The sequence below is a fragment of the Enterococcus sp. AZ129 genome (assembly GCF_051714505.1).
In the GTDB taxonomy this organism is placed as follows: Bacteria; Bacillota; Bacilli; order Lactobacillales; family Enterococcaceae; genus Enterococcus; species Enterococcus faecalis.
The window spans coordinates 681,372-790,525 of record NZ_JBIORY010000001.1 but is presented as its reverse complement, the minus strand read 5'-3'; the positions used below and the strand labels follow the sequence as shown (position 1 = coordinate 790,525).

The window sequence follows — 109,154 nt, the reverse complement described above, 5'->3', positions numbered from 1 at the left end:
CTTCAGGATAACGTTCCATTAGTTTCGTCCGATGCTTTTGCATAATCATTTCTAAAGAGATGTCATATTTATCCGCTAAAATAAATAAATTATCCAACACATCGCCTAACTCTTCCGTTAAGTTTTCCAGATTCTCTTCATCCGCCAAAACTGTTTCATCCGGTCGATCACGGCCAATTTCAATTGTCCGAATGGCTCGACACACTTCGCCGACTTCTTCTGTTAAAAAGTCGGAACGAATAAACGGATCATATTGATACCAGTTACGTTTTTTATAAAACGCGCTAATAAATCGCTGATACTCTTGGATATCCATGTTCTCCCAACCTTTATAAAATGATTAATTCTTTTGGCGCATGTGTTAATACACGATTACCTTCAGCAGTAATTAATAAATCGTCCTCAATACGCACGCCGCCAATTCCTGGCAAATAAATTCCAGGTTCGTCCGTAATCACATTCCCTGGTACAAATTGTTTATCTGCTCGGAATGAAACATTTGGTCCTTCATGAATTTCTAACCCAATGCCATGACCAGTGCTGTGACCAAACGCATCGCCATAGCCATAGGAAGCAATATGATCCCGTGCAATCGCATCTAATTGAATGCCCGTCAACCCAGGTTTAGCTTCTGCTAACACTTTTAATTGTGCTTCTAAAACAATGTCATAAATTTCTTTTAGTTTTGGCTGAATACTACCAATGGCAAATGTCCGTGTCATATCAGAAACATAGCCTTCATAATAACAACCGAAATCCAAAGTGATTAACTCACCTTTTTCGATGACTTTATGGCTAGCAACGCCATGTGGCATCGCTGAACGTAGACCGCTGGCCACAATTGTCTCAAAAGAAACACCACTGGCTCCTTTTGAACGCATGAAGAAATCTAATTGATTAGCCACTTCAATCTCTGTCATTCCAGGTTTAATCATCTCTAAGACAAAGGCAAATCCTTGATCCGCGATGGCACACGCTTTTTCAATAATCGCTACTTCTTCTTCATCTTTCACTTCTCTTAATTCTTCAATCAAACCCATTACAGGAACTAATTCACATGGTAAAATTTCTTCCAATAAGCTATAATCAGCGAAACTAACTTGCGTTTCTTCAAAAGCTAAATTATCTAATTGCAAACGTTCAGCTAAATCTGCTACTTCGTCAAAAATATGTCCTGTGTTTTTAACGATAGTAAAACCAGTTGCTTGTTCCGCAGCTTGTTCCGTATAACGAAAATCCGTTACAAAAAAAGCTTTATCTAATGTAATCATTGCCAAGCCTGTTGTCCCAGTAAAATTGGTTAAATAACGTAAATTATACGGACTTGTCACTAAAAATCCTTGTAAATTATTTTCTTTCATTAACTCCCGTAACTTTTCGACTCTTGCCATCATTGGTTCGACCTTCTTTCTTTTTTCTCATTTTTCATTATAGCAAATTTACTTCAGAAAAGCATGAATCACCAAAAAACTTCATCGAGAAAGTTTACTGAAAATTTTACCTTTCCTTATTTTTTGCTTAACACTTTTGTAGTAAACTAATTTAGCGACTTCAAGGAGGAAATTATGAACGTTTATTTATTTTTGGCACTATTTTTCATTATTATCGGCATTTTAAGCTATAGTTTTTTTATTGAACCTAACTGCTTAGTCATACACAAAAATCAAATTAAAGTAACAGAATCAGGGAAAACCTTACGGATTGTTCAACTCTCTGATATTCATTTAAAAAAGAATTATTCTGTGAAGGCCTTAAAACAGATTGTTGAAAAAACAAATACATTACAACCAGACATAGTCGTTTTTACAGGAGACTTATTTGATGATTATGCCCGTTTCGGTATCGAAATTCAGGATGAAGTGAGTCAACTTTTCCGTAAAATTAACGCCCCTTATGGCAAATTCGCTATTTATGGCAACCACGAGTATAGCGGCTTAGATACCAGTTTTTACGAAACAATCTTAGAAGCTGCCGACTTTACCGTACTAAAAAACACGGGCAAATTACTGCCTGTCTCACACCGTATCTCCTTGTACGTCGCTGGTTTAGAAGATTCGTTATATGGACAAACCGACTTAGCTGCAGCTTTAGTCAACCGCCCTACTGGAACGCCCACTCTGCTACTAACCCATGAGCCAGATGTCGCAGACTCAGCAGTCAACAAAAACATTGACCTCATTTTAGCAGGACATAGTCACGGCGGACAGATTCGCTTACCTTTTTTCACTTACAAAAATCAGCTTGCTAAAAAATATACACATGGGCTTTATCATTTAGAAGATGAAACGCCGCTAATTGTTCACCCAGGAATCGGAACCACTAAAATCAGCGCACGCTTCGGTGTCTTACCAACAATTGAACTGATTGAGTTAACTATTTAACTATGCATTAAAAAGACCGCCCCACGTTAGAGAAAAATTCTCACGTTGGACGGTCTTTGATTATGTTCGATTAATGATGAAAATCTTGCTCGTGATCTTCTTCTACTTTCGCTTTTCCTAGCGTATAAAATTTGCTGCCATTTAACCCGAGAATAAATAGCACAACCACTAGTAAAAGAATTGATAAAGATAACAATAAGGTCTGCAAGCCATCGCCATGCGCAACCATTAATTGACGTAAAATTGCGGTTAAACAAATTAAAATCAAATAACGAATCGGAATATGGTGTCCTTCTTGAATATAGCGAAGAATCATCATAATAAACTCAAATAACATAAAGAATGAAATAATTTCTTGCATGATAACTGAAAAATTATCCGGCGTCATTGGCTTCATGAGATATGTAGCGAGGTCAACTAAATAACTAGCCATAAATACTAATAAGAAAACTCCTAAAATCCCTAATACAATATCCAAAATCAAATTCACGTACTTCTTTACTACACTAAAATTCTTCTGCATAATACCCTTCTTTCTTTTGACTCAATTATTTTATAACATGCTTGTTATTACATTAAATATATCATCAATTAACCTTGTCAGACAAGCAGTTAAACCCAATGTGAGATTTTTTTTATTTTGAGATCTTCCTTTATTTTCCGGCTAACCCTTTATGCAAGACAAAAAAAGCTGAATCCGCAGATTCAGCTTTTTAATCGTATTAGTTAGCTACTGGATAAACTGATACTTTAAGATTTATTTTTTCTAATAATCTCTAACTTTCTTCAACACTTATAAAATAGGCATTTGTATTAAATTCTATGTTCTGATAGTTTCTATATTTTCTTAAAGAGTATGGTCAAAGTATGGTCATTTCATACCTAGACGAATAAAAATAATCTTAATATAATATAGTTAACTACTATCGAGGAGTTGATTTCTATGAAGCCAAATTATGTAGGAACAATTCATAAAATCAAGGTGTTAACCACTTATCCAGAAATGTTAGTCCGCTTTTCTTTGCAGACTCAAAAAGAAACTATCAACTGCATTATTTCTAAAAAAGAATTGGTGGATGAATTACTTATGTTACCTGATGGCACAGAACTTGCTGTTTATGGTAGGTATAATCAAAAAAGGCAACTAGTTGTGGTGAAAATGTGTGTGCGGAAAATACAAAAAACTATTCCTTAAAAGGAATAGTTTTTATTTTTACATATATTGTTCTACATGTTCAATTTCTTTTTGTAATTCTTTTTCATCGTACTTATCATACTTACCAGCTTCATGTGCAATCTTTTTAATTTCATGCATAGCTCTTTTCTCAACAAGCCATTTTTTCATACTATGTTTTTTTGCATCTTCATTTAGAGAATCTAATTCTTCTAAATTTGAATCCAGTTTGTTCAAAACATCTGCAATTTTTACTAATGCTTTTGCTTCTTTTTCTTCATAGTTTGACATAATAGATAACACTCCTTAAGTATTTGATACTTTAAGTCTACTCCTCTATTATTTTATTTGCAAATAGAATATATGAGATTGAACTAACTCAAAATAATAGAATTAAATTATAATTTAGTTACTTTGTCAAGTAAATTATATTTACCTATTAAAATTATTTTGTTAGAATATTATTGAATAGTAACATACAGATAAAGGAGGTAATTTATTTGCGTAATGTAAAGGAGTATGCAAAATTCTTTTTGAAAAAAGATATTATTGAATCTCCTAATACTTTTGACGGAAATATGAAACTTCAAAAACTTTTATTTTTTGCAAATTTGATTAATTACTCTATGCATAAGAAATTACTTTTCAAAGAAGATATGCTTGCTTTTGAAAATGGTACTGTAATAGAAGAAGTGCGCCAAAAATATAAGAATGAGTATTATTCTTTTATGAACGAGTCTAAACAATTTGTACCAAACTTTACTGAACAAGAATATGAAGTTTTAGATAAAACTGTCAGCATTTTTGGAAAACTCTCTGCAAAAGACTTATCTAACTTAAACCATGAATTTGATTTTTGGAATGTTCGATTTGAGAATTCAACTTTAAACAATGGATTTCATGATAAAAATTTAGCAAAAATTACAAAAACTGATATTTCTAAAGAAATATATAAAATAACTAGTATATTAGATACTTATAATCAAAATTTTGTTAATTCAGATGAAACATACGAAGTTATTAATGGTATAACTTTTTATTATAATCCACGCGAAATTAGTTTAGAAAGTATATTACCTCAGTTAGAAACATTTTCTGTACTACCAGATACTACTGATGACACTTATTCTATATACCTAGAAAACGGAGATCTGGTGATTGTTTAATGGTAGCTGTAGGAGAAGCTTATTTGGGTAAAATAAGTTATTTAGATGGAGTAATGCCTTCATACTATAGACCCTATCTCGTTGTCGAAGTATTAACTAATGGAATATATGTATTAAACGTTTCATCTTCAAAAGGTAAAGAAACTAAACTTTTATATGCTTCAAATTATGAACTAACAAAATTTAATCCTCCTTTTGTAAAACCTAGTTTTGTAAAATTGGATTCCAAAACATTCATTCCTGATCAAGATTTACAAACATTAAAATTACTAAGCAATGGACAAAAATTAAATTCTAGAGATTTAAATAATATCTTAGCCCAATTTAAAAGCTTTTCATAAAGAAAAGCTTTTTTATAAACTTTTAAAATCATTATCTTTAATTAACCAAATATTTTGAAAAGGAGAATTATTAATGGAAATATTTAAGCAAAAAATTATAAAATTTTGTACAGAAAATAAAATATTTGAACTAGCAAAAAATTGCAGTTCAAAAAAACATGATTATACAGAGAAAGAAATATTGGCTCTCTCTGATTGGAACCATATAAAAAATTATTTATGTGATTTAAATTCTGACTTATTCGCTATATTTCGTTCTAAATATGGAAGAATGCGACATAAAGGTGATGATGGTTTAAATGCCATTGTTTCTCCTATTAATTATGAACTTTCTTCTTTAATAGACTACATTACAAATTTAACAGTAAACAATTATGAAGAGCTTTCTTAAAAAACTCTACAAAAAAAGACCACCTTATCATGAAAAGTGGTCTTTTTTTGAATTCAATATTTTTTATGTAAAAAAAGCCGCCTCATTGGGGTAAGGCGACAAGAGGTAGTAATAAAATGAAAAATAAAATTGTTTGGTAAATATATTTTACCGCTTTCTTTTTTAAATTTCAAGTTTTCATTTTACAAAACAATTGTATTTTATTTATAATTCGAATATACAATTGTATTAAAAACACCTACTAAACATACACAACTTGGGGAAGTATTGTGCGTCTTCAGTAGGTGTTTTCTATATACACAAGATAATTTCGTTTTAACTACTATGATAAATTCGAACCATCAACCTAATGGTCATGAGCCGTTTGCTCTAACTAGCTAAGCTAACAATTTTTAAATAAAAAATAACAGATCCTTTAACATGTAAAGAATCTGTTTAGAAAAAAGAGTATGACATAAATCCTTGTCTTAAGTTTAACACAAAGACCCTAATCTAAACTAGGGTCTTTTTATTGATACATCGATAATAGTTTCTCATAACTAATTACTGTTTTTTCTTTTTTGTTTTTTGGCTTAGAACTGTCTATAATATTAATTACTGCTGAATTAATTAATAAAACAGCTATTATACCACTTCTAATTTCTTTTCTGTAAATAAATGATACTTTCTGTCCTTCTTCAAACTGTTTACTTTTATCTGATGGTATAACTTCTTTCCATTTTCCAAATCCCATATGATGATCTCCTTTCGTTTTCAACATTCAGAGCCTATCAATTTAATCTTATAAAAAAAACGTTCCAATTAAATTGGAACGTTTTACCAAAACCTTTATTATGCTTTAAAAATATTAACAGCTTGCATACCGCGCTGTCCTTCTTCAATATCAAAAGTTACTGCTTGTCCTTCTTCTAATGACTTAAAACCATCCGCTTGAATTGCTGAAAAATGAGCAAATACATCATTACCATCTTCACCTGTAATAAATCCAAAACCTTTGTCTGAGTTAAACCACTTTACTGTACCGTTGTTCATATATGTTTCCTCCTTGTGCATACCCTGTATGCGATTTGTTGCAAAAAATATTTGATAAGCAAAAGGAGAATTATAGTCTTATGTATAGCGCTCTCGTTACATGTCAAAATTGATTACTTATTTATAATACCATACTATTTCCTATAAAGCAAATGAATGTATTAAAACATGATGGACCAATACTATAAAAAGGTTATAATCCATCTACTCTAGACATGAAATATAAATATACGATACAAAAACCCCCTTGCACAATTATGATACAAGGGGCCTGTAGTCTTTTACTACAAGTAATTGCTTTATTATTCTAGCAAATTAGTTTTGTTAATTCAACCAATAAAACTATTCACAACTTATTAACAAAATTGTGTTTGGCTTTAAATTAGAACTGGGATATTAAGGAATATCGCTAAAGTAGCTGTACTACAATTTTCCACTTATTTAAAAGGAAACTGTTCTCAAGTAATAGTAGCTTAGAAATAGGCTAATTCTATTTTTTATTAGGATAAATTCCGTACACATTATCCTTTTCATAAATTCAAGCTTAACCTTGTTATAAAAAAAGAAAATCGGTTATGATTAACAAGTAAAATCTAAAAAAACACCTACCGCACAGACAACTGCTTGGGGAAGTACGTGCATCTGTGGTAGGTGTTTTCTTATGTAATACAATAGCTTTAAACTAAGCTACGTATGAGTAAAATTAAAATGCACCTATCTTAGGACTTGGGAAAAGATAGGTGCACCCTTCTTGTATTATTAATAAAAGAAGGTCATACTATGAATTTATTAAAAGGTAACTATATTTTAAACCTATTTATTCTAAATTTCAACAATAAAAAGCACCCTATCAATCATTGATAGAGTGTGAACGAGAAATTTAATAATGTACCAAATGTAAGGATATTATAAAAAAATTTGAGAGATTTTTCAATACTTCTATGATTAGAAATTTTATTTACTCTCTTTACCAATTCTGTACCCAAAAGAAAAACAACTTAATGCCAATGCGATTATTGAAAGTATGACCGCTAACATATCAATCACTCCAATTTATGCATATTCTAATAACCAGTTCCCCAAGTATTATTTGGATCACCATCATTTGGACCAACAGGAATGTAAATTCTTGTTCCGTTTGAATCTGTTCCACCTAACCAAACATAGCCGTCAGCTACATGGACTGAATCATATCTAAATTGCGCACCTTTTGGCCAGATACCATATACTGGCGCATACAGACTAGGTGAGCCAGTACGTAACACAATCCCTTCATTTACGTCAATAGTGAATATTTTAGCTGGTCTAGGTTTGCTATTTTCCCACAATTCCGCAATATCTCCATCGTTCGCATAACCTAATAATTTACCGCTATTTTCAATCCGATATAGATTTTTACGACCGTCTAATTTCTGTGTGATTGTACCAACTTGTGTCCATAAAGTGTTTGCATTAATATGTTGTTCGATTAGCGCATCTGGATTTTTATAGATCGTTGTAAAGCGAACATTCTGCCCTACTTTATACTTTGGTTTATTTGGTTTTCCGGGGTTTACAATAACATCGTGACCATCTTCAGGTAACCCAGTTTGTAAGTCTTGTGCTAATTGTGCTTTACTAATTCCCCAACTTGCTAAATAGCCATATGGGTCGGTATGATCACCCCACCAAGTTTTAGACACCCAATCGTGCGATACAATTCCGTATCCTGTACCATCATCTAAATCAAATGTTGCGCCGATTTGAGTTGCTAAATCGCGAATCAAATTAACATAGGCTGCATAGTCTTTCTTGAACGTTTCTTTGTTATTCGTTCGAGCTAATTCGATTTGTGCATAGGCTTTTGCATTCGCTGTTGGTCCTGCGCCCCATTGGATTTGACCAGCTGGCGCTAACTGTTTCACTCGACCACCAGAACCAACAAAATATGAAACATAAGCATTTTGCCAATTTCGTTTCATATATGCCGTTTCATTATCTAAACTGTTTGGACCAACATTATTTCCATTTCCTGACTCATGCAATACAATCAATTCGTTAGTTGCATATCCAGGGAAATAACCGCCAAAATTGATTGGGTCTTGTTCAATCTGGTAAGCATCTACATTAATTGTAGGTATAAAAAATAGAGCGATTAACGCTCCAATTAAAATTTTCTTTTTCATTTTTTTGCTCCTTTCAATTCTATTATGTCATGTTCCGCTTCTTGCATTCGACCCTCTAATTTAAAGGTTCTTTCAATTATCCCATTATGTTTTTCTACTTTCTTTTCTAGCTGTTCAATTCTGTAAGCTGTCAAATTGGCGCTAGCTACAACTCCAATAAACGCGCCAATTGTGCTGCCTACTAATCCTATAACAGCGACAACAATTTCATTTGACAAAATAATTCCTCCAATAATAAAAACCGCTTAGCCTTTGCTAAACGGTTTTCCTGTCATTTTTGTAAATTCATCTTCTGTTATACAAAGTGGTACAAATTCTGCAACTTGTTCATCTGTAAAACAGCCCCAGTCATACATCATTTTAATGTCATCAAATGTAAACATTTTATTCCACTCCTTCTTCTAATTTTTCGTTAATTTCTTTTACCTGATTGGTTAATTGATTAATCGCAAGCATTGATTTTGCACTAATTTGCGCAAAATTATCTGCTTTTTTCGTTACTTCTGAAAGCTCTTTTTTTAAATTCACGTCATTAACCATGAGTTTTGAATTCAATTGTTTTAATTCCGCATTTTCGGCTTGTAATACCTCAATGTCGGTTGGTGGTGCTGGCTCTGGTTCTGGCACATTGTCAGGATCATATATTAAGCTTGTTCCGTCCCAACGATAATTAAAGAAATCTGTTGGTTCTTTTTCTACTTCAAGTTCAATCTTATTCGGTTGTTTCATTGTGGAATATCCATCTAGATAACCTTGAATATCATCAATCCAAATTTTCATGTTCTCTTTCCTCCTAGTATTCATAAATCGCACTTAACGCAAACATTTTACTGCCTGAACCAGCCGTATCACTAGAAGAGGCATTCATATCATTACCTGTAATTTTAGTATCCTTAATATATAAATATTTCCGTACTAAATTAGTATAGTATCCATGTAATAGGAAAATAACGCCTCCAGAACCTGGGTTCTGTGCATGCTGTTTAGGAATAACGAAAAAGTGATAACATGCGCCGTTCAAAATTCCTTCTTTTGTGTATTCTTGCCACTGCAAAATCCAACCATTCTCGCACTGTGAAAGTGGCTTAGATGGCACTTGACCGTTTCCTGCAGCTCCCCCATACCATGCACCTGTCCACAACGGTTCTTTTTTGGTGATTTTTTGATATGCTTTGTCCGCATCTATTTTCTTTAGATACGATTCAAGCCCATCAATTGCGGCAGTATGTGTTTTAAGATAAATTGGTTTTCCTTTTTCTTTTAATTGAACAATATCTGTTGTTGTCATTACACTTCCCCTACCTTTTCAAACGTAATTGCTGGCAATCCATCTAGCTTTGTTTTATCTTCTTTAGACATCAAGCCATTTTTTATTGAGGTTGCAACGTCTGTCGTTGTTGCATTTTGCCCTGCTGGACCTTGCGGACCAACGTCTCCTTTATCTCCTTTTGGACCTTGTGGCCCTGGGTCTCCCTTTTCACCTTTTAATACTTCTGGTTTCCCTTCCACGGCATTCCAATGTGTTTGAGGAAATACCTGTGTTCCTCCTTGTTTTACTTTAACAATGTCTGTCATTGCACTTCGCCTACTTTCTCAAACGTAATATCAGGTATTCTGTCAATGGCTTCTTGGACTTTTTGGTCGACATATTGTTGATTCACTCCGCCACCACCAGTTGCTGAAATCACACCATCTTCTGAAATAGAAATATTCGCTCCAGCAGTATAACCTTTCAACTCTTCCAGTTTCGATTTTAGTTCAGTGGTAAAATTTTGATCTGTTTGTTTTACCGCAGACAACGTGCCGTCTTCTGCAATTTCTAACAGTTGGCCAACCTTTATTCCGCCCAATTCGTCTGTAGTAGCGATTGGAAGAATATACACGCCTCCCTCGCCATTTGACAATCGTTGAAACATTTCAGAAGTGATAATACCGTCTGTTTCTTCTGTTGCGTAAGGAAGTTCTGTCAGTGCATTTTCTAAGCCTAGATCTGCTTTAGTGATAATTACTGCCCCAGTGTATCCATTAACAGATAATACTTTTGATTGACCCGCAATAATTTTTTCTAATCCTCGAACAGCAGATACATGTGTTATAGGATAAAACTGACGTTCCACACCATTTTCTTCGGTTTCCATCATGCGTTTTGCTTTAACCACTTATTTCACCCACTTTTTCAAACACATAAGTGTTCTGTTTTGTATCATCAACTGTTGCGATAACCAATGCCCCATCGGTCACAGAATAATCAACTGTTCCAACAATTTCTGTTTCATGATTCAGCGAGAAAGCATCATCTTGTAAAATAATCAAGTCACTTATTTCGCCATATTCTAACATATACAAACGTTTTTCTAATTTCTGATACAAATATTCCATATCTGCCAATAAACGTTCAGAAATTGAATTATGGCGCACTCCTTGAATATCGATACGTGCATCCATTAGTTCGGCTAACATTGTTCCGCCTGGATCAACAGTTTTTAAAATATCTTTGATTGATTCAAACCATGAAGTGAAATCTGTTTTTTGCGCATCTCGCCATGCTTCAAACTCTTCTTTTCTAGCATTCATCCAATCAGTAAAATCGTCTTTGTTTTCGTTGATAAAAGCGGTCATGTCTGCGATTAAATCTTCAATGGACTGCCAATAAGAACCCATTTCACCTTCTGTTTTAGAAGCAGCATTTATTACGAAATAAGAAAAATTCTGCGTTGTGCCGATTAAATTATCGCCTTTGTAAATACTAAAATAAGCTTCTTGTCTGTGTAACGACTGCATAGAATATTCATCAAAGGTATACTGAATAATCCCCTTTTTAGCATCTATAATTTTTGCTAAACGTTGAATCGGGAATTTATTATTAATAACTGACTCTAAAAAAACTTTGCAGAGACTTAAGTCTAACGGCAAAGCATTTTCTACAATATTTACTTCTAAGACTTCTGTGTTCTTATTCCCTTGCCGTACATTAATAATACCGACATAGTTGTATGGTTCGGTTGTACTTAGCGTTGCTTGCCATTTAACCATTTGTGCACTCCTTTTTAAAAATTAATTACATCACGTGGATTGATTCGTTGCCACTGTGCGCCTTTCCACACTTCAAAATGAAGATGAATACCTTTAGCAAGCCCAGTGGAACCCATTATTCCAACACGTGAATTGGTCGTTACTTTATCGCCTATAGCTAAATCAACAGAATTTAAGTGACCGTAATAGGTCCAATAACCATCATCGTGTTTAATGACAACATAATTTCCTCCAGTTCCATCATAAGTGACGGTTTCAACTGTGCCGCTACGTGCCACATAAACAGGTGGCGTACTTCCAGCAGGAACTGAAGCAATATCAATTCCACCATGAATAACGTTCGTTCCCCAGCCAATTTGATCCCATTCTTGTGTAATCGTATAGCTAGATCGTACAGGGTTCATCCACGTTGGATTACTGGGTTGCAACCCATGCAATTTGTTATACCAGTAAATCGCCATATCAATCCGCTCTGGATGAGTAACTGCTGGTCGCTCAAAGTTGGCTTCAAACGCCAACGTAGCTGTTCCTATATCTGTTAATGCTTTAAATTGTGCAACGGAATATGGATAAGCAGAAGTAGGAATATACTGACCGTTGTGCATATGCCAGTCCAGTAATTGAAGTTGCGTATTAATGTTTCGATAGTCACCACTAATACCAGCTTGTGCTAATAAACGTTGAACATATGCACGACCACTTTCACCAGCTACAGGTGATGTCCATTGAACTAAGCCATAGCCAGGACCGCCACCACCTTCGTCAATGTCTGGCATAATGCCTGATTCTTGTTCCATATTTCCTAAAATACCTGCAGTTGCTTGTTCGCTATAACCTTTAGATTTTAAGAACTGCCAAACTGCCCAAGCGTTTTTCTCTTTTTCAGTAGACAATTCTGGAGGTGTACCGCCACCGCCACCAGTACCGCTTCCTGGAATAAGTTCTTGACCTTTTAAAATTATTTTATCCACATATATCGTAGAAGAACTATCCTTACCGACAAAATAAAAATCATTTCCTAAATGATATTGCTGTCCTCCCGCAAGCGCTATTCCAGTACCTTTTCGATTAGAAAAACCGATAATATTTGTCTTTGGATCATCACCTATTATGAGAAGAGAATTACCATCTTTTATAACTGGATTTCCGTTTTCATCTCTTAAATCAGGAAAAGGATTTCCCTTTGTTCCCATTGAACCAACGTGATTAGCCCCATTCCAAAACTCCATTCCTTTTTTGGTTAACTGCATAATTTTTTTACTGTTATTTCTGATTTCTAACAAACCATTTACTAATCTCAATACATCGCCTGTTTTGTTAAAAGAGTTCTGAAATACATTTGCATCGATAATTCCTGTTTTAATAAAGTTCGCATTAAACTTACCATCTAAAGTCCATGCTGTAGAAAATGGACCTTGCCAGCCTTTAGAAGAAAAACCTATACCACTTTTATTAATTCTTAGTACTAATTTTGCTTTTTCTAATTTAGCATTATCACAGAAAAATAAATCTGTAGGTCTGTTTTTTGGCCACCAAATCACGTGACCACCATCATTTCCTGAAATAATATTTGTCACAACATCAATAAAATTACTTGCATATTGTTTACCTGTGTAACCTTTTAATGTTTCAGCAATTTCTTGCTTTTGTTTCTCAAAAAACGTGTATTTTGTATCTCCTGCTTCTAAGGATTCTACTCTTTCAGCTAAAGAATCATAAACAATTTTTGTTACTTGTGCAGTGATTTTTATATTATATCTTTCATGAAAAACATCAAACGTATCAAATAAACCAATTGTTCGAAACGATTTAAATCGTTTTGCTAAAGCTGAATCTTCCATTTTTCTTATATTTAATTCAATGGATACTTTAGGTTTGTCACAATTAGGATTTAGTGAAGAGAAATATTTTTTTGCAACGTTGTTTAAACTAGTTTGATTCGTAACTCCTTGTTCTTCTGTAAATTGCACATATTCTGAATAAATCTCTCCATCATAATGATTAATATAGGGAGAATCCACTTTATTCCCGTATATTCTTTCGGTTTGCCCTTCGTTATTCTGAACATCTGCATATGGAAAAACTCTTGTTAACAAACCATCAAAATTAATATCTACTTTTAATCCTGACAGATTTTTTCTATATCTAAACGTTGTAACATGGTCTTTTCCTCGTCTATTCAATAAAGAAAGTTTAAATGGTTCATGTTTCATTTCGCCGCCATAAATTTGGTTGAAAGAACCATCTATCCCTTTTATGCACTGCAAAGGATTTGTCACTTCAATTTTTGTAGAGCCAACACGAGTAATATCACTAAATAATCGAATATCACTTTGTTGGTCCATTGCTTTTTCTAAACGTTCCATTGCTTCTTCACATGTGGCTCGTTCAAACGTTAATTTTTTAACCGCACGATTTCCTAATTTCATTGTTCGAGATTTTGCATAAACATATAAAACGCCTGTAGCCATATCTTTGTAATGATTATAGATATAAAAAATATGGTAATTATCTTCTACATTAGGCTTACATTTTATTTGATAATTATGATTTTCTAATTGCTCTGAATACTTAGCATTAATTGGAAAAGCTAATTCAGCAGTATAAGCTCCATTTCCTTCTTCTGTCACCAAACACTTTTTACAATCAGCAAGAACGCCAATTCCTCCCGCTTCAAAATCGGTATCTGTTGGACTATATAAAATAGGCTTCATATCTTTGTTTGCCACCTCGGTTCTAAACTAATCTTTTTTACATTACTACTCCAAGTAATATGGTTTTCTCCTGCATCTAAATAAGGATACATTTGATTGTTCAATAACTTTTTATGTTCATTTACTAAGATTCCATCTACTTCTCGGTATGTTTCCATCACATCAGGATCAGAATCAATAATAATATCTGATGTAACGTTAGAAAATTTTGTTTCTCTTCCGTTAATTGAAATAGTTATATTGCCAGAGCCATATATTTTAATCTTAGGATAAGAAATATAACGTTCTGGATTAAAAATAGAACCTTGCTTATCAAGATAAATTGGATGCATACCGAAAACATTTTTCTTAAATGGAGCAATACTCAGATCAAACGAAAAAGGAACTCCTCTTAATGTCTGAGAAGTCCCTTCAAAATTAGGTTCATTTATTACAATTGCTTGGTAAATATAACTAGGGTCCCAATAAGCTACAAAATCTACATACTCGCCTTTGGTATCTAGTGCTTCAGTGATTAAATCTTCATAATGCTGAATACGATCCATAGTAGGTGATAAATAAAAACACTCCAAGGTTTGTTCTACATTGGTATAGTAACCACCATCATTGACAGCTAGTTTATTTAATCCTGAAACTTCTTCAAGAGTAAACACTCTTTTTGCTTTTTTCTTTTTTGGTCTTTCAGTAATAAATGCATTAAACTCTTTGCTCCAATGATTTCCTAATTTAAACCAACCATCTAACATATTATCACCCACCAAATACTTCTTTATTTTTTAAATCAACAAATTTATAGGTCAAATATTCTGCAATTTGATCCAATGTCTCTTTTGGTAAATTCCCGTAAGCTGTTAAATGTAAATGAATTTCATCACTTGCTTGTTGTTTAGATAAACTTTTATCTACCGCTGTTTGGATATAGCTCATTAACTTATCTAACGGTGCGACAGCTTCTTTTCCAGCTTCACCGCCACCTAACAACTTATTTCCAGAAGCGCCAAAGATTGTTGGCTTAGTTAAAATCCCTCCATCAGCAAACCATTTCACATCAATACCTGATGGATAAGAAATATTTTTACCAAATATCTTTTTCGAACTCCATTTCAAATCAAAATGAGGCATTGGTGGTAGTTCAATTTTTGGAAATTTTAATCTTAAAGATTTAAAAATATTTTTTACAGCATTTACTTTGTCCTCGAAAGAACCAAATAAAAAGCTAGTAACTGTCTTAACTGAAGAAGATAAGATTTTAAATGCCGAATCAGCAGGATCTGAAAAACGTGCCCAAAATTCAGTCCACCATTTCTGTAGCCTATCCCATTGTTTTGAGAACCATTCTGTTATTGAACCCCAATTTTTTATCACAGCAATTACTCCTGCAATAATTCCTGTTACAGCAATAAGTGCTAAAGTGACTGGTCCGCCTAATATTCCTACTAAAGCAGTTAATGCACCTGCAACTCCAGCTAAAATTCCTACTATTGTTCCTACACCTAAAAAAGCCGCTATAAAAGTTTTAACTGGCCCTGGTAAATTTTGAAAGCTTTTAAGAATTTCTGTTAATCCTAATAATAATGGTTGCAATGCAAGAGCTAACTCTTCTCCTATTGGTACTAATGCTAGCTTTAAATCATTCCATGCACCTTGCATTTTTTGACTAGTCGTTGTCGTATCTTCATTTAATTTATCTGCTGCTCCTTGAACATCCTCATAACCACCTTTAACACTCATTAGAGAAGTTAATACTTTTAGACTATTATCTTCTCCTAGAGCACTCCAGACAGTGGAAGCTAAAGATAATGCCTCAGTTTTATTCTCCATCTCACCTAAATCAGTAAGAAGTGACTGGATAACTTCTGCTTGAGAAGCTCCACCATTTTTAAATGATTCAAACAATTCTTTTGATTTTTGAGAGAATGAATCAATATTTTCTTCAATTCTCCCATCTGTTAAAGAAATTCCTATTTCCTTAACAACATCATTTACTTTATCTAAGTTGTATGCTCCATTTCGAGTACCATTTTCTAAAATTTGGAAAGTTTCAGAAGCAGTGAAGCCCATTTGAGCCCATAATTGAGAATACTCTGCCATATTATCGCCAACTTCATCTGCCCATGTACTTCCATTTCTTTGAAGTGCTACTGTAATCATGTCTAAGGCATGCTTTCCAGTAATTCCATAGTTTTCTTGCATTGCTGCAACACCACGAATTGTTTCTTTTAAATCTACTTCAAAAGTATTTTCTAACACTTTGGCATCTTGAACTAACTGACTTAAATCTTGATTGCTCATATCCCCAAGATTTTTAGACACTAAAGCAACAGCATCTGCTGCTTCTGACATATCCTCAAATAAACCACTACGAAAAACATCTGTTAATGCTTGTTCGTATTTTTTAGCAGATGCCGTGCCTGCTACCCCCATAGAAGCGTTTAATTTCTTTTGAGCATCTTCTACTTCTGTAAAAGCTTCAATTGTTTTTCCAGCCATATCTTTGGCTTTATCAGACATACCGCTTAAAGCTTCTCCTGCATCTAACAAATTTCCTTTACCTATTTTGTCATCGATTTCTTCTAAAGTATCACCAATTTTATCTAAAGCATCATCTGCTTTATTTGCATCACTTTTTAAACCGTTCAAATCAGAAGAAATTTTTTGTACAGAGTTCCCATCATCAATGGAATCTAACGTTTGTTTCATTTTATTAATATCTACAGTTTGACCTAATGCAGCCCTGCCGATTTTATTTAATGCATTTTCTAGTTGAGAAGAATTGGCTTTTCCTTCTTTAATTGCGGCTACTAAGCGAGTACCTAAAACATCCGAAAAATCATTTATATCCGTTCCTGTAGCTTCAAAAAATGTAGATAAGCGTTGCGTATTTTGAGCTAGTTTTTCTTGTTCCACTTTCATACTTGATAATTGGCCTTTATACCCGTTTAAAGCACCTTCAGTTTCCTCGATTTCTCGTTTAAACTTCCGATACTGCTCTTCACCAATTTCTCCAGATTTAAATTGCCGTTCAACATCTGCTTGAGCACCTTTCAAAGCATCTAGCTTATTCGTGGTTAATTCTATTTGTCGAGAAAGCAATTCTTGTTTTTGCGATAATAGTTCTACATTATTTGGATTTAACTTTAAAAGTCGCTCGACATCTTTTAATTCCTTTGATACATTTACCGATTGATCAACAATACTTTTCAAACCACTTGTAACGCCTTTTGTATCCGCATCAAGCGCAATTGTAATACCCGAGATTTTTTTCTTCGCCATAAATTCTCCTCCTTTCTAAAATGCATCAAAATCTGCCTGAGTTGCTTTTCTTGTTTTAATTTTTGGTTCTGATTTTTCCTGATGATTATCTATCCATTCTTGAACAAAATCTAAACATGCTCCTATTTCCATTAATTGCATTTCCTCGTTAGATAATCCTACTTGTTTACAAATAAAAAGAAATGACTCCGTGGTGAGTACTTCATCACTAGAAGCCATTTCATCATTTACTTTTTTTTTGATTGAATACTATGTGAAATTAATTCTTGAAGTTCATTGGCAAAATCTGACAAAGGTAAAGAATCTAAACTTTCTAACCAAGTAATTGGATCTGGAATACTTGAATCTGCTGCTTTGGCGAATGTCCATACAAAATTATACAACAAAGTTAATTCAACTCGTTTTAAATCATCATATGAGATATTCGTTAACTCAAACTCCCCATCCTCATTTTGATTGTCTAATGCTTTTGCCAAAGTTAATAAATCAGCAAAAAAATCGCTCCCAAACTGCATTTTATACCGTAAAGGAGTAGCTGCATTAGAAGCCAACCTGATTTTAGTCGTGCCAATTTCAATAGTTTTTTCCATGATTAAGCAGCTGCTCCTTTTTCATAAACTTTTGTAAACCATTTATCGTAAACACCTGATGGAGTATCGGGACGTGTTTTGGTTTTTACTGCTTTATCTGAAGGACGTGGGCCAGCACTAAACGTTAGCTCAGAAGTGTTTGGATCGCCAGAATCTTTTGTTGTAGAGCCAATAGTTGGTCTATTTGCAGTGCAATAATATAACACATGGCGAGTTGCTGTTTTATCTCCTTCAAATTGGAACATTAACGCAAAAGGAGAGGTTTCAGCATTTGCATACTCTGTTTGAACTTTATCCGCATCATCTACTTTTTCTCCTAAAATTTCCACTGCAAAATCTTCAGGGATTCTAGCGCATGTATATGTTCCGTCATATCCTTGATTGTTTGGAGAAGTATAGTAATCTACATTATCTGCTTTAAATTTGATTAAATCTCCTGAAGGCTCAATAGACAATTCAACCGCCCCAGGAAAACGAACAGGTGTACCATAAGTAATTTCCCCTGTTTCTGGATTTAACATTGCTTTTGCATAATATACGTTTTCTAAGCCAAACTCTACACGATTTTTTTCAGGACTTCCTACTCTTTCTTTTTGTGCCATTTTTCTTCACCTCTTATTAAATTGTAATTTCATATGCTTTTAAATACATCTGTTCAGATGCTAGATACGTTTCGTAAGTATCAAATGGAATTTTTGCTGTGTTCAGCAATTCCTCTAATTTATTTTCTTCACGAATATTTTTCGTGTTCGTATATAGTTCAATGACAATCTCTGTTTTTTTACAATAGACTGCATTGTCTGCAAAAAAATTAGTACTTGTATTTTCGTAATAAAGTAAATAGGGCAACTCTGGAACTTGCCCAGGTTGCCATTCACGATATGAAATTGGTAATTCCATTTTGTCTAATAACTGTTTCAATTCTTTTAAAGTCATTGTTACGTCAATCTCCTAACCAATTCTTTTTCTAAAGAAGCGATAGCCTTTTCTTCCGCAGCTTCTATATGCGGTTTAGCGACTACCTGGCCGACTTTTCGACCACCCCTCTTTAATGCATGCCCATTTTCTAATAAATGAGTCAAACGATAGGTTGGATCATTTTGATAAATTACTTGTTTTGTTGGCCCTTGTTTTTTCTTTCGCCAATTCCGTGCATATTTTCCTGAACGTTTTGGACTATTTTGCTTCAATTCTTGAAGCGTTTCTTTCGCTACTATTTCAGTAGCTTCTCCTACGTTGGTTTCAACTTCTTCCGTGTATTCTCGAACCATCTTACTGATTTCTTTAGAAAGTTCACTAATATGGATTGCCTTAGCCATTAGCATCACCTAAGCTCAAACGACAAACCACTTCAAGTTCTTCGTAACTCTTTTGGTACGTGCGAATAATTTTGTATTTTTTCTCTTCAAATTCAAGATAGTTTTCTCCAGAATATTCATAAGGATGAATAATAAATAAATGAATATTTTCTATTCCATTTTGGCCAGCTTGATAAAATTCTCCTCTACTGACGTTTTCTTTACAAGCCATGACAGGAGTACGCTTATACTTTGGTATCTGATTGCCTATATCATCACTTGTAAAGCCATCATTTTCTAGAAGAACAATATCTAAATCCCATGTTCTATCCATTTTTATTCTCCTTTTCAGAAAGTACTAGATTATGCAAACGAAATTGTAAATTTCTAGGAAGAATACCTTCTCCTCTGGAGCGATAACGCCAAGCAGAATAATCCACAATAAACATCACATGAAGTTCATTATCTAAATCAATGGATACTCCTTGTTCTGTTTGCAATTCGCTGACGACACTTTCAATAATCGTTGATAAATAAGTATCACGATTTTTTGACATAATTCCTAAATTTACTTTTAATAACTCTAGTGTTTGATCACTCATATTTATCACCTAATAAAAAGAGGGAACTATTCTGTTCCCTCTAATAATTTTAGTAACTCTTTTTTGCTAACATTGTTTTTATACTCGATGCCTTTTTCGTCAAGAATAGTTTTTAATTCAGGAATAGTCAGTTTACTTAATGAAGTTTCTGCCAGTCTTGACTCTGGCATTGTTACTCCCCCGCTGGATCTAATGTTACTTCTACAAACGCTTCTGGAAGAACTGGTTTACCGTCATAACGTCCTAATCCTCGAACAGCCGTTTGATCCTCTCTGAATTTATAGTGACCTGACATATCAACTCGAACAGATTCACGTTCTACTAAAGTATATTTATCAAATACACCAAACAAAATTTTATCTTGTGGTAAGTAATTATTGAAAACTACTTTTAATCCTAAGAAATTAGGTTCAGCCAAGTTTGGTAATTGAACAACATCTACCCCATTAGAATTTACATGTAATGTTAACGTTGCAATTCGATTATAATAAGTTTGTCGATGCATTACTGCAACGATTTCTCCTGTGGCATCTTCCCCTGTATCAATTAAGCCCAATACTGGAATCAATTCTTCATACGTTGGTTTTTTCGTTACTTTATTTTTACCAGGAATTTTAGGAAGAATACCATCTGGTTGTTTATCATCTTTCCCTGTTCCTGTAACAATTGCTTTATCTAATCCTTTTGCGATAGAGCGTGCAATTCGTTTCGTTAAATAACCATCTAAATTAATAACAGAATCCTCTAACAGAGAATTATCAATATAGACAATTCGACCAATTTTGAATCCATCAAATTCAACTGCTGTTAATTTAGAATCATCCTCTTCTGGTAATGCGCCTCGCATTTCTAACCAAGTAGCTTCGCTAGTATCTACATCTAAAATTAATTTCACACGTCCTTTGGCAATCACTTTATCTACTAATGGATAAAGAGTGGTAAAATCACCAATGCGCTCACGAATACGATTAACAATAATATCTGGAATAATCAATTCTGCGCCGCTTGGTCCATCAGGCAATACTTGACCGTTTGCACGCATTTGTAATCTTTCACGTAATTCATCATAAAATTCTTTTACATCTGAACGTTCATGATAATCCATAAGATTTTTGTTTCGAGTTTCTTTTTTATCTCCCATTTTTCTTTCTTCTCCTTTACCTGTTGGTTTCTTTTCATTTAATCCGTCTAATTCTTCTTGTAAGGAACGAATTTCTTCCTCTAATTCTTTTTTTTGTTGATCATGAGGCTCTTTTTCTTCGTTGAATTTATTCACTTCATCTTCAACCGCTTGTTGTTCTTCTTCCGTTTCTGCTTCTTCAATTGCAGCCTCTAAATTCTTTTCTCGTGTTTTAAATTCAGCATCTTTTTCTTCTAATGATCGAAGTAATTCTGTTTTACTAGTAATTTTTCTTTGTAGCATAATTTGTTTTAATGCCATGATTAATTCCCCCTATTTTTTAATTGGCTCAATAATTTTTTACGCCATTGCTTTGTTTGTTTTTCACGGTATTGTTCTAATTGTGTATGTCTAGCTTGTACACCTGTATCTTCATATGCAGGAAACGTTACGACTGAAACCTCATGGAGATCGATTTCTTTCAATAGCCATTTAACCGTGCCATCTTCTCTCCAATCTGTTTCTTCATTCAGAATATTAAAGCCAAACGAGCATTGATCAACATCTCCTCGTTTCACACGTTCATAGAGATTTAGGGCATCTGAATCATTTTCATTAATAGTAATTTGTCCCCACAAACCTCTAGAATCAACGCTTAACTTTAATGTTCCTGATTTATTTCTACCTAAAACCAAAGTGGTTTCATGATTGGTCAACGCTCGTATATCATTGCTCAAAGAGCCGTTAAATGCTTCTGGTGAAATTTCTTCAAAAGCACCTGGCCAAAGTTCCGTTTCTTGATTAAAAACAGCGAAATAACCTTCAATGATTTTTTCCCCTGAAGTTTCTTCTCTGGTAGAAAAAGTCGTTGCCATAGAACGTGTTTGATTTTCTTTTACAGTCAATCAGAGTCACCTCCCTTAAGTTTACTTTGTTCTCCAATCATTCCTTGAGGAATAAAGTTTTCTAAAATAATTAGCTCATCTAAACCAGGCTTAGGTGAATCTCCTATCATATTCAAGACATCATTCCCTGTATAGATTCCTCGAATATACAAATTCATCCCAATTTCCGCTAATTCTTTCGTGTCATAAGCCAATAAACTCTTAGAATTGCATTTAAAATACCAATTCGGATTTTCAAGCAAGCCCTTCGTTAACGTCTGTTGAAAAATATCTGCAATAGCTTTAATTCTTGTACGAACAAAATTGTTATACTCATCTTTATCAAATGAACCAACGCCCAAAATAAATGCTGGAACATCTAATAAAGCTGCTACTGTTTTTTTGTCTATTTCCACTGATTCATTAATCGCAATATCTTTTAAAGATAATGGCTTTACTTGTTGGACATCTAATAGTTCTGCTGGAATAACCCAAGGTTCACCTGGTCTAGATTCTCCTAAATATTTTTCTTTAATTTGATTTCTTCCTGCTTCACTTGCAAGATTTTCATTCATTGCATCTACTTTCACAATAACATTCGGCATATATTGCCCACTCATAAATGATTTTTTTGTTGCATTTGCTTGTCGTAAATTATAGGTAATATCCCTTAAAGGGATTCGATAACCCGTTCCTTTCCATGGTTGTTCTGGATCAGGATTAATTGCAAAATGTAAGACTTCATCTGGTGAATAAGTCGTTGAACCATATTTCACAGAATAGCCATCTTCAAGTTCAATAAAGCTAACTTTAGATGGTTTCAAGGGTCTTAATTCATGAATAAAACCATCTTTCATTTCGGGAAAGACAATAGCATTTCCATCGCCAGGCAATAACATAGAATAAACAATGTTATAGACCCAATTTTTTCTAGTCATATATGAATAAGGTTCAATATCAATTTTTCTAGATAGTTCATTTTTCACACGAACATCGCCATTTTTTGAATTTTCCATTAAATGAATGGTCATTCCCGATACCAAATCGGCTATTTTTTGACAAGCAGTTTTTACTTCTGGATTATCTGAAAGTCTTGTATAGCCTGGTACTAATATTTCTCGAGAAATATCAGACATAAAAAAACCAACCGTAGGATCACTTGAGCCTGATGGTTGGGGAATTTTTGGTTCTGAACGTATTTTATTTGCTTTTTTTCTCTTTTTTGCCACAATAATCATCCTTTACTATTTAATATTTACGATTTAACCACTCTGTTCCGACATTTCCATAAGCCATATCTTCCAACATCTGGCAACAGCTAAATACACTCGCATCGAATAAATCGATACGTTGTACCCCACCATCACCATCTAGTTTATCGTACTGAATCATATCATCAGTTTTTTCAATCGCTCGCACATTCTGAACACAATATTCGTAGGCATCGGAATGTAAGTAATAGAACTGTTTATTTTTGACTTTCACCTCGATATGACGGAAGCCTTCTGATTTCTTATAAAAGTATTGTGGTTGATCTTTAATTTTAAATCCTGCTTTTTTCATTTTAAAAAAGAACTCTCGACCAAACTTTTTATCAAAACCAACAAGTTTAATTTTGAAGCCTTTTTGTTTCATAGAAATAAACCAATTAACAATATCATCATGTAAAACGGTAGGCGTGTTACTCATCGTTAACCAACCATCTTCTTTCCAACCAAATAAAGGAATACCATCTTCTTCTGCTTTCTTTACTGCTGCTAATTTCGGGAAAAAGGCATGCGTAATACAAATATCTATTCCTTTATATGAGCTGTATAAAGCACCTGCCGTTAAATCATGTAGTTTTGATAAGTCCGCACCGCCGTACCAAACAATAGGTAATCTTGCTAAATCATCTAATGTCCAATCGTATTGCATATCCGAACTTCTAAACTCATTAATATCGAAATAGGCATCCATTGCATTCGTAAAGACATTCAGCGTTTTATTTAAAAACTCTGTTTTTAATTGTGGTTCATTCATTGCTTGTGAAGCATCATCCAATAACTCTTCTAAAGTAACTGTGACATTAATGGACGGTGTACACATTTCTAAAACTTCAGGATCATCAATTGTGGTAATTTCTCCTTTACTATTTAAAATATTCCCTTCTTCATCTTGATCTGCTTTGCAAATAAAAATGAAATAAGAGTCATACGCAGAATCAGTAATTGACCCATTCAATACCTTCTGTAAAGTTTTTAAACGATTGGCTAAAAATCCATCAGGAATATCACCTGCCGTTGAAATACCTATCAATAATTTATTACGATAAGCTTTCATCGCATTTTTCATCAACGTGTACTTTTTAGCTCCTGCTCTTTTCCAAGAATGCAATTCATCTAATACCAAACAATTACAGTTTAAAGAGTCCAATTTATCTTCTTGGTTAGCAATTGCATAGATTTCACTTGTCCCATCTCCAAAATTAATTGAAATCGAATGTTCTTGATTGTTATCACGTATTCGTAATTTCTCGACATCCTCTTTCAATTCGTTCACATTATCCACTAAAAAATTAAAACACTCTAGTGTTTGTTTAACTGAATTTGCGACAATATAAGCTTTTGAACCAGAACGTCTATCTAAAATACTCTTTGCTTCAGTTAGCGCCGCACTAAATGCTGTTTTCCCTTGTTTTCGAGGCAAAAAAATAAGCGCTTCTTTAAACCGCCGAATATCTGAATCTTTTTCAAAAAAACCAAATAGATTCACACAGACAAATTTTTGCCAGTCTGTTAACAATAATGGTTGTCCTTTATAACTTATACCATTTCTATCTTCTCCTTGGACATGATGAATCGTTCCTTCAATTAAATTAATGACAAAATCAAATTGTTCTTGCCTAAAATCAATATCTGTTCGTGTTAAGTCTTTCAAAAACCTTTCGCAGGCTAGCCTTCTATCTAAATTTGCTAATATTTTACAATCAACAATTGCCCGTGCATAATTTAAAGCTGTTTCAAAATGCTTAGATGTAATTTTCGATAAATCCATCAAATCACATCATTTGTTGCTCTAAAAGTTTAGCAAAAGCTGATTTTTCTTTTTTCGGCACTTCTACTTCAGCTTGATAGGTTCTAGCGTTTAACATCAACCGATCTGAATACGTACCTATATCTTTTCTGAGGTTTTCTAAACTTGCTAAAATAGGTGACTTCTTCCCACCACTTTTTTCTGTTTCCAAAATAATTTCATACCCTTGTTCTTCAAATTCACGGCTTAAATAGTTATATTGATAAACCATATCTGCATAAACCTCAATAATTTGATTGTATTGTGGCTTATACGTTCCTAATTCTTTCATATACTTGATTGTACGTTTTTTAATGCTTTCTCGTTTTGGAATTTTTTTAGCCAAGTTGTCACCTCCTCAAACTAAGATATATTACTGCGAAAAAAAAGGCTTTTTTCTGCACGGTTTTGACGACTAAAAATAACGCTAAGCGTTGATATTTAAACATTTTTTATTCAGGAAAAAATTTTTTCAAAATCCTCTCGCTATTGGAAAAAGTTCCCATAACCGTTTTCCCTAAGCTCTTTTTCATTTTTCAAAAGGAGGGGGGCTTCAAGCGTTCACTTTTCCATTTTTCAAATTCTTTCCTTCGTTTTCTTTGCCAATACAACCCTTCTCCGATAATTTTGTTGTTTTCTCTATCGTGAAAAGTATTATGCCTTTGATGCGTTAAAGGTAATAGATTCCAATCAACATATGCTAGTTCAGGATATTCTTTTCTTGGGTAGATGTGATGGACCATTTCAGCTTTTACACTTAAACCATATCTTTTACTTTCTTGACATTCATATTGATATTGTCTCAGGATTCTATTCTTTTTCTTTATCCACTTTTTATTTCTATAGAAGTGTTCATTGTCTATCTCTTTTGATTCGCTTATTTCTGTATCAATAATGTTATGAATGAAATCATACGTAAAAGTTTCAATTGCTATATCTTCTGTTTTAAATTGTGGCAAAGCACCTAATACAGTTGGTTGTTTAGATACAGATGTATCTATTAATATTTTTTTCCCTCCTATCCCATCAGCTCTACCATGTGTAACAATTGCTTTAGGATACAGCCGTTGTATTTCTTTTGCAGTACTACAAGAAGAAGCAACTATTGTATATCTGCCATCTTCAACATAATCACGTAAGGTTTTGCTTTTCAATCTGTTCCCCTCCCCTTCCCTTATATTATTTACCTCACATACTTCTCTATATTCTCTTGTATATGCTTATCTTTCCAACTACCATACCCACAATAAACAAGCTTACACGCATCAATTTCTTTCGGCGTGGCTTCTCTTGTCATTTCGACAATGGATGCATTTTTCTTTATCTGCACAGACATTACAACACGTACTGAATCAGTTGAACGGTTCGGCTGTGGATATTTATGTGTTAACGATACATACCAATAGCTTTTCATGTTCTCTCTCCTAATTGTTTTTATGTATATTTGTTTATTGTAAGACAAACACTTTAATTCCTGTTATACTCACTGAAAGACAGCAACTCCTTTTTGCTTCATGTAACACTTCCAGTTATTTCAAAACATAATCTGCTGTCTGGCCACTAGATATTTTATCTGGTGGTTCTTCATGTGAAAACAATCCAAATATCCGACAAAACTTGACAGCTGTGTTACACTTGTTTTAGGTAGCACTCTTTCATAATAGCTAAAGTTCATAAACTACAAGTGACACGAGATTTTCACTAACGCTACCTAGCCACTAGATCCCATTTCTAGTGGCTTTTTTTGTACAAAAAATAAGTTTTGATGTGAATAAACGCTCTTTTATTCTTTATTCTTATTTGATATAATTTTTTTAGGTAGCAACTCCTTTTTGTAAATAGCAACCAACAAAAATTTTGCACGAATGCTACCTAGCCACTAGATCCCATAGTCTAGTGGCTTTTTTATGTACGAAAAAAGACCACTCATTTATATTGAGTAGCCTGCTTTAATTCTTTTTTCAAACGATTTAGTTTTTTTGCATCTTCTTGCTTAATGATTTCAAATAACTTAAACATAACAATACCTCCAAACAAAAAGAGGCACTTTTAAGCTAGTGCCTCACGTGAATGTAGCAGAAACATCTATTGACGATTCTTTTATTTAAGTAGCAAAGCTACCTATTGGCGTGACAGGAATCGAACCTGCCTCTTATCTCGCTATATGCTCGTTGCATCCCAGATGCTTCACGCCAACGAAAGGATTTTTATACTATGCCATTATTGAGATTGCCTACCGTAATCTCAATATCGCTGGCAAGGATTTGCACCTTGCATGATTAGATTTACCCGATGGGCCAAAGCCCTACATACGAACTTATACGTTGTTCCAACGTCTAATCTCACGTACGAGCGTCTACCTGTTCCACCACAGCGATAAATCACTCACAAACCTGTAGAAAAAAGAGAGAGGAATTGCACCCCATTTCTTTATTTTTGAGAACGTCTGATTTGTGAGTGATCATTGCAACTTACATAGCGCTATCTTGACAAGTGCTTTCAGCGTACGTCTACGTGTAAGTTTTATGCCAAGTTTATTGCAATATTTGCTACCTAGACTAAACGAGACAGAAAGAACTGGACTTTCCACATCCTTATTCTTTATTTTTTTGTAGGTAGCCTCCAAAGATAAGCGAAACGGAGCTAAGATAGGTAATGCATGCCTTACCCTCGTCTCCTTATCTTTCGACACTACCATAATAACATCTAAATATTGATAAAAACCGCCAACTTTCCGCCAAAAAACCGCCAAAAATTTTATTTATATGCAATTATTTTTCCATTTCGATACGCTTCGGCAAATTCAATTAAAGCCTCTGATTTCATTCGTTGAATACTTCTTTCGGAATATCCAACTTCCCTAGCTATCTTGTAATTAGAGTAATGGTCCTGCACACAGAAACTATAATGCAAAATTTGTCTGCTAGTTAGGCTTAATGCCATAAGCGCAGATAAAATTGCGTCTCTTTCTGCTTCTGCATCTGCTAATTGTACTAGCGCATCTTCTGCTTTGTTCCCATGACTTTGGCTTTTAGGCATATCTGTAATAATTGGTGATTTTAAATCTATCAAAGAGCGACCAGCTATTCGCTCTAAACGTCTAAAATTCTTCAACACATTTCTAGCATTCGCTTTTGTTTGTCGAAAATCTACTTCTTTTAGCAATTGAATCAAGTGAAATCGCTCCTTTTGTGGTATAATAACTATGTCGAAAATATTACTCACAGTCGGAGCAATCCGGCTTTTTTTATTTACTTTTATTGAAATTTCTTATTTCATCATGATATAATATAGACAACTCAATTCATCTTGAGTGATGTCATCTGGAAAAACTCGACTAGAAAAAACTAGTTGAGTTTTTCTATTTATGGTAAAATATTTTTATTGTGACCAATGTTTGGGGTAAAGTAACCTCACATATCACAAGCTACCACTTTTCTGGTAAAATATTCTTCTTAGTCAACCAGTGGTCGGTTGGCTTTTTTGTTTTTGTGCTCTACTTAAGAAACGTTATCCCATAGGTCCATTTGAGGTAAATAACCTTCATCTTTTAACAAGTTGTAAATAAACAATCTACCTTTCTGCGTCCACTTCGTACTCATCACTACTTTAACTGTATTATCAGATTGCTTAATTTCGCTTGTATGAGATTTAGTATATCCACAATTCATATGCTTTTTGTAAAGCAACCATTGTCCGCTAACTTTTCGTTGTACGCCTAATTGATGTAATAGTTTATTTAATTGGATAGCCGACATGCCATAATCTGCTGCAATTTGAGAAGTCGTGACTGTATCTTTTGAAGCTAAAATTGTTTCAAGATAGGTGATTTTGGGTTCATACTCAACTACTTTTTGTTCAAGCATCATTTTTTCTTCTTCCAAGTCAGCAGCTAACCGCAGGGCTTCCGCAAACGAACTTGGAACATTCGTATAGCTACCTGTTTTCCTAATTTGCGGTAAGACCTCTTCCATAACCCACTCTTCAAATTGCTCGGCATTTGGAAGATTAGATTTTATTACTAGTCTGTAAATATCAGATTCAGGAATAACTTTAAACGATTGACGACGACCTAGCGAATCGCTACCCCATGTTTTTATAGCTTTTTTACAATGTTTGTTAGTAGCATCACTTGGATTTTTATAACCTAATGTTTTAGCGACATCATTTGCTACGAAATATGGAACTTCATTTATAAGCATTGTTCGCACTTCTTGTTGTCCAAAATTAAAAATTTGTGGTGTATTCATTTCCTTTATCTCCCTTCTTCATCTGCATACTCCTTTACTTCAATCAAATCTCTCTTCATAAACCAAAACACTTCACCATTATCAAATTTAATCAATAAAGCGAATACTTTTCCATCCACTTTATCAATACACTCGCCGATTTGTCCTTTCGGAACAATACTGCTATATCTAGTTTTGTATTTCATCTACAATTTCCCCCGTAATCACTAATAGCGAACCTATTAGGGCGCTCATACTATTTTTAGTAAATATTAATTCAATTTCGTCGGTAGCATTTGAACGTAAGCCTATGATTTCACGCTTAGCAATAATTTTATATTCGCCATTTTCTAATTTCTCTATTCTTAATGATTCTTCTGAAAAATTATTAACACTCTTTGCTATAACTTCTATTGCCATCTATTCTTCCTCCACCTTCACAGCAAACGGCCAATAGCGCTCATCAATTGCTTTGATTTGATTTTCTGTTAACGTATCCACATTTTCCTTACATATCGTAAAATCAATTGTTCCCGCTAAATTTAAAAAAGTATATCCTATGTTGGTCGCCCCTTTGTCTGATAATAAAACGTGATATAATGGTTCCTTCTCGACTTCGTATCCGTTAGCTAATGCATCAACGAATAAATCTCTATTCGACTTAAACCATAAAGAAAATTCATCATCTGGTATTTCTTGTGAAAAAGAATCTGCGGAACTAATAATATCAACTTTATCAGAACCCATTCCTAAACTTTCTTCGATAAAATCAGTAGCAGTTTTAGGTAATACAGCTTTTTTCGGTTCGTCTAGTTGTTTTGCTAAGCTAATTGCTCTTTCGTTGGCATAGTCAGCACCTTTCAAATAATCAAGGCTACATGTAGAAACTTCTAAACATCCTAACTCTTCAATCAATTCTTGTTTATTCATCGCTGTTCCTCCTAATCGTATTCGATTTCAGTATCGTAACTGTTATAAATAACGTTTACATGCTCGTTTACTTCTTCATCTTTCTTTAGCCAATATGGCCGTTTTCCATTTCTCAGAGGTATTCCAATTCCATCGATGAAAGTTTCGTTATTATGCACAACGTTAAACGTGATATACTGTGCTATTTCTTCTAAAGTTTCATAGTCATAAAAGAACTGACGAAATTCTGCAAACCATTCTTCGTTAAAAAATTCTGGATCAAGCTCCACTTTGACTTTGTCACGTCTTACTAATTCAATGTTAAATTGTTTCATTCTGCTTCCTCCTCTACAAAATCAACAATCTCCACGCCTACAATATAATCTTTCAAGCATTCCCACTCATCTTCAACTAATATTTCATCTTTTTTGTCATTTTTCAAAGTCATTGCGAACCACTCGCCACCTTCAACATCTGTGCCAAGTAATCTAAAATTGACTGGATTTTCTTTAAATTTCATATCATATAAATCGTCTGCGTCTATATCTAATACGTCTAAACCTTTGCAGTTACCACTTTTTACAAAAGTTACATGTCCTTTATAGTCCCATTGTTGGAAACTTACCTTGATTGTATGCAGTCCCCAAAAAATATTTGGATCATAATTTTTCATTTTTCTTCCTCCTTTAAAATAGCTAGAATTTTTTTCGCTTTTTCTTTATCAGATGTATAAAATAAGCTATGCTCTTTGCCATCAACACCTTCAAACCAGACTGCCTTTTTTTTATTTAAAAAAAACCAATCTGCCACTGCTTGAATAGCCTCATCTGTAATTACTCGACGATAATTTACATCCATCAAGCCGTCTTTGGCTTTACCAAGATAAATATCTCCACTTAATAACGCTGTTACTAAATGTAATTTTTCATAAGCCATTTGTTATTCCTCCAACCTAAAAAGTTAATGATAAAATGAATGCACTATTTCTTGACAACCGTTTAAAAACTCTTCTAATTGATTGTATTCAGAATCTGACCAATCTTCAGTAAAATCATTAATATCTGTAGAAGTCGTTCCATAACCAGTATCTCTAATTTCTACATGATTCGTGACCCCTTCACGTTCTACTTCAAAGGTAATTGTTGAAGAATCAAAATCATGTACAAAATTTTTAATATAAATCATTTTCTTCCTCTCCTTTTTCTAAATAAGCAATAAGTAACTCTCTAATGGTTTCTTCTGACAGACAAATATTTTCATCATGATAATAATCGCTAAACTTGAAACCCATTTTTTACATTCCTTTCCTTATACTCAGCTACTTTCTGTTCATACATGGCTATTTCTTCGCTAGTCGCTTTAATTAAACGAGTTACTTCAAAACCAGCTCCATGTAAACAATATACTTTTTCTCCTACCCATTGATACCAATTTCCCCATGCCAAGTCTGGTAACTTGCTACTTATACAATCTTCCTCCCAAACTTGTTGTTCTATGATTTTTTTAACTTTTCCAAATGCAGGTGAATTTGCATCGACTAATTTATAGACCTGTCCAACTTCAACCATTCGATTCATTTTCTTCACTCTCTTTCATAAACACTAACCAGTGCGTTTTCGCTCTTTTATTGCCGTATAATGGCTCATAGTCAATTATGCTTAATATTTCAGATAGCTTGATTTGGTCCTCATTCCATTTGAAAACTAATATCCCGTTAGGCTTTAAGACTCTCATACACTCAGAAAAACCTTTTTGAATATCTTCTTTCCAAGTTTGCTCATTCAACTTCCCATATTTTTTGACCAACCAGCTGTTATTACCAGCTTTCAATAAATGCGGAGGGTCAAATACTACATGATAAAACGAATTATCCTCAAAAGGCATCTTTCTAAAATCTGCAACAATGTTAGGATTAACATCAACAATATGTCCACTCTCTAATTTTTCGTAATGCTTTCTGTTATCCATAAACAAAACTTGGTCGTTTTGCTTATCAAACCAAAACATTCTGCTACCACAGCATACATCAAGTATTTTTTTCATCATTTCAAAGGAGTAAAGAATTCTTTATGGTCGACCAAACCTCCACTCCTTTCTTTTGTTTATTTAAAGTACAATTATTCTTTCAACCGTTTTGGGCTTCAAAATAACATCGCCAATTCTTACAAACTTATTTCTGTATGTGACATCATTAAGCAAGTTAATTAAGTTACCAAGTTTTTTTTTGTTTATTTCAGTATCATACGTAGTCATCATAAATGTTCTGTTATTTACAAAAATTCTAATTTTTATTATTTCCATCATTGACACTCCTAATCTCAGCTAACTTTTTCGCAACATTCTGTCCGCTTTTGTTACATAACGGACAAGAAGTTGCTTTTGAATGACCGAATCTATCTTTTTCCCAGACAATCATCTGTCCCTTGCATTTTATACATACCATCGCTTTTACCTCGCTTACTGTATGTGCCGTTTGCAATAGCTTTTTCTTTTAGTCTACGTTTTTTCTTCTTGATTTTAGATTTAGTTTTACCCATTAACTTTTACCGCCTTCGTTAAATCAAATCCTAAAGCATTTGGATGTCCTTCCACTTCTTCTGGTTTTACATGGTAAACATCTGTTTCGATATTAAAGCCTCCAACTTCGGCAGCTTTTCTTAACACATGACCATTCCAGCTTTTTCGATAGCCTGTTTTTTTATTTGCTTTAGGACTTACACAACTTCTTGCACCTTCTGCAGTTGCTTCACACGGCAAAACAAATAACGCTTTGTTTTGTTCGTCTAAATATAATTGAACCCATTCTGGTTTGTTCAAGCGTTGTACTACTGGACCACTTAAAGCCAGACCGCTTTTTGAGATCGTTAAACATTCCTCTGCTTTCACTCCAAAATTCCCTGAAATAAGTAACGTTGCTGTATTTAAATTAAATTTCATGTGTTTTGTCTCCTTCGTTTCTTTTGTTTTAATTTGCTTGGATAGATATTTTTTACTAACAATGATTTGATTGTTAGAATCTGTTATCATTTCTTCCTCATCTTGATGTACATGACAAACTTTGACTAACACCGCATTATCATAGACTTTTTGTACTGTTCCATGTAAAGCGTGCTGAAAGCGATTGTGAGGAATAATTTCATAGGTTTTGCCAATATCAATTTTCATTTATATCCTCCAAACTCATAATTTCAATTTCTGTTCGTGCTCGCATGCTATACAGCTTTTGGCAAACCATCACAGCAATTTGACCATCATTTTTATATAAAATACCTTCAGCAGCATCTGTCACTGCTTTAAAATAATTGTCTAAATCAGGCTTTTTGTCGCAATATTTCCGCTCTAATTCCACTTCTAAGCGTTTCTGTTTATTGCTTAGAGCTGATTTAGGCGGATGGATGTAAAACGTCACATGTGCGAAAACTGGCCCTTTTTCAATCAACTTTGCTCTTGATTTACGAAGATAATTTTTTACTTGATTTTTGTATTCTTTCATCGCTCGATCTTCGTACGTTTGAACATAATTTCCGCGCCTTGCGAATCTTGGGCGACTTTGTGGCTTAGGCTCAATCGGTAGAATAATTCGCATCTTTTCCACCTCGAACCTTACAAATCGGCTTCTTTGACGAATACTCCGTTTACCATTTCCCCTTGGCGATTTTTGATTTCGCTATATGCTTGATTTAGGCATTCGTATAAGTCCATGTTATTTTGCATAGCGAGAATAATTAACGTCACAACCACATCACCAATACCATCTCTTAGGTCGTTTTCATTGTTTCTTGCCAATGCAGCCCCAACTTCTCCAACTTCCTCAATCACTTTTAGCATTTGCTTTTCAGGTTCTGCTTTATCTAAATGCTTTTCTTTCGCCCATTCTTCCACTAATTTAACTAATTCATCCATGTTTTATCCTCCCAAAAATTCTTGCATTTGTCTTTCAAATTCAGCTTGTTCTTCTGGTGATAGCTTTTCTTCTTCACCGTTTGCTTGATTCATCCATTCAGGCACCTTTTCTTGCCGAACAGGTTTATTTTGATAGCTACTGATCCCTGTATTTTTTTTGCTTGTTTCTTTAAATGCTTTCTGCGCTTCCATTGCTTCTTCAAGCGTGGTTATGCTTTTATCTTTCCAATTCGCAAAAATTTTATCCACATATGATTTTAGCCATCTCATATCTACGCTGTACTCATAAGCCTGTTTAACAGCATACAAAACTAGCTCTGGACCCCATTCTCTAATCCATGGGCTTAAAGCACCTTTCAACAAGTTATTAGGCTGTTGTCCCCAATGGCTTTGAATAAACTCATACACACCGACATCTTCTTCATGATTATTTATGTTTGTGTTTTCGTTTATATTTATGTTTTGTTTATGTTTATATAATGTGCTACTGTTGCGCAACTGTGTTGTACACTTTTCCGCTACTGTTTCGCTACTACTTTGTAAACTGTCTTGTACACTCTCTTGTAAACTATTTGACGTAGAAAGTTTACGTACATCTTCTTGTAAACTTCCTTGTACACTATTTGATATATAAAGTTTACATATATGGTAAGAAGTTGCTTTTCTTCCATTGGTTTGAAAATCAATTAATCCTAGTTGTTTTAATACATTTCGATTTTTATTTATTCCTTGGCGTGAAAGACCAGCTAGAGTTTCAAGCGTTTGATTACTTGCCGTAAACCACTCACTCCATCTTGTTTTATTGTTTATGCTCATCAATGCGCGCCATAAAGCAATTTGCCCAGATGAAAGTCCCTGATTGTACATTAAATAATCGTCAAACGCTAAAATCTGCTTAATATAGTCCATCATCGCACCTCCCTAGATAAGAGGGGAAAATCCCCTCTCGGTTTGTTTGCTATTAAAATGGTAAATCATCATTAGAAATATCAATTTCTGTTCCTTCAAAAGGAGGATTAGAATCATCAAACAGCTCTTCTTGTTTTTCCACACTTTCTGGCATTAATGAAGAAACTTTATTTCCTAATCGTTCAATAAATTCTTTTGCTTTCATTTGATTAATTTTTTCAAGTTCATTAATTCCATAAGCTTTTATAACTTCTTCTCGAGAAAGATTATTTGCCTTAGCAATTATATCGGCTAATGAATATACTTCATCTATTTGTTCTTTTGTAATCAACGGGACAGCATTCTGTTGTCCTTTAGATTTTCCAAGAAGCATATTAGCAGCTTGTTTCATCGCTTCTTGTTTTGCATTTTTTGCTAACCATTCCACATAAGAAGCATCTTCTTGAACGATGTCTCCCAGAGTACGCCCTTTATGTTTACCAAATGTAACTTTCATTAATCGAGCATCTTGTTCATTCATCGTTTCCGTTTGTTCTCTTTGAACAAATTCTTGTAAATCTTCCATATCTTGAGTAAATACTTCGGATAGGCTCACAATCGTTAACGTAGCATCAATTTGTGCACGTTTTTTTGCCATCTTCAGGCAGGTATTAGCCAAAGTAAATGGATCTTGTTTGATATATTTTTTCTCTTTCGTGTTGCAATGTCCCATGCCCTCAGTAATCTTCTGTCCATTTTTAGACAACGTACACTTGATTGTATAAGCGAAAAAACCGTTATCATAATCTTGAATCCGTTCAATTTCTTCATATTCACTTGTTACTCCAAATAGCATCTGAATCTTTTCTGCACCTGGCTTTAATAACGTAGGTTTATTTGTTCCTGGAATCAATCCGAAATCTTGTCCACTCTTTAGATTCTCTTGCACTACTGTTTGAAAATTAGATATTGCTTGTAATTGTTGTGTCACTTTACTTAAATCTGCATCCATTACCATATCCATAGAATGGTTTTGATTTATAATTTCTGTTGTCATTTTACTTAGCCCCTATCGGATTTGAATTGATTTTGTTCGAACTAATTCTGCACCCTCAACTTCTCCATGTTTCAATTCTTCTTTCAACGCCTTTTTATCTACTTTAGGAGGTTGCGGAATTAAAAAGCCTGACGGAATTAATTTTTCATCAGTAATTTTTACCGAAGCTTGGTTATTCCGAATACTTACATTAAATAATTCCCCTTTAATTTTTGTTTTACCAACTTTTTCCATTTCCTGTTGCAAATATCCTTTAAGGTTATCGACACTAGTTGAAAGCGCCTTTTTTCGTGCTTGTAATCGTTTAATTTCCGTATCCACAATTGACGACGTGCTTTCAAGTTCTTTAATTACTTTCGCTGTATTTTCAACCTTTAAATCGATAGAATCGTTAATACTATCTAACGTATCTTTCAAAGTGCCATCGTCAAGCTCTTCAGCAAGTGATAATACTTTTAAATAATCATTACTAAGTTCATAGAGTGTTGGCATAATTATCTTCCTCCTCATCGTATTCCCACGTTGGCTCTAACACTTCTTTTTCTTCGGACGGCTCTTGTTTTGCCCCTAACGAATCAAATTCAGGCATTACAATCCCTCCCAAAATAGTTTTATTTTTTCATCTTCCAATTCGATATAATCGACACCTTGCATTTGTAATTGATCTAAAAATAATTTTGTAGCTCCTTTACTGCTTACCACACAACTTGTATTACCGTAAGATGCTGATGTTCGTATTGATTGGACAATGTTATTCTGTGCGTTTGCTAGCATTAATTCGTAAATGTCGTTGCCTAAGCCTCTTACTTCAATCACTTAAACTCACCTCGAGAAATTTTCGATAATATATCTATCAAATCGTTTGGATCATCTGTGACAAAAGTATGTTTATTTTTAGCTGTAGTTTCTGTTTCAATACCGTACATTTCTTTCAAATGATGATGCATTGGACAATCACAATCTAATTCAGCTAGTGCTTCTTTTACTTGGGTGTATTGGCTATGTGCAGCGATAGCTACCATCGCATCTTCTCCAATTTGGGCTATTGTTGCTTCTCCTTCTAAATCAATAGCAGCTAAAGATAAACCTATATCCTCTTTCTGGCATTCTTTTGCTAGTTTCTTAATCAATTTTTGAATTTTGTCGTTCATTTTGGTATACTCTCCTTAACATAATATTTTTATTTGCCCTTAATCGTCTGCAAACGATTGGGGCTCTTTTTGTACTATACTTAATCTTTCTGGGTAAACACCTTCATCAAATGAAACATATGGATATTCTTCAAGCAATTTTCTAAAGACTTCCGCTTGTGTTTCTCCAATCACGTATGTTTCTCTACTAGCTTCACCCACAGCTACATACATTTTTTATCGCCTCCTTTTTTAGAGTATTGATACTTGGCCTCGTCCCAATCAAAAAACCAACGTATAAAGATTGGTACAATGAATATGGTCACTACTACCACTGAAAATTGACTTTTCAAGAACGCACCTAGTGCAATCATCACTAAAAATGCTCCTATCAGTCGAGCTTCACGTATCGCTTTCATGGTTAACCTCCTATAATTTTTTTGATATAATTTAGTTGAAAGTGAGGTGATTAATTATGAATATCTCTTTTTGAAAGTTTTCGAACCAATCATCCCTTAATCATTCAAGCCTTGTCTTATACTTTTAAAGTAGTAGGCGCAATTGGTATATTCACTATTATTAAATTGGTTCTTTACTTTAATATTGGTCAAGACTATGAAACGATAACTGTAAAATACTATCCTGATGAAACAGAAATTTTAACCATTCAAAAAGATGGATATGATATTTTTAGAGAAATCAATCTCGACCCAGAAAATAAGTTTTCAGAGCACAGAAAGTTCGTCATAGGACCTCAAGATAAAAAAATGACTAATATTTCTTTGTGCATTGGTACTGGTGAATTTAAAGAATCCGATATCCAATTGTATAAAACTGTTCATAAAGACTTTGAATTAAGTCCTCAAGTATATTTACTTGTGCGAGCTCCCATTACGGAGAATATTCCAGCAGCTAAAATGACTTTTGAAACTAACTATAAAAAAGGTGAGTTATTGTTCACTTCTAATCTCAAATCTGGAATAAATGACCGTACTACGTTGGAAGTAAAAAGAACTATATTAAGCTTTTTAGCTGATTAATTATCAAGCTTAATCGCCAAATAGATAGCTATAATTACTAAAATTCCCAAGACTATAAATCCTTTCCAAAACTCTGGATTGATTAAAAAATTAAACATTAGCTTCTATCCTTTCGTTGTTCTTGATAAAATTTTTTAAAGCGAGGTGTCAAAGTGTTTTTTGTGATTAAACGAGCTTCCGATAAAAAATACTATTTTTTGATTAAAACTGAAGAAAATGAAATAATCGCATCAAGCAAAACTTACTACTACAAATCTTCTGTTTTAGAAATCATTGAATCCATTAAGAATGATATGAATCCAAAAGCAATCATTGTTGATACTACTTTTAACTGAGGATAAGTTAGGCTTATCCTTTTATTTTTATTTACTGATCTAGCTCACTTCTTTAAACATATCTCCGTTTCCATTAGCCATATCAATTCTTGCTTGTAATTCCAAGTCAGGCTTCCATTTAGGAATTAGAGTTAATGATTCTTCATATCGAACTTTTGGAATATCTACATAAGAGGCTACATCGAATAATGCTTTCAATTGTTTATAGCAATTACTAAATGCTGATTGCTTAATACTTGAATCCTTATAAGCCAATGTTTTTTTGCCACCTAATACTTTGATAACAGTTGATGAAACTAGGCCTTGTATCTTTCGTTGTTGGCTTCTATTAATTGTTGTTTCTGTTTCTAGCTTATCTAAACGTTGATTTACAAGAGTCAATCCACGTTCATGTTTTAACGCAGCTTCTAATAACAATTCTGTGTTATTAATCGGTAAGTTTGATTGAGTTTTAAGCAGTTCCTCCATTTGGTTAAAAGCTTCAATGTATTTCAGTTTGAATGAATCTGCTTTTTTCCCAGTGAATCCAAATGCAATAAAAGAAAAGCCATTTCGATTCATGTAGTACAATCTTTGTTTTCTACCTCTTGAATCTTTGTATTCTCCTTCAGCAAACATGTTTTGGTAATGAGCCGAATTTTCGGCCGATTGAATTTTAGACTCTATTGCTTCAATAACATGCTTATGTTGTTTTTCAAATACTTCAGCAACTTGTAAACTAGTTGTTACTGCTTGTTGGTTTTTCATAATTACTAGATTCTCCATCTTCTTTCCCCCTTTAAATTTCAAAAGTTTCTTTTAGAAATCTTTGTAATTCAGATCGTTCAATCCGAATATCCTGATTACTCCATTGTTGAATTTTTAAACCTTTTGAAATCCAATTATTCAATTTTTCATCGCCAATCTCTAAAATCTTTCTTACTTGCGATTTGTTAGGATATGGCGGTAATTCAATGGTTTTAGTCAATAAATTCAAACGATTTTCAATTTCTTTTAATACTATGAAAGTAATGTTATTTGCTAATTCGTTTTGAACCATTTCATCAGGAATGTTTAGCTGCATAAGTTACATCTCCTAAGCTAGTTGATTTGTTACTTTTCTATTTCTAAATTAATACCCAAAATCTCTTCAATTTGTTTTAATCTTTCAATCGGTTTACGATGTTCATTTAAAATATCTTGTAGATAAGCCATTGAAATTTTCATTCGACGTGCCAATTCTCGTTGGCTCCATTTCTTTTCAATAAGGGCAATTTGTACTTGTTGTTTTAAAGTCATTAGTAGCCACCTCCTCCTACTACTCAATTGATAATATTCAATTATTTTTGTCAAATCTATTGACAGCTAATTGACAATAGTACATAATGTAAGCATAAGAAATACAGCACACAAAAAGTGAGCTTTACTTATGTCTGGGGAGACAATTCAGTTTTTGTTTTGCTTTTTGTATGCCATAAATTACTTGCTTACAAAACATAGTATAATTGACTATTATCAATTTGTCAATGACTTATTTGTACAATTGTCAATTTCTTTGTTTTAAAGCCGAAAGGTCTGATATCATGCTATTAGATAGAGTTAAGTTATTGGCAAACGAGAAAAAAATGACCGTTGCCGAGTTAGAAAGAAAATTAAATTTTGCACAGGGAAGTATAAGTAAGTGGTCAAAACAATCTCCTTCTAGCGAAAGATTGCAAAAAGTAGCTGATTTTTTTGATGTCAGCGCAGATTATCTTTTAGGTCGTACAGATAAACGCCGATATTACGATTTAACTGAAAAAGATGAAAAAGACATCCAAAGAGAATTAGAATTGATTATCGAAAATATGAAAAATTCTGAAGCAATTGCTTTCTCTAAAGATACAGAAGAACTTTCTCCCGAAGCACGTGCTGCAATTCTTTCTTCTATTGAAGAATCTTTACGTATCGGAAAAGCTCTTGCCAAGAAGAAGTTCACTCCTAAAAAATATCGTGGTAATCAACAGTAACAAATAGGAGGAATTGTCATATGCTTTTATCAGAAGTGCCGTATGAAATTGAGAAACTAAAAAAACAATATGGGACTAATGATCCATTCAAAATAGCTGAAAAGAGAGGTATTACTATTCTATATGGCTATTTTGGTGAGGAAGTATATGGTTTTTACACCAAAAATCATCGATGTAAATTTATCCATTTAAATGCAGAATTACCTTATCAAAAAATGCTTTTTGTTTGTGGTCATGAACTGTCTCATGCTATTTTCCATCCAAATGATAATACGGCACGAATGACTGCAGACAGTTTTTCTTCTACTTCTAAAATAGAAGCTCAAGCAAATTGCGGAGCAACACACCTTTTAATAGATGGTTCACATTTAAACGAATTATGCTATCCTACTAAGTTGGATATTTTAAATTACTATGGATTACCATTAGAAATGGAAATATATTTATAAATAATAAAAATCAGTTTTGTAGATGATTTTTATATAAATATTTTTAAGAAATGAGGAATTATTAAATGAAAAAAGTTTCTTTAGTATTTTTGTCATTATTACTTCTTACTGCATGTTCTGGAAACAAAGAAGAGGAAAAAAATTCTAGTATCTCATCTACTAAAATAAGTTCTGTAAAAAAAGAAGCAACTATAAAAGAAAAACATACTAGTAGCTCGAATATTAATAATACCAATATTACAAAATTCCAGGAGTACCTTCAAACAAATCCACAAGATTTTGAAAGCTTTGTGGATCAGTATTATTCAATTACTCCAACTACAGACCAATCGAAAGTATTTTCAGAATTAATTAAAGGAAAATCTTTTACATTCACAGGTACCGTAATTGAACCTATGGGTAAAAGAGTTGCCGTTATTGCCAATAATAAATTTTCTAATGAAACATGGACTAATTCAATTTCTTCTAGCCCTTTAGCTTCTTATGTAATATTTGTAAAAGACCTAAATAATACAAAAGATTTTAAAACTGGTGATAAGGTAAAATTCACTGGAATAATGAGTTCTGCTGGTGCAAATCTTAATTCTGTTCATGCCCAATGGGATATGAATAACGGAACAATGGAAAAAATATAAAGACTAGCCTCCGGGCTTTTCTTAAAAAACAAAAAACGAACACACGTTCTCGAAAAGAGGTTTTATAAATGGCAATGATAAAACAATATCAAAAGAAAAATGGTGAAAAAGCATGGTACTTCAAAACATATCTTGGTACCGATCCGCTAACTGGAAAAAAGAAGTATACAACTAAGAGAGGATTTCGCACTCAAAAAGAGGCTAAAATTGCATTAGCAAGGTTAGAAATGGAAATTCAAAAAAATGGCATTCCCTCTTCCACTAATATAATATTCCAAAAAGTAGCATTTATGTGGCTAGAAAATTATAAAAATACCGTAAAAGAAAGTAGCTACTCTCGAACAGAAATAATCTTCAGAAAACACATACTACCTTCATTTGGAAAAATTGAAATATCAAAAATTTCAACTGCTTATTGTCAGAAAATCGTGAATACATGGCATTCCAAAGGTAGTTCAAAACAATATCCCCTTTTTATAAATTATATTAATCAAGTCTTCAAATTTGCTATTAACATAGGAGTTACCAATCAAAACCCAGTGATTAATGTAATAGTTCCTAAAAATCAAGATATTATTACATCAGAAAAGAAAATTAAATTCTATACAAAAGATCAACTTCAAATATTTTTAAAAAGTATTGAACAAAGCGAAAGTACCTACATTACAATAAGAGATTATACATTATTCAGATTATTAGCTTTTAGTGGATGTAGGATAGGGGAGTTGTTAGCTCTTACTTGGGACGATTTAAACATTAAAACTGGTGAACTACAAATCAACAAAACAATTGCTAAATCTGACCATTATTATGTATCAAATACTCCAAAAACAAAAAAATCAAACAGAACACTAATATTAGATGCAAAAACAATAACTATCTTAAAAAAATGGAAATTAGAGCAAAAAAAATATCTTCTTAAACTTGGTTATACACAACCCTCACGTATTTTCACCAATGAAGAAAATGAATTTACAATAAATCAAGCTATTACAGATAGATACAATATTTATCGTAAAAAGGCTAACTTACCAAACATTGGGCTTCACGGATTTAGACACACGCATGCATCTTTATTATACTATGCTGGTGCAGATCATAAAGAAGTTCAGGAACGATTAGGACATGCAAACATAAAAACAACTTTAGATACTTATACACATCTAACAAATGATGGAAAAGAAAAAACTACCGAAAAACTATCAAAATACATCGGCTTTTAACTAGTATGGTCAAAAGTATGGTCAAATATTTTTTAAACCAACAAAAAAAGCCCAAACCTTTGATAAACAAAGGTTTGAGCTATTACACTAGTTAGCTACTGGATAAACTGATACTTGTTTTTTGTCGCGGCCTTTACGTTCGAAACGTACCACACCGTCAACTTTTGCAAATAACGTATCGTCGCCACCGATTCCAACGTTCACACCTGGATAAATTTTAGTTCCGCGTTGACGGTATAAAATTGAACCACCTGTAACTGTTTGGCCATCAGCACTTTTAGCGCCTAATCGTTTAGATTCAGAGTCACGGCCGTTTGATGTAGAACCGCCACCTTTTTTATGGGCAAATAATTGTAAATTCATAGTCAATAACATAGTCTGCACCTCCTATTTCTCAGTGATTGTTTTTATTTGAATAAATTCAGTATTTTCGTTCTCTATTGATTGTAAACCTAATAAAAGATTTTCTAATAGAATTTGGGCAATATTTTTTTGTTCCTGATTGACAGTTGTTAACATCTCGACATAAAGGTAGCCACCTTCTACATCATCAACTTCCACAATCGGTTCAAAACCTGCTAAGGCATCAATCCCATTGACTGTGCTAATTGCTAAGGCAGAAACTGCCGCGCAAACCACATCGCTGCCATAAGGACCTGCTTCAGCATGCCCGGTTAATTCGAATGAAACGATTCGGCCGGAGCCTGTTCGTTTAAAAGAACCTTTAATCATTGATAGGCCTTCTTTCCTGTCAACAAGAGAGATTAAGCGTTGATTGCTTCGATCATAACTTTTGTATACGGTTGACGGTGACCTTGTTTACGGTGAGAGTGTTTTTTAGGTTTGTATTGGAAAGTCACGACTTTCTTTTGTTTGCCGTGTTTTTCAACAGTTCCTTCAACAGTTGCGCCTGCAACAGTTGGCGCACCAACTTTTGTAGATTCGCCACCTACTAAGATAACTTCGTCAAAAACAACTTTCTCGCCAGCCTCAACGTTTAATTTTTCAACGTAGATTGCTTGACCTACTTCAACTTTCACTTGTTTACCACCAGTTTTGATAATTGCGTACATGCTATACAGCACCTCCTTCTTCTAGACTTAGACTCGCCATCCCAAGTGATGATTACTCATACTTAAAAACTTGTTCTGTGCGGTTGTAGCTGTGGAGACCACAATTACAACACTAACTATAATAACAGAACCAGAAAACCTCGTCAATATAAACTCTCTATTTTCTTCACTTTCTCTCTCCAAAAAAACTTCTTCTGTTATTTAAATTTCCGATTGACTTTCTAACACTACTTCCATTATAATTAGCTTTGTTGTGTTACAACTATTGTCATAGTAGCTCAGCAGGATAGAGCATCCGCCTTCTAAGCGGACGGTCGGGGGTTCGAATCCCTCCTGTGACGTAACGATAACAAAAGCGCCTCTTAGAAACCAAGGTTTCTAAGAGGCGCTTTTGTTATCCCAAGTTCATCCTAACCTAGTTTAACTTTCTACCAACTTGAAGTACCTCCACCTCCGCCAAAACTCCCACCTCCGAAACTGTCACCGGAGCCATCATCAGAAGAACCCTCGTTGCTTGTAACCCACCAATCATGACGATTCGCATACATACTGGTCTTTTTTAGTTGCCTGTCAGAACGTGAACTTGCTAGAAATTTAGCAATAGACACATTTCCATAAGCAAAACGCATATCATAGTATTCAGGATACGTAGTCTTAATAAATCTTATCGGATAGAAGGATTTTGAAGCTTTTTTGTTGGTAATCTTTTTTTCTCTAATTTTTTTCCGCAATAATTTTTTTTCAATTTTATATTGCTGGTTGTCTAAATCGTTTGCTAATTGTTTTAATGATTTTGATTTTTCTGAACTTACTTGCTGGATATCTTTTAAAAACCTACGGATCATAGAATCCAGATGCAATCTATTTTGTAAGCCAACACCTATTGATTTTATATAACCAAATAAGAAAAAGACCAGAATCAAAAAATAGACCAGACTAACCATGGGTACTAAAGAGTCTTCGTCTTCTAAAAATGTCAGAATCTCTGTGATTAGTGTGAAAACTGTCGAAGTAAACGACTGCTCTGATAAACTAACTTGAACATAAATAATCAGAGTCACGGATACCAAAAAAGGATGTTTTAATAAAATCGAAAGAGGAAACAAAATAATTTTTAGGTAAGCAGGTATTAAGTTATCATTAATTCCACTAATCCGACACGCAGGCAGTTTCGTTTCTGGAACTTTTTCCCAATACACTTCACCTATCCAAAAACGCGGTAAATAGATCCATGGTTGATTCACCTTCCAAAAAAAAGCACACATAGAAGAGCTTCTTAAATCTTTCCACTGTGCAACATAATTATAAATAAATTTCTTTGGTGTCACCTCGCCAAATGCAAAATCCATATCATAGTATGCGGGAATTATTATCTCTTTTTTCGAATTTTCAGGATATAAAATATTTTTCTCCAAACGCTCCTTGGCAGCTTTAAATTCAACCGATTGTTCTCCTAAAACAATTGACTCAGAGGAAATACCGCCATTATAAAACATAGCTACATCTTCCTTATAGCGGTTTGCCATGTCAACTAGAGCCAAGCGGGCACTAAGTTCTTTCCCCGCATTACGTAATTCCCATAAAAAATACAACATAACAATAATAAAAACTATAATTAGCCAAGGCTTTAACGACCTTCCTATTCCTAATAAATATAACCAAATTTTCTGCAAAAAACTAATCTTAGGTAGCGAGGTCGTTTTAGACATAGTATCAGTAGTAAGTAGTTCCTTAATCCGAGTGGTGACAATATGTATTCCTGCATTAAAATCCTTTAATTTATAAAAATCTTTCACGGTACTATCTGTTATTTCATCGGTTAAACTATCTGGGATTATCTCTTCAAGCCCATAGCCTACTTCAAGTCTTGCTTGCCTGTCTTTGACAGATACTAAGTAAATCACTCCATTATTATAAAGTTTATTTCCGATACCTAATTTATTACCTATTTGATTAGTAAAGCTTTCAATCGTTTCGTTTTCAGGAACTTGCTCAACTGTGATAACCATTAGTTGTGGTTTCGTTTCCGTCTTACTAAGTTCTTGATTAATTTTTTGTACATTATTAATGACTTCTTCGTTCAAAATTTGTGCATTATCTGAAACAAAAAGATGATTTTGATTAATTTTTACTACGACATCGTCTGTTGGAGCTGAATAAGTCCTTTCAAATCGTTTTAAGAAACTCATTCCCAAATAGATCCCTATTAAAAGAACAGCTAGATAAACTAAATTCTTCATTATAATACTTTTTACTTTTGTTTTTCGATACTCCCCCACGCTCATTTGTAATTTTATCCCTACTTTATTTTTCCCATACACTGATTTTTTCTCCCTTCCACTCCTACCGAATATTCTAGCTCTGATTTTCCACAGAGCTAAATAAATTTTTTTGTATTAAAAATTTATTTTCTTAATAGTTAGTATACCGAATATAGACGTTCAAATCTTTATCTTTTTAACTAAACTTCTGTTAACACGCAAAAAAAGAACGTAACGCTTAGTTGATAAGCGTTACGTTCTTTTCAGATAACTAGTTAAACAAACACAAGAATAGTGATTTTTACAGCTCGTTTTCCAAAATCTCAATTCGCTCATCAAAACTCAACTCTTGATAGATTTGATGGAGCATCCACATGTACCCATACGGATCAACAAACAATGAATTTTTGAGCGCTCCTTCCATCATTTCAGTAATAGGCTGTACTTCTTGACAACCGTTTTCCATTGCCAGTTGATGTGTCTCTTCAATATTTTCTACTGTTATATTAAACCAGATAGTATTGGGATGTTCTTGGGTTGGTGCTTTTAACCCATATTCTTCATTGGCATCTAACATGTGAAACCTCGTGCCATAAAGTTGAAAAACCGCTTCATTCATTCCGATAGGGTATTCGGTTGCTTCCACTACCTCTATTTCAAACACCTTTTTATATAAGGCAAGCGCCTTAAGGCTATCACTAACAATAAAATCGATTTCTGTCCCTTTAATCATTTGTTTTTCCTCCTTCAAAGCTACTAACTGTTGATTAATTTTTTTAATCTTTTGCTCCTCCATTTGAATTAAATGTCGCGATTGATCTCGTTTTCTTAACAAAATAGTTTCCAAAAAAGAAGCATCCTTAAGTTTTCTCAAAGTTTCCGCCATCTCTTCAACTTTAAACCCTGAATCTCTTAACAGTAAAATTTGTTTCAATAAAGGAATTTGATGTGCACTATAATAGCGATATCCTGTTTTTTTATCAATTTCATTTGGAACAAAAATTCCTGCTTTTTCATAATGACGCAGCATCCGTGGGGAAATATCCATTAACTTGGCAAATTGCCCAATTTGATACATAGAGTCTCCTTTTCATTCAATTGATATTCTTATCATAAACCTTGACACCATGTGAAAGTCAATGAAAAAGTTTCTATTCATACATTTCTATTTTATTTGAATATTCCCGTGATCTTTCTCTAGTTATTCAGAAGTATATTGAGGGGTGAAATTTTGGAATTAAAAAAAACGATTTCCAACAAAATAATGATTATTTTAATTGCAATTATCGTTGCAATCTTTGCAATGGGATGGATTCTACCTATTGGCATCGATAAAGTAACTAGGTTAAGTTACCGAGAATACTTATTTAGTACATATACTGTATTTACACAATTTGGCTTTCTAATGTTTTCGTTTCTAGTCTCTTTCTTTATTAATAAAGAGTACTCAGGAAAAACAATTTTATTTTATCGTATGATGCATACCAATAGCCTTACTTTTTATATAAAAAAAGTTTTGACACTTACGGTAGAGACCCTAGGCAGTATTCTAGTTCTGTTATTTATCGTTTCCTTTATTTTTATGGATTTTTCTGTAATTCTGCAAATGTTTTTTTTATTATCGATGATTTCAATTCAGTATATTTTAATTGTTGCGTTGATCAGTTTTTTATCTGCTAACGTTCTTTTATCTATCGGTTTTAGCATACTCTATTGGATTACAACAGTACTTTTTGTTGCAATTGGTGGATTTTTACGTTTTTTTGCAATATTTGATGCTTCAAACGAATTATATCTAAACGTCCAGAATTTTTTAGAAGGCTCAGAAAACTCAATTAGTTTTGACCACAATTTATTGATTATCTTGTATATTATAGTTCTAACAGTCATCGCGCTGGCTATTGCAAGGGTAAATAATAAACGTTGGCTAAGACTAGGAGTATAAACGACACCCACTTCGCAGATAGGATTCATCTACTTATTCGAGACAATAGATTAAATCAAATACAACTAGTTGAAACTAAAAAAGTATCAATTTTGATACGCCCCAAACTGATATTTTTCTAAACTTTGGGGCGTGTAATCAAAATACAAGCTTCTTAGTGTGGCACTGGATATTTCACCGCATTTTTCTTCAACTTTTCTTCGATAATTTCGTCCAAATCAAACCCTAAATTATCAGCCATCATGTAGGAGTAAATGAGAACATCAGCCAATTCTTCTTTGATTCGTTCTTCTTGTTTGATGCCTTCTTCTGCTGTTTTCCATTGAAAAAGTTCTAACAATTCTGCCGCTTCTAAACAAATTGAGAGCGCCAAATCTTTTTCATTATGGTGGGGGCGCCAATTTCTTTCATCACGAAATTGATTAATTTTTGCCATTGTATCCATCTGTTCCCCTGCTTTCTTATTCATTTGATGGCAACTGAAACCCATCGAACGTTTCACCATCATAGTATTTTAATAACTGCTCTGTAGACAGTAATGAGGAGGTTATTTCTTCCTCTTCAACAACTGCTTGATTCTCTTCTCTATACAATAAATAAGCCTGTAAAAGCTGTTGGTAAAGTTTTATTCGTGAAGAGGCTTCCGCTGAAAGAAACGTTAATTCTTTTAAGTGTCCGCGATAGACAGGCAAATCATCAACAAATTCGATTGGTAATTCTACTACAGTTAACTGAAATTCTTCAAAGACTTCTTCGTACATCTGCCATTCCTTCTTTCTGTCGATATTGTTTTGGGGTCATGCCCATTTCTTCTTTAAAACGTTTATAAAAAAAGGCTTTGTCTTGATAGCCGATTCGTTCAACAATCGTTTGAATCGATAAATCTGTTTGCTTCAAGTAGTTTTTCGCCAATTGGATTCGATAGGCTAAGACAATTTCCGTAAACGTTTTGTTTGTCTTGTCTTTTAAAAAATTCGATAAGTAATTCGGATGAAAATGAAATTTAGCGGCGACTTCTGCTAAAGTGACATGCGCAATCTGTTGCTCAATATACGCTAAAATCACCTCAACACGTTGATGATTCGACAAATAATTATCTTGCATCTTTAAAGCTTCTCTAGGCAGTTGACCTAGTTCCACCACCAGCAAAACAAAGGCCGCTTTGGTCACTTTATTATTAAAATAGGCCATTTTCACAATTTGTTTCAGTAATAATAGCGAATAGACGTGAACATCCGAATTTGGCTGGCTGGCAAAAACAAAATATCGAGGAATGTTTTCAAATTCACTGCTAGCAATTTCTGTAAAAAAACGATACATGACTGGTTCTTCCGCCAGCTGGTTTAAGAGCGTATCAAGAAAATAGTGCTTTTTAAAATAAAATATAATCATAGACATTCCTTGCCCCTGATAGCTAACCGAGGTGGCCTCATTGACAATCATGACTTGGCCAGCCGAAAACGAACACCTTTGTTGATCCAAATAAGCATAGCCGTCTTGCTCTAAACAATAGAGCATCCGAATAAATCCTTTCGGAACGTCAATGGTTTCCGAAGATGCCAACATAAAGCCCGCAATTTCTCGATGCGGATTTTCCTTAAATTGCGCTACTTCATTCTCAAGAGCATTGGTAGTGGTTAAATAACAATCTAAGGTCTCTAAAAACTGATAAAATGCTGCATATTGCTCTTCTTTGCTTGCCAATTAATCACCTCATAATCCAACACTTTTTACTTTACTCCCTCTATTTTTTTCTTTGGCGTTTCCTTCTATACTAGATACATGGTAACACGAAAAAAGAGATTCAACAGTTTTTAGGAGGAATTTTTTATGAAAATTAGTTTTATCGGTGCTGGAAATATGGCATCCGCTATTGCCAAAGGTGCGCTAAAAAAGCAATTTATTGCCGCAGAAAACCTTTATTTTTATGATATTCAAGTCGAAAAAACCGCCGCTTTTGCACAAGAAATTGGTGCACACGCGGTTGCTTCACCACAAGAAGCCATTGCAGTAGCTGACTTAGTTATTTTAGCGGTGAAACCGCAATTCGTTCAAGCAGCTTTACTTGAAGCAAAAGAAGCAATTTTAGACAAGCAACCGTTAATTGTTTCCATTGCAGCAGGTACGACTATTGCAGAATTATATCAACTGTTTGAGACTACCCAACCGCTTCGTCTTGTTCGTGTGATGCCCAATATGAATGCATTAATTGGCGCAGGTGCAGCAGCTGTCTGTGGTAACGCTTTTGCATCCCCTGAAGACATCCAGACTGTTTTATCGTTGTTTCGAGCAGTTGGCCAAGCCTGGGAATTAGAGGAACAGTATTTTTCGATTTTTACTGCTATTGCAGGTAGCACTCCTGCGTATGCTTTCTTATTTATTGATTCGATTGCCCGAGCAGCCGTTAAAAATGGTATGAACAAAGAGTTGGCCTTAGAAATTGCCACACAAGCTGTACTAGGCAGCGCTCAAACTTTGGCAAATAGCACAGAGAATCCTTGGACTTTAATCGACCAAGTCAGTTCTCCTGGTGGAACCACGGTTGCTGGGATTGTCGAATTAGAAAACAATGCGTTTATTTCAACAGTCATCAAAGGGATTGAGGCCACCATCCTTCGGGATCAAGAATTAGCCAAACAAGACTGATAAGAATAATTACATGAGCGAATAAATAAGAAAAAGCGCTGAAAATTCAGCGCTTTTTCTTATTTTAGTTGAATGAGTAAGCCAAAATGATCACTGACTATCGGTGTTTTCCTACCATCAAAAATTACTTCATATTTTCGTACGTGCCACTGTTTTGGAACAAATGCGTAGTCAATCCGCAAGGCTGCTTCATTTTCTTCCCAGCCATCTATTTTTTTCTCTACTGTCGCTTCACCGCTTGTCTCTTCCGCTACAACAAATGCATCTTGAATCGGCAAGTAACTATTTTCCACTAATTGATAGCCAGTTGTACCAGCTGGGTTGTTTAAATCGCCTAAAATGACTAACGGTTGTTGCCCCATCGCTAAGTATTTCTCTAATTGTAGCCATTCATAGGCAAAACCTGTACAGGGTGTTTCCCACCAAGAAAAGTGACCAGAGACAACAGTAAGCGTACCTTTTGAACTCTCTGTCTCCGCTACTAAGATTTTTCTTGTTCGATAATTCGTTGGTTCTTGGCTTTCTGAAATAAGGAGAGCTTCACTAGTCAACGGACATTTCGAAAGTAGTGCGTTCCCTTCTTCATAAATAGCGTAACCAATGTGGCTCATTTCCCAACTCCAATAATAGTGTTGGCCTTTTTCAGCTAGATATTGAACGATCAGATATGCAAAATTATCTTCATGGATCGGCGTTTGGGTCGCTATGGGACAAAAAGTAGTTAATTGTTCTAACGGCACTTTCTTGGAAGCGACTTTCTGATTCACTTCTTGTAAGGCAATTATTTCACTTTCAGAAGATAAAATCACCTTGGCAATCTCCTCTAATTTTTTTAATGGTTCTTCTTCTAACCAGCTATGAGTATTGATTGTTAAAAGATTCATCTTTTCCCCTTCTCTTACATGTTATTAGGTCGGGCACAATCAATAATTGTGCCCGACCTAATCATTTAAATTTCAATCTGTCCGATCACAGTTCCCGCAGTGGTGGTTCCTAGTTGATGAATAACTACTTGTTCCACTTTGTCGCTGTTTGTAAAAGCGACAATAATCGTTGTTTCTTTGCCAGCTTGTTCAATCACATCCAAGTTCATTTTAGCTAGTTTCGTCCCAGCTTTCAATGATTGTCCTTCTTTAACAAAAGATTCAAAAGCAGGTGTTGCCATTTCAACTGTATCAATTCCCATATGGACAAGTACTTCGATGCCTTCTTCTGTTTGTAGCCCAATTGCATGTTTGCTTGGGAAAACACTTAGGACTTTCCCCGAAATTGGTGCCACCACCTCTCCTTCTAGAGGCTTAACTGCAAATCCATCCCCCATCATTTTTTGTGAAAAGACAGGATCATTGACTTGCGCCATTGGAATAACTTCCCCTGTCGCCACAGCCACGAAATCTTTTTTCTTGCCTAAGAAATTCGTCGTTGGCGTTCCTGCTGTACTTTCTACTATAACCGGTTCTGGAATGTCAACGCCGGAAGCTAATAAATCTTCAATATCGGATTTTAAAACATCGGCTTTTGGTCCATAAACGGCTTGAACGCCATTATCTTTCACAATCAAGCCCATTGCACCTGCCCGTTTCCACGCCTCTTCCGAACCAACTTTTTCTCGATCCTTTACACTGACACGTAAGCGTGTCATACACGCATCAACTTCTTTGATATTTTGTTTACCACCAAGTAAGTAGACAATTTGCGCGATTTGCTGATCGACGACGCCTGAACCAGCCGCGCCAGATGCGATTTCTTCGCCGTTATCATTGTCATAGTTTCCATTTCTTCCAGGTGTTGCGTAATTAAATTTTTTAATTAAGAAATTCGCTAAGAAATAAGTGACAACACCAAAAATGATGACCATTAAAACAAAATTGATTAAATCGCCACCTAAACCAGCTTTTATTGCTAGCGGTGTTCTTGTTAACAATTCAATATTTCCAAACGAATGCACACGCAATGGTAAAATATCAGCCATTGCAAAAGCAGCACCTTGGATCACGGCATAAATCACATAAAGCGGCACTGCAGCAAACATAAACATGAATTCTAACGGCTCTGTCACACCAGTTAAGAAAACAGCTAAAGCAGCAGAAAAATACATTGATTTATATTTAGCTTTTTTATCTGCATCGACATTACGATACATCGCCAAAGCCATCCCCATTAAAATCCCTGAAGAACCAATCATTTGGCCTACTTTGAATCTAGCTGGTGTCCAATTTTCTAAGACAAACTGATACTTGCTCATATCACCAGCGCCTTTAAGATTCACTAAGTCTGTTGCCCAAGCCAACCATAAAGGATCTTGACCAAAGACTTGGGTTCCAGCTTGTGCGCCAGATAAAATTTCATACGTTCCACCTAATTGTGTATAGTTGATTGGAATCGTCAACATATGATGTAACCCAAAAGGTAATAACAAACGTTCCAACGTTCCATATAAGAATGGCGCTAAAATAGGTGCACTATCTTGAGATTGCGCAATCCATAACCCAAAATTATTAATTCCCGCTTGAATATTTGGCCAAATAAGTGCTAATGCAATTGAGACAATTGTTGACCACAAAATAACGACAAATGGGACAAACCGTTTACCATTAAAAAATGATAGCGCATCTGGTAATTTCCGATAATTGTAATACTTGTTGTAAGCCATCGCACCGACAAAACCAGCAATAATCCCTACAAAAACACCCATATTTAATGCCGGAGCTTCTAAGACACTTGTAAAGAATCCCTTCACCATAATCTTGGTGCCAAATAAGGTATGCGTGAAAGCTTGTTCATCTGCCAACATTTCATTTGTTACACCAAAAATGGCTCCAGTAATACGGTTGATTAAAACAAAAGAAATCCCCGCTGCAAATGCTCCACCTGCACGATCTTTGGCCCAACTGCCACCTATTGCTAACGCAAATAGTAAATGTAAGTTGCCAATAATTGCCCAACCGATACTCTCCAGAACTCCGCCTGTTGTTACTAACAAACCTAAATTAGGATCGATTAAGGGAAGCGATTTCCCAATACTAATCATTAAACCCGCTGCGGGCATTACTGCCACAACGACCATTAAAGCTTTCCCGAATTTTTGCCAAAACTCAAAACTAAACATTTTTTTCATTCCTGCCACTCCTTACGCAATCGGTTTCGTTATGTTGCCATTATATACTCCTGTTTCCTTTTTGTAAATGCTTTAATTTCAAAAATATTGTGGAAAACAACTCCCTACTACTTAATCCCTTTTTATTTTGTCTTTTAATAAAGCAAATAAAGCTCCTTCTATCCTACCTTTGTTTCAGCTTTTATTCATAAGATTACACTTTTTAAGCATTGACTATTGACTAATGCAATCGGTTGCGTTTATGATAGACCTATCAATAAAATCACTGAGGGGGATTCTCATGAAACAAATCAAACGTTTATTCCAAATTGATCCTTGGAAAATCCGTACTACACACTTAGATAAAGAAAATTTACGTTTACAAGAATCATTAACAAGCATTGGCAACGGCTATATGGGGATGCGGGGAAATTTTGAAGAACACTATTCTGGCGACCACCATCAAGGAACCTATTTAGCAGGTGTTTGGTATCCAGACAAAACACGTGTTGGTTGGTGGAAAAATGGTTATCCTGAATATTTTGGTAAAGTGATTAACGCAATTAATTTCATCGCAATGGACTTACAAATTGATGGACAAACAATTGATTTAGCCACTACACCTTACGAAGATTTTTCTTTAGAATTAGACATGCAAAACGGGGTTCTTTCTCGGCAATTCACCATCCAAACACCGAAGAATAAAGTGCGCTTCTCTTTTGAACGTTTTTTAAGCTTAGAAAAAAAAGAAGCGGCTTACATCCACTTAACAATTGAAATGCTGGAAGGTACAGGCACAATCACTCTTCACTCAAAATTGGATGGCGATGTTCAAAATGAAGACAGCAATTATGAAGAACATTTTTGGGAAGAAAGAGCTATTGAAACACAAGAAACACTTGGCTTTGTTACAACTAAGACCATTCCTAACAACTTTGAAATAGAGCGTTTTACAGTGACTGCAGGCATGCGCCATTTCATCGATGGAGCCTCTGTTGTGCCTACATATACACAACAGCCCTTGGCTTTAACCGCAGAATTGACGGTGTCTTTAAACGAAGGCGAAACGACCGCTATCACAAAAGAAGTGCTTGTCGTTACCAGTCGTGATGTGCCAGAAACGCAACAAATCACACGAGTAAACGAATTATTTTCAGAAATGACTACCTTGTACCCTGAAGCAAAAGCTGGGCAAGCTGCCGCTTGGGCAAAACGTTGGCAATTAGCTGATGTTGTTATTGAAGGAGATGATGAAGCCCAACAAGGCATTCGTTTTAATCTTTTCCAACTTTTCTCAACCTACTATGGCGAAGACGATCGTTTAAATATCGGACCAAAAGGCTTTACTGGCGAAAAATATGGTGGTGCCACATATTGGGATACTGAAGCATATGCTGTCCCACTTTACTTGGCGTTGGCTAAGCCCGAAGTTACTAAAAATCTACTGAAATATCGCCACAATCAATTGCCTCAAGCCATTCATAATGCCCAACAACAAGGGTTAAAGGGTGCGCTTTACCCAATGGTTACTTTTACTGGTGTCGAATGTCATAATGAGTGGGAAATCACTTTTGAAGAGATTCACAGAAATGGTGCGATTGCTTATGCGATTTATAATTATGTCAACTATACAGGAGACGAAGATTATCTAAAAGATGCTGGTCTAGAAGTGCTTGTGGCAATTGCTCGTTTTTGGGCGGATCGGGTCCACTTCTCCCAACGTCATAACCAATATATGATTCATGGCGTAACGGGGCCAAATGAATATGAAAATAATATCAACAATAACTGGTATACCAATACCATCGCTGCGTGGGTTCTACGTTACACCCGTGAGTCTTATTTAAAATTCCAAGAAGAAACAACGCTCAAAATTGCAGACGACGAATTAGCTAAATGGGCAGACATTGTAGAAAATATGTACTTCCCAGTGGATAATGAATTAGGCATTTTTGTACAACATGACACTTTCTTAGATAAAGATTTAATGCCTGTTTCTGATTTACCACTTAGTGAGCTGCCTTTAAATCAACATTGGTCATGGGATAAAATTTTGCGGTCTTGTTTCATTAAACAAGCCGATGTTCTTCAAGGAATTTATTTCTTTAATGACGCCTTTTCTTTAGAAGAAAAACGCCGGAACTTTAACTTTTACGAACCAATGACTGTCCATGAATCTTCCCTTTCACCAAGCATTCATGCTGTGTTAGCTGCTGAATTAGGTATGGAAGAAAAAGCAGTGGAAATGTATCAACGAACAGCGCGCCTTGACTTAGATAATTACAATAATGATACAGAAGATGGCTTACACATTACCTCAATGACTGGTAGTTGGCTAGCGATTGTGCAAGGTTTTGCCCAAATGAAAACGGACCATCAACAACTAAAATTTGCACCCTTTTTACCAGCGACATGGACAGCCTACTCGTTCCACATTAATTACCGGAATCGTTTACTATTTGTTGAAGTTGCAGCAGACCAAGTGGCCTTCACTTTACTCGACGGCCCTGCAATTCCATTAACTGTTTACGATCAAAAATACACATTAAAAGATCGATTAGTTTTACCGATCAGAAAGGAAGAAGTTCATGTTTAAAGGCGTTTTGTTTGATTTAGATGGCGTTATTACTGATACAGCAGAATTTCATTACCACGCTTGGAAAAAATTAGGGAACGAAATTGGAATTTCCATTGACCGTGTTTTCAACGAACAATTGAAAGGTGTAAGCCGTGAAGATTCTCTGCAGTTACTGTTAAAATACGGAAAAAAAGAAGGCACGTTTTCTTCTGAAGAATTTGCCCAGTTAGCGCGACGGAAAAACGATTATTACTTGGAAATGATCCAAGCGATTACGCCTGAAGATGTCTACCCAGGAATTCTTTCTTTATTAACGGAATTACGTGAAGCCAATATTAAAATCGCCTTGGCTTCTGCAAGTAAAAATGGGCCTTTCCTTTTAGAAAAAATGCAATTGACGCCCCTTTTTGATGCCATTGCTAATCCAGCAGACGTTCAGGCAGGCAAACCCGCTCCAGATATTTTCATTTTAGCTGCGAAAGAAATTGATTTGACACCAGCAGAATGTCTTGGCATTGAAGATGCCAAAGCTGGGATTCAAGCGATTCTTGCTAGTGGAGCGCAACCTGTTGGCGTTGGCCGCAAAGAAGAGTTAGGCGAAGGGTTGCCCATCGTGCCAGAGACGAGCGCTTTAACGTTTGATTACTTAAAAAAAGTGTGGCTTGATCATGAAGGATAATCGTATCACCGTAACCGATATTCCAAACACAAACTTAAAGAAAATTACTTTGAAGAACGACTTTTTAGAAGTCGTTCTTCTCAATTATGGCGCGCGCCTCCATCAACTTTTGATGCCAAACAAAAATAATCATTGGGAAAATATCCTTTTATCGTATGATTCGTATCAAGATGTATTAAAGGATCAAAGCTTTTTTGGCGCCACTGTTGGACCAGTTGCTGGACGCATTCGTAATGGCCATTGGCAAAATGGAATATTAGAACAAAATAGCGACAATCATCATATCCATGGTGGCTCAAAGGGGTGGTCTTTTCAATATTGGACAGTCGAACCCTTTGAAAAAAAGGATATCATTGGCGTTGCTTTTCATTTAACCGACACCATTTCTGGCTATCCTGGACCAATTGAGGCCACCATCACCTACCAGCTAGAGGATAATCATTTACGAATGATCAGTACTGGACGGAGTAAACAGGAAACACTTTTTAATCCTACGAACCACGCCTACTTTAATTTATCTGGCGATGGAAAGTTAGACATTCTGTCACATTTGCTATCTTTGAACTGTCAAGGTATGTTAGAATTAGACGATAATAAGCTGCCTACTGGACAGATTTTACCAGCTTCTGAACTATCCATACGTTTTAATGAACTGACACCTATCGAAACAATCCTCCAACGCTATCCAACTGGGTTAGATGATGTTTTCTCCTTAGTTGGCTCTGACTTAAGACAGCCACAACTATGCTTACAAGAACCTACTTCTGGAAGAAAAATGACGATAGCAACAACGAACCAAAGTATGGTATTATTTTCTACGACTGGTTTTGAGGCTCCATTTTCTATTAATGGACAAGCGATGCATTCAAACTATGGCTTAGCAATTGAACCACATGAGTATCCAGACATTGTTCATCATCCTCAGTGGGGCTCTATTTTATTACCAGCTAATAAAAAGCAAACCTACCAAACGGTTTATCAATTTAACCTTCTATAATCACTAAGAAAGGCGTGGCAAAAATGGCAATTACAGTAAAAGATGTCGCTAAGAAAGCGGGGGTTGCAACTTCAACCGTTTCGCGTGTCATTAACGATCATCCAAGTATTTCTGAATCGACAAAAAAGAAAGTGCGAAAAGTCATGGATGATTTAGGCTATGTGCCAAATATGACGGCACGGAATTTGGGTAAACGAATTTCAAGTGCCATTGGCGTAATTTTACCTCCTTTAGATTCGAAAGAACGGTTAGGGAATCCATTTTATTTAGAAATTATGGAAGCCATCAATGAGGAAGCCCGTCTTTATGATATGACTACTGCTATTGCAACTGCCAAAAGTTTTGATGTACTATTGGAAAACGTTAAAAGAATGCACCTTCAAAAACAAGTGGACGGTTTTATTCTTGTGTATTCAGATAGTAAGGACCCCGTCATTGATTACTTATACGAAAACAACATTCCCTTTACTTTAATTGGTCAACCTTACCAACATGAAACGGAAATAGTTTACGTGGATAATGATAATCAATTATTAGGGAAACAAGCGACGGAATTTTTAATTGAAAACGGCCATAAAAATATTTTATTTGTGACCAATACAACGCATGAAAGTTTGTACTTTGAACGTTACTTTGGTTATCAAAAAGCAATGATGATGCAAGGATTAACTGTTTTACCAAGCGTTGCGTTAGAAAAACCTGAAGATTACATGGCTTTCGATGATATTCTTCATCAAAATAATGCCACGGCGTTGGTGGTGATTGATGATATCTTTGCTTTGCGGACGATGCAACTTGCGCAAATCTATGGTTATCAAGTTCCTGAAACGTTATCCATTATTAGTTTTAACAACTCAATCTTTTCAACATTGACACATCCTTATCTAACAAGCATTGACATCGACACGTCAGAATTAGGTCGAATGGCGATGAAAAAATTATATGAATTAATCCATGAAGAATTGACGAATGGTGTCCGTCTCGTTATTCCTCACAAATTAATTAAGCGTGAAACAGTTATTCCTATTCATTAAAAAAGAAGCGTAAGCAGTTTAACACTGCTTACGCTTCTTTCTATGTGTACGCTCTTATTCGTATGTATTACTTTTATAAAATAACTTTTTGCGAAATTTTTTTCCAAAACGTTTCTTCTTTTGCATCAAATTGAGCTGGTTCCCCGTCAGACAATTTTTCATTTAATAATGATAATTTTTCTTGATGTTTTGCATACTCATCTTTTTTTATTAGCTCTAAACGATACGCACGATCCAAGATCGACTCTCGATAGTTAACATTCATTTTCGTTGCCTTCGCCATTTCTTACATTCCTTCCCAAAATAAATTTTCATTTTTTCGTTAAATTCTTCTATAATTATAACAAAAATATCAGAAAAATAAATATGAAACAAACGATAATTGCGAAAATTTTGTTTTTTCATGCAATTATCGTTCGATTATTTAAGAAATTAAAATTATTAACCAATAATTAATCAATCAGCAAACGCATTAAATGAACATCTAAAAATTCACCTTGGTCTGTTTTGGCGCCCCGAGGCATAATTGCCTCTGTTTCAAAACCTAATTTTTTATAGACATGAATCGCTCGTTGATTACGATCCTGTACCGTTAATTCCAAGCGACGAATAACATGACTTTCATGCGCCCAGCGAATAAGTTCTTCCATCAAGATACTGCCCAGTCCATAGCCCCAGTACTGTTTTAAAATACTAATGCCGATTTCACCAATATGCTCCATCCGCTTTTTAGAAGAAGCAGACACAGATGCGGTCCCAATGATCGCTTCTCCCGCTAATGCCACCAATAAAACATTATTTGGCGATTCATAGAGTGTTGCTAGATTTTCAGCCAATTCTGTTGTCGACATAGCCATTCCTCGCTCATCCATTACCAAATAGGGCGTTTCACTCCCAATTTTTGACATCACAGATAGTAATTGATCCGCATCAGTAGGCACTGCTTCTCGAATAGAAAATGTTTGTTCAGACATATTCGCGAGCCTCCCACGTTTTCAGAATCTCTGCTATTCTTTCTTCTGCCAATGGACCAGTTCCGCGGAATTCAAGAACTCTCTTGTCAGCTTCTTGAGAATCTTTATTTAAAATAATTTCTAAATAATCTTCTGGCAATTCTTCTTCAATCAAGCTGCCCCATTCTACAACGGATAGCCCATCTCCTTCAAAATACTCATCTAACCCTAATTCATCCGCACCCTCTTCAACACGGTAAACATCCATATGGTATAACGGAAGTCGTCCTTGTGGATATTCGCGGATAATCGTATAGGTGGGACTTTTAATCATTTGGGAAATGCCTAATCCTAAAGCAATCCCTTTCGTCATTGTCGTCTTACCGGCCCCTAAATCACCAGTCAGGACAATTACATCACCAGCTTGTGCCTTTTGTCCAATGATTTTAGCAATTGCTTCTGTTTCCAATGGATTGTTCAGGACAATATTCATTTTTTTGCCTCCCATCTGCAAGAATCTATGTATGAAAGTATACCGAAAATTCAATAAGTTGACTAGTGGCAGCTTCAAAAAAATAAAGTTGAGGCCCAAGTGTCCTGGGAACCTCAACTTCTACTTTGCTTATTTATCATGCTTCGACATAGTTAATTAGTCGTTCATTAATGTTTGAGCAGCTGTAATGATTGATAATTTATAAACATCTTCTTCGTTTGCACCACGTGATAAGTCAGAAACTGGTTTGTTCAATCCTTGTAAGATTGGGCCAATTGCTTCAAAGTTACCTAAACGTTGAGCAATTTTGTAGCCAATATTTCCTGATTGTAAATCTGGGAATACAAAGACTGTTGCTTCTCCAGCAACTTTTGAGTTGGGCGCTTTTAATTGTGCAACAGAAGATACATAAGAAGCATCAAATTGTAATTCACCATCAATCGCATATTCAGGTGCTAATTCTTGCGCAATTTTTGTAGCTTCAGCAACTTTTGTTACTTCTGGTGCTTTTGCAGAACCTTTTGTTGAAAAACTTAACAATGAAACTTTTGGTTCAATGTCAAATAATTCAGCTGTTTTGGCACTATCAACAGCAATTTCAGCTAATTCTTGTGCAGTTGGGTTCACGTTAATCGCGCAGTCTGAGAATAAATATCTTTCTTGGTCACGACCACGAATCATTAAGAAAGCACCACTTGTACGGCTCACGCCTGGTTTTGTTTTAATGATTTGTAACGCAGGGCGAACTGTATCACCTGTTGAGTGGATAGCACCACTAACCATACCATCAGCAATACCCATGTAAGTTAACATAGTACCGAAATAGTTGACATCTTTTAAGATTTTTTCAGCATCTTCTTTAGTAGCTTTTCCATTACGGCGTTCAACAAATGCTTCGACCATTTCATCCCATTTTTCATAATCATTTGGGTTGATAATAATAAAGTTTGATGTGTTGATTCCACGAGCCATAGCAGCATTTGCGATATCTGTTGGATCACCAATTAAGATTGGTTCTACTAATTCATCAGATTTTAAGCGGGCAGCAGCACCTAAGATTCTAGGATCTGTTGCTTCAGGGAAAACAATTTTGATATTACGGCGTACGACTTTAAATTTTAAGCTATCGAATAATTCCACGATAAACCCTCCAGTTTTATATTTACAAAATCCATCATACACTATTCTCAAAGAAAATAACAGTTTTTTCTAGCTGTATTAGTCAAAAAAACCAATAATCCGATAAACTTTTCACAAACTAACTCTTCTACACTACAACAGATTGCGCTGTTACATTACACTGTTTCAGGAAGTTGCCAATCAATCGGCGTTTCCCCTAAGCGTTCTAGAGCGGCATTCGCTTGAGAAAACGGACGTGAGCCAAAAAAACCACGATGTGCTGACAATGGACTTGGATGTGGCGATTTGATAATCACATGCCGAGTCGTATCAATCATTTTAATTTTTTCTTGAGCTGGACGTCCCCATAAAATGAAAACAACAGGTTTTTCACGCTCATTCAACTTTTCGATAATGACATCTGTCAGTTGCTCCCACCCTTTACCTCGATGGGAATAGGCTTGACCTGCCCGAACGGTCAACACAGTATTTAATAATAACACGCCTTGTTTAGCCCAGCTTTCTAAAAAGCCATGGTTGACGGGTTGGTACCCTAAATCAGCTTGTAATTCTTTGTAAATATTCGCAAGAGATGGCGGCACTTTCACACCTGGCTGGACAGAGAAACTTAGTCCGTGTGCTTGATTGGGTCCATGATATGGGTCTTGTCCCAAAATTACTACTTTTACTTCTTCAAAAGGGGTTAGTTCTAACGCTGAAAATAAATGATACATATCTGGATAAATCGTTTGTGTCTGATATTCTTTTTTCAAAAATTCCCGCAATTCTTGATAATATGGTTTTTCAAATTCAGCAGATAAAACGGTTTGCCAACTATTGTGAATAATTTCTTTCATAATGCTCACTCCTTCGCTCTCTAAGCATAACGAATTTCTCCAAACCTGACAAGAAATTTCTGGGTACTTTCTCTTGGAAAAACGTGGTAAACTATAGGTAAGCTTTAAATAGATAATGAGGTGTAGAGAATCGATGATTAAATTAATTGCTTCAGATATGGATGGAACACTTTTAGATGCAAAAATGAGCATCACAAATGATAACGCTTCAGCAATTCGCGAAGCGGAACGTTTAGGAATCGAATTTATGGTTGCTACTGGCCGCGCATATACCGAAGCGAAACCCGCGTTAGAAGAAGCTGGAATTGACTGCGCCATGATTACTTTAAACGGCGCCCAAGTGTTCGACAAAGATGGACACTCACTTTTCACGGCTGGGATCGAAAAAGAAACAGTAACAGAAGTACTAACTATTTTGAGTCAACACAATGTTTACTATGAAATCTCTACAAATAAAGGTATTTTTTCTGAACATCAAGAAAAAAGAATTGAAAACTTTGCCGCTCATATTGCAGAATCCATGCCCCATTTAACTTATAAAGTGGCGATTGCCATGGCTTCAGCACACCTATCTTTATTGCATATTACCTATGTTGATCGTTTAGACGATATTTTAAAAGATGATTCGATTGAAGTCCTTAAAATTATTGGCTTCAGTATGGATGGGCCGAAAGTATTAGGTCCTGCTGGGATGGAAGTAGAAGAACTAGATGATTTGGTTGTCACCTCTTCTGCGCTTAATAATATTGAAATTAACCACCGCCTAGCACAAAAAGGGATTGCGGTTGCGCGCGTCGCTAAAGAACGTGGGATTCCCGCTGAACAAGTCATGACTATTGGTGATAATTTAAATGACGTCAGCATGATTCAATGGGCTGGGGTAAGTTTTGCAATGGGCAATGCCGAACTGGAATTAAAAGAATACGCTAAATATGAAACAGCCACTAATTTAGAAAATGGTGTTGGCGAAGCCATCCTGCGTGCAATAAGAGAAGATTTGTAATAAGCACTACCAGTTACAGCACTCATTTATATATAGAAAGGAGATCGTGTCGTGTCTGAATTTTTTATTCAAGAACAACAGTTAGGAAAAGTTACGCGAACCATCGTGAAAGACCAAGCAGGCCGTTCACTTTTTCTATTGGTGGGGCGCTGGGGCACACGAGGAGATGCGCTTTCTTTATATGCAATGAACGGAGAAATTTTAGCCAGTATTAAACAAGTTTCTTGGACTTTTGGCACACGATTTGAGTTATATCAGCGTTTTGAAAAAGTGGGTACTCTACGAAAACTGTTCAATTTGAATGCTGATTTCTATTATGTTCAAGGCCTTCATTGGGCAGTTGTTGGGGATATCAAAGCGCACCAATATTCAATTTATCAAGTCCATAAAAAAATTATGTCAATGGATAAAACCATGCTTTGTACAGGCGACTATTTTGTTTTAACTGTTGCCAATGATGAGGACGCACCGTTGTGCATCTGCATAGCAGCTGTCCTTGACTACTGGTTATATAATAAGAAAAAACAAAAAACTTCCGATGATTTTGGATTAGATTTTGATCCTTTAACGGATTAATGAAAAATAACGAAGAGGTCGGGACAGAAGTGTTTAACTCCGAGAAATAAGAAGGAATTTCCGAAAATTTTTCTATAATTTTTGGAGAATTTCGGCTTATTTCCGAAGGAGTTGCTTCTGTCCCCGCCGTTTATCAGATTTTGAGCGTGGAGCAAAAATCCAAAGTGATTTTTGTCCCACGCTCTTCGTTATTTTTACACTTCTTTTTGCATATGATTGTATAAGTGACCACTAATAGTCATTGTTGTGACATCTTTAAAGCCTTTGCTTGCGTATAACTTTCTCGCCCCTGGATTGTCAAAATCAACATTTAGACCCAAGGCTTGCTTCCCGCTAGCTTTGGCTACTTCAGGTAAAGCATCTAATAACTTAGAACCAATTCCCATTCCGCGGAAACGTTCATCCACAGAAATCGTGTCTAAATACCATTCATTAGGCAAGGTTTCTTCTTCAATAAATAGCCGAACATCTTCTGCTAAGCCATGTTTTTTAAAGACTTCTCTTAAAGGTTCATCAATAATCTTTTCATCTTCTGCAGGATAGCCGACAGCAATCCCTGCAACTTCACCTGCATGTTCATAAACTAAAATTCGTTGATAGCCATAGCGATAGGTTGGATACGCCGTTGCCTCTGCTAACAGGTCAATCATTTGTTCTTCTGAGACTTCTTCTAAAATTGGTAACTCCATATCTTTTAAAATAACTAAGACCAGCCGAGCAATCGCTTGACCGTCTTCTTTTGTTGCCGAGCGAATCATTGTAATTCTCCTTTACATTTAACTAAAAAAGAACTGGCTACTATCATTACTGACTTAGCCAATTCCTTTTATCTTGTCTTTAGTATAACAAATTTATTATTGAATTTCTACTGTAACCTGACGTCGTCCCCAAAGACGGCATTGGTCTACTGAATCAAAATGAACATCAATAATATTTCCTTGAATAGCGCCACCTGTATCCCCAGCAATAGCAAAGCCATAACCAGAGACTTTCACTAATGAACCTAGAGGAATTACACTTGGATCGACTGCAACTACATTGCTTTGTTTACTTAAGTCAATACCAGTAGCACTTAGATTACTTGCACCAGCTTCGCGCCAAGAATAAGCAGTTGATTCCATCTGAAGCACACGACCAGAGCCAGTTCCTGGTGTTGATGATTCGCCTGTCGATGATTCTGTCGTTGATGACGATTCGGATGAACTAGCTGAACTTGAAGATTCAGTGCTACTGCTTTCCGTACTTGTAGAAGAGCTTGATGCTTGACTGCTTGACTCTTCAGCAGCTTCGGCTTCTAGTTTAGCCGCCGCATCTGCTTGCGCTTGTTTGTCGGCAGCTGCTTGTTTCTTCGCTGCTTCTGCTTTGGCAGTTTCTGCCGCACGTTTTTTCTGTGCCTCAGCTGCTGCTTTTTCGCTGACTAAGCGTTGTTGCTCTTTCTGTTTGTCTGTCGAAATTTGAGCCAATAATTCTTCATTATCCGCCATTTTTTCTTTTAACTCAGAGACTTTATTATTCATTGAAGAAGCTTCAACTTGTAATTTCTCTTCATTTTGTTTTAAAGTTGTTTGCGTATTTTCAACTTTTTCTTGTAATGCAGCTAACTTTTCTTTTTCGCTAGTTAAGCTTTCAATCTTTTCCCGTTCAAAGTTTTGTAAAACGGTCATGGCGTAGGCCCGATTAAAGAAATCTGATAAATTTTCTGCATCTAATAAGGCTTGCCAAGTACGTTGGTCGCCATTTAATTGAATATCCTTCATACGATCGCCAACAGCTTCTTTACGACGAGAAATATTTTTTTCTGTTTTTTCTATTTCCTCTTTCGAAGTTTTCAACGTATCTTCCGCTTTTGAAATTTGCGTTTTTAAACGTTCGATTTCCGCATATTTAGCATTTACATCGTCTAAGGCTGAATTGATTTCTTTACTAATTAACTCCCCAGATTGTTTCGCTTGCGCTTCTTTTTCTTGCAACGAATCAAGTGATTCTGCTGCAGCAGCGACTGGAAGTCCAAAATTGATAAGCATCATTGTTGTTAAAAATGGTATCAACTTTTTAACCTTCACTAAATCCAACACCTTTCCTAACTTATCTAAAACACCTACTCATTATACTAGTCAGGAGGGCTTGTTTTATTTCAATCATGTTACAATTTGTTACAATTTAAATGCGACTCTTTTTTTATCCTGCGTTTATTCATTAGTCCATTTCTATCTCAATTCTTTAAGAATTTCTTAAGACGCCTTAAAAACTAGCTTTTGACGATTTTTCTTTTTTTCATCTCATTAGACCATTGATTGAAATATTTTGTAATATTTTTTGTTAATTATTGGCCCTTTTTCTTCAAATCTTCTAAGAGATGCCGAACTTCTTTGGAATTTTTAATGTTTTTTAAAGTTAGTTTTGGGTAATTGTTAATAAAACGACGTTGTTGGAAATTTAACCGATTTTGGAAATGCTCTTTTTTGGTTCGTTCTTTTAACTTCTGCCAATCAGCTGTAGCGATTTCCATTTTTGTGTTCAACCGTTGCTTAAATTCTTGTTGGTTCGTTTCCAACGTTTGGCCCATCTCGGTAATAAGTTTTTTGAAACCTTGCATGTTCAGCAACGTATAAATTAAGTCAAGCCCCATTACAATCACTATGCAAAGGGCTAAGTAGTTGCCAAAGGTTGCTTGTAAAAAGCTGACAACTTTGGCGATTTCTGGTTGAATAACTTTGACAATCAAGACACAACCCAATCCCCAAAAAAGAGAAACCGGTAAAGCCACACGACCGTTTAAATTAAAAGGTACATCATGATAATCCCACCAAGAGGCATGGAACAGTTTTTCCAAGCCATAACTAGTGACATATTCTAAAATTGTCACTAAAACAGCCGATCCGATATACAATACCAAGAGATTGTTTTCAAAGGGTTCCACAAAATAGAGAACGCTTAAGACCCCAAATCCATAAATAGGACAATAGGGCCCTACCAAAAATCCTCGATAAACAAATTTTTTAGCTTTTAATGAACAATACACCGTTTCCCATAACCAACCGATAAAGGAATAAATAAAAAATAACAAAATAATCTGACTCATTTTTTCCATGTTTCTACCACTCTCCACTTCTTTACTCTTTTCTTCTATTTTACCAGAAGTTGAGAAAATGTAGCGAACAACTTTCTTTCATTGAAAGATTAGGCTACAATGAGAGCAGCAAAGGGAGGAATCTTATGTTTGGTTTATTGAAATACGCAAAAAATTATCGAAAACAAATTATCCTCGGTCCAGTCTTCAAATTTTTAGAAGCTTGTTTCGAGTTAGTCTTGCCCTTATTCATGGCTCACTTAGTCGATGTCGGTATTCGTCAAAACGACCGACAGACTGTCATAGAAATGGCCCTCTGGATGCTTGTTATGTCGTTAGTTGGTTTATTTTTTGTCATGATTTGTCAATATTATGCTTCAGTCGCTTCGCAAGGTTTTGGGACGGAGCTAAGAAATCAATTAATGAAAAAAATTAATCAGCTTTCACACAAAGAATTGAATAGTTTTGGTACAGATACCCTCATCACTCGGATCACAAACGATATCAACCAGCTTCAATTGGCTTTAGCGATGTTTATTCGGTTGGTCATTCGGACACCTTTTTTAAGTATCGGTTCTGTGGTCATGGCTTTTTACATTGACGTGCAGATGGGCTTTCTTTTCCTATTACTTTTACCAATTTTTAGCCTTATTCTCTTTATTATCATTAAAGTGACTGTGCCTTTATATCAAAAAGTCCAAGAATATTTGGATCGGTTAAACCGTCAAATCAGCCAAAACTTAAGCGGTGTCCGTGTGATCCGTGCGTTTGCTAGAAAGGAAACAGAGCAACGACATGTTGATAAAGCTTCAGATGATTTAGGCGATATTTACATTCGTGTATCGAATGTCTCTGCTTTATTAACGCCTTTAACCACTTTGATTATGAATGTTGGAATTTTATTTTTACTTTATTTTAGTGGCTTAAAAGTTTCTTTTGGTTCTCTGCAACAAGGGGAAGTTTTAGCCTTGATCAATTATATGAATCAAATGATGCTCGCTTTAATTGTTGCTTCTAATCTCGTGGTAATTTTTACGCGAGCCGCCGCTTCCGCAAACCGTGTCAATGAGGTTTTAACTGTAGAAAGTCAGTTAACAGATACACCAGAATCAGCAAAAACATCTCCACAATTTGGTGATATTACCTTTGACCATGTAGATTTTCGCTATGAACCAGAGGCCGGTTTGGCTTTGGAAAATATCAATTTTACGATTCCTAAAGGCTCAATTCTCGGCATCACGGGACCTACCGGCAGCGGGAAAAGTACCTTAACCCAACTCATTCCCAGATTTTATGATGTGAGTGCAGGAAACCTTTTTATTAATGGTGTAAATGTGCGCGATTGGCCGCTCTTTACTTTACGCCAACAAGTTGCAAGTGTTCCACAAACTGCCGTCTTATTTACAGGGACTATTCGAGAAAACTTACAATGGGGCAAACCAAATGCAACTGATGAAGACTGTTGGGAAGCATTAGCTATCGCCCAATGTAAAGAATTTGTTGAACAATTAGACCAAGGGTTAGACACGCCTGTTAACGAAGGCGGAAAAAACTTTTCTGGTGGACAAAGACAACGGTTGACCATTGCCCGTGCCTTGATTAGGAAACCGCATTTACTTATTTTAGATGATTCCTTGAGTGCCCTCGACTATCAAACAGATTTGAATCTGCGCCGTGCTTTACAAAAAGAACGAGCAGAGACAACCGTTATTTTAATTTCACAACGCGTGAGTTCGATTGCTACGGCGAATCAAATTTTAGTCCTAGATAGTGGAAAAGTCGCTGGCCTTGGCACCCACGAAGAATTACTTACTTCTTCTAAAGAGTATCAAGAAATCGTTGCGTCACAGGAGGAGGATACCCATGCAAACTAAAAAAATTCATTTTGGTGCCTTCTCACGTTTTAAGCCGTATTTACTACGCTATCCAAAAGAAATTATTGGCGCCTTAATCCTAGGAATTCTCAGTGGTTTTTCGACTGTCCTCATGACTTATTATATAGGTAAATCCGTTGATACAATGGTTGGTAAAGGACAAGTCAATGCTGCGCAACTCATCAAAATTTTAGGTTTATTAGCAGGGATTTTACTCGTAACCGTTCTAAGTCAATGGCTGATTCAACGTCTCGGTAATCGCGTGTCTTATTTATCGACCACACAGCTGAGAAAAGATGCCTTTGCCCATTTAAATCAATTACCGTTAAGTTATTATGACCAAACATCACACGGAAATATCGTCAGTCGCTTTACCAACGATATTGACAATATTTCAATGGCTTGCTCGGCTGTCTTCAACCAATTATTTTCCGGCATGGCCACCGTCGTTGTTGCTTTGCTCTTTATGATTCGGCTAAGTCCCCTGCTCACATTAGTGGTTCTTATCAGTACGCCGATTATTTTTATTGTAAACTGGCTTGTTGCAAAAGCTTCACAAAAAAACTTTGCTGCACAACAAACGATTGTTGGTGAAATTTCCGGCTTCGTTTCAGAAATGGTTGGCAACCAAAAAATTGTTAAAGCCTTTCAACAAGAACAAGCTACGCAAGAAACATTTGAAGCATTGAATCAAACGTTGTATGAAAAAGGACAGAAGGCTCAGTTTTCTTCTTCCTTAACCAACCCACTTTCTCGATTTATCGACCATTTATCTTACTTATCGATTGGATTAGTCGGTGGCTTGTTAGTTTTAAGTGGCAATCCTTTAGTCACAGTTGGTGTTATTTCCAGTTTCACCATTTACTCTAGTCAGTTTTCTAAACCTTTTATTGAACTCTCAGGAATCACCAACCAAATCCAAGCAGCCTTAGCTGGATTGGAACGTACCTTTGATATGATGGATCAACCAGTTGAACGTCCTGATGCCCCGAACGCAATTGTTTTGAAAGAAGCGCGAGGCCGTGTTGAATTTAAAGACGTTGATTTTTCTTACACGCCGACGCGACCTTTAATCGAAAACTTTAATTTAATTGCTGAACCAGGAGAAACAATTGCCATTGTTGGACGAACTGGTGCGGGTAAATCAACATTAGTGAATTTGTTAATGCGCTTTTACGAGGTCGACCATGGTCAAATTACGGTTGATACTCACGACATTACTCAAATTACTCGGGACAGCTTACGAAAAAGTTTTGGTATGGTTCTCCAAGATACTTGGCTATTCGATAGTTCCATTCGGGAAAATTTAACGTACGGAAATCCCGAAGCCTCTGACGAAGAAATTATAGAAGCCATGAAAAAAGCCCATATTTTTGATTTCGTCATGCGTTTACCTCAAGGACTAGATACCGAGATTGGTTCCCAAGGCATTAAAATTTCTGAAGGACAACGACAATTAATGACTATTGCACGCACGATGATTAGTAATCCGCCAATGCTTATTTTAGATGAAGCGACCAGTTCAGTTGATACGTTGACCGAGCAAAAAATTCAGGATGCTTTTTTACAAATGATGACTGGCCGGACCAGTTTTGTTATTGCCCATCGCTTAGCAACAATCAAAAGTGCTGAAAAAATTCTAGTTATGGACAATGGTCAAGTAGTTGAAATTGGCACCCATGACGAATTATTGCAAAAAGAACAGGGTTATTATCGTGACCTTTACGAAGCACAGTTTAATCAAAAAGCACAATAAAAAAGAGTCACTTTTCTGGGATGATGAAAAGTGACTCTTTTAATTTTAAATTTATTGATCTAATTCAGATAATGGCTTTCCAAATAAACGTTTAAAGGGAATTTTATTGCCTAAATAATAAGTGGCAATTACTTGAATAGGAAAGAAAATAACTGTTTTAATTAAGCGTGGCACCCACCAAGCAAAATTTGCTAGATTGACGCCATACATTAAACTTAACCACAAAGGAGTTAAAATGATATTAATTAAAACGGTGACCAACAATGTCGCCAAAATCACTCGTTGCCATGTCATTTCTTTCTTATAATAGAAATAACCATAAATAGCACCAGCCAAAAAGGCATTTAAAGTAAACCCAGGAAAATAGCCTGCCTTTGGAAAAAGCAACATTCCTACCACATCAGCCACCGCCGTGCCGATTCCAGCCCAAAAAGGTCCGAAAATCATCCCAATCAATGATTCTGGGATAAACGTGAAACTGATTTTTAAAAACGTTGTTTCATACGCAAAAAAGCGTGAAAAGACAACGACCACCGCAATGAGTACGCCCATTAACGCAATGGATTTTGTGCCAAATTTTTTCTTTGTCATTTTTAGCATCTCCTCTAAGAGCTGCTACATGACGAACCATGCAGCGAATGCGAAAACAAAACCGCGAACATTAAAAAGCTGAACGTGTTGTTCTGATGATAAGCAAAGTAAGAACCTTTGCTTTCTAGCAACACACTGTTTATGTTCTTCGTCCAAAAGGCAACATCCCATCCTTTTAGCACTTAACGCTTTGTCTCCTACTCTGTTATTTTATTTGGACAAAAGTCCTCATAAAATATACCACAAAATAGTCAAAATAACCATTAAGGTTCTCTAAAAAGCTAACGGTCGACGATCCCCTTCATGGATAACCTCACGGAAGTCCGCAAACCCCGCCTCGACACCTCTCAAAAGAATTTCAGCACTGCCGATATTGGTCGCTAAAGGAATTTCATAGACATCACTTAGACGAATCAAAGCCGTCACGTCTGGTTCATGCGGTTGCGCGGAAAGAGGATCTCTTAAAAAAATAACTAAATCAATGTTGTCTTCCGATATCATTGCGCCAATCTGTTGATCCCCACCTAATGGCCCCGATTTAAAGCAATGCACGGGTAAGCCAGTTGCTTCCATCACTTTCATGCCTGTCGTTCCCGTTGCATACAATTCATGTTTTTCTAAAATATGTTTATAAGCGGTTGCTAGTTTGATCATTAATGTTTTTTTACGATCATGAGCGATTAAAGCGATTTTCATGTTATCCAACTCCTGTCTTTGTTATATTATAACAAAAGTTTATCGATAAATCCGCTGAGAGTGTTTGCCCTTTGTCACCTTGACGAAAAAGTCTTCTTTTTCTTGTGCAACTCTCCCTTGCCGAAAGATAGCGTTTTCATTTAAACTATGAGTAACAAATCAAAAAGAAAAGAGTGACGTATCAAATGGTGGAAATGGCGCTTAGAAATGTGTATAAAAAATATGACAATGCAGAACATTATTCTGTTACAGATTTTAACTTAGAAATTACAGACCGTGAATTTATCGTCTTTGTCGGACCTTCTGGTTGCGGTAAATCAACAACATTGCGCATGATTGCTGGCTTAGAAGATATTACTGAAGGTGAATTATCAATTGGGGACAAAGTCATGAATGACGTTGCACCGAAAGATCGTGATATTGCCATGGTTTTCCAAAACTATGCGCTTTACCCGCATATGACTGTTTTTGATAACATGGCCTTTGGTTTAAAACTAAGAAAATATGATAAAGCTGAAATTAAAAAACGGGTGGAAAATGCTGCGGATATTCTGGGCTTAACAGAGTACTTACAACGTAAACCTGCGGCGCTTTCTGGTGGACAACGCCAACGTGTTGCACTTGGCCGGGCAATTGTCCGTGATGCCAAAGTCTTTTTAATGGATGAACCTTTATCAAACTTGGATGCAAAATTACGTGTAGCCATGCGTGCTGAAATCGCTAAACTACACCAACGTTTAGAAACTACGACAATTTATGTGACACATGACCAAACCGAAGCGATGACCATGGCTGATCGAATCGTAATTATGAAAGATGGCTTTATTCAACAAATTGGTTCACCAAAAGAAGTTTACAATACACCAAAAAATATGTTCGTAGCTGGGTTCATCGGCTCACCTGCCATGAATTTCTTCAAAGTTACCTTAAACAATGGGGTTATTTCTAACCAACATGGCTTAAAGCTAGCAATTCCTGAAGGAAGAAACAAAGAGCTTGTTGAACATGGTTATGAAGGCAAAAAATTAATTTTCGGTATTCGTCCAGAAGATATTCATAGCGAACAAGTGGCTTTAACGGCAATGAAAGATGCAGTGATTAAATCTGAAGTCGTTGTTTCTGAATTATTAGGGGCTGAATCCATGCTTTATACAAAAATTGGTGATACAGAGTTTATCTCAAAAGTAGATGCTCGTGACTTCCACCATCCTGGTGAAATGATTGACTTAGCTTTTGATATTAACAAAGGACATTTCTTCGACCCTCAAACAGAAGAAGTCATTAAATAAAAAAATCTCGAGGCATCCGTAATTGTGACGGATGCCTCGATTGTTTCTCTTTATGCTAATTTAACCTTCTTTTTTATCACTTTGGGTTGTTTCGCTTCTGTAAAAGTTGGAATATCTACATGTTTACTTAAGGTACTTGCTAAAAAGTAGGCAATACTGAAATCCACTAAACTATGAATTAATCCACCAACGCCCATCAAAAGAAAAATAGAATACATGAAGCCGGCTGTATAATAGGTTCCTGGCAAGTTGCCCATTGTGTAAAATACAGAAACAACCACTAGCTCGGCAGCGGAATGAATCACTCCAATTCCCACGTTAAACAACTGTAATTTCCCATTTAATAAAGTGAATTTCCCCTCTTTATTGATTAAAATTTCTGGATGCTTTTGTAAAATCACTGCGCCAATGACTGCAAAAATCAAATGAGATAAGGCCCGCAAAGCAATAATCGGTGTTGCGGATAAGAAAAAACCAAAACCTGTTCCTAGACTAACTGCAATTGCCACCACTGGAGAAATAAACATGGCAATAAAAACTGGGACGTGACTTGCTAACGTAAAACTGGCTGGACCAATGGTAATTCTTGGCATAACCATTGGAATGATAATCCCCATTGCAATTAAAAGTGCTGAAATTGTTAAACGTTTTACTGAGTTTGTTTTCATTAAAACTGCCTCCTAAAGGTGTCATGACACCTTTTGTTTTTCTCAAGTGTAGCTGAACAGCCGCAATGTGTCAAGACACATAAAAGAACTTTCTGTTATTTCTCATAAATAACAGAAAGTTCTTTTTTATACTGGTTTATTTTTTTCTAAAGCATTACTTAAACGAGCGAATTCTTCTAAAGACAATGTTTCACCACGTCTAGAAGGATCGATTTCTGCTTCAGCCAGGCTTTCTTTTAGCCAAGCCACCGTTTGTTCATCTTTCCCATAAAAATGCGTTAAGTTATTCCACAATGTTTTACGTCTTAATTGGAAACTGGCTTTGGTTAGTTTGAAAAATTCTTTTTCATTGGTCACTGTCACCGCTGGTGTAGCACGGCGCGTCAATTTAATAATCGCCGAGTCAACATTGGGCTGCGGCACAAAAACCGTTTTTGGCACAATAAAGGCGACACTTGCTTCCATAAAATATTGGACAGCAATTGATAATGAGCCATAAGCTTTCGTTCCTGGTTTAGCAGCAATTCGATCAGCGACCTCTTTTTGCATCATCACAACCATTTCGGCTACATCTAAAGAAGATTCTAAAAAATGCATCATAATTGGCGTAGTAATATAGTAAGGTAGGTTCGCTACCACTTTAATCGGATACTTCTCTTGAAAAACTTGGTTGGTTGTCTCGACCAAATCAGCTTTTAAAACATCCTGATGTACCACTGTTACATTATCATAGCGACTTAAGGTATCCGCTAAGACAGGAATCAAGCGATCATCAATCTCAAAAGCCACAACTTGTGCCGCGTTCATCGCTAATTGCTCTGTTAATGCACCAATTCCAGGCCCGACTTCGACAACATTTGTCTGCTGATTGATTCCCGCTGTTTCTACAATTTTTCTTAAAATATTAGGCTCTGTCAAAAAATTTTGACCTAAACTCTTTTTAAATGAAAATCCATGTTTTTTTAGTATTTCTTTGGTTCTGGATGGTGTGGCAATTTCTTTATAGTCCGTCACGCTTGTTCCTCCATGTAGTTATTCTTCGTTTGCAAGTTCTTTTAAAATACGTGTCATGCTTTCTTTCAATTCTGCTTCTGTAATCCGAAACATGCTTAACCGTTTGACTAACTGTTTGCTATTTGTATAGCCAATTCTTAGGTCATCTCCTAATAATTCACGGTATTTTTTGGCATTTGCTCCCGCTATTAAACCATATTCAACTAGTGTTTGTCTAGGAATTTCTTGATAGTCTTCATCAGCTTGAACAGGTGTTACGACTTTTTTTAAGGCTTCAATAATTGCTTCATCACTAGCATGTTCAACCCCTAGGCTACCTCCATTTTTTTTAGGCACTGCGACTTTTCTTGATAAAAAAGCATGCTTTGCATCAGGAACGACTTCCATTATTGTTTTACGAATTTTTTCGCCCGAATAATCTGGATCTGTAAAAATAATCACGCCTCTCGTTTCTTGTGCGTGTTCAATTTGTGTCAAAATTTCATCATTGATAGCAGAGCCAATCGTTTCAATCGTATCCGCTGCAACTACCTCTTGAATGCGGCGTGTGTCGTCTTTTCCTTCAACGACAATGATTTCTGCAACTTTCATTTTTTCTTTCATTTATCTATCCGAAACAAGCGATGAGCGTTGACTCTCGTTTGTTCTGCCACTTCTTCAAAGGTTAGTTGTCGTAATTCAGCAATTTTTTCCACTACGTATCGTGTATAGCCTGGTTCATTCCGTTTACCACGATAAGGAACAGGGGCTAAATAGGGTGCATCTGTTTCCACCAACATTCGTTCAAGTGGTACCGCCATCGCCGCTTCTTGAACATCCAACGCCTTTTTAAACGTTACGACGCCACTAAAAGAAATATGCAAACCTAAATCTAAAAATTTCTTCATCCACTCGGCATCGCCACTGAAACTATGCATGATTCCACCAATATCTGAAATTTTTTCATCTTTTAAAATTCGATAGGTATCTTCTAATGCCTCTCTCGTATGCACACTAAACGGTAAATTCATTTCCCGAGCAATCGCAATTTGACGGCGAAAGACTTTTTCTTGCACCTCTTTAGGATCCTCCATCCAGTAATAATCAAGACCGATTTCACCTAATGCGACAATTTTTGGCAACGTTAATTGTTCTTGTAATCGTCGTTCAACCTCTGGCGTATAGCTATCCGCTTCTGTTGGATGCCAACCAATGATACTATAAATATTGGCATATTCCTGACTAAGTAAAAGAGATTTTTCAATCGTTGGTTCATCAAAACCGACCACGGCCATCTCTGTAACACCCAATTCTTGGGCATGTGCAATCGTTTCTGGAATATCATCATTAAATTGTTCTGCATTCAAATGTGTATGTGTATCAAAAATCATTATGATTGCCTCCTTTATCTCCTCTCTACTTTATCATATTTCTTGAAAAATCTGAATGACTAGGCGACAAGATTCGCCATTTCCTCATAAACAGCGCTTGCATTTATGCTAAAAGTAACGTATACTATTCAGTCATGTTATTAAAAGGAGGAATCTCCATGACCGATGAAAAAATTTATGAACAACAGCATTTAACAACGGTTTATCATGAGCTGCAAGCGGCTAAAAAAGTTTACGAAGAGCAATTGGCGAACACAATGAAAGATGGCAAACATATGCTAGAGGAATTTGGTCGCGATTCTAAGCTGAATTTTGATAGTTATGCCGATAATCTAGAGACGTTTGCCATGTTGGAAATGAAGAACCGTGAAATTGATCAGTGGAACTTAAAAAATGAAGCAACGGCTAAAAATTTAGACAAAGTGAAACGCCTATTACAAGTTCCTTATTTTGGCAAAATTGGCGTGACTTTTGAAGACAGCCCTGAAGAGCCAGAAAACTTTTATATTGGCGTAAACGATTTTACTTCTTTAGAAGAAGAAACGCGCATTCACGATTGGCGCTCACCGATTGCTTCGTTATTTTATGACAATGTTTTAGGGAAAACAGCCTACATGGCACATCAACAAACCATTCCTGTACAACTTGATTTGAAAAGACAGTTAATTATTGAAAAAGATCAATTAATCAACTATTTTGACACAACCATTGCGATTCAAGATGATGTGTTATTGCATTCTTTAGAAGAAGATGCTTCTCCTTATATGAAGGACATTACGACAACCATTCAACAAGAACAAAATCAAATAATTCGTGACGAAACGCAGCCACTCCTACTAGTCAACGGGATTGCTGGTAGTGGGAAAACGTCTGCGATTATGCAACGGATTGCTTATTTACTTTATCAACATCGAGCAGAAATTACAGCGGATAATATTTTATTACTTTCACCAAATTCAACATTTATTGATTATATTTCTCAAGTTTTACCGAATTTAGGCGAACGAAATCCCTTGAATTTGACTCTTTTACAATTTTTGCGCTTCACTACCAAAGAAGCATGGCCAATGGAAGAAGAAACGGACTATTTCGAACGCATTACTCGCTCTGAGGCAACGGAGCAAGAGCACGTTATTCGTTCAAAAGAATTTGCAACGTTTCTTTTAAGCAATCCTGAAAAAGCGGTTGTGCAGCCACATTTTTTCCGTCCTTTAACTTTTAAAAAGCAGACCTTATTTACTTCAGAAACAATTTTTAAACTTTATCAAGAAACACCAGCTGACTTGAGTATTCGCCAACGAATTTCAGCCACAAAAGAAAAGTTAACCAGTCTTTGGACACGGTACTTATTAAAACAAGCCCATTCTAAAAAAATGTTGGATCAATTCCAAGATTTAACAGAAGCTGAACAAGTTCGTTATTTTGGCACAGTGATTACCGAAGATAATGAAAAACATCTGGCTGATTTTGCTTTAAAACGTTTGAAGAAAAAATATCTCTCTGTCACTGCCGCTATCAAAAATGATGCTTGGCTAGATCAATGGGCCTTTTTTGAAACGTTTTATTCTTTATTCACTGGAAAATCGTATCAAAAAGAGACAGCTGTTTTCACAGCCGATGAAATTGTGGCCCTTATTTTGGTGAAACATGCATTTATTGAAAACCTCGCCAACCAGCAAATGGCTTTTATCCTAGTCGATGAAGTCCAAGATTATACAGAAGCCCAATTATTATTACTGCTGACACTTTTCCCTAAAGCTAGTTTTACTTTAGCTGGTGATGAAAATCAAGCCATTTTTAATACAGCCATTGAATTTTCTGAAGCTCATGATTTATTGGTTAACGAAACCAGCCGTTCTGTTGGAACCTATCAATTATTAAACAGTTACCGTTCAAGTAAAGAAATTACACGACTCTTCCAAACATTAGGCACTCAACCAGAGCAATTAACCATTGTGCCCATCCGGCATGATGGAGAAAAGCCGACATTTATTCCTTGTGACTCTGCGTCTGACTATCTTAAAGCAATCGTAACTTCCATTACAACTTTTGATCCGAAAGAAAGCACCGCCATTATTACTAAAACTTTTGCAGAAAAAGAACAATTAACAAAAGAACTTAGTGCTTCTCTTTCATTGGAAGAACATCCGTCACTGCAAGTTTTATCAATTGATATGGCAAAAGGTCTAGAATTTGATAATGTAATTCTTCATAACCCAAATGTTAATCGTTATTCCGACAATAAACGAGATAAAAAAATCCTGTATACTGCTATTTCTCGTGGAATGAAACGGGTCGTTTTACCTTATACCGGCACACTTTCTGAATGGTTTACACCTTACTTGGCAGCCCAGTAACTGAGACTTAAGGCGGATTTTATTTTTAGAAAAACCACTTATAATAGACGAGTAGGCACTGCTTTTTAATTAGCAGACCTACTCGTTTGTTGTCTCTTAAGTTGAGAGGAGCGTGATAAGGTGAAACAATCACCTGATTTAGAAAATTTTTTAAAAACCTCTATCCAAAAAAATGTAACTATTGAGCGAAAACAACAAAACCAAACCATTTGGCACTGGCTACTGCTTATTTTATTTGGCTTGCTAACCTTTGGCTCACTGACACAGCAGTTACTCCTAATTGGCTTGTTTACACTTATTGCCGCTATTGTTAAAGGTCCCTTAATGCTCGTCTGGGGAACCATCTATTCGGCGTTAGTGGCTTTGTTTCCACCTTTCGCTTTAGTTCTATCTTTACTTTTTTTTATAATTAATTTAGGCACCGTTATGAAAAGTTGGCGGATTACTTTAACAAGTGCTTACTTTTATCTAGTTCCTTTAGGTTTTAGTCTCTTGAAAACGACCGACTGGGTATCAACGCCTTATTTCCTGACAGGCTTGGCTTTGTTAAGTATTTTAGGGCTGCATTTTATATTAGAGTGGCTCTATAAAAATAATAGCTTAGGCCGTTTACTCACGTGGCAAATTATTAGTGTCCCTTTTTCACTCTTACTGATCATTTTACCAAGTCGCCTAACGAAAGTCCGTTTTGGTAAAAAACGAATACCTAAAAAAGTGAAACTCTAAAATAGAAAAGCCTAGGAAAAATCGCAAATGATTTTTTCTAGGCTTTTCTTCGATTCTTTTAATTTAAAAATTCGTTTATTTTCGATTTTAGGACGTCGATAATATTATTTACTTCTATATCGCCACTTTCTATTTTTTTCCACAAAACAAAGCCCCAAATAATTATATTTATCGTAACTAAAGCACCAATAATACGTTTATTCCTAGCAGATGTATAGGCCTTTCTCCATTTTGGATCATTTTTACGTCTTTTTAAAAATTCATAAGTATGATAAGCCATCAAACTTCCCCCACATCAAATCACTTTTCTTCTAGTATACAGTAAATATCCACCCGCATAGCGGGTGGCTTTTTAATAGCCCTAGAAGGGCTCGCTACCTGCTGCTCCCTTTAAGGGAGCTTTTTTTAGAGACCGCCAACCGCTACCATTCTATTCTTATCTAGTTGTTACTTACTAAATGGATCTCTATACTCTCTTTTGTTTATACTATCCCTTACTCGATCTTCTGCTTCTTGTTCTCGTATATACTTAGCTATCGTTTTTTGGTTCAGACCTACAGTGCTCACATAATAGCCTTTTGACCAAAATGATCTATTCCCATAATTATATTTTAAATTCGCATGACGTTCATGAATGATTACTGCACTTCTTCCTTTTAAGAAACCCATGAATCCTGATACACTCAACTTCGGCGGGATTCTTACCAACATATGGATATGGTCAGGCATTGCATGAGCTTCAATGATTTCGACTTCTTTCATTTCACACAATTTTCTCAGTATTTTTCCAATATCCTGCCTTAACTGACCATAGATTACTTTTCTTCTATATTTTGGTGTAAATACAAGATGGTACTTACAATTCCAACGAGTATGTGCTAAACTTTTATCGTCGTTCGACATACAAAAACTCCTTTCGATTAGATAACGGTTGGTAGCCTTTATCTATTATATCGAAAGGAGTTTTTATCGCTAAAGCTCTGAGCTCCACGCGCAGTACGCGTGGTTTTTTTGTCGAAATCTCTTTAGAGATTTCAACTGACTAAAGTCATTAAAAAAAGTAGTAAAGATAAAAGGTTACAATTCACCTTTTATCTTTACCACTTATGCTTTTATGCGATTCCTGCACCATTTGGCATTTCTTTTGGTGCTTCAACAATTTGAAGTTTACCTTCTGGTGATTCAGCTGAAAGAATCATTCCTTGGCTAATTTGACCACGCATTTTTCTTGGTTTTAAGTTAGCCACAATGACTACTTTTTTGCCAATTAGCGCAGCTGGATCTGGATAAAATTCAGCAATACCTGAAAGAATTTGACGATGGTTTTCATCTCCAGCATCTAAACGGAATTGCAATAATTTATCTGCTCCTTTGACTTTTTTACAGTCAATAACTTCGGCAACTTTTAATTCCACTTTATCGAAATCATCGTACTTAATTTGCTTTTCTTTCGTTGAAACCAACGTTGTTTCTTCTGGATTCCATTTAATATCCTCTTCTGTAGCACTTTCGCTTTGGGACATTTTCTTTTGAATATACGTCACTTCTGTTTCAATTTCTAAACGTGGGAAAATAGGTGTTCCTTTACTTGTTACTGTTACGTCTGTTGGGAACTCACCAAAATGAATATTTTCCATGTTCATTGTTTCTGGATCTAAGCCTAATTGTTCGAAAATTTTCCCTGGTGTTTCTGTCATGACTGGTTGCAATAAGATTGCCACAATTCGTAAGCTTTCCGCTAAATGGATCATAACACTTTCTAATTCGTTGCGTTTCTCTTCTTCTTTAGCCAATACCCAAGGCGCTGTTTCATCAATATATTTATTGGCACGAGAAACTAGCGTCCAGATTTCTGCAATGGCCGTGTTAAATTCCATTTTTTCCATTGCTTCATGATATTTTCCAATAACATTCGCCGCAGTTGTCGATAGTTCACTATCAAATGGGGTAACTTTTGAAGCATAGGCTGGTACTTTGCCATCACAATATTTATTAATCATCGCAATTGTTCGATTCAACAAGTTTCCTAAGTCATTAGCTAAATCATAATTTAAGCGAGAAACGAAATCTTCTGGTGTAAAGACGCCATCACTACCAAATGGAATTGCTCGTAATAAATAATAACGTAACGCATCTAGACCGTAGCGTTCTACTAACATTTCAGGGTAAACAACATTTCCTTTAGATTTAGACATTTTTCCGTCTTTCATCAATAACCAACCATGTCCAAAGACTTTTTTCGGTAATGGTAAATCCAAGGCCATTAACATAATTGGCCAATAAATCGTATGGAAACGCACGATTTCTTTCCCAACCATTTGCACGTTCGCAGGCCAATATTTTTGGAATAATGAATCATCTTCTGAACCATAACCTAGTGCTGTAATATAGTTTGATAACGCATCAATCCATACGTAAACCACATGTTTTGGATCATTTTTTAATGGAATTCCCCAAGAGAAAGTCGTTCTTGAAACGGCTAAATCTTCTAATCCTGGTTTGATGAAGTTATTTAGCATCTCATTTTTACGAGATTCTGGTTGAATAAATTCTGGATGTTCTTCGTAATATTGTACCAAGCGATCCGCATATTTACTCATGCGGAAGAAATAGGATTCTTCTTTAACTAATTCGACTTCGTGACCACTTGGTGCTTTCCCACCAATGACATTGCCTTCATCGTCACGATATACTTCAGCTAATTGTGTTTCAGTGAAAAATTCTTCATCAGAAACTGAATACCAACCTTCATATTCTCCAAGGTAGATATCTCCTTGTTCTACTAAACGATCAAAAATTCGTTGCACGGCTGCCATGTGATAATCATCCGTTGTCCGAATAAATTTATCATAGCTGATATCTAATGTTTTCCATAATTTTTGAACATCTGCTGCCATTTTATCAACGTACTCTTTTGGTGTCACATTCAACTCAGCAGCTTTTTTTTCAATTTTTTGGCCATGTTCATCCACACCTGTTAAATAAAATACATCAAAACCCATTAAACGCTTGTAACGGGCCATTGCATCGCAGGCGATTGTTGTATATGAATTCCCAATATGTAACTTCCCACTTGGGTAATAAATTGGGGTGGTAATATAAAATGTTTCTTTCTGTGACATACAGAAAAAACCTCCTTTAGTCATTTTCCTAAACCCTCAGGATTTACTCCTAAACAGTATACCATAATTAGACATTATTAAACTATATTTCTTGTCGGTTTTCTCTTGAAAATGAAGAAAATGCCAGAAAGAAAAGAGAGAAACACCTGTCTATTTGACAAGTATTCCTCTCTTTTTTCGTTCACTTTTATTCTTTTGTCTCGAAACGAACGATACTATGGTGTCGTCCATAAAAGAAATAAATAGCCAAACCAATCACTACGGCTATGCCAAATACTTGCCAAGTAGCTAAAGACAATTGGAACATCAAAGCCGCGCAAACCACAATTGAAATTAATGGTAGAACCGGCACAAGCGGCACTTTAAATTCACCTGCTTGCGGTTCTCCTTTCATTGTCCGTAATTTGATAATTCCTAAAGCGAGAAACATCAGATAAAAGAGTGTCACGATATTTGTAAGTTCAGCCAACATCTCCATTGGAACAACACCAGCAAAAACCATTGCTAAAAATCCAGCTACATAGGTTGCATTCTTAGGTGTGTGCCGCTTCTCATCAATTTTGCTCATAAACTGCGGCAGTAATCCATCTTTACTAATCGCATAAATCACACGGGCTAAACTGTACATCATCGCAATCGTCACTGTTAATAAGGTTAAAATAGCGCCAACTGAAATGATTGTCGCAATTGCGCCATGATTAATGAAGCGCATCGCAAAAGCCACCGGATCCTTGACCCCTAAATCCGTAAATGGAACAATTCCAGTTAAAACTAACGTAACAACAATATATAACAATGTTGAAATAATAATGGAACCAATAATCCCTTTTGGAATATCTTTTTTCGGATTCTTCACTTCCTCCGCGGCCATGCTGACCGCATCAAACCCTAGAAAGGCAAAGAAAACTAAAGCAGCACCACTGAAAACGCCTGAAAAACCATAAGGAATAAATGGTTGCCAGTTCGTTGGTTTCACATAAAAGATCCCAACGAGAACAAATAATAAAATAATCCCAAACTTCACGAAAACCATTAAGTTATTTAAACGTAACGCTGTTTTCGCTTCTAAAGATACCCAAAAAGTTACGGCTACAACGACCAACATGGCAATCAAATCAATATATGTACCATTTGTTGGATTATAAGCGCCACTTAACGCTTGCGGTAAAGAAAAACCTAAGCTATCCAAAAAGCCATGAACATAGCCTGACCAACCTGAAGCAACGGATGAAACCGCCAAGAAAAACTCACAAATAATCATCCAACCAGTCATCCAAGCCACAATTTCTCCAAAGACCACATACATGTAGGCATACGGCCCACCAATGACCGGAATACGTGATGCAAATTCTGCATAGCATAAACCAGATAAAATAATCGCGGCTGCTGCTACCAGAAATGATAAGACGAGCCCTGGACCTGCATAGCGTTCCGCTGCGACACCTGTCACAACAAAAATCCCTGTTCCTACTACAGCCCCAATTCCTAGAAAAATTAAGTCCATCGTCTTAAGATTTTTTTTCATCCCACCACTGTCATTGACAGGCACAGTGATTTCTTTTTTTCTGAAAATAGACATATGTTTACCCCCGTAAAAAAAATAAGCGTAAATAAACTATTTACGCTTTCATATACCCTAAAAGAATACCACCTAGAATAACAAAAATGCAACCAAAAATAACATAAAACATTTCTTTTTTTGATTTTCTTTCGCCTAAAAGGAAGATGCCCCCAAGAGTCGAAATAATAATCCCCATTTGTGATAAAGAGAAGCTAATAGCTAAGCCAATTTCACGCATGGTTAATAACATACAAATATTTCCTAAGCCCCAAAGCAGACCCGTCGTCATATTCATCCAAACAAAACGATCAACTTTGACTTTTTTGAAGGCAAAGAAACTAGCCCCCACTAACATACCAATACTTTGTGGCAAAATAATTCCCCACGGATCTAAACCAGTGGCATTAATAATGATGGTATAGACACCATACCCAACTGTTGAGAAAATCAAGGCCCGAATCCCTTTATTAAAATCTAACATACTATTTGAGGTTTTCGGTTGACTGTCATCATCTTGTCGAGCTGTTAAATACACCCCAAAAACTAAAAAGGCTAAAGCGATAAAGCCCACAACAAAGTCTTTTGTTTTTGTCCATTCATGGAAAAAAACAGCCCCTGCAACGGTATTAACAACTAACTGCATCCCAGTTGAAATTGGTAAGCCAACTGAAACGCCCATATATTTCATGCTATGAAATTGTTGATTCTGTCCCAAACTCCAGAATAAACCAGATATAAATCCAACAATTAATGTGGCTGTCGTCAACGTAGGCTGGATGACAAAAAAGACAACAATTGAAAATAGTAATGCGCCGATTGTCATACCTAACGTTTGTTGATTGGCGCTTCCACCAATTTTACCGCTGACTAAACCAATACTGCCCCACGCAATCATGGGCACTAAAGCGATAAGTAAACTCATAATATTCTCCTAACAAATTTATTTCATTTCATTCTAACAATAAAAACGTTTTCTAAACAACTAAGAAGAGTAAGAGAAGTTAGCAAGAAAGTTTTAATAAATAAAAAAAGGCCTATCACCTCTTTAATTTGCTGATAGACCTACTTTTTATTTCACTTCATTATAATAACTGAGGGAAGGGAAAAACAATGTCATCGTCGTCCCTTGCCCTTCTGTCGATTCGACTGTTAAATCATGACCTAACTTTTTCGCTAAGCTATGAGCCAAATACAGACCAAGACCAGTCGAATGCTGTTCGCTTTTTCGCCCGTTTTCACCAGTAAATCCTTTATCGAAAATGCGTCGTTGATCTTGCGTCGGAATGCCAATCCCAGAATCTTTTAAAGATAAATAAATACCTTGTTTATTTTTGGAAATTAGAACCGTAATCGTACCGCCTTCTGGCGTATACTTGACTGCATTACTTAATAATTGGCGGAAAATAAAAATGACCCATTTTCGGTCGGTTAAAACCGCTTCATCTTCTCCTTCAATTGAGAATTGCAATCTTTTTTGGATAAAATAATTTGCTTGCGTACGAACAACAGATTGCACAATTTCTTTTAAAGAATATTCTTGAAGTAAATAATCTCGAGAAAAGCTGTCCAATCTAGCATAATATAGGACTTGCTCGACATATTCATCAATTTTCCCTAACTCATTTTCCAATAGATAATATTTTTTCTCTGGAATATCATCTTCGACAGATTGTACCAGTAACGTGATAGCCGCTAGGGGGACTTTGATTTCATGAACCCAAGAGTCAATGTAATCTTTTTGGTCCTGTTGGTTGTTAATTGCTTGCTGCATGGTTTGTTGGTGCTCTTGCAATAAACCGTTAATATACGTTTGGACAAGTAGTTCTTCTTCTTTTTCTGCTGTATTCAAATATTCTTGTAAAGAAGGCGGCTCTTTTTCCGTTGCCAACGAAAGCCACCACTTACGTTTTAAATAATAATCAATTGTTAAAAATAGCGATAAAAAAACACTTTGCAGTAAAAAGATATAGCCAACCACTGTCCAATCTAAGCGGACATTAGGAGCCAACCATAAAATAAAACAAGTTAAGAACAGAAAAAATAACCAACCAATTAGTAATAACCAGCGATCTTTTAAATACTTTAGAATGGTCATTGTCTACTCCTATCTAGGGCACCATATAACCGACGCCCACTTTGGTTTCAATATAGCCAGCAATCCCTGCTTGCTCAATTTTTTTTCGTAAACGATTGATATTTACCGTCAACGTATTGTCATCCACAAAACGTTCATCGTCCCATAAAGCGCGCAATAGTTTTTCACGTGTTAAAATTTTTCCGTGCTTTTTCATTAAAAGATACAGTAATCGGTATTCATTTTTACTTAAATCGATCATTTCGCCTTTGATTTCCATTCGTCCATTGTCCACATTTAAAGTAATGCCATTATGTGAAAGCACTTCACTATCCGTATCGGAATAGTTATAAGAGCGGCGCAACAAAGCATTGATTTTAGCAATTAAAACATCTATCTGGAACGGTTTTGTAACAAAATCATCCGCGCCCATGTTCATCGCCATAATCATATCCATATTGGTACTACGACTCGAAATAAAAATAATTGGTACTTTAGAAACTTCACGAATTTTTTGACACCAATAGTACCCATCGTAAACAGGTAAATTAATATCCATCAAGACTAATTGGGGATTCTCCTCTTGAAAATCATCCAATACATCATTAAAATCGGTTGTTCCAATCGTTTCAAATTGCCATTTTTGTAATTCCTCGCTAATTAATTCTCGAATGGTTGTTTCATCTTCGACAATCATGATTTTAGCCATGCAATCCCACCTCTTTTATTTCTAAATTTTCATCTTTCTTATCCTAACAAACTTCATTCTTTTTGGATATAGGACTTTATGATGATTTTTACACTATTTCAAAAATAGGCGCTAATAATTCCCATTCTGATAACATGATGAATTTACCAACAAAAGCAAAAATACCATCTAATAATAACACAGACATATTAATTCCTAATACAATAGAAGCTTTTTCGACAATTGGCATGGACTTTTTATTTTTCAAAATAAGATATAAAACAAAGTTTGTTCCATAAGTAAAAACTGTTAACAACACAATTAACTCAATCATTTTACCACTTCCTATTTTGGACTTTTCATTTTTCCTTCAATAATTGCTACTCTTAATTATAGCATAATCTTATAAAAAAATCGGCAGAGTCCTAACCCTTAAGATAAACAACAGAATAGAAGCAGCCTCTTTGGAACTCGCAAGAATCGAGCCTTTTTTAAGAGTTGAAGGTCTTGATCCTTAAAAGACAAGCCCTTCAACTCTAGTATGTTCCATGTATTGGAATTGATACCAACGTAACGAAGTGTAGTCGATCAGACAACCTCAGTTTTTCTAATGATTATATTTGTCATACACTTCTTTTAACTGGTTTAAATCTATTTTTTTCATTTGGTACAATTTTTTGGTCACTTCATTTGCTCTAGCTGGATTTGAGTCAGATAAATAACGTTTCAGTTCAGGATTGCCTGTTTGCCAACTGACCCCAAATTGATCTTCCATCCAGCCACACGGCCATTCTTTCCCTTTAGCAGTCACTTGTTGCCATAGCCGATCTATTTCCTCCTGATTTTCACAATCAATATAAATGGAGAAAGCCATGGTAAAATCAAAATCATGTTTATCTCGTGCATCCATTACTCGAAACGGTTGCTCCTGTAATGTGAAAAGTGCTTGAGCAACGTTCCCATCTTCATATTCAACTTTTTCAATTATTTCGCCTGGACCGAAAATCGCCAACCATTCTGATAGAGCTTTGGCTGCTTCGCCATATTTTTCATTAGCAAACATAAAGGTTGGTACAATTGTTTGTTCTTTTCCCGAAAAAGACACTTGCCAAGAGACACCAAATTTGTCCACTACCCAACCATATAAAGGACTAAAAGGATATTCCCCAAAAGGCATCAATATCTGTCCATCTGCTGTTAAATTTTTCCACAACGTTTCTGTTTGTGATAATGTTTTACATTCAACAAAAAATGAACTAGCTGGCGTAAAGGAAAATTCTGGTCCGCCATTTAAACCAATGATTGTTTGGTTCGCCAAGGTAAATTCAATGGTCATTAATGATGTTCCTTGAGGTTGGTGCTCCTCATTAACGTAGTTCGTTTTACTTAGAATCGCACCTTTTTCAAAGATTGTTGTATAGAAGTTAGCAGCTTCTTCCGCTTGTGTGTCAAACCATAAACAAGGTGAAAATTTAGGCATTGTGGTTCCCTCCTTCGTTTTCTTTAGTGTAGTCAAAGATTGATAAATAAACAAAGAGAACGTTTTAGTATTTATTCATTTCCGTCTGATAGAATCGATAAATTGCTTGTTTTACTTCTTGAAGCAAGGAGGATTTTAAATGTCCCCGTGTCAAAAAATAAAAGGAACGCCAGTACTTTTCACCTAACGTTTGGAAGGGGATTTTTTCAGTAATCGCCTTTCTTGAAAGCAACGATTGCCCCATGCCCAATTCCAACATTTTAACAATCATTTCATTATTTTTAACCGTCATGAGTGTTGGGCTTTGATTACTTTCTTCTAAATACTGTTGGGTATAATGAAAGACCCCAGAATCCTTTTCACGTACCAACCAATTCTGATTGGCAGGGTCCCCAGCTAAAACCAATTGATCCTGAATAATTTCTTCACGAGAGGCGCCTTTCGTAATTAATGGTTTTTCGATAAAGCCAAAATCAACTTGATGTTTTTCAACTTTTTCCACTACTTCTTCTGAATTGTTCATTTCTAAAACAAAATTGATTGTTGCATACTGTGTCTGTAAATGCTGCATCAGTTGCGGCAAATAATAAACTGCAAAAGTATTAGACGCAGCAATTCGGCAAGTTTCTTTAGGTAATCTCGCCTGATGAAGAGCTGTTAATGTTTCTTGCCAATCATCAGCTAAATTTAGCAAACGATTATACAAGACTTCTGCTTGCCTAGTAGGGACTACATCTTGTCGACCATTTCTTAAAAACAATGAACAGCCTAATTCTTCTTCTAATTGTTTGATTTGATTAGAAACGGCTGGTTGTGAGATATATAAGCAGGTAGCTGCTTTGGAAAAGTTCATTTGCTCATACACAATTTGAAAAGTCTTTAATAATTTAAACATGGGTATCCTTTCGATAACTTTCTATTATAAATATTATTTTAACTATTTATTTCTCAAATGTAAAAAATTTCGTTATACTGGAAGTAATGAACAAGAAAGAGAGATTTTTTCAATGAAAAATTCAGAAAATGATTATATCCAATCTTTATTCCAAATTCTTCCCGGATTGCTAACAGCTTTCCTTGTCGCCTGCCTTAGCAAGTTTCTTGCCATCTGGTTACCTAGATTAGGCGCCGCAACGATAGCTATTTTACTAGGAATCTTTTTGGGAAATACCTTTGTTCGCGGTGCCAATTTAAATCGTGGAACCAAAGTAGCCGAAAGTAAATTACTAGAATTTTCTGTTGTTTTATTGGGAACCACCGTGACCTTTCAAACGATTGCCCAAATTGGCTTACAAGGTGTCGTATTTATTCTCATTCAAATGTCGCTGACCATTATTTTTGCCTATTTGATCGGTAAAAAACTGGCTTTTTCTGATAATATGTCTTTATTGATGGCTGGTGGTAATGCCGTTTGTGGGTCTTCTGCCATTGCTTCGATTGCTCCAGCAATTCAAGCAGATGAGGAAGAAAAAGGCCAAATCATTACTTTAGTAAACTTATTAGGAACCGTTTTAATGTTGACCTTACCCATTTTAAGTGGGATTCTCTATGGTACCAATTTGTTGGCTCGTAGCGCACTAATCGGAGGGACTTTACAATCAGTTGGTCAGGTTGTCGCCAGTGCCAATATGGTCAATGAGAACGCAGTTCAACTTGCGATGCTCTTTAAAATTATGCGGATTGTCCTACTCGTAGCAGTTGTCTATTTATTTGGACGTTTCAAGCAAAGTAAGACGACAGAATCAGAGGCTGAGTTGGTAGAAGTCACCAAAAAAAGCAGCGCCCTACCTTGGTATGTAGTTGGCTTTTTCATTGCCTGTGTCTTTAATAGTTTGATTCATTTCCCCGTCGTGATCAGTGAGACTGCTCATTTCTTTAGTTCTTGGTTTGAAATTACTGCCTTGGCAGCAATCGGGTTACGACTCGATTTTAAAAAGTTTTTCCAAGAAGGCAAACGTTTCTTAATCTATGGTTTATCAGTAGGAACTGTTCAAGTCGTCCTAGCCATTTTGTTGTTGGCACTGCTACAGTTCTAATAAAAAAGTTTGACGTGTTAACGTCAAACTTTTTTATTTCAGCTTATTCATGCTATTATGAATAAGGTTTTATTAACTTAAAGGTTTTATTAACTTAAAGGAGTTTTTCGATGTTATTTAGTATTAAAAAAAGCGAATGGTTAGGCAATGAACGAAATGATCTATTTGCCGGTCTCGTTTCTTCTGTCGCCATTTTACCAGAAGTAATCGGGTTTGCGATTATTGCTGGTGTTCACCCGCTTTCTGCAGTGTTTGCTTCAGCTGTTACTTTACTTGTGATTACTTTTACGGGCGGCCGTCCGGCAATGGTCTCGGCGTCTGCTGGTTCAATGGCCTTAGTCCTTGCAGGCTTAATTCAAGCACACGGTTTGTCATACATGCTTGCTGCGACTATTTTAACAGGCTTTCTACAATTTATTTTAGGTTATTTAGGTATCCACAAATTGATGCGCTTTATTCCCAAGACAGTGATGTACGGATTCGTCAATGCGTTAGCCATTTTAATTTTCATGGCGCAAGTACAACAATTGCCTCATCAAACACTGTGGTCCTACGGCATGATTATCTGTAGTATCTTACTTATTTATCTATTACCTAAGTTTATTACAATTGTGCCTCCTGCTTTAATTGTTATTTTATTCATGACTATCCTGTCCTATTTTTTAAAAGGTCATTTGCAAACGGTAGGTGATCTTGGTGAAATGAGTCAGTTTCATCCAGCGATCCGTTGGCCTAATGTACCCGTCAACTTAGAAACGTTGCGGATTATTTTACCTAGCTCTGTTGCCTTAGCAATGGTCGGGTTAATTGAATCTTTATTGACGATCCCCATTGTGGACAAAATGACAGCGAGCCAAAGTGATAGCCAACGAGAAGTTAAGGCGCAAGGATTCGCTAACATAATTACCGGCTTTTTTGGTGGCCAAGCTGGCTGTGCGATGATCGGGCAAGCGGTCATTAATGTTAAATCAGGGGGACGAAAACGGCTTTCTACTTTGATTTCAGGTATTACCCTCCTTCTATTCATTTTTGTTTTTAAATCCGTGATGGTAGCCATTCCTACAGCTGCATTGATTGGGATCATGATGACAGTGGCAGTCGACACCTTTGATTGGGAAAGTTTACAGCTTTTCCGAACTTTTGAAATTACTGAAATTGTTATTTTACTCGTGACAGTGGGTGTGATCGTCTATACGCATAATTTAGCGATTGGAATTATTCTAGGTGTTCTTTTAAGTGGTCTTCTTTATCATTTTTTCAAAAAAGAACCAAAAAAAAGTTGCTAACTTTAGCAACTTTTTTTATTTTTCCCAATATTTCTTCAACGCTTCTTTTTCTATTTTCTTAATGAACGCATCTTTGCCATCCATATATTTATCAATGCTATCGGGGTGTGCTTGGGCCAATTGCTTTTTTAATGTACCATAGGTTGTAGCAATTGCCGGATTTTTTCGTAAATAACGACGTCCTGATAGTCCAAATTCCCCCATATATTCATAACCGATTCTTTCAAATTCCCCTTGTAACAGGTCTACTTTTTCAATTTCTTCAACAATGACCAAAAAATCAATAATTGGTTTGGCTGCTAAATTAGGCACAGATGTGCTACCGATATGTTCAACTTTAAGACAATTTTCCTTTAGAATCTGTTTCAACGCTTGGGCTTCTTCTTCAAACTGTTCCACCCAGGCTGGTTGGTATTCTGTAACGATTACTCGCATGGTTTCTCCCTTCTTTTCTATATCCGTTTCATATGTAAAATAGGAAACGGATTTCCTTGAGGATCTTCCTTTGATTCACCAATTACTTGAAACCCTTGAGATTGATAGAACTTCACTGCCCCTTCATTTTGTTTATTAGCATCAACAAAGACAATTGATTCTTGCTCTATTAACTTTTGGATAATTTCTCCACCATAGCCTTTACGAAAATAGACTGGGTCAATAAATAACATTTCCAACGTTTGTTGATTTGTTCCACTAAAGCCCACACATTTCTGTTCTTCATTTAACCACATACTTAATTGAACTTGTTGAAAATAATCAGGTAAAACCACTTCGATTTTATCAATATCTGCCTGACTCAAAAACAAATGGGTAGCTTCTACTGAAGAACGCCATAGAGAAATTAATTGAGGATAATCGTTTTTTTTTACTTCTTTTTGGTTCAGCATTTTTAATTCCTCCCTATCTAATAAACAAAGTATACCACATTTTGTCTCTCTCAATTCCATAAAAAATAGTCAAATCAACCGTGTTTTTTCTGTCGATTTGACTGTCTCTCTCTATTAACTCTGATGGCTAAACAAGTAAACTAATCAAAGCCACGATGGCTAAACCGCCTTGTGTTAAAATAATTTTTTTATCACTAGTTAAGCTACCGTACGCCGCCACTAAAATAATATAAATCAATAAAAATCTTGTCATCTCCATCGTTGCTTGCGCAAAATAGACACTATAAATAAGTCCTGCACCGATTAGTCCATTATAGATTCCTTGATTTTTAAACAATGTAGTCACTGATTTTCTTTGTAACTCTTGCTTATCCATTTTAAAAACACGGCTTGTTGTCTCAGATGTTGGTACAATCGTTTCTAAATACATAATGTAGAAAAATTCTACCGCCACCAAGGTTACTAAAATTGTTGAAATTAATGTCATCTGCTCCCTCCTCCCATTCCTTTGAACGAAGTAATTTTATGTAATTTTTGCTATGATGTAAATAGATATGCCTAGCCTTAACGAAAGGAAGAAACCTATGACTTTTCAAGAAACTATTAGCGCCTATATCCAAGAACGTTATCAGATAACGCCCGATTTTCCTTTTAAAAAACACCCAGACTATCTCGTCTTTCGTCATCCTAGAAATGCAAAATGGTTTGCTTTAATTATGCCACTGGATGCACAACTGCTCGGCGCTACCGAGAATAAGCAGCTCACTATTTTAACCGTTAAACTTGCGCCTGAATTGATTGCCTTATTAAAGAACCAACCTGGCTATTTTCCTGCCTATCATATGAATAAAGAGCATTGGTTAAGTCTTTCTGAAGAAATTCCGCTCTCACAAGTTTTTTCATTTATAGATGAAAGTTACCAACGGAGTTATTAAAAAAACACCCTACTCAAGGAGTAAGGTGTGAAAGATTATTTAAGCTTATTTGCTTAAAGCGTCTTTTGCTTGTTCAGCTAACGCTGTAAATGCTGCTGCATCGTTAACGGCTAAGTCAGCTAACATTTTGCGGTTGATATCAATCTCTGCCAATTTCAAACCGTGCATTAATTTAGAATAGCTTAAGCCATTCATGCGAGCTGCCGCGTTGATACGTGCAATCCATAATTTACGGAAGTCACGTTTCTTTTGACGACGGTCTCTGAATGCATAGTAATAAGAGTTCATTACTTGTTCTTTTGCTGATTTAAATAAAGTATGTTTTGATCCGTAGTAGCCTTTCGCTAACTTAAGGACTTTTTTACGACGTTTACGGGTTACTGTTCCACCTTTAACACGTGCCATGTTGAATTCCTCCTAATATCTTGTTTCTCTTGACGGTAATCTAAAAGTCACCGAGTTGTTTTATTTCATTCTTGCTAATTGTTGGCGGATACGTTTGTAATCGCCTTTTGCAACCATGCTTGCTTTACGCAATTGACGGCGTTGTTTTTTAGTTTTACCGTGGAAACGGTGAGATGTAAAGGCACGGCCACGTTTTAAGCCGCCTCCACCAGTACGTTTTACACGTTTTGCTAATCCACGGTGTGTTTTTTGTTTTGGCATGACTAATTTTCCTCCTCAAAATCTTTGCTTCAAGTGAAAGACTCTAACAGTCACAACTGTCGAATATCCTTCTTGTAGAAATTACCAAAAGTCCGAATGCTCGGTCTCTTCGTTTACTTGTCGTTTTTCGGTGCCAGCGTTAGAAACATGCTGCGTCCGTCCATTTTCGCTTTTTGTTCCACTGTGGCGATGTCCGCAGTTTCTTCAGCTAAGCGATCAAGAACTTTCTGACCAATCTCTTTATGGGTAATGGCACGGCCTTTGAAACGGATAGAAGCTTTCACTTTGTCTCCTTTTTCTAAGAACTTACGCGCATTACGAAGTTTTGTATTGAAGTCATTTACGTCAATTGTTGGACTTAAACGAACTTCTTTGACGTTGATCACTTTTTGTTTCTTGCGAGCTTCACGCTCTTTCTTTTGTTGTTCGAAACGGAATTTTCCATAATCCATAATTCGCGCAACTGGTGGTTTCGCTCCTGGCGCTACAAGTACTAAATCCAAGTTTGCAGATTCAGCGATTTGTAATGCTTCTGCTTTGGTTTTTACACCTAATTGTTCACCATCTTGTCCGATCAAACGTAACTCGCGTGCACGAATGCCGTCGTTAACCATCATATCCTTTGCTATGGTCATTCACCTCCAAAATTTTTAAGAGAAAATCCTAACGGAAGTCTGCTTTGTTTGCTAAATGCAATAAAAAAACAGGTTCCTATCCAGAACCCGCCAACAGTCTGCCTTACTTAAAAAAATAAGGAATACTTTATCTAGCCCAGCGATATACTCAACTAAGGCGAGAAGCGGGTGCTTCTGCTTTCATTTCTCAACTTCACTAGTTTACCTTAGTTTATCCTAGTTGTCAATATATTTCCTCAAAAAAAACGAATCTAGCACTAGATTCGTTTGAACTCGTATTTTGATCATTAATAATTAGTGGACTGTCCCAATGTGACTTCCTAGAAACAAATGGTTCAACACATGGTGTACATTTTCTATCCCCTAGGCGATCCCTGTAGTCCCTACAGTTCTTCTATTTATAAGGTTTCTCGTTTAGACAAGCCACGTTCTAAGATTTTTTGGCTTCTAAGATACTCTGAATTTTCTGTACTTTCAGAAAAAGACAACTCTGTTTCTATCTCCTCTGACTCAATACAAATGAGTTCTTTGCCATACCATTGTGCTTTATACAACAGTTTAGCTAAAAATAAAGACCAAGCCAGTTCAGAACGATCATGTTTTGGCGGCCGCTCATTACTGTGATGGGCTTTTTCAATACAAATAACATCGTAACTTGAAACCAATTCCGTTGTAATTTTGTTTAAAATATCCGTTCGTTGGTTGGCTATTTTTTCGCGAATTTTTGCGACTTTTATTTTTTGTTTTTGATAATTTTTTGCTTGCGAAAGATCGACACCTTTTTCCAAAGCAATCATTTTACGCTTGTTTAATTTTCGTTCTTCTTGACGTAGTTTTTGCTTTAAATACTTTGAACAATAGCTTTTTTCGAAGCTTTCACCATTCGAAAGCAGCGCAAATTTTTCCCTACTGCTACAAATTCCCACCATTTTTTGTTGCTTTGTTTTCGTTTCAATCGGCGCTTCACACAAAATGGAAACATAATAATTGTGACTCGCACTCATAGAAATAGTTACAGATTTTATCTCCCCCAGCGGTTGGCGGTGTACCTTCATTTTAATTAAAGATTTCAATTTAGGTACTTTCAAATAACGATTATCCAAAATTTTGACCGTGCCATGTTGATTGTTCGTAGTGTAGGAATGCACCGTTTCTTTCTTTTTCTTTTTTGGAAAGCCCATCCCTTTTTCCCGATAAAAATTTTTAAAGGCTCGATCCAAATAAACTTGTGCATTTGCCAAAGCTAAACTATCAACTTCTCTGAGGACAGGGTATTGTTTCTTATATTTAGCTGGCGTTGGCATTTTAAACGTTTGTTGAGGATTTTTTCGCTTCTCTTTGTAGATATCAATCCGGTCTTGTAACATTAAATTATACACCAAGCGAACACAAGAAAATGTTTTTTGAATAAACTCTTCTTGTTTTGAGGTTGGATAAAGTCTGTATTTATAAGCTTTCAGAGCCTTCATCTCATAACCACCCTACCAAGATAGTTAGAAAAGAAGCTGGTTATAAACCAGCTTTTCTTTTCTTCTCTTCAATTTTTTCACGGTACATTGCAACTTCGTCTTCAGCACAATAAACATAGTGTCCATTGAGAATTTCACGGAGCTCACGATCTTTCCCATCTGCCGCTGCAGGCTGGTAAACGATCCGTTTACGTGTGCGTTCATAGTCTGGATCTGGTAATGGAATCGCAGAAAGTAAACTTTCTGTATAAGGATGAACGCCGAAATTATAGACATCATCACTTGTGCCCATTTCCAATAATTTCCCACTGTGCATTACGCCAATTCGGTCACTGATATGTTTTACCATCGATAAGTCATGTGCGATAAACAAGTAAGTTAAGCCTTGTTCTTTTTGTAAATCTTGTAATAAGTTTACTACTTGAGCTTGAATCGACACATCCAAAGCCGAAATCGGCTCATCACAGATAATGAAACGTGGATTAACCGCTAAAGCACGAGCAATCCCGATCCGTTGACGTTGCCCACCAGAAAACTCATGAGGATAACGCGTACTGTGACTTGGATTTAAGCCCACCGTTTTTAAAAGTTCATTGACTTTTTCTTCCCGCTCTTTTGGTGTTTTAGCTAATCCATTGACATCGATTCCTTCAGCAATAATATCATTGACTTTCATTCTTGGATTCAATGAAGCATATGGATCTTGGAAGATCATTTGGACATCGCGGCGGAATGCTTGCATGTCCGCTTTTGATTTAATTTTGCTAATATCTTTTCCATCGAAAAGAATTTCACCAGCAGTTGGATCATATAAACGAATGACACTGCGACCAGTTGTTGATTTTCCACTTCCTGATTCGCCAACTAATCCAAAGGTTTCGCCTTCAAAAATATGAAAACTAATGTCATCAATGGCTTTTACTTCGTCTTTACGACCAACATTGAAATGCTGTTTCAAACCAGTGACTTCTAATAGGACTTTTTTCTCTTCTGCCATTAATTACTACCTCCTGGATTTTTTTGACGCTCTGCATAAATTGCCCAACGACGAACAATCTCTGCTGGAGGCGTAACTTTTGGTGCTTGTGGTGCTAATAACCATGTTGCTGCTTTGTGGGTTGGTGATACTTCAAAATAAGGTGGTTCTTTTTCTGTATCAATTTTTAAAGCAAACTCATTCCGTGGATAGAAGGCATCTCCAGTTGGTGGATCTAATAAATCTGGAGGTGAACCTGGAATCGCATAAAGTTTGTCTTCTGTTCCTTCCATCGTTGGCATTGACCCTAAAAGTCCCCAAGTATATGGATGTTGTGGATTATAGAAAATTTCTTCTGCTGTTCCCACTTCAACCAGACGTCCACCGTACATGACAGCGACACGGTCAGCCACGTTCGCTACTACCCCTAAATCATGGGTAATGAAAATAATCGAAGTGCTAATTTTTTCTTGTAAGTCTTTTAATAACTCTAAAATTTGTGCTTGGATGGTTACATCCAACGCTGTAGTTGGTTCATCTGCAATTAGAACTTCTGGATAACAAATTAAAGCAATTGCAATGACAATCCGTTGACGTTGTCCACCAGAAAATTGGTGTGGATAGTTTTTCAAACGTTTTTCAGCATTAGGAATGCCGACTAATTTTAGTAATTCTAATGCTTGCGCTAAGCCTTCTTTTTTTGAGACTTTATTATGTTTGATTAATGATTCCGCCACTTGTTTGCCAATTGGCATCGTTGGGTCTAATGAAGTCATCGGATCTTGGAAAATCATTGCGATTTCTTTACCACGAATGGCTTGCATTTGTTTTTCTGTTTTATGAACAATATCTTGTCCTTTAAACAAAATTTCCCCGTTATCAATATTGGCATTACTGCTCAACAAACGCATAATACTGCGGGTTGTAACAGATTTACCACTCCCTGATTCACCTACGATGGCTAACGTTTCACCTTTATAAAGATCAAAACTCACACCACGAATGGCGTTGACTTTACCTGCAAATGTATCAAAGGAGATTCTTAAGTCTTTAACTTCTAATACTTTTTCCATAGTCATTCACCACTCTTACTCTTTCATCTTAGGATCAAATGCATCACGTAAACCATCAGCTAACAAGTTGAAACAAATCATGATAACTGAAAGTGTTGCCGCTGGAATCCACATTAAATATGGAAGGAAACGGAAAGTTTTGTATCCTTCGTTTAACAAGGTTCCTAAAGATGCGGTTGGTGGACGTAAGCCTAACCCAATAAAACTTAGGAACGCTTCAAAGAAAATTGCCGATGGGATACTGAACATCATTTGGACAATAATGACACTTGAGATATTCGGTAAAATATGTTTAATAGCAATTTTCCAACGAGATTCGCCCAATGTTTCTGCTGCCATGACAAACTCTTGATCTTTTAGTTTCATGGTCTGGGCTCGCACAATCCTGGCCATTGATATCCAGTTTGTAATAACCATGGCCAAAACAATCGAAACAATCCCTGGATCAAAGACTGTTAGCATCAAGATCATAACAACTAAGTTAGGAATACCAGAAAGAACTTCTAAAATACGTTGCATTACTGTATCGACACGACCGCCGACTAACCCGGAAATCAGTCCATACGTTACCCCAATCGTAATATCTAGAATTGCCGCGATAAACGCAATTAATAAGGAAATACGTGTTCCCATAAATAAACGACTTAGGACATCACGACCTAAACCATCTGTTCCTAGATAAAAGTTTACGTTATCTGGAACGTTTGCTTGTGCATATTTATCAACTAATTGACCAGCAACTGTTGTTTTACCATTTAAACCATTCACGCTTTCCAAGCCAGGAATTCGTGGTGGTAAGTTAATGTAAGAAACATTTTGTTTCGTTGGGTTATGTGGTGAAACCCAAATGGTAATAATAGAGATAAAGATAATAACTGCTAAGAAACTCATTGAGATAACTGCAGCTTTATTCTTTTTCAAACGACGCCATGAGTCTTGTAAGAAACTTAAAGACGGTGTGGCAATACGCTCTCTTTCTTTTAGAGTTGAAGTGTTTAGAGGCTGAAACTCATCTGCCGGAATATCTTTAATCGCTTGTGGTAGATTATTTTTATTGACTGTTTCCATTAGCCTTTTGCACCTCCTGATACGCGAATTCTTGGATCAATTAAACCATAAAGTAAGTCAACAATCAGAATTACAACAACTAACATTGTTGAATACAAAATAGTTACTGCCATAATTGTTGGATAGTCGTTTGTCATAATTGATTTTACAAACTGTTCCCCAATTCCAGGGATGGCAAAAATATTTTCTACTACTAAAGAACCTGTCATTAAACCAACGGCTAAAGGTCCTAATAAGGTAATCAATGGAATTAAACTGTTTCTTAACCCGTGGCGGAATGCAACTTGCCAGCGACTCAAGCCTTTTGCTTTGGCTAATTCGACATAATCACTATGCAAGACCTCTACCATCTCGGTTCGAATAAACCTAGCCGAATCGGCCATTGGACTCATTGCCAAGGCAATAGTTGGTAAAATTGTGTAGGCAAAACCATTCCACATAGCAATTGGTAAGATTCTTAATTTCATTGCAAAAATGTATTGTAATAATACCGCGAAAACAAAGTTTGGAATAGAACGACCTAAAATGGCTAACAATGTTGCCAACGTATCTACCCAAGTATTTTGACGCATCGCTGCGATAATCCCCAATAAAATACCGACTAACGTACCAAAGATAATCGCTTGTCCTCCCAGTTGAAGGGATGGCCCAATTCGACCAGCTAATAACTTAGCAACAGGTTGGTTTTTAAATTGGAATGAAATACCAAAGTCTCCTGTTACCAGGTTCTTTAAGTAAATTCCGTATTGAACAATCACTGGTTTATCTAAGCCAGATTGTTTATTCAACATAGCGATTGTTTCTGGACTAAGTTTTTCTTGGTTGGTATAAGGCGTACCTGGTAATAATTGCATTAAGAAAAACGTAATCGTTGCGATTAACCACAAAGTGATAATCATGAAAAAGATCCGTTTAAGAAAATATTTTCCAAAACTATTCAATAATGACACCTCCGAGATTTTTTTGACTTCCTCAGTTATTTTCGTTAAAGTAATGACTAGATAGACCACAATAATAGATAGGGTGAACACATGAAAACTTTTAAATGGCCAATTATTACAGCCGTTATTTCCAGTATCGGCATTTTTCTTTACTTATTAATAAGTAAAGAACCTATCACTACCTCCTCATTATCAGATACCTTCTTTATCGTTTCGCTTTTCTTTTTAATTATCGGCATTGCTTTATGGATTATGTCCTCTGGCTTTTTCGATAACTTTCAGCGCTCAATGAAAAACGCGTTTCGTTTTAAAAAGAAAAATGAACCGAAAGAGTTTATCCCGCTTTCAGTCATTGGCGATGCACATCGCTCTTTCTGGCTAAAAACTGGGGGCATCTTACTGATTCTGTCTTTAGGCTTTCTACTATTTTACTTGGTCTAAGACAAGATAGCAAGAGGACCGTTGCCTTTTATTCCATGGCAAAGGTCCTTTTTTGTTTGCTATCGATCTTTTGTCAGGTTATTCTGAAATGTATGCCCATTTGTAGTCATACGTTGCGCCAGCAGGATGAACTGCGACATCTTTGACTTTTTCAGCACGTAAATGCGCTTCTGATTTTTGGAATAATGGTACCACACCCATGTCTCCCATAATCGTTTTCTCTGCATTTAACATATCATCCCAACGTTTTTCAGGATCTGTCGCATCTGCACTACTTGCAGCTTTCACGAACTTGTCAAACTCTGGATTGTTATAACGTCCACGGTTATATGAGTTATCTGAAGCAAATAAGTCTAAGAAACTACTTGGATCAGCATAGTCAGCACTCCAACCACCGATTACTGCATCAAAGTCGCCTTTGTTTGAACGATCTAAACGAACGGAGAATGGAACCGGACTAACCGTTACCTTCACACCATCTAAAGCATCTTGAATTGACCCTTGAACAAATTCAACTGTTTTCTTAGAAGAATCTGCATCTGAAGAAAGAATATCCATTGTTAAGGTTGAAATCCCCAATTCTTTTTTCGCTTTTTCCCAGTATTCTTTAGCTTTTTTCGTATCATATTCAATTTGACTACCTGCTTCTTTAGCAAAGTCTTTGCCGCCACTTGGGTCTTTTGCCATATCTGCTGGTACTAAACCGTTTGGCTCGATAGAACCATCCCCTAAGATTGATTCAACTAACGCTTTACGGTCGATTGAGTAAGAAATTGCTTTACGTAAGTTCGCATTTCTAAATGGTGATTTTTCATCACGTTGATTTAGTTCCATATATTGTGTTGATGCTTCTTTTTGACTAACAAAAGCTGGGTCATTGGCCATTTGTTGGGCTAATTCACCAGAAAGAACGACGTCGTCTGTTTGTCCATCTTGGAACAAGTTCAACGCGGTTGGTGATTCTTTCACGACATTCACATCTACTGAGTCCAGTTTCACTGTGTCTTTATCCCAATATTGATCGTTTTTCTTGAATGACCATTTGGTATCTGTACCAGGACCATCAAAGCCGTCTAAGACGAATGGACCATTGTAGACAGCACTTTCGCTGTTTGATGCATAATTTTTACCATATTTTTCCACAATATCTTGACGTTGCGGGAAGAATGATGGGAAAGCTAATAAGTAATCAAAGTATGGTGTTGCTTTTTCTAAAGTGATTTCTAATTCTGTATCACTGACTGCTTTAATTCCTAATTCTGATTTATCTTTTTCCCCTTTAGCAATGGCATCACCATTTTTTACAGAGGCATACAGATAAGCATATTCAGAAGCTGTCGCTGGATCAACTGTTCGTTGCCATCCGTAAACATAGTCATTAGCAGTCACTGGTTTACCGTCTGACCATTTTGCATCTTTATTTAATTTAATTTTGTATGTTAGTCCATCTTCAGAAACTTCTGCTTTTTCCGCTGCACCTGCAGGTTGGACTTTGTTATCTTTGTCTAAACGATAAATTCCTTCATATACATTATTTAATGCAATAAAACTAATTCTGTCTGTTGCTAGTGATAAATCAGCTGTTGGCATTTCTTGTTGTTCTGTGACACGTAAAACTTGTTCGCCACTTGCCTTACCGCCACCAGACGCGCTTGAGCTATCTGACGTTCCGCCGCCTCCACAAGCCGCTAAAGTTGTTACGCTAAATAATGTAATCACACCGAATGTTAATGACTTTTTCAATTTCATAGTGTTGCCTCCTAAAATAATACAATCTGTATTTTCTGAAAAATCAGAATTTAATAATTATTTATTGCTATGGAATATATCTTACATTTTTCATATTAAAATTGCAAGTCAAAATGTTAACTTTTTTTAATTTTTCTTCTCTTCCTATCAGAAACCACTCTTTTTCTTCCTGTCTTTTATTGCAATTCTTTTGTCAGTTTTCTAAACATTATGGTAAATTAGGAAGTAAAGGAGTGACAAAATATGAAAAATTCTACGTTTTTAAAGGATTTGTTTGCTATTGATAAAGCAAATGACGAATTATTTCGGTTAGTTGGTGTCGCAATTTGTATGGCAATTCCATTATTAATTGGTTATTTTTCCAATAATTTACTCATTGGGACCTTTGGCTCGATGGGCATTTATACGTTTATTTATTATCAGCCGCTTCCTTTGCCCCAATTATTGCGCAGACTGAATATTGTTGGCTTTTTTATTGTTCTGGGCAACAGCTTAGGAATGCTAAGTCACCATGTACCTTGGTTGATTCCCATTACAATTGCCATCGTCGCTTTTCTTGCACGCTTACTTTTTAGATTGTATGGCATTGAGAAGCCTGGTGCTTTGTTAGTTATCATGTCAACCGCAATGGGAACAAGCAACAATTTTCCTTTACATAAGATTCCCATCATGGCCAGTTTTGTTCTTTTAGGAGTAGTGACCGGCATTATCATGGGCATTGTGCTTCATTTCATCGACAAGCGCCCCTACGTTTTTCAAAAACGGATGTCTCTTCAAGAACGACTTTATATCGATCCCGCTTCTTTATTAGATGCTTTGCATTATGCGGCCATTTTATTTTTAGCGGCTTATTTAAGTCAATCGCTTCATTTAGTCAATGCCTATTGGATGACGTTTACTTGCGCAGCCATTTTACAAGGGGAAAATTTACATTCTGTGATGCAGCGAAATGTGCAACGGATTCTAGGTACGAGTCTTGGTTTGTTGCTTTCTGCAATTTTATTAATGATTCCCTTTACACCTTTACAAACAATCGGTATCATTAGTATTCTATATGCAGCTTTTGAAGGATTCATTAACAGAAACTATGCGATTGCCAGCTTTTTTATTACCCCGATGTCCTTATTATTATCAAATCTTGCACGACAGCAAGTCATTAGTAATCTTTTAAACTATCGATTAGTCGGGATTGTGTTAGGTAGTTTACTTGGTTTTGCCGGCGCTTATGTTTTCACAACTGCGCTACGTTTCTATAATCGGGCCTACTCAATTGATGAAACCTTTGAAAATCAACAAGAAGAAAGAGGCGTTTTATGAAAATAACTTATCCCTTGCCACCAAATCTGCCAGAACAACTTCCTCTATTAACGAACTGTCAATTAGAAGATGAGGCAATCTTAGAAAATCATTTGTATCAGCAGATTGATTTATCGAATCAAGAAGTTCGTAACTTAGTCTTTCGGGATGCTGTTTTCGATCATCTTTCATTAGCAAATGGCCAGTTTGCTTCTTTTGATTGTAGTAATGTGCGTTTTGAAGCTTGCGATTTTTCTAACGTCGAATGGCTGTCTGGCAGTTTTCATCGAGTGACTTTCCTTCGTTGCAATTTGACAGGAACGAATTTTGCAGATAGCTATTTAAAAGATTGTCTATTTGAGGATTGCAAAGCCGATTATACTTCTTTTCGTTTTGCAAATTTTAATCTTGTTCACTTTAATCAGACACGTTTAGTCGAAAGTGAATTTTTCGAGGTCACCTGGAAGAAACTCCTTCTAGAAGCTTGCGATTTAACCGAAAGTAATTGGCTAAATACTTCTTTAAAAGGATTGGATTTTTCCCAAAACACCTTTGAACGCTTGACTTTCTCACCAAACTATTTATCAGGTCTTAAAGTCACCCCTGAACAAGCCATTTATTTGGCAAGTGCCCTTGGTTTGGTGATTACCTAAGAAAATTTTAAAAAAATAGCCGAATAACTGGTTCTGTCGGTTCTTTCTTATTAAATTGTTATTAATTTTTTGGAAAAACCAACGGAACCATTTTACTTGTGCCTTATTTTTAGGTAAACTATCTTAGGTTAAGCAATCTCTTTTTTTGGAACAAGAGAAACTTTTGGAATCATTTCCTATAAATCATGAAGAGATTATGACAAACGTTCTTCTAATCCAAGAACGTCTTTTGTCCTATACTCGATTCTACTCAAAAGGAATGTCAGTGAATGAATATAAAAAAACAAGGCCTCGGTCAAGCGACGGGAAAAATCATTTTAATGGGGGAACACGCCGTTGTTTACGGCGAACCAGCAATCGCCTTTCCTTTTCAAGCGACAGAAATCACAGCCGTCTTTACCCCAGCAAAAACTATGCAGATTGATTGTGCATATTTTACAGGATTGCTTGAAGACGTGCCCCAAGAGCTAGCAAATATCAAGGAAGTTGTTCAGCAAACCTTACATTTTTTAAAGGAAGATACAGTTAAAGGCACTTTGACCTTAACAAGTACGATTCCCGCTGAACGAGGAATGGGCTCAAGCGCAGCAACCGCTGTGGCCATCGTTCGAAGCCTTTTTGATTATTTTGATTACGCTTATACATATCAAGAATTGTTTGAGCTTGTTTCCTTAAGTGAGAAAATTGCTCATGGCAATCCTAGTGGTATCGATGCCGCAGCAACAAGCGGCGCTGATCCATTATTTTTTACTAGAGGATTTCCGCCCACACATTTCTCGATGAATTTATCTAATGCCTACTTAGTAGTAGCTGATACGGGAATTAAAGGTCAAACACGTGAAGCAGTGAAAGACATTGCGCAGCTAGCTCAAAATAATCCCACAGCAATCGCTGAAACAATGAAACAATTAGGTTCTTTTACTAAAGAAGCGAAGCAGGCAATTTTACAAGATGATAAACAAAAATTAGGTCAGCTAATGACGTTAGCGCAAGAGCAACTCCAGCAATTAACCGTCAGCAACGATATGCTGGATCGACTAGTGGCTCTCTCTCTAGAACATGGCGCTCTAGGAGCAAAATTAACCGGCGGCGGTCGCGGTGGCTGTATGATTGCCTTAACAGATAATAAAAAGACCGCACAAACCATTGCACAGACTTTAGAAGAAAATGGAGCTGTTGCTACATGGATTCAATCATTAGAGGTGAAAAAGTAATGCTTTCAGGAAAAGCACGAGCGCATACAAATATTGCTCTGATTAAATATTGGGGAAAAGCCAATGAAGAATACATTTTACCAATGAATAGTAGTTTATCATTAACATTAGATGCCTTTTACACAGAAACAACTGTGACATTTGATGCCCATTATTCAGAAGATGTATTTATTTTAGATGGTATCTTGCAAAACGAAAAACAAACAAAAAAAGTCAAAGAATTTTTGAACCTTGTTCGTCAACAAGCCGATTGTACTTGGTTTGCAAAAGTGGAAAGTCAAAATTTTGTGCCTACTGCAGCCGGTTTGGCTTCTTCAGCGAGTGGTCTAGCTGCTTTAGCTGGGGCCTGTAACGTAGCCTTAGGATTAAATCTTTCAGCAAAAGACTTATCACGTTTAGCGCGACGTGGTTCAGGTTCTGCTTGTCGCAGCATTTTTGGTGGTTTTGCTCAATGGAACAAAGGCCACTCTGATGAAACGTCGTTTGCTGAAAATATTCCAGCCAATAATTGGGAAAACGAATTGGCCATGCTCTTTATCTTAATTAACGATGGCGAAAAAGATGTTTCCAGCCGTGATGGAATGAAACGAACAGTAGAAACTTCTAGCTTTTATCAAGGTTGGTTGGACAATGTGGAAAAAGATTTATCCCAAGTTCATGAAGCAATTAAAACAAAAGACTTCCCTCGTTTAGGAGAAATCGTTGAAGCCAATGGGTTAAGGATGCATGGAACAACCTTAGGCGCTGTCCCTCCATTTACTTACTGGTCCCCAGGCAGTTTACAAGCGATGGCTTTAGTTCGCCAAGCACGGGCCAAAGGAATTCCTTGCTACTTTACAATGGATGCAGGTCCGAATGTCAAGGTCTTAGTCGAAAAGAAAAACTTAGAAGCATTAAAAACATTTTTAAGTGAACATTTTTCAAAAGAGCAGTTAGTCCCAGCTTTTGCTGGTCCCGGAATTGAATTGTTTGAAACGAAAGGAATGGATAAATAAGCATGATTGAAGTTACTACGCCAGGAAAGTTATTTATTGCAGGAGAATATGCCGTTGTTGAACCTGGCCACCCTGCCATTATCGTTGCTGTGGATCAATTCGTAACTGTAACTGTCGAAGAAACAACAGATGAAGGCAGTATTCAATCTGCACAATACAGCTCTTTACCTATTCGTTGGACACGCCGAAATGGTGAGCTTGTATTAGATATTCGCGAAAATCCTTTTCATTATGTTTTAGCGGCGATTCATCTAACTGAAAAATATGCGCAAGAGCAAAACAAAGAATTGTCATTTTATCATTTAAAAGTGACGAGTGAATTAGATAGTTCAAATGGAAGAAAATATGGTCTTGGTTCAAGCGGTGCGGTAACCGTTGGAACTGTCAAAGCCTTGAATATTTTTTATGATTTAGGTTTGGAAAATGAGGAAATTTTCAAATTATCAGCATTAGCTCACTTAGCCGTTCAAGGAAATGGTTCTTGCGGAGATATCGCCGCCAGCTGTTACGGGGGCTGGATTGCCTTTTCAACCTTCGATCATGATTGGGTCAATCAAAAAGTAGCCACTGAAACATTAACTGATTTGTTAGCAATGGACTGGCCTGAATTAATGATTTTTCCGTTAAAAGTACCGAAACAACTACGTTTACTAATTGGTTGGACAGGTAGTCCTGCGTCCACTTCAGACTTAGTTGATCGAGTCCATCAATCAAAAGAAGAAAAACAAGCGGCTTATGAGCAGTTCTTAATGAAAAGTCGGCTTTGTGTCGAAACAATGATTAATGGCTTTAACACAGGAAAAATTTCTGTTATTCAAAAACAAATTACTAAAAATCGCCAATTGCTCGCCGAATTATCTTCACTGACTGGTGTGGTAATCGAAACAGAAGCCTTGAAAAATCTTTGTGATTTGGCTGAATCTTATACAGGAGCTGCGAAATCTTCTGGCGCTGGCGGGGGCGATTGTGGGATTGTAATTTTCCGCCAAAAATCTGGGATTTTACCATTAATGACTGCTTGGGAAAAAGACGGAATTACCCCACTGCCACTTCACGTCTATACCTATGGTCAAAAGGAGTGTAAGGAGAAGCATGAATCGAAAAGATGAACATCTATCATTAGCTAAAGCGTTCCACAAAGAAAAAAGTAATGACTTTGATCGTGTGCGTTTTGTTCACCAATCGTTTGCTGAATCCGCTGTTAACGAAGTGGATATTTCCACTTCGTTTCTTTCTTTTCAGCTTCCCCAACCTTTTTATGTCAATGCAATGACAGGTGGTAGTCAGCGTGCAAAAGAAATTAATCAGCAATTAGGCATTATTGCCAAAGAAACTGGCCTTTTAGTTGCGACAGGATCTGTCTCGGCAGCGTTAAAAGATGCTAGTTTAGCGGATACGTATCAAATTATGCGAAAAGAAAACCCAGATGGACTCATTTTTGCCAATATTGGTGCAGGTTTGGGTGTGGAAGAAGCAAAGCGAGCGCTTGATTTATTTCAAGCGAATGCCTTACAAATCCATGTAAATGTGCCCCAAGAATTGGTCATGCCTGAAGGAGATCGTGATTTTACTAATTGGCTAACCAAGATTGAAGCTATCGTACAGGCCGTAGAAGTGCCTGTTATTGTCAAAGAGGTTGGCTTTGGCATGAGCCAAGAAACCTTAGAAAAACTCACCTCTATCGGCGTTCAAGCAGCGGATGTGAGCGGCCAAGGCGGAACGAGTTTTACACAAATTGAAAATGCCCGGCGGAAGAAACGAGAACTTTCTTTCTTAGATGATTGGGGGCAATCAACGGTCATCTCTCTTCTGGAATCACAAAATTGGCAAAAGAAACTAACTATTCTTGGCTCTGGCGGTGTGCGTAACTCTCTTGATATTGTCAAAGGACTCGCTTTAGGTGCCAAAAGCATGGGAGTTGCTGGGACTATCTTAGCTTCCCTTATGAGTAAAAATGGTTTAGAAAATACCTTAGCCCTTGTACAGCAATGGCAAGAAGAAGTGAAAATGCTTTATACTCTTTTAGGAAAAAAGACGACAGAAGAATTGACGAGTACCGCACTTATCCTCGATCCAGTTTTAGTTAATTGGTGTCATAACCGTGGTATCGACAGCACTGTTTTCGCAAAACGTTAAAGAGACCAGAACATTAATGTTCTGGTCTCTTTATTTGAGTTCTTTTA

At 35.9% G+C, this 109,154-nt stretch carries 139 protein-coding genes, 1 tRNA gene, 1 pseudogene, 1 riboswitch and 2 other annotated features (2 of these 144 cut by a window edge); of the genes and pseudogenes, 35 read left to right on the top strand and 106 right to left on the bottom strand.

All coding sequences use genetic code 11. From position 1 onward, the window contains the following. Positions 1-316 carry the 5' portion of a MazG nucleotide pyrophosphohydrolase domain-containing protein gene (locus IGJ90_RS03985; RefSeq protein ID WP_438767591.1) on the bottom strand. 5 nt of this gene lie to the left of the window's left edge, so 316 of the gene's 321 nt are visible here — the first part of the coding sequence; it begins with the start codon at positions 314-316; its stop codon lies beyond the left edge, outside the window. 13 nt (positions 317-329) lie between these two features. Further along, on the bottom strand, positions 330-1,394 hold the full coding sequence (locus IGJ90_RS03980) for a M24 family metallopeptidase (protein WP_002391500.1): 1,065 nt from the start codon (positions 1,392-1,394) through the stop codon (positions 330-332). A 171-nt stretch (positions 1,395-1,565) separates the two neighbouring features. Here IGJ90_RS03980 and IGJ90_RS03975 point away from each other — a divergent pair, with 171 nt between their 5' ends. After that, the gene (locus IGJ90_RS03975) at positions 1,566-2,381 is read left to right on the top strand and encodes a metallophosphoesterase (RefSeq protein WP_002366382.1); all 816 of its coding nucleotides are present in this window, start codon (positions 1,566-1,568) and stop codon (positions 2,379-2,381) included. Between the two features lie 70 nt (positions 2,382-2,451). On the opposite strand, the gene psiE is transcribed toward IGJ90_RS03975, so the two are convergent. After that, the gene (psiE, locus tag IGJ90_RS03970; protein WP_002355869.1) at positions 2,452-2,904 is read right to left on the bottom strand and encodes a phosphate-starvation-inducible protein PsiE; all 453 of its coding nucleotides are present in this window, start codon (positions 2,902-2,904) and stop codon (positions 2,452-2,454) included. A gap of 420 nt (positions 2,905-3,324) precedes the next feature. On the opposite strand from psiE, the gene IGJ90_RS03965 reads away from it, so the two are divergent. Then, complete coding sequence (locus IGJ90_RS03965; RefSeq protein ID WP_129343467.1) at positions 3,325-3,576, top strand: hypothetical protein; 252 nt, start codon at positions 3,325-3,327, stop codon at positions 3,574-3,576. Positions 3,577-3,594: 18 nt separating this feature from the next. On the opposite strand, the gene IGJ90_RS03960 is transcribed toward IGJ90_RS03965, so the two are convergent. After that, positions 3,595-3,846: a hypothetical protein gene (locus IGJ90_RS03960; protein WP_002403783.1), complete on the bottom strand. Its 252-nt coding sequence runs from the start codon at positions 3,844-3,846 to the stop codon at positions 3,595-3,597. 209 nt (positions 3,847-4,055) lie between these two features. Between IGJ90_RS03960 and IGJ90_RS03955 the strand changes: the two genes are divergently transcribed. The 3 genes from IGJ90_RS03955 (at position 4,056) to IGJ90_RS03945 (ending at position 5,453) form a co-directional block, all read left to right on the top strand. Then, a complete protein-coding gene (locus IGJ90_RS03955) occupies positions 4,056-4,721 on the top strand; it encodes a Panacea domain-containing protein (protein WP_025193460.1) in 666 nt (221 codons plus the stop codon). After that, complete coding sequence (locus IGJ90_RS03950; RefSeq protein WP_016632567.1) at positions 4,721-5,062, top strand: hypothetical protein; 342 nt, start codon at positions 4,721-4,723, stop codon at positions 5,060-5,062. The genes IGJ90_RS03955 and IGJ90_RS03950 overlap by 1 nt, the downstream gene beginning before the upstream one ends. A gap of 73 nt (positions 5,063-5,135) precedes the next feature. Next, positions 5,136-5,453 carry a hypothetical protein gene (locus IGJ90_RS03945; protein WP_016632566.1) on the top strand — a complete coding sequence of 106 codons (318 nt, stop codon included), beginning with the start codon at positions 5,136-5,138 and terminating at the stop codon, positions 5,451-5,453. A 508-nt stretch (positions 5,454-5,961) separates the two neighbouring features. Here IGJ90_RS03945 and IGJ90_RS03940 read toward each other — a convergent pair. The 51 genes from IGJ90_RS03940 to IGJ90_RS03690 all read right to left on the bottom strand — a co-directional run bounded on the left by IGJ90_RS03940 (position 5,962) and on the right by IGJ90_RS03690 (position 37,753). Further along, on the bottom strand, positions 5,962-6,213 hold the full coding sequence (locus IGJ90_RS03940) for a hypothetical protein (protein ID WP_002365832.1): 252 nt from the start codon (positions 6,211-6,213) through the stop codon (positions 5,962-5,964). A gap of 71 nt (positions 6,214-6,284) precedes the next feature. Next, complete coding sequence (locus tag IGJ90_RS03935) at positions 6,285-6,485, bottom strand: cold-shock protein (protein ID WP_002357053.1); 201 nt, start codon at positions 6,483-6,485, stop codon at positions 6,285-6,287. A 1,064-nt stretch (positions 6,486-7,549) separates the two neighbouring features. Continuing rightward, complete coding sequence (locus tag IGJ90_RS03930; protein WP_016632565.1) at positions 7,550-8,650, bottom strand: SH3 domain-containing protein; 1,101 nt, start codon at positions 8,648-8,650, stop codon at positions 7,550-7,552. Next, positions 8,647-8,868, bottom strand: coding sequence for a hypothetical protein (locus IGJ90_RS03925; protein WP_016632564.1), 222 nt, complete (start codon positions 8,866-8,868; stop codon positions 8,647-8,649). The genes IGJ90_RS03930 and IGJ90_RS03925 overlap by 4 nt, the downstream gene beginning before the upstream one ends. 27 nt (positions 8,869-8,895) lie before the next feature. Beyond that, positions 8,896-9,033, bottom strand: a complete 138-nt coding sequence (locus IGJ90_RS03920; protein ID WP_002363386.1) for an XkdX family protein — start codon at positions 9,031-9,033, stop codon at positions 8,896-8,898. A gap of 1 nt (position 9,034) precedes the next feature. Then, positions 9,035-9,454: a hypothetical protein gene (locus IGJ90_RS03915; protein ID WP_016632563.1), complete on the bottom strand. Its 420-nt coding sequence runs from the start codon at positions 9,452-9,454 to the stop codon at positions 9,035-9,037. After that, positions 9,444-9,938: a hypothetical protein gene (locus IGJ90_RS03910; protein ID WP_016632562.1), complete on the bottom strand. Its 495-nt coding sequence runs from the start codon at positions 9,936-9,938 to the stop codon at positions 9,444-9,446. The genes IGJ90_RS03915 and IGJ90_RS03910 overlap by 11 nt, the downstream gene beginning before the upstream one ends. Next, entirely contained in the window at positions 9,938-10,225 is a 288-nt protein-coding gene (locus IGJ90_RS03905) for a collagen-like protein (protein WP_002357046.1), read from the bottom strand. The genes IGJ90_RS03910 and IGJ90_RS03905 overlap by 1 nt, the downstream gene beginning before the upstream one ends. Next, complete coding sequence (locus IGJ90_RS03900) at positions 10,222-10,809, bottom strand: hypothetical protein (protein WP_016632561.1); 588 nt, start codon at positions 10,807-10,809, stop codon at positions 10,222-10,224. Before IGJ90_RS03900 ends, IGJ90_RS03905 begins: the two co-directional genes overlap by 4 nt. Then, positions 10,802-11,683 (bottom strand): phage baseplate upper protein, encoded by an 882-nt coding sequence (locus tag IGJ90_RS03895; protein ID WP_016632560.1) that lies wholly within the window; start codon positions 11,681-11,683, stop codon positions 10,802-10,804. Before IGJ90_RS03895 ends, IGJ90_RS03900 begins: the two co-directional genes overlap by 8 nt. A gap of 14 nt (positions 11,684-11,697) precedes the next feature. After that, positions 11,698-14,397 carry a phage tail spike protein gene (locus tag IGJ90_RS03890; RefSeq protein ID WP_016632559.1) on the bottom strand — a complete coding sequence of 900 codons (2,700 nt, stop codon included), beginning with the start codon at positions 14,395-14,397 and terminating at the stop codon, positions 11,698-11,700. Then, on the bottom strand, positions 14,394-15,143 hold the full coding sequence (locus tag IGJ90_RS03885; RefSeq protein ID WP_029681332.1) for a hypothetical protein: 750 nt from the start codon (positions 15,141-15,143) through the stop codon (positions 14,394-14,396). Before IGJ90_RS03885 ends, IGJ90_RS03890 begins: the two co-directional genes overlap by 4 nt. 4 nt (positions 15,144-15,147) lie before the next feature. Next, positions 15,148-17,670, bottom strand: a complete 2,523-nt coding sequence (locus IGJ90_RS03880; protein WP_016632557.1) for a phage tail tape measure protein — start codon at positions 17,668-17,670, stop codon at positions 15,148-15,150. A 15-nt stretch (positions 17,671-17,685) separates the two neighbouring features. Next, the gene (locus tag IGJ90_RS03875; RefSeq protein WP_010708347.1) at positions 17,686-17,889 is read right to left on the bottom strand and encodes a hypothetical protein; all 204 of its coding nucleotides are present in this window, start codon (positions 17,887-17,889) and stop codon (positions 17,686-17,688) included. An 8-nt stretch (positions 17,890-17,897) separates the two neighbouring features. Beyond that, positions 17,898-18,260 carry a hypothetical protein gene (locus tag IGJ90_RS03870; RefSeq protein WP_010708346.1) on the bottom strand — a complete coding sequence of 121 codons (363 nt, stop codon included), beginning with the start codon at positions 18,258-18,260 and terminating at the stop codon, positions 17,898-17,900. A 2-nt stretch (positions 18,261-18,262) separates the two neighbouring features. After that, positions 18,263-18,862, bottom strand: a complete 600-nt coding sequence (locus IGJ90_RS03865) for a major tail protein (RefSeq protein ID WP_016632556.1) — start codon at positions 18,860-18,862, stop codon at positions 18,263-18,265. A 16-nt stretch (positions 18,863-18,878) separates the two neighbouring features. Next, complete coding sequence (locus tag IGJ90_RS03860; protein ID WP_010815465.1) at positions 18,879-19,196, bottom strand: hypothetical protein; 318 nt, start codon at positions 19,194-19,196, stop codon at positions 18,879-18,881. A 2-nt stretch (positions 19,197-19,198) separates the two neighbouring features. Then, positions 19,199-19,579 (bottom strand): HK97 gp10 family phage protein, encoded by a 381-nt coding sequence (locus tag IGJ90_RS03855; protein WP_010815464.1) that lies wholly within the window; start codon positions 19,577-19,579, stop codon positions 19,199-19,201. Continuing rightward, a complete protein-coding gene (locus IGJ90_RS03850) occupies positions 19,572-19,892 on the bottom strand; it encodes a phage head closure protein (protein ID WP_010708342.1) in 321 nt (106 codons plus the stop codon). The genes IGJ90_RS03855 and IGJ90_RS03850 overlap by 8 nt, the downstream gene beginning before the upstream one ends. Continuing rightward, complete coding sequence (locus tag IGJ90_RS03845; protein WP_016632554.1) at positions 19,885-20,160, bottom strand: phage head-tail connector protein; 276 nt, start codon at positions 20,158-20,160, stop codon at positions 19,885-19,887. The genes IGJ90_RS03850 and IGJ90_RS03845 overlap by 8 nt, the downstream gene beginning before the upstream one ends. 26 nt (positions 20,161-20,186) lie before the next feature. Continuing rightward, positions 20,187-20,330 carry a HeH/LEM domain-containing protein gene (locus tag IGJ90_RS03840; protein WP_010708340.1) on the bottom strand — a complete coding sequence of 48 codons (144 nt, stop codon included), beginning with the start codon at positions 20,328-20,330 and terminating at the stop codon, positions 20,187-20,189. A 2-nt stretch (positions 20,331-20,332) separates the two neighbouring features. Then, positions 20,333-21,601 carry a phage major capsid protein gene (locus IGJ90_RS03835; RefSeq protein WP_016632553.1) on the bottom strand — a complete coding sequence of 423 codons (1,269 nt, stop codon included), beginning with the start codon at positions 21,599-21,601 and terminating at the stop codon, positions 20,333-20,335. A gap of 2 nt (positions 21,602-21,603) precedes the next feature. Then, the gene (locus tag IGJ90_RS03830; protein ID WP_010708338.1) at positions 21,604-22,185 is read right to left on the bottom strand and encodes an HK97 family phage prohead protease; all 582 of its coding nucleotides are present in this window, start codon (positions 22,183-22,185) and stop codon (positions 21,604-21,606) included. Continuing rightward, on the bottom strand, positions 22,182-23,402 hold the full coding sequence (locus IGJ90_RS03825; RefSeq protein ID WP_016632552.1) for a phage portal protein: 1,221 nt from the start codon (positions 23,400-23,402) through the stop codon (positions 22,182-22,184). Before IGJ90_RS03825 ends, IGJ90_RS03830 begins: the two co-directional genes overlap by 4 nt. A gap of 10 nt (positions 23,403-23,412) precedes the next feature. Further along, the gene (locus IGJ90_RS03820) at positions 23,413-25,200 is read right to left on the bottom strand and encodes a terminase large subunit (RefSeq protein WP_016632551.1); all 1,788 of its coding nucleotides are present in this window, start codon (positions 25,198-25,200) and stop codon (positions 23,413-23,415) included. A 4-nt stretch (positions 25,201-25,204) separates the two neighbouring features. Beyond that, positions 25,205-25,564, bottom strand: a complete 360-nt coding sequence (locus IGJ90_RS03815; protein WP_016632550.1) for a P27 family phage terminase small subunit — start codon at positions 25,562-25,564, stop codon at positions 25,205-25,207. A 190-nt stretch (positions 25,565-25,754) separates the two neighbouring features. Further along, complete coding sequence (locus IGJ90_RS03810) at positions 25,755-26,081, bottom strand: hypothetical protein (RefSeq protein ID WP_010708334.1); 327 nt, start codon at positions 26,079-26,081, stop codon at positions 25,755-25,757. 320 nt (positions 26,082-26,401) lie between these two features. After that, complete coding sequence (locus IGJ90_RS03805) at positions 26,402-26,632, bottom strand: hypothetical protein (protein WP_016632548.1); 231 nt, start codon at positions 26,630-26,632, stop codon at positions 26,402-26,404. A 1,343-nt stretch (positions 26,633-27,975) separates the two neighbouring features. After that, positions 27,976-28,392 carry an ArpU family phage packaging/lysis transcriptional regulator gene (locus IGJ90_RS03800; RefSeq protein ID WP_010774470.1) on the bottom strand — a complete coding sequence of 139 codons (417 nt, stop codon included), beginning with the start codon at positions 28,390-28,392 and terminating at the stop codon, positions 27,976-27,978. A 326-nt stretch (positions 28,393-28,718) separates the two neighbouring features. Beyond that, a complete protein-coding gene (locus IGJ90_RS03795) occupies positions 28,719-29,468 on the bottom strand; it encodes a phage antirepressor (protein ID WP_174126838.1) in 750 nt (249 codons plus the stop codon). A gap of 5 nt (positions 29,469-29,473) precedes the next feature. Beyond that, positions 29,474-29,653, bottom strand: a complete 180-nt coding sequence (locus IGJ90_RS03790) for a hypothetical protein (protein ID WP_174114229.1) — start codon at positions 29,651-29,653, stop codon at positions 29,474-29,476. Beyond that, on the bottom strand, positions 29,637-29,867 hold the full coding sequence (locus IGJ90_RS03785; protein WP_174126841.1) for a hypothetical protein: 231 nt from the start codon (positions 29,865-29,867) through the stop codon (positions 29,637-29,639). The genes IGJ90_RS03790 and IGJ90_RS03785 overlap by 17 nt, the downstream gene beginning before the upstream one ends. Continuing rightward, complete coding sequence (locus IGJ90_RS03780) at positions 29,868-30,377, bottom strand: DUF1642 domain-containing protein (protein ID WP_016632644.1); 510 nt, start codon at positions 30,375-30,377, stop codon at positions 29,868-29,870. 11 nt (positions 30,378-30,388) lie between these two features. Further along, positions 30,389-30,691 carry a hypothetical protein gene (locus IGJ90_RS03775; protein ID WP_002380483.1) on the bottom strand — a complete coding sequence of 101 codons (303 nt, stop codon included), beginning with the start codon at positions 30,689-30,691 and terminating at the stop codon, positions 30,389-30,391. Then, positions 30,688-31,029 carry a DUF5406 family protein gene (locus tag IGJ90_RS03770; RefSeq protein ID WP_192189387.1) on the bottom strand — a complete coding sequence of 114 codons (342 nt, stop codon included), beginning with the start codon at positions 31,027-31,029 and terminating at the stop codon, positions 30,688-30,690. The genes IGJ90_RS03775 and IGJ90_RS03770 overlap by 4 nt, the downstream gene beginning before the upstream one ends. Continuing rightward, entirely contained in the window at positions 31,026-31,292 is a 267-nt protein-coding gene (locus IGJ90_RS03765; protein ID WP_016632642.1) for a DUF7446 family protein, read from the bottom strand. Before IGJ90_RS03765 ends, IGJ90_RS03770 begins: the two co-directional genes overlap by 4 nt. Before the next feature lie 24 nt (positions 31,293-31,316). Further along, complete coding sequence (locus IGJ90_RS03760; protein ID WP_174126741.1) at positions 31,317-31,541, bottom strand: hypothetical protein; 225 nt, start codon at positions 31,539-31,541, stop codon at positions 31,317-31,319. A gap of 89 nt (positions 31,542-31,630) precedes the next feature. Next, positions 31,631-31,933, bottom strand: a complete 303-nt coding sequence (locus tag IGJ90_RS03755; protein WP_229207338.1) for a hypothetical protein — start codon at positions 31,931-31,933, stop codon at positions 31,631-31,633. Next, positions 31,917-32,399 (bottom strand): class I SAM-dependent methyltransferase, encoded by a 483-nt coding sequence (locus tag IGJ90_RS03750; RefSeq protein WP_016632638.1) that lies wholly within the window; start codon positions 32,397-32,399, stop codon positions 31,917-31,919. Before IGJ90_RS03750 ends, IGJ90_RS03755 begins: the two co-directional genes overlap by 17 nt. A gap of 63 nt (positions 32,400-32,462) precedes the next feature. Then, positions 32,463-32,657, bottom strand: coding sequence for a hypothetical protein (locus IGJ90_RS03745; protein ID WP_025193431.1), 195 nt, complete (start codon positions 32,655-32,657; stop codon positions 32,463-32,465). A 92-nt stretch (positions 32,658-32,749) separates the two neighbouring features. Further along, positions 32,750-32,893, bottom strand: a complete 144-nt coding sequence (locus IGJ90_RS03740; RefSeq protein ID WP_010708408.1) for a hypothetical protein — start codon at positions 32,891-32,893, stop codon at positions 32,750-32,752. Beyond that, positions 32,886-33,521 (bottom strand): hypothetical protein, encoded by a 636-nt coding sequence (locus IGJ90_RS03735; RefSeq protein ID WP_010716208.1) that lies wholly within the window; start codon positions 33,519-33,521, stop codon positions 32,886-32,888. Before IGJ90_RS03735 ends, IGJ90_RS03740 begins: the two co-directional genes overlap by 8 nt. After that, entirely contained in the window at positions 33,511-33,951 is a 441-nt protein-coding gene (locus IGJ90_RS03730) for a RusA family crossover junction endodeoxyribonuclease (protein WP_025193430.1), read from the bottom strand. Before IGJ90_RS03730 ends, IGJ90_RS03735 begins: the two co-directional genes overlap by 11 nt. 8 nt (positions 33,952-33,959) lie before the next feature. Beyond that, the gene (locus tag IGJ90_RS03725; protein ID WP_016632633.1) at positions 33,960-34,259 is read right to left on the bottom strand and encodes a MazG-like family protein; all 300 of its coding nucleotides are present in this window, start codon (positions 34,257-34,259) and stop codon (positions 33,960-33,962) included. Between the two features lie 3 nt (positions 34,260-34,262). Next, positions 34,263-35,168 (bottom strand): DnaD domain protein, encoded by a 906-nt coding sequence (locus tag IGJ90_RS03720; protein WP_016632632.1) that lies wholly within the window; start codon positions 35,166-35,168, stop codon positions 34,263-34,265. Positions 35,169-35,220: 52 nt separating this feature from the next. Then, a complete protein-coding gene (locus tag IGJ90_RS03715; RefSeq protein WP_438767588.1) occupies positions 35,221-36,204 on the bottom strand; it encodes a hypothetical protein in 984 nt (327 codons plus the stop codon). Between the two features lie 12 nt (positions 36,205-36,216). Next, a complete protein-coding gene (locus tag IGJ90_RS03710) occupies positions 36,217-36,696 on the bottom strand; it encodes a siphovirus Gp157 family protein (RefSeq protein WP_016632630.1) in 480 nt (159 codons plus the stop codon). Between the two features lie 96 nt (positions 36,697-36,792). Further along, positions 36,793-37,020: a hypothetical protein gene (locus IGJ90_RS03705; protein WP_016632628.1), complete on the bottom strand. Its 228-nt coding sequence runs from the start codon at positions 37,018-37,020 to the stop codon at positions 36,793-36,795. Continuing rightward, complete coding sequence (locus tag IGJ90_RS03700) at positions 37,017-37,355, bottom strand: hypothetical protein (protein ID WP_016632627.1); 339 nt, start codon at positions 37,353-37,355, stop codon at positions 37,017-37,019. The genes IGJ90_RS03705 and IGJ90_RS03700 overlap by 4 nt, the downstream gene beginning before the upstream one ends. 39 nt (positions 37,356-37,394) lie before the next feature. Further along, complete coding sequence (locus IGJ90_RS03695) at positions 37,395-37,568, bottom strand: hypothetical protein (protein ID WP_016632626.1); 174 nt, start codon at positions 37,566-37,568, stop codon at positions 37,395-37,397. Continuing rightward, a complete protein-coding gene (locus IGJ90_RS03690) occupies positions 37,559-37,753 on the bottom strand; it encodes a hypothetical protein (RefSeq protein WP_016632625.1) in 195 nt (64 codons plus the stop codon). Before IGJ90_RS03690 ends, IGJ90_RS03695 begins: the two co-directional genes overlap by 10 nt. A 111-nt stretch (positions 37,754-37,864) precedes the next feature. On the opposite strand from IGJ90_RS03690, the gene IGJ90_RS03685 reads away from it, so the two are divergent. Together IGJ90_RS03685 and IGJ90_RS03680 are read left to right on the top strand one after the other, a co-directional pair. Continuing rightward, positions 37,865-38,374, top strand: coding sequence for a hypothetical protein (locus IGJ90_RS03685; RefSeq protein ID WP_016632624.1), 510 nt, complete (start codon positions 37,865-37,867; stop codon positions 38,372-38,374). Between the two features lie 152 nt (positions 38,375-38,526). Next, a complete protein-coding gene (locus IGJ90_RS03680) occupies positions 38,527-38,709 on the top strand; it encodes a YegP family protein (protein ID WP_002364224.1) in 183 nt (60 codons plus the stop codon). 39 nt (positions 38,710-38,748) lie between these two features. Here the strand turns inward: IGJ90_RS03680 and IGJ90_RS03675 are convergent, their stop codons facing one another. The 3 genes from IGJ90_RS03675 to IGJ90_RS03665 are packed head-to-tail and all read right to left on the bottom strand — an operon-like array spanning position 38,749 to position 39,987. Beyond that, a complete protein-coding gene (locus tag IGJ90_RS03675; RefSeq protein ID WP_202568179.1) occupies positions 38,749-39,474 on the bottom strand; it encodes an ORF6C domain-containing protein in 726 nt (241 codons plus the stop codon). 13 nt (positions 39,475-39,487) lie between these two features. Further along, complete coding sequence (locus tag IGJ90_RS03670) at positions 39,488-39,772, bottom strand: hypothetical protein (RefSeq protein ID WP_016619055.1); 285 nt, start codon at positions 39,770-39,772, stop codon at positions 39,488-39,490. Positions 39,773-39,801: 29 nt separating this feature from the next. Then, positions 39,802-39,987, bottom strand: coding sequence for a helix-turn-helix domain-containing protein (locus IGJ90_RS03665; RefSeq protein WP_016619056.1), 186 nt, complete (start codon positions 39,985-39,987; stop codon positions 39,802-39,804). 284 nt (positions 39,988-40,271) lie between these two features. Here IGJ90_RS03665 and IGJ90_RS03660 point away from each other — a divergent pair, with 284 nt between their 5' ends. The 4 genes from IGJ90_RS03660 (at position 40,272) to IGJ90_RS03645 (ending at position 43,004) form a co-directional block, all read left to right on the top strand. Continuing rightward, positions 40,272-40,697, top strand: a complete 426-nt coding sequence (locus IGJ90_RS03660; protein ID WP_016619057.1) for a helix-turn-helix domain-containing protein — start codon at positions 40,272-40,274, stop codon at positions 40,695-40,697. Positions 40,698-40,717: 20 nt separating this feature from the next. Beyond that, positions 40,718-41,146 (top strand): ImmA/IrrE family metallo-endopeptidase, encoded by a 429-nt coding sequence (locus IGJ90_RS03655; RefSeq protein WP_016619058.1) that lies wholly within the window; start codon positions 40,718-40,720, stop codon positions 41,144-41,146. 65 nt (positions 41,147-41,211) lie between these two features. Next, positions 41,212-41,781 (top strand): DUF3221 domain-containing protein, encoded by a 570-nt coding sequence (locus tag IGJ90_RS03650; RefSeq protein ID WP_016632505.1) that lies wholly within the window; start codon positions 41,212-41,214, stop codon positions 41,779-41,781. Between the two features lie 68 nt (positions 41,782-41,849). After that, complete coding sequence (locus tag IGJ90_RS03645; RefSeq protein WP_016632506.1) at positions 41,850-43,004, top strand: site-specific integrase; 1,155 nt, start codon at positions 41,850-41,852, stop codon at positions 43,002-43,004. An 87-nt stretch (positions 43,005-43,091) separates the two neighbouring features. Here IGJ90_RS03645 and rpmA read toward each other — a convergent pair whose 3' ends face one another. Genes rpmA through rplU form a run of 3 tightly spaced genes read right to left on the bottom strand, consistent with a single transcriptional unit; the run spans position 43,092 to position 44,077 of the window. Then, positions 43,092-43,379 carry a 50S ribosomal protein L27 gene (rpmA, locus tag IGJ90_RS03640; protein ID WP_002355868.1) on the bottom strand — a complete coding sequence of 96 codons (288 nt, stop codon included), beginning with the start codon at positions 43,377-43,379 and terminating at the stop codon, positions 43,092-43,094. Positions 43,380-43,391: 12 nt separating this feature from the next. Next, complete coding sequence (locus tag IGJ90_RS03635; RefSeq protein WP_002355867.1) at positions 43,392-43,736, bottom strand: ribosomal-processing cysteine protease Prp; 345 nt, start codon at positions 43,734-43,736, stop codon at positions 43,392-43,394. 32 nt (positions 43,737-43,768) lie between these two features. Continuing rightward, on the bottom strand, positions 43,769-44,077 hold the full coding sequence (rplU, locus tag IGJ90_RS03630; RefSeq protein WP_002355866.1) for a 50S ribosomal protein L21: 309 nt from the start codon (positions 44,075-44,077) through the stop codon (positions 43,769-43,771). 19 nt (positions 44,078-44,096) lie between these two features. Beyond that, positions 44,097-44,172, bottom strand: a sequence feature (ribosomal protein L21 leader region). A gap of 172 nt (positions 44,173-44,344) precedes the next feature. Here rplU and IGJ90_RS03625 point away from each other — a divergent pair. Then, positions 44,345-44,418 (top strand) — tRNA-Arg (locus IGJ90_RS03625). An 87-nt stretch (positions 44,419-44,505) separates the two neighbouring features. On the opposite strand, the gene IGJ90_RS03620 is transcribed toward IGJ90_RS03625, so the two are convergent. From IGJ90_RS03620 to IGJ90_RS03610, 3 genes and pseudogenes are all read right to left on the bottom strand, one after another. Continuing rightward, positions 44,506-46,398 carry a TPM domain-containing protein gene (locus IGJ90_RS03620; RefSeq protein ID WP_438767586.1) on the bottom strand — a complete coding sequence of 631 codons (1,893 nt, stop codon included), beginning with the start codon at positions 46,396-46,398 and terminating at the stop codon, positions 44,506-44,508. 241 nt (positions 46,399-46,639) lie between these two features. Next, the gene (locus IGJ90_RS03615) at positions 46,640-47,071 is read right to left on the bottom strand and encodes a VOC family protein (protein WP_025187508.1); all 432 of its coding nucleotides are present in this window, start codon (positions 47,069-47,071) and stop codon (positions 46,640-46,642) included. A gap of 144 nt (positions 47,072-47,215) precedes the next feature. Further along, positions 47,216-47,416, bottom strand: a pseudogene (locus IGJ90_RS03610) (MerR family transcriptional regulator); the annotation flags it as partial. Between the two features lie 186 nt (positions 47,417-47,602). Between IGJ90_RS03610 and IGJ90_RS03605 the strand changes: the two are divergent. Next, positions 47,603-48,283: a peptide ABC transporter permease gene (locus IGJ90_RS03605; RefSeq protein WP_025186566.1), complete on the top strand. Its 681-nt coding sequence runs from the start codon at positions 47,603-47,605 to the stop codon at positions 48,281-48,283. A gap of 154 nt (positions 48,284-48,437) precedes the next feature. Here the strand turns inward: IGJ90_RS03605 and IGJ90_RS03600 are convergent, their stop codons facing one another. From IGJ90_RS03600 to IGJ90_RS03590, 3 genes are read right to left on the bottom strand one after another with little or no spacing between them, the layout of a single operon-like run. Next, positions 48,438-48,752 carry a nucleotide pyrophosphohydrolase gene (locus IGJ90_RS03600; protein WP_002363321.1) on the bottom strand — a complete coding sequence of 105 codons (315 nt, stop codon included), beginning with the start codon at positions 48,750-48,752 and terminating at the stop codon, positions 48,438-48,440. Next, positions 48,745-49,044, bottom strand: a complete 300-nt coding sequence (locus IGJ90_RS03595) for a hypothetical protein (protein WP_002366320.1) — start codon at positions 49,042-49,044, stop codon at positions 48,745-48,747. The genes IGJ90_RS03600 and IGJ90_RS03595 overlap by 8 nt, the downstream gene beginning before the upstream one ends. After that, positions 49,025-49,987 carry a helix-turn-helix domain-containing protein gene (locus IGJ90_RS03590; protein ID WP_010777464.1) on the bottom strand — a complete coding sequence of 321 codons (963 nt, stop codon included), beginning with the start codon at positions 49,985-49,987 and terminating at the stop codon, positions 49,025-49,027. The genes IGJ90_RS03595 and IGJ90_RS03590 overlap by 20 nt, the downstream gene beginning before the upstream one ends. Before the next feature lie 126 nt (positions 49,988-50,113). Here IGJ90_RS03590 and proC point away from each other — a divergent pair, with 126 nt between their 5' ends. Beyond that, positions 50,114-50,929 (top strand): pyrroline-5-carboxylate reductase, encoded by an 816-nt coding sequence (gene proC, locus IGJ90_RS03585; RefSeq protein ID WP_002355848.1) that lies wholly within the window; start codon positions 50,114-50,116, stop codon positions 50,927-50,929. Between the two features lie 59 nt (positions 50,930-50,988). Here proC and mapP read toward each other — a convergent pair whose 3' ends face one another. Next, positions 50,989-51,813: a maltose 6'-phosphate phosphatase gene (mapP, locus tag IGJ90_RS03580; RefSeq protein ID WP_002358863.1), complete on the bottom strand. Its 825-nt coding sequence runs from the start codon at positions 51,811-51,813 to the stop codon at positions 50,989-50,991. Positions 51,814-51,878: 65 nt separating this feature from the next. Beyond that, entirely contained in the window at positions 51,879-54,047 is a 2,169-nt protein-coding gene (locus IGJ90_RS03575; RefSeq protein ID WP_002366318.1) for a PTS transporter subunit IIBC, read from the bottom strand. Between the two features lie 280 nt (positions 54,048-54,327). Here IGJ90_RS03575 and IGJ90_RS03570 point away from each other — a divergent pair, with 280 nt between their 5' ends. Genes IGJ90_RS03570 through bopD form a run of 4 tightly spaced genes read left to right on the top strand, consistent with a single transcriptional unit; the run spans position 54,328 to position 59,314 of the window. After that, entirely contained in the window at positions 54,328-56,622 is a 2,295-nt protein-coding gene (locus IGJ90_RS03570; RefSeq protein WP_010823462.1) for a glycoside hydrolase family 65 protein, read from the top strand. Further along, positions 56,615-57,283, top strand: a complete 669-nt coding sequence (gene pgmB, locus IGJ90_RS03565; protein ID WP_016634277.1) for a beta-phosphoglucomutase — start codon at positions 56,615-56,617, stop codon at positions 57,281-57,283. Before IGJ90_RS03570 ends, pgmB begins: the two co-directional genes overlap by 8 nt. Continuing rightward, positions 57,273-58,280, top strand: coding sequence for an aldose epimerase family protein (locus IGJ90_RS03560; protein WP_438767583.1), 1,008 nt, complete (start codon positions 57,273-57,275; stop codon positions 58,278-58,280). Before pgmB ends, IGJ90_RS03560 begins: the two co-directional genes overlap by 11 nt. 23 nt (positions 58,281-58,303) lie before the next feature. Beyond that, positions 58,304-59,314, top strand: coding sequence for a LacI family transcriptional regulator BopD (gene bopD / locus IGJ90_RS03555; protein WP_002358859.1), 1,011 nt, complete (start codon positions 58,304-58,306; stop codon positions 59,312-59,314). A 73-nt stretch (positions 59,315-59,387) separates the two neighbouring features. Here bopD and IGJ90_RS03550 read toward each other — a convergent pair whose 3' ends face one another. From IGJ90_RS03550 to IGJ90_RS03530, 5 genes are all read right to left on the bottom strand, one after another. Next, positions 59,388-59,597 (bottom strand): hypothetical protein, encoded by a 210-nt coding sequence (locus IGJ90_RS03550; RefSeq protein ID WP_002355840.1) that lies wholly within the window; start codon positions 59,595-59,597, stop codon positions 59,388-59,390. Between the two features lie 169 nt (positions 59,598-59,766). Next, positions 59,767-60,288 carry a GNAT family N-acetyltransferase gene (locus tag IGJ90_RS03545; RefSeq protein WP_002388894.1) on the bottom strand — a complete coding sequence of 174 codons (522 nt, stop codon included), beginning with the start codon at positions 60,286-60,288 and terminating at the stop codon, positions 59,767-59,769. Further along, a complete protein-coding gene (tsaE, locus tag IGJ90_RS03540; RefSeq protein WP_002409305.1) occupies positions 60,281-60,775 on the bottom strand; it encodes a tRNA (adenosine(37)-N6)-threonylcarbamoyltransferase complex ATPase subunit type 1 TsaE in 495 nt (164 codons plus the stop codon). Before tsaE ends, IGJ90_RS03545 begins: the two co-directional genes overlap by 8 nt. 141 nt (positions 60,776-60,916) lie before the next feature. Next, a complete protein-coding gene (pta, locus tag IGJ90_RS03535) occupies positions 60,917-61,900 on the bottom strand; it encodes a phosphate acetyltransferase (protein WP_002355836.1) in 984 nt (327 codons plus the stop codon). A gap of 155 nt (positions 61,901-62,055) precedes the next feature. Continuing rightward, entirely contained in the window at positions 62,056-62,736 is a 681-nt protein-coding gene (locus IGJ90_RS03530; protein ID WP_002363309.1) for a uracil-DNA glycosylase, read from the bottom strand. Positions 62,737-62,869: 133 nt separating this feature from the next. Between IGJ90_RS03530 and IGJ90_RS03525 the strand changes: the two genes are divergently transcribed. Both IGJ90_RS03525 and IGJ90_RS03520 read left to right on the top strand, forming a co-directional pair. Continuing rightward, positions 62,870-63,739, top strand: a complete 870-nt coding sequence (locus IGJ90_RS03525) for a Cof-type HAD-IIB family hydrolase (RefSeq protein ID WP_002383369.1) — start codon at positions 62,870-62,872, stop codon at positions 63,737-63,739. 51 nt (positions 63,740-63,790) lie between these two features. Next, positions 63,791-64,315 (top strand): LURP-one-related/scramblase family protein, encoded by a 525-nt coding sequence (locus IGJ90_RS03520; RefSeq protein ID WP_002355833.1) that lies wholly within the window; start codon positions 63,791-63,793, stop codon positions 64,313-64,315. Positions 64,316-64,509: 194 nt separating this feature from the next. Here IGJ90_RS03520 and IGJ90_RS03515 read toward each other — a convergent pair whose 3' ends face one another. From IGJ90_RS03515 to IGJ90_RS03505, 3 genes are all read right to left on the bottom strand, one after another. Beyond that, positions 64,510-65,073, bottom strand: a complete 564-nt coding sequence (locus IGJ90_RS03515) for a GNAT family N-acetyltransferase (RefSeq protein WP_002355832.1) — start codon at positions 65,071-65,073, stop codon at positions 64,510-64,512. Between the two features lie 96 nt (positions 65,074-65,169). After that, positions 65,170-66,390, bottom strand: coding sequence for a 3D domain-containing protein (locus tag IGJ90_RS03510; RefSeq protein ID WP_002394334.1), 1,221 nt, complete (start codon positions 66,388-66,390; stop codon positions 65,170-65,172). Between the two features lie 248 nt (positions 66,391-66,638). Continuing rightward, positions 66,639-67,406: a putative ABC transporter permease gene (locus IGJ90_RS03505; RefSeq protein ID WP_016614023.1), complete on the bottom strand. Its 768-nt coding sequence runs from the start codon at positions 67,404-67,406 to the stop codon at positions 66,639-66,641. Between the two features lie 125 nt (positions 67,407-67,531). Between IGJ90_RS03505 and IGJ90_RS03500 the strand changes: the two genes are divergently transcribed. Together IGJ90_RS03500 and IGJ90_RS03495 are read left to right on the top strand one after the other, a co-directional pair. Beyond that, on the top strand, positions 67,532-69,259 hold the full coding sequence (locus IGJ90_RS03500; protein WP_002364705.1) for an ABC transporter ATP-binding protein: 1,728 nt from the start codon (positions 67,532-67,534) through the stop codon (positions 69,257-69,259). Then, entirely contained in the window at positions 69,249-71,015 is a 1,767-nt protein-coding gene (locus tag IGJ90_RS03495) for an ABC transporter ATP-binding protein (protein WP_002366310.1), read from the top strand. Before IGJ90_RS03500 ends, IGJ90_RS03495 begins: the two co-directional genes overlap by 11 nt. Positions 71,016-71,066: 51 nt before the next feature. Here IGJ90_RS03495 and IGJ90_RS03490 read toward each other — a convergent pair whose 3' ends face one another. Beyond that, a complete protein-coding gene (locus IGJ90_RS03490; RefSeq protein ID WP_002385065.1) occupies positions 71,067-71,615 on the bottom strand; it encodes a folate family ECF transporter S component in 549 nt (182 codons plus the stop codon). A gap of 30 nt (positions 71,616-71,645) precedes the next feature. Continuing rightward, positions 71,646-71,813, bottom strand: a riboswitch (THF riboswitch). Between the two features lie 66 nt (positions 71,814-71,879). After that, entirely contained in the window at positions 71,880-72,302 is a 423-nt protein-coding gene (gene mgsA / locus IGJ90_RS03485) for a methylglyoxal synthase (protein WP_002355823.1), read from the bottom strand. A 185-nt stretch (positions 72,303-72,487) separates the two neighbouring features. Between mgsA and IGJ90_RS03480 the strand changes: the two genes are divergently transcribed. Beyond that, a complete protein-coding gene (locus IGJ90_RS03480; protein WP_002396464.1) occupies positions 72,488-73,591 on the top strand; it encodes an ABC transporter ATP-binding protein in 1,104 nt (367 codons plus the stop codon). 50 nt (positions 73,592-73,641) lie between these two features. Here IGJ90_RS03480 and IGJ90_RS03475 read toward each other — a convergent pair whose 3' ends face one another. The 4 genes from IGJ90_RS03475 to IGJ90_RS03460 form a co-directional block, all read right to left on the bottom strand. Then, the gene (locus IGJ90_RS03475; protein ID WP_002355821.1) at positions 73,642-74,259 is read right to left on the bottom strand and encodes a hypothetical protein; all 618 of its coding nucleotides are present in this window, start codon (positions 74,257-74,259) and stop codon (positions 73,642-73,644) included. Between the two features lie 126 nt (positions 74,260-74,385). Beyond that, the gene (rsmA, locus tag IGJ90_RS03470) at positions 74,386-75,273 is read right to left on the bottom strand and encodes a 16S rRNA (adenine(1518)-N(6)/adenine(1519)-N(6))-dimethyltransferase RsmA (RefSeq protein WP_002358849.1); all 888 of its coding nucleotides are present in this window, start codon (positions 75,271-75,273) and stop codon (positions 74,386-74,388) included. An 18-nt stretch (positions 75,274-75,291) separates the two neighbouring features. After that, entirely contained in the window at positions 75,292-75,876 is a 585-nt protein-coding gene (gene rnmV / locus IGJ90_RS03465; protein ID WP_002358848.1) for a ribonuclease M5, read from the bottom strand. Beyond that, complete coding sequence (locus IGJ90_RS03460; RefSeq protein WP_002392088.1) at positions 75,873-76,643, bottom strand: TatD family hydrolase; 771 nt, start codon at positions 76,641-76,643, stop codon at positions 75,873-75,875. Before IGJ90_RS03460 ends, rnmV begins: the two co-directional genes overlap by 4 nt. Before the next feature lie 134 nt (positions 76,644-76,777). Here IGJ90_RS03460 and IGJ90_RS03455 point away from each other — a divergent pair, with 134 nt between their 5' ends. Further along, positions 76,778-79,000 carry a HelD family protein gene (locus IGJ90_RS03455; RefSeq protein WP_002366306.1) on the top strand — a complete coding sequence of 741 codons (2,223 nt, stop codon included), beginning with the start codon at positions 76,778-76,780 and terminating at the stop codon, positions 78,998-79,000. Positions 79,001-79,120: 120 nt separating this feature from the next. Then, complete coding sequence (locus IGJ90_RS03450; RefSeq protein WP_025186565.1) at positions 79,121-79,726, top strand: hypothetical protein; 606 nt, start codon at positions 79,121-79,123, stop codon at positions 79,724-79,726. Between the two features lie 58 nt (positions 79,727-79,784). On the opposite strand, the gene IGJ90_RS03445 is transcribed toward IGJ90_RS03450, so the two are convergent. The 10 genes from IGJ90_RS03445 to IGJ90_RS03400 all read right to left on the bottom strand — a co-directional run bounded on the left by IGJ90_RS03445 (position 79,785) and on the right by IGJ90_RS03400 (position 89,546). Beyond that, positions 79,785-80,006, bottom strand: coding sequence for a hypothetical protein (locus IGJ90_RS03445; protein WP_002366304.1), 222 nt, complete (start codon positions 80,004-80,006; stop codon positions 79,785-79,787). Between the two features lie 167 nt (positions 80,007-80,173). Further along, positions 80,174-80,629: an IS200/IS605 family transposase gene (gene tnpA, locus IGJ90_RS03440; RefSeq protein ID WP_002366027.1), complete on the bottom strand. Its 456-nt coding sequence runs from the start codon at positions 80,627-80,629 to the stop codon at positions 80,174-80,176. 209 nt (positions 80,630-80,838) lie between these two features. After that, positions 80,839-82,848, bottom strand: coding sequence for a methionine--tRNA ligase (gene metG / locus IGJ90_RS03435; protein ID WP_002366303.1), 2,010 nt, complete (start codon positions 82,846-82,848; stop codon positions 80,839-80,841). Positions 82,849-83,035: 187 nt separating this feature from the next. Continuing rightward, on the bottom strand, positions 83,036-84,427 hold the full coding sequence (locus IGJ90_RS03430) for an amino acid permease (protein ID WP_002364708.1): 1,392 nt from the start codon (positions 84,425-84,427) through the stop codon (positions 83,036-83,038). Positions 84,428-84,467: 40 nt separating this feature from the next. Beyond that, on the bottom strand, positions 84,468-85,331 hold the full coding sequence (locus IGJ90_RS03425; protein ID WP_002355811.1) for a GRP family sugar transporter: 864 nt from the start codon (positions 85,329-85,331) through the stop codon (positions 84,468-84,470). Between the two features lie 147 nt (positions 85,332-85,478). Beyond that, positions 85,479-86,504: a two-component system sensor histidine kinase SapS gene (gene sapS / locus IGJ90_RS03420; RefSeq protein WP_002361370.1), complete on the bottom strand. Its 1,026-nt coding sequence runs from the start codon at positions 86,502-86,504 to the stop codon at positions 85,479-85,481. A gap of 13 nt (positions 86,505-86,517) precedes the next feature. Continuing rightward, the gene (gene sapR, locus IGJ90_RS03415; RefSeq protein WP_002355809.1) at positions 86,518-87,192 is read right to left on the bottom strand and encodes a two-component system response regulator SapR; all 675 of its coding nucleotides are present in this window, start codon (positions 87,190-87,192) and stop codon (positions 86,518-86,520) included. Between the two features lie 88 nt (positions 87,193-87,280). Beyond that, positions 87,281-87,505 carry a hypothetical protein gene (locus tag IGJ90_RS03410; protein ID WP_002355808.1) on the bottom strand — a complete coding sequence of 75 codons (225 nt, stop codon included), beginning with the start codon at positions 87,503-87,505 and terminating at the stop codon, positions 87,281-87,283. 273 nt (positions 87,506-87,778) lie between these two features. Continuing rightward, a complete protein-coding gene (locus IGJ90_RS03405; protein ID WP_002366300.1) occupies positions 87,779-88,651 on the bottom strand; it encodes a VOC family protein in 873 nt (290 codons plus the stop codon). Between the two features lie 64 nt (positions 88,652-88,715). Further along, positions 88,716-89,546, bottom strand: coding sequence for a LysR family transcriptional regulator (locus tag IGJ90_RS03400; RefSeq protein WP_002358839.1), 831 nt, complete (start codon positions 89,544-89,546; stop codon positions 88,716-88,718). A gap of 112 nt (positions 89,547-89,658) precedes the next feature. Between IGJ90_RS03400 and IGJ90_RS03395 the strand changes: the two genes are divergently transcribed. Next, positions 89,659-90,687, top strand: coding sequence for a YeiH family protein (locus tag IGJ90_RS03395; RefSeq protein ID WP_438767577.1), 1,029 nt, complete (start codon positions 89,659-89,661; stop codon positions 90,685-90,687). 110 nt (positions 90,688-90,797) lie between these two features. Next, on the top strand, positions 90,798-91,973 hold the full coding sequence (locus IGJ90_RS03390; protein WP_002378096.1) for a SulP family inorganic anion transporter: 1,176 nt from the start codon (positions 90,798-90,800) through the stop codon (positions 91,971-91,973). Between the two features lie 15 nt (positions 91,974-91,988). On the opposite strand, the gene IGJ90_RS03385 is transcribed toward IGJ90_RS03390, so the two are convergent. The 3 genes from IGJ90_RS03385 to IGJ90_RS03375 form a co-directional block, all read right to left on the bottom strand. Beyond that, on the bottom strand, positions 91,989-92,408 hold the full coding sequence (locus IGJ90_RS03385) for a GrpB family protein (RefSeq protein WP_438767575.1): 420 nt from the start codon (positions 92,406-92,408) through the stop codon (positions 91,989-91,991). 17 nt (positions 92,409-92,425) lie between these two features. Next, complete coding sequence (locus IGJ90_RS03380) at positions 92,426-92,920, bottom strand: GNAT family N-acetyltransferase (RefSeq protein ID WP_025189180.1); 495 nt, start codon at positions 92,918-92,920, stop codon at positions 92,426-92,428. 67 nt (positions 92,921-92,987) lie between these two features. Beyond that, on the bottom strand, positions 92,988-93,347 hold the full coding sequence (locus IGJ90_RS03375; protein ID WP_438767573.1) for a DUF1304 domain-containing protein: 360 nt from the start codon (positions 93,345-93,347) through the stop codon (positions 92,988-92,990). A gap of 67 nt (positions 93,348-93,414) precedes the next feature. Here IGJ90_RS03375 and IGJ90_RS03370 point away from each other — a divergent pair, with 67 nt between their 5' ends. Further along, positions 93,415-93,795, top strand: coding sequence for an MmcQ/YjbR family DNA-binding protein (locus tag IGJ90_RS03370; RefSeq protein ID WP_002385048.1), 381 nt, complete (start codon positions 93,415-93,417; stop codon positions 93,793-93,795). Positions 93,796-93,840: 45 nt separating this feature from the next. On the opposite strand, the gene rplT is transcribed toward IGJ90_RS03370, so the two are convergent. The 8 genes from rplT to opp1B all read right to left on the bottom strand — a co-directional run bounded on the left by rplT (position 93,841) and on the right by opp1B (position 100,623). After that, the gene (rplT, locus tag IGJ90_RS03365) at positions 93,841-94,200 is read right to left on the bottom strand and encodes a 50S ribosomal protein L20 (protein WP_002355799.1); all 360 of its coding nucleotides are present in this window, start codon (positions 94,198-94,200) and stop codon (positions 93,841-93,843) included. 60 nt (positions 94,201-94,260) lie between these two features. Continuing rightward, positions 94,261-94,461, bottom strand: coding sequence for a 50S ribosomal protein L35 (rpmI, locus tag IGJ90_RS03360; protein WP_002355798.1), 201 nt, complete (start codon positions 94,459-94,461; stop codon positions 94,261-94,263). A 113-nt stretch (positions 94,462-94,574) separates the two neighbouring features. Continuing rightward, on the bottom strand, positions 94,575-95,096 hold the full coding sequence (gene infC / locus IGJ90_RS03355) for a translation initiation factor IF-3 (protein ID WP_002355797.1): 522 nt from the start codon (positions 95,094-95,096) through the stop codon (positions 94,575-94,577). Between the two features lie 54 nt (positions 95,097-95,150). Further along, positions 95,151-95,282 (bottom strand) — a sequence feature (ribosomal protein L20 leader region). Positions 95,283-95,494: 212 nt separating this feature from the next. Beyond that, positions 95,495-96,565, bottom strand: a complete 1,071-nt coding sequence (locus IGJ90_RS03350; protein ID WP_202577505.1) for an RNA-guided endonuclease TnpB family protein — start codon at positions 96,563-96,565, stop codon at positions 95,495-95,497. Between the two features lie 40 nt (positions 96,566-96,605). Continuing rightward, positions 96,606-97,562 carry an oligopeptide ABC transporter ATP-binding protein Opp1F gene (gene opp1F, locus IGJ90_RS03345; protein WP_438767571.1) on the bottom strand — a complete coding sequence of 319 codons (957 nt, stop codon included), beginning with the start codon at positions 97,560-97,562 and terminating at the stop codon, positions 96,606-96,608. Continuing rightward, on the bottom strand, positions 97,562-98,620 hold the full coding sequence (gene opp1D / locus IGJ90_RS03340; RefSeq protein ID WP_002355794.1) for an oligopeptide ABC transporter ATP-binding protein Opp1D: 1,059 nt from the start codon (positions 98,618-98,620) through the stop codon (positions 97,562-97,564). The genes opp1F and opp1D overlap by 1 nt, the downstream gene beginning before the upstream one ends. 9 nt (positions 98,621-98,629) lie before the next feature. Further along, positions 98,630-99,682, bottom strand: a complete 1,053-nt coding sequence (gene opp1C / locus IGJ90_RS03335; protein ID WP_002355787.1) for an oligopeptide ABC transporter permease Opp1C — start codon at positions 99,680-99,682, stop codon at positions 98,630-98,632. Continuing rightward, positions 99,682-100,623 (bottom strand): oligopeptide ABC transporter permease Opp1B, encoded by a 942-nt coding sequence (opp1B, locus tag IGJ90_RS03330; protein ID WP_002381304.1) that lies wholly within the window; start codon positions 100,621-100,623, stop codon positions 99,682-99,684. Before opp1B ends, opp1C begins: the two co-directional genes overlap by 1 nt. Positions 100,624-100,713: 90 nt before the next feature. Here opp1B and IGJ90_RS03325 point away from each other — a divergent pair, with 90 nt between their 5' ends. Continuing rightward, positions 100,714-101,064 (top strand): DUF3899 domain-containing protein, encoded by a 351-nt coding sequence (locus tag IGJ90_RS03325; protein ID WP_002355784.1) that lies wholly within the window; start codon positions 100,714-100,716, stop codon positions 101,062-101,064. A 78-nt stretch (positions 101,065-101,142) separates the two neighbouring features. Here the strand turns inward: IGJ90_RS03325 and opp1A are convergent, their stop codons facing one another. Further along, positions 101,143-102,813, bottom strand: a complete 1,671-nt coding sequence (opp1A, locus tag IGJ90_RS03320; RefSeq protein WP_002381303.1) for an oligopeptide ABC transporter substrate-binding protein Opp1A — start codon at positions 102,811-102,813, stop codon at positions 101,143-101,145. Between the two features lie 243 nt (positions 102,814-103,056). On the opposite strand from opp1A, the gene IGJ90_RS03315 reads away from it, so the two are divergent. The 6 genes from IGJ90_RS03315 (at position 103,057) to fni (ending at position 109,107) form a co-directional block, all read left to right on the top strand. Next, positions 103,057-104,130: an FUSC family protein gene (locus tag IGJ90_RS03315; RefSeq protein WP_002355782.1), complete on the top strand. Its 1,074-nt coding sequence runs from the start codon at positions 103,057-103,059 to the stop codon at positions 104,128-104,130. Continuing rightward, positions 104,127-104,762, top strand: coding sequence for a pentapeptide repeat-containing protein (locus IGJ90_RS03310; RefSeq protein WP_002425393.1), 636 nt, complete (start codon positions 104,127-104,129; stop codon positions 104,760-104,762). The genes IGJ90_RS03315 and IGJ90_RS03310 overlap by 4 nt, the downstream gene beginning before the upstream one ends. Before the next feature lie 269 nt (positions 104,763-105,031). Continuing rightward, positions 105,032-105,976 (top strand): mevalonate kinase, encoded by a 945-nt coding sequence (gene mvk / locus IGJ90_RS03305; RefSeq protein ID WP_010828617.1) that lies wholly within the window; start codon positions 105,032-105,034, stop codon positions 105,974-105,976. Continuing rightward, complete coding sequence (mvaD, locus tag IGJ90_RS03300) at positions 105,976-106,971, top strand: diphosphomevalonate decarboxylase (RefSeq protein WP_156248573.1); 996 nt, start codon at positions 105,976-105,978, stop codon at positions 106,969-106,971. The genes mvk and mvaD overlap by 1 nt, the downstream gene beginning before the upstream one ends. Before the next feature lie 2 nt (positions 106,972-106,973). Continuing rightward, positions 106,974-108,080: a phosphomevalonate kinase gene (locus IGJ90_RS03295; protein ID WP_002355777.1), complete on the top strand. Its 1,107-nt coding sequence runs from the start codon at positions 106,974-106,976 to the stop codon at positions 108,078-108,080. Beyond that, entirely contained in the window at positions 108,064-109,107 is a 1,044-nt protein-coding gene (fni, locus tag IGJ90_RS03290; RefSeq protein WP_002381302.1) for a type 2 isopentenyl-diphosphate Delta-isomerase, read from the top strand. Before IGJ90_RS03295 ends, fni begins: the two co-directional genes overlap by 17 nt. Positions 109,108-109,151: 44 nt before the next feature. On the opposite strand, the gene adhE is transcribed toward fni, so the two are convergent. Further along, positions 109,152-109,154, bottom strand: the 3' portion of a protein-coding gene (adhE, locus tag IGJ90_RS03285; RefSeq protein WP_033626603.1) for a bifunctional acetaldehyde-CoA/alcohol dehydrogenase. 2,595 nt of this gene lie beyond the right edge of the window; the window shows 3 of its 2,598 coding nt (coding positions 2,596-2,598); its start codon lies beyond the right edge, outside the window; the stop codon is at positions 109,152-109,154.

What these genes read in the sequence shown, in the direction of transcription:
- IGJ90_RS03805 (WP_016632548.1), bottom strand. Translation starts at nt 26,632, where the DNA reads ATGAAAAGCTATTGGTATGTATCGTTAACACATAAATATCCACAGCCG.
- opp1F (WP_438767571.1), bottom strand. Translation starts at nt 97,562, where the DNA reads ATGGCAGAAGAGAAAAAAGTCCTATTAGAAGTCACTGGTTTGAAACAG.
- IGJ90_RS03940 (WP_002365832.1), bottom strand. Translation starts at nt 6,213, where the DNA reads ATGTTGAAAACGAAAGGAGATCATCATATGGGATTTGGAAAATGGAAA.
- IGJ90_RS03665 (WP_016619056.1), bottom strand. Translation starts at nt 39,987, where the DNA reads ATGACTTTAAAACAACAAGTACAAATTGCCCTTATTGAAAAGAAATGG.
- IGJ90_RS03775 (WP_002380483.1), bottom strand. Translation starts at nt 30,691, where the DNA reads ATGAAACAATTTAACATTGAATTAGTAAGACGTGACAAAGTCAAAGTG.
- IGJ90_RS03410 (WP_002355808.1), bottom strand. Translation starts at nt 87,505, where the DNA reads ATGATTGAGTTAATTGTGTTGTTAACAGTTTTTACTTATGGAACAAAC.
- IGJ90_RS03400 (WP_002358839.1), bottom strand. Translation starts at nt 89,546, where the DNA reads ATGTTTAAATTATTAAAGACTTTTCAAATTGTGTATGAGCAAATGAAC.
- IGJ90_RS03635 (WP_002355867.1), bottom strand. Translation starts at nt 43,736, where the DNA reads ATGATTAAAGGTTCTTTTAAACGAACAGGCTCCGGCCGAATCGTTTCA.
- IGJ90_RS03825 (WP_016632552.1), bottom strand. Translation starts at nt 23,402, where the DNA reads ATGATTATTGTGGCAAAAAAGAGAAAAAAAGCAAATAAAATACGTTCA.
- IGJ90_RS03545 (WP_002388894.1), bottom strand. Translation starts at nt 60,288, where the DNA reads ATGTCTGAACAAACATTTTCTATTCGAGAAGCAGTGCCTACTGATGCG.
- IGJ90_RS03495 (WP_002366310.1), top strand. Translation starts at nt 69,249, where the DNA reads ATGCAAACTAAAAAAATTCATTTTGGTGCCTTCTCACGTTTTAAGCCG.
- IGJ90_RS03745 (WP_025193431.1), bottom strand. Translation starts at nt 32,657, where the DNA reads ATGGAAATAATAAAAATTAGAATTTTTGTAAATAACAGAACATTTATG.
- IGJ90_RS03405 (WP_002366300.1), bottom strand. Translation starts at nt 88,651, where the DNA reads ATGCCTAAATTTTCACCTTGTTTATGGTTTGACACACAAGCGGAAGAA.
- IGJ90_RS03560 (WP_438767583.1), top strand. Translation starts at nt 57,273, where the DNA reads ATGAAGGATAATCGTATCACCGTAACCGATATTCCAAACACAAACTTA.
- IGJ90_RS03725 (WP_016632633.1), bottom strand. Translation starts at nt 34,259, where the DNA reads ATGGATGAATTAGTTAAATTAGTGGAAGAATGGGCGAAAGAAAAGCAT.
- tsaE (WP_002409305.1), bottom strand. Translation starts at nt 60,775, where the DNA reads ATGGGAGGCAAAAAAATGAATATTGTCCTGAACAATCCATTGGAAACA.
- IGJ90_RS03765 (WP_016632642.1), bottom strand. Translation starts at nt 31,292, where the DNA reads ATGGCTTATGAAAAATTACATTTAGTAACAGCGTTATTAAGTGGAGAT.
- IGJ90_RS03910 (WP_016632562.1), bottom strand. Translation starts at nt 9,938, where the DNA reads ATGACAACAACAGATATTGTTCAATTAAAAGAAAAAGGAAAACCAATT.
- IGJ90_RS03720 (WP_016632632.1), bottom strand. Translation starts at nt 35,168, where the DNA reads ATGGACTATATTAAGCAGATTTTAGCGTTTGACGATTATTTAATGTAC.
- IGJ90_RS03770 (WP_192189387.1), bottom strand. Translation starts at nt 31,029, where the DNA reads ATGAAAAATTATGATCCAAATATTTTTTGGGGACTGCATACAATCAAG.
- IGJ90_RS03605 (WP_025186566.1), top strand. Translation starts at nt 47,603, where the DNA reads ATGATTATTTTAATTGCAATTATCGTTGCAATCTTTGCAATGGGATGG.
- fni (WP_002381302.1), top strand. Translation starts at nt 108,064, where the DNA reads ATGAATCGAAAAGATGAACATCTATCATTAGCTAAAGCGTTCCACAAA.
- IGJ90_RS03740 (WP_010708408.1), bottom strand. Translation starts at nt 32,893, where the DNA reads ATGGGTAAAACTAAATCTAAAATCAAGAAGAAAAAACGTAGACTAAAA.
- IGJ90_RS03455 (WP_002366306.1), top strand. Translation starts at nt 76,778, where the DNA reads ATGTTATTAAAAGGAGGAATCTCCATGACCGATGAAAAAATTTATGAA.
- IGJ90_RS03710 (WP_016632630.1), bottom strand. Translation starts at nt 36,696, where the DNA reads ATGCCAACACTCTATGAACTTAGTAATGATTATTTAAAAGTATTATCA.
- IGJ90_RS03480 (WP_002396464.1), top strand. Translation starts at nt 72,488, where the DNA reads ATGGTGGAAATGGCGCTTAGAAATGTGTATAAAAAATATGACAATGCA.
- IGJ90_RS03755 (WP_229207338.1), bottom strand. Translation starts at nt 31,933, where the DNA reads ATGAATCGAATGGTTGAAGTTGGACAGGTCTATAAATTAGTCGATGCA.
- IGJ90_RS03820 (WP_016632551.1), bottom strand. Translation starts at nt 25,200, where the DNA reads ATGGATTTATCGAAAATTACATCTAAGCATTTTGAAACAGCTTTAAAT.
- IGJ90_RS03920 (WP_002363386.1), bottom strand. Translation starts at nt 9,033, where the DNA reads ATGTTTACATTTGATGACATTAAAATGATGTATGACTGGGGCTGTTTT.
- IGJ90_RS03850 (WP_010708342.1), bottom strand. Translation starts at nt 19,892, where the DNA reads ATGGATAGAACATGGGATTTAGATATTGTTCTTCTAGAAAATGATGGC.
- IGJ90_RS03310 (WP_002425393.1), top strand. Translation starts at nt 104,127, where the DNA reads ATGAAAATAACTTATCCCTTGCCACCAAATCTGCCAGAACAACTTCCT.
- psiE (WP_002355869.1), bottom strand. Translation starts at nt 2,904, where the DNA reads ATGCAGAAGAATTTTAGTGTAGTAAAGAAGTACGTGAATTTGATTTTG.
- IGJ90_RS03855 (WP_010815464.1), bottom strand. Translation starts at nt 19,579, where the DNA reads ATGGCTAAGGCAATCCATATTAGTGAACTTTCTAAAGAAATCAGTAAG.
- IGJ90_RS03645 (WP_016632506.1), top strand. Translation starts at nt 41,850, where the DNA reads ATGGCAATGATAAAACAATATCAAAAGAAAAATGGTGAAAAAGCATGG.
- IGJ90_RS03760 (WP_174126741.1), bottom strand. Translation starts at nt 31,541, where the DNA reads ATGATTTATATTAAAAATTTTGTACATGATTTTGATTCTTCAACAATT.
- IGJ90_RS03880 (WP_016632557.1), bottom strand. Translation starts at nt 17,670, where the DNA reads ATGGCGAAGAAAAAAATCTCGGGTATTACAATTGCGCTTGATGCGGAT.
- IGJ90_RS03895 (WP_016632560.1), bottom strand. Translation starts at nt 11,683, where the DNA reads ATGGTTAAATGGCAAGCAACGCTAAGTACAACCGAACCATACAACTAT.
- IGJ90_RS03295 (WP_002355777.1), top strand. Translation starts at nt 106,974, where the DNA reads ATGATTGAAGTTACTACGCCAGGAAAGTTATTTATTGCAGGAGAATAT.
- IGJ90_RS03460 (WP_002392088.1), bottom strand. Translation starts at nt 76,643, where the DNA reads ATGATTTTTGATACACATACACATTTGAATGCAGAACAATTTAATGAT.
- IGJ90_RS03475 (WP_002355821.1), bottom strand. Translation starts at nt 74,259, where the DNA reads ATGAAAACAAACTCAGTAAAACGTTTAACAATTTCAGCACTTTTAATT.
- infC (WP_002355797.1), bottom strand. Translation starts at nt 95,096, where the DNA reads ATGACCATAGCAAAGGATATGATGGTTAACGACGGCATTCGTGCACGC.
- IGJ90_RS03790 (WP_174114229.1), bottom strand. Translation starts at nt 29,653, where the DNA reads ATGAAATACAAAACTAGATATAGCAGTATTGTTCCGAAAGGACAAATC.
- IGJ90_RS03570 (WP_010823462.1), top strand. Translation starts at nt 54,328, where the DNA reads ATGAAACAAATCAAACGTTTATTCCAAATTGATCCTTGGAAAATCCGT.
- IGJ90_RS03695 (WP_016632626.1), bottom strand. Translation starts at nt 37,568, where the DNA reads ATGTATGTAGCTGTGGGTGAAGCTAGTAGAGAAACATACGTGATTGGA.
- rpmA (WP_002355868.1), bottom strand. Translation starts at nt 43,379, where the DNA reads ATGTTATTGACTATGAATTTACAATTATTTGCCCATAAAAAAGGTGGC.
- IGJ90_RS03380 (WP_025189180.1), bottom strand. Translation starts at nt 92,920, where the DNA reads ATGGAATTGAGAGAGACAAAATGTGGTATACTTTGTTTATTAGATAGG.
- IGJ90_RS03315 (WP_002355782.1), top strand. Translation starts at nt 103,057, where the DNA reads ATGAAAAATTCTACGTTTTTAAAGGATTTGTTTGCTATTGATAAAGCA.
- rplU (WP_002355866.1), bottom strand. Translation starts at nt 44,077, where the DNA reads ATGTACGCAATTATCAAAACTGGTGGTAAACAAGTGAAAGTTGAAGTA.
- IGJ90_RS03950 (WP_016632567.1), top strand. Translation starts at nt 4,721, where the DNA reads ATGGTAGCTGTAGGAGAAGCTTATTTGGGTAAAATAAGTTATTTAGAT.
- IGJ90_RS03350 (WP_202577505.1), bottom strand. Translation starts at nt 96,565, where the DNA reads ATGAAGGCTCTGAAAGCTTATAAATACAGACTTTATCCAACCTCAAAA.
- IGJ90_RS03445 (WP_002366304.1), bottom strand. Translation starts at nt 80,006, where the DNA reads ATGGCTTATCATACTTATGAATTTTTAAAAAGACGTAAAAATGATCCA.
- IGJ90_RS03575 (WP_002366318.1), bottom strand. Translation starts at nt 54,047, where the DNA reads ATGAAAAAAATGTTTAGTTTTGAGTTTTGGCAAAAATTCGGGAAAGCT.
- IGJ90_RS03500 (WP_002364705.1), top strand. Translation starts at nt 67,532, where the DNA reads ATGTTTGGTTTATTGAAATACGCAAAAAATTATCGAAAACAAATTATC.
- IGJ90_RS03930 (WP_016632565.1), bottom strand. Translation starts at nt 8,650, where the DNA reads ATGAAAAAGAAAATTTTAATTGGAGCGTTAATCGCTCTATTTTTTATA.
- bopD (WP_002358859.1), top strand. Translation starts at nt 58,304, where the DNA reads ATGGCAATTACAGTAAAAGATGTCGCTAAGAAAGCGGGGGTTGCAACT.
- IGJ90_RS03935 (WP_002357053.1), bottom strand. Translation starts at nt 6,485, where the DNA reads ATGAACAACGGTACAGTAAAGTGGTTTAACTCAGACAAAGGTTTTGGA.
- IGJ90_RS03785 (WP_174126841.1), bottom strand. Translation starts at nt 29,867, where the DNA reads ATGGCAATAGAAGTTATAGCAAAGAGTGTTAATAATTTTTCAGAAGAA.
- IGJ90_RS03525 (WP_002383369.1), top strand. Translation starts at nt 62,870, where the DNA reads ATGATTAAATTAATTGCTTCAGATATGGATGGAACACTTTTAGATGCA.
- opp1A (WP_002381303.1), bottom strand. Translation starts at nt 102,813, where the DNA reads ATGAAATTGAAAAAGTCATTAACATTCGGTGTGATTACATTATTTAGC.
- sapR (WP_002355809.1), bottom strand. Translation starts at nt 87,192, where the DNA reads ATGGCTAAAATCATGATTGTCGAAGATGAAACAACCATTCGAGAATTA.
- mgsA (WP_002355823.1), bottom strand. Translation starts at nt 72,302, where the DNA reads ATGAAAATCGCTTTAATCGCTCATGATCGTAAAAAAACATTAATGATC.
- IGJ90_RS03780 (WP_016632644.1), bottom strand. Translation starts at nt 30,377, where the DNA reads ATGAATAAACAAGAATTGATTGAAGAGTTAGGATGTTTAGAAGTTTCT.
- IGJ90_RS03670 (WP_016619055.1), bottom strand. Translation starts at nt 39,772, where the DNA reads ATGCAGCTAAACATTCCTGATGAAATGGTTCAAAACGAATTAGCAAAT.
- IGJ90_RS03425 (WP_002355811.1), bottom strand. Translation starts at nt 85,331, where the DNA reads ATGAGTTTACTTATCGCTTTAGTGCCCATGATTGCGTGGGGCAGTATT.
- IGJ90_RS03430 (WP_002364708.1), bottom strand. Translation starts at nt 84,427, where the DNA reads ATGTCTATTTTCAGAAAAAAAGAAATCACTGTGCCTGTCAATGACAGT.
- IGJ90_RS03865 (WP_016632556.1), bottom strand. Translation starts at nt 18,862, where the DNA reads ATGGCACAAAAAGAAAGAGTAGGAAGTCCTGAAAAAAATCGTGTAGAG.
- metG (WP_002366303.1), bottom strand. Translation starts at nt 82,848, where the DNA reads ATGTCACAGAAAGAAACATTTTATATTACCACCCCAATTTATTACCCA.
- IGJ90_RS03490 (WP_002385065.1), bottom strand. Translation starts at nt 71,615, where the DNA reads ATGCTAAAAATGACAAAGAAAAAATTTGGCACAAAATCCATTGCGTTA.
- IGJ90_RS03750 (WP_016632638.1), bottom strand. Translation starts at nt 32,399, where the DNA reads ATGAAAAAAATACTTGATGTATGCTGTGGTAGCAGAATGTTTTGGTTT.
- IGJ90_RS03600 (WP_002363321.1), bottom strand. Translation starts at nt 48,752, where the DNA reads ATGAATAAGAAAGCAGGGGAACAGATGGATACAATGGCAAAAATTAAT.
- mvk (WP_010828617.1), top strand. Translation starts at nt 105,032, where the DNA reads ATGAATATAAAAAAACAAGGCCTCGGTCAAGCGACGGGAAAAATCATT.
- IGJ90_RS03980 (WP_002391500.1), bottom strand. Translation starts at nt 1,394, where the DNA reads ATGATGGCAAGAGTCGAAAAGTTACGGGAGTTAATGAAAGAAAATAAT.
- pgmB (WP_016634277.1), top strand. Translation starts at nt 56,615, where the DNA reads ATGTTTAAAGGCGTTTTGTTTGATTTAGATGGCGTTATTACTGATACA.
- IGJ90_RS03915 (WP_016632563.1), bottom strand. Translation starts at nt 9,454, where the DNA reads ATGAATACTAGGAGGAAAGAGAACATGAAAATTTGGATTGATGATATT.
- IGJ90_RS03530 (WP_002363309.1), bottom strand. Translation starts at nt 62,736, where the DNA reads ATGAAAGAAATTATTCACAATAGTTGGCAAACCGTTTTATCTGCTGAA.
- IGJ90_RS03875 (WP_010708347.1), bottom strand. Translation starts at nt 17,889, where the DNA reads ATGGCTTCTAGTGATGAAGTACTCACCACGGAGTCATTTCTTTTTATT.
- IGJ90_RS03795 (WP_174126838.1), bottom strand. Translation starts at nt 29,468, where the DNA reads ATGAATACACCACAAATTTTTAATTTTGGACAACAAGAAGTGCGAACA.
- IGJ90_RS03595 (WP_002366320.1), bottom strand. Translation starts at nt 49,044, where the DNA reads ATGTACGAAGAAGTCTTTGAAGAATTTCAGTTAACTGTAGTAGAATTA.
- proC (WP_002355848.1), top strand. Translation starts at nt 50,114, where the DNA reads ATGAAAATTAGTTTTATCGGTGCTGGAAATATGGCATCCGCTATTGCC.
- IGJ90_RS03860 (WP_010815465.1), bottom strand. Translation starts at nt 19,196, where the DNA reads ATGACTTTAAAAGAATTGAAACAGTTATTAGACAAAATGGAATTACCA.
- IGJ90_RS03870 (WP_010708346.1), bottom strand. Translation starts at nt 18,260, where the DNA reads ATGGAAAAAACTATTGAAATTGGCACGACTAAAATCAGGTTGGCTTCT.
- IGJ90_RS03960 (WP_002403783.1), bottom strand. Translation starts at nt 3,846, where the DNA reads ATGTCAAACTATGAAGAAAAAGAAGCAAAAGCATTAGTAAAAATTGCA.
- IGJ90_RS03905 (WP_002357046.1), bottom strand. Translation starts at nt 10,225, where the DNA reads ATGACAGACATTGTTAAAGTAAAACAAGGAGGAACACAGGTATTTCCT.
- IGJ90_RS03690 (WP_016632625.1), bottom strand. Translation starts at nt 37,753, where the DNA reads ATGAAAGCGATACGTGAAGCTCGACTGATAGGAGCATTTTTAGTGATG.
- IGJ90_RS03385 (WP_438767575.1), bottom strand. Translation starts at nt 92,408, where the DNA reads ATGCGAGTAATCGTTACAGAATACCAACCAGCCTGGGTGGAACAGTTT.
- IGJ90_RS03395 (WP_438767577.1), top strand. Translation starts at nt 89,659, where the DNA reads ATGAAAAATTCAGAAAATGATTATATCCAATCTTTATTCCAAATTCTT.
- IGJ90_RS03735 (WP_010716208.1), bottom strand. Translation starts at nt 33,521, where the DNA reads ATGAAAATTGATATTGGCAAAACCTATGAAATTATTCCTCACAATCGC.
- IGJ90_RS03945 (WP_016632566.1), top strand. Translation starts at nt 5,136, where the DNA reads ATGGAAATATTTAAGCAAAAAATTATAAAATTTTGTACAGAAAATAAA.
- opp1C (WP_002355787.1), bottom strand. Translation starts at nt 99,682, where the DNA reads ATGGAAACAGTCAATAAAAATAATCTACCACAAGCGATTAAAGATATT.
- sapS (WP_002361370.1), bottom strand. Translation starts at nt 86,504, where the DNA reads ATGACCATTCTAAAGTATTTAAAAGATCGCTGGTTATTACTAATTGGT.
- IGJ90_RS03505 (WP_016614023.1), bottom strand. Translation starts at nt 67,406, where the DNA reads ATGGAAAAAATGAGTCAGATTATTTTGTTATTTTTTATTTATTCCTTT.
- mvaD (WP_156248573.1), top strand. Translation starts at nt 105,976, where the DNA reads ATGCTTTCAGGAAAAGCACGAGCGCATACAAATATTGCTCTGATTAAA.
- IGJ90_RS03965 (WP_129343467.1), top strand. Translation starts at nt 3,325, where the DNA reads ATGAAGCCAAATTATGTAGGAACAATTCATAAAATCAAGGTGTTAACC.
- IGJ90_RS03375 (WP_438767573.1), bottom strand. Translation starts at nt 93,347, where the DNA reads ATGACATTAATTTCAACAATTTTAGTAACCTTGGTGGCGGTAGAATTT.
- IGJ90_RS03885 (WP_029681332.1), bottom strand. Translation starts at nt 15,143, where the DNA reads ATGTTAGATGGTTGGTTTAAATTAGGAAATCATTGGAGCAAAGAGTTT.
- IGJ90_RS03515 (WP_002355832.1), bottom strand. Translation starts at nt 65,073, where the DNA reads ATGATTCGCTCGGCAACAAAAGAAGACGGTCAAGCGATTGCTCGGCTG.
- tnpA (WP_002366027.1), bottom strand. Translation starts at nt 80,629, where the DNA reads ATGTCGAACGACGATAAAAGTTTAGCACATACTCGTTGGAATTGTAAG.
- IGJ90_RS03845 (WP_016632554.1), bottom strand. Translation starts at nt 20,160, where the DNA reads ATGAGTGATCAAACACTAGAGTTATTAAAAGTAAATTTAGGAATTATG.
- IGJ90_RS03370 (WP_002385048.1), top strand. Translation starts at nt 93,415, where the DNA reads ATGCCTAGCCTTAACGAAAGGAAGAAACCTATGACTTTTCAAGAAACT.
- IGJ90_RS03840 (WP_010708340.1), bottom strand. Translation starts at nt 20,330, where the DNA reads ATGCCAGAGTCAAGACTGGCAGAAACTTCATTAAGTAAACTGACTATT.
- IGJ90_RS03390 (WP_002378096.1), top strand. Translation starts at nt 90,798, where the DNA reads ATGTTATTTAGTATTAAAAAAAGCGAATGGTTAGGCAATGAACGAAAT.
- IGJ90_RS03975 (WP_002366382.1), top strand. Translation starts at nt 1,566, where the DNA reads ATGAACGTTTATTTATTTTTGGCACTATTTTTCATTATTATCGGCATT.
- IGJ90_RS03700 (WP_016632627.1), bottom strand. Translation starts at nt 37,355, where the DNA reads ATGAACGACAAAATTCAAAAATTGATTAAGAAACTAGCAAAAGAATGC.
- IGJ90_RS03835 (WP_016632553.1), bottom strand. Translation starts at nt 21,601, where the DNA reads ATGGCATTAAAACAAATTATGCTACAAAGAAAAATTACTAGTAAAACA.
- rnmV (WP_002358848.1), bottom strand. Translation starts at nt 75,876, where the DNA reads ATGAAAGAAAAAATGAAAGTTGCAGAAATCATTGTCGTTGAAGGAAAA.
- IGJ90_RS03655 (WP_016619058.1), top strand. Translation starts at nt 40,718, where the DNA reads ATGCTTTTATCAGAAGTGCCGTATGAAATTGAGAAACTAAAAAAACAA.
- IGJ90_RS03890 (WP_016632559.1), bottom strand. Translation starts at nt 14,397, where the DNA reads ATGAAGCCTATTTTATATAGTCCAACAGATACCGATTTTGAAGCGGGA.
- IGJ90_RS03615 (WP_025187508.1), bottom strand. Translation starts at nt 47,071, where the DNA reads ATGATTAAAGGGACAGAAATCGATTTTATTGTTAGTGATAGCCTTAAG.
- IGJ90_RS03325 (WP_002355784.1), top strand. Translation starts at nt 100,714, where the DNA reads ATGAAAACTTTTAAATGGCCAATTATTACAGCCGTTATTTCCAGTATC.
- IGJ90_RS03675 (WP_202568179.1), bottom strand. Translation starts at nt 39,474, where the DNA reads ATGGAGAATCTAGTAATTATGAAAAACCAACAAGCAGTAACAACTAGT.
- mapP (WP_002358863.1), bottom strand. Translation starts at nt 51,813, where the DNA reads ATGAATCTTTTAACAATCAATACTCATAGCTGGTTAGAAGAAGAACCA.
- IGJ90_RS03550 (WP_002355840.1), bottom strand. Translation starts at nt 59,597, where the DNA reads ATGGCGAAGGCAACGAAAATGAATGTTAACTATCGAGAGTCGATCTTG.
- rpmI (WP_002355798.1), bottom strand. Translation starts at nt 94,461, where the DNA reads ATGCCAAAACAAAAAACACACCGTGGATTAGCAAAACGTGTAAAACGT.
- IGJ90_RS03715 (WP_438767588.1), bottom strand. Translation starts at nt 36,204, where the DNA reads ATGACAACAGAAATTATAAATCAAAACCATTCTATGGATATGGTAATG.
- IGJ90_RS03660 (WP_016619057.1), top strand. Translation starts at nt 40,272, where the DNA reads ATGCTATTAGATAGAGTTAAGTTATTGGCAAACGAGAAAAAAATGACC.
- opp1D (WP_002355794.1), bottom strand. Translation starts at nt 98,620, where the DNA reads ATGACTATGGAAAAAGTATTAGAAGTTAAAGACTTAAGAATCTCCTTT.
- IGJ90_RS03650 (WP_016632505.1), top strand. Translation starts at nt 41,212, where the DNA reads ATGAAAAAAGTTTCTTTAGTATTTTTGTCATTATTACTTCTTACTGCA.
- rplT (WP_002355799.1), bottom strand. Translation starts at nt 94,200, where the DNA reads ATGGCACGTGTTAAAGGTGGAACAGTAACCCGTAAACGTCGTAAAAAA.